General features: G+C 70.7%; 100 protein-coding genes, 1 tRNA gene, 7 pseudogenes and 1 riboswitch (2 of these 109 only partly in view). Of the genes and pseudogenes, 54 read left to right on the top strand and 54 right to left on the bottom strand.

Going from position 1 to position 112,751, the window contains the following annotated elements; translation table 11 throughout:
- Both OG214_RS22790 and OG214_RS22785 read left to right on the top strand, forming a co-directional pair.
- Positions 1 to 295, top strand: the final stretch of a protein-coding gene (locus OG214_RS22790; protein ID WP_363081982.1) for a futalosine hydrolase. It extends 629 nt beyond the left edge of the window; the window shows 295 of its 924 coding nt (coding positions 630-924); its start codon lies off the left edge, out of view; its stop codon occupies positions 293 to 295.
- Entirely contained in the window at positions 292 to 1,140 is an 849-nt protein-coding gene (locus tag OG214_RS22785) for a 1,4-dihydroxy-6-naphthoate synthase (RefSeq protein WP_363081983.1), read from the top strand. The genes OG214_RS22790 and OG214_RS22785 overlap by 4 nt, the downstream gene beginning before the upstream one ends.
- Before the next feature lie 119 nt (positions 1,141 to 1,259).
- On the opposite strand, the gene OG214_RS22780 is transcribed toward OG214_RS22785, so the two are convergent.
- Complete coding sequence (locus OG214_RS22780) at positions 1,260 to 1,643, bottom strand: cold-shock protein (RefSeq protein WP_046507938.1); 384 nt, start codon at positions 1,641 to 1,643, stop codon at positions 1,260 to 1,262.
- 176 nt (positions 1,644 to 1,819) lie between these two features.
- On the opposite strand from OG214_RS22780, the gene OG214_RS22775 reads away from it, so the two are divergent.
- Positions 1,820 to 2,101, top strand: coding sequence for a hypothetical protein (locus tag OG214_RS22775; RefSeq protein ID WP_382854708.1), 282 nt, complete (start codon positions 1,820 to 1,822; stop codon positions 2,099 to 2,101).
- A gap of 57 nt (positions 2,102 to 2,158) precedes the next feature.
- On the opposite strand, the gene OG214_RS22770 is transcribed toward OG214_RS22775, so the two are convergent.
- Positions 2,159 to 2,827 (bottom strand): HAD family hydrolase, encoded by a 669-nt coding sequence (locus tag OG214_RS22770; RefSeq protein WP_405985771.1) that lies wholly within the window; start codon positions 2,825 to 2,827, stop codon positions 2,159 to 2,161.
- Between the two features lie 129 nt (positions 2,828 to 2,956).
- On the opposite strand from OG214_RS22770, the gene OG214_RS22765 reads away from it, so the two are divergent.
- The 3 genes from OG214_RS22765 to OG214_RS22755 all read left to right on the top strand — a co-directional run bounded on the left by OG214_RS22765 (position 2,957) and on the right by OG214_RS22755 (position 6,031).
- Entirely contained in the window at positions 2,957 to 3,991 is a 1,035-nt protein-coding gene (locus tag OG214_RS22765; protein WP_363081985.1) for an iron ABC transporter permease, read from the top strand.
- Positions 3,992 to 4,073: 82 nt separating this feature from the next.
- Entirely contained in the window at positions 4,074 to 5,231 is a 1,158-nt protein-coding gene (locus OG214_RS22760; RefSeq protein WP_405987578.1) for a FecCD family ABC transporter permease, read from the top strand.
- Complete coding sequence (locus OG214_RS22755; protein WP_405985770.1) at positions 5,228 to 6,031, top strand: ABC transporter ATP-binding protein; 804 nt, start codon at positions 5,228 to 5,230, stop codon at positions 6,029 to 6,031. The genes OG214_RS22760 and OG214_RS22755 overlap by 4 nt, the downstream gene beginning before the upstream one ends.
- A gap of 1,238 nt (positions 6,032 to 7,269) precedes the next feature.
- Here OG214_RS22755 and OG214_RS22750 read toward each other — a convergent pair.
- The 4 genes and pseudogenes from OG214_RS22750 to OG214_RS22735 form a co-directional block, all read right to left on the bottom strand.
- Complete coding sequence (locus OG214_RS22750) at positions 7,270 to 8,019, bottom strand: hypothetical protein (RefSeq protein WP_405985769.1); 750 nt, start codon at positions 8,017 to 8,019, stop codon at positions 7,270 to 7,272.
- The gene (locus OG214_RS22745; protein ID WP_405985768.1) at positions 8,012 to 8,476 is read right to left on the bottom strand and encodes an ATP-binding protein; all 465 of its coding nucleotides are present in this window, start codon (positions 8,474 to 8,476) and stop codon (positions 8,012 to 8,014) included. The genes OG214_RS22750 and OG214_RS22745 overlap by 8 nt, the downstream gene beginning before the upstream one ends.
- A gap of 94 nt (positions 8,477 to 8,570) precedes the next feature.
- Complete coding sequence (locus tag OG214_RS22740) at positions 8,571 to 9,473, bottom strand: transcriptional regulator (RefSeq protein WP_363083084.1); 903 nt, start codon at positions 9,471 to 9,473, stop codon at positions 8,571 to 8,573.
- A gap of 168 nt (positions 9,474 to 9,641) precedes the next feature.
- Positions 9,642 to 9,812: pseudogene (locus tag OG214_RS22735) on the bottom strand (helix-turn-helix transcriptional regulator); the annotation flags it as partial.
- Positions 9,813 to 9,991: 179 nt separating this feature from the next.
- On the opposite strand from OG214_RS22735, the pseudogene OG214_RS22730 reads away from it, so the two are divergent.
- From OG214_RS22730 to OG214_RS22710, 5 genes and pseudogenes are all read left to right on the top strand, one after another.
- Positions 9,992 to 10,090 (top strand): annotated as a pseudogene (locus tag OG214_RS22730) (transcriptional regulator); the annotation flags it as partial.
- Positions 10,087 to 10,305 (top strand): DUF397 domain-containing protein, encoded by a 219-nt coding sequence (locus tag OG214_RS22725; RefSeq protein WP_405985767.1) that lies wholly within the window; start codon positions 10,087 to 10,089, stop codon positions 10,303 to 10,305. The pseudogene OG214_RS22730 and the gene OG214_RS22725, both read left to right, overlap by 4 nt.
- A 340-nt stretch (positions 10,306 to 10,645) precedes the next feature.
- On the top strand, positions 10,646 to 11,572 hold the full coding sequence (gene ribD / locus OG214_RS22720) for a bifunctional diaminohydroxyphosphoribosylaminopyrimidine deaminase/5-amino-6-(5-phosphoribosylamino)uracil reductase RibD (RefSeq protein ID WP_405985766.1): 927 nt from the start codon (positions 10,646 to 10,648) through the stop codon (positions 11,570 to 11,572).
- Positions 11,514 to 12,523 (top strand): annotated as a pseudogene (locus OG214_RS22715) (XRE family transcriptional regulator). The gene ribD and the pseudogene OG214_RS22715 overlap by 59 nt, the downstream one beginning before the upstream one ends.
- 344 nt (positions 12,524 to 12,867) lie before the next feature.
- A complete protein-coding gene (locus OG214_RS22710) occupies positions 12,868 to 13,362 on the top strand; it encodes a hypothetical protein (protein ID WP_405985765.1) in 495 nt (164 codons plus the stop codon).
- Between the two features lie 76 nt (positions 13,363 to 13,438).
- Here the strand turns inward: OG214_RS22710 and OG214_RS22705 are convergent, their stop codons facing one another.
- Positions 13,439 to 14,452, bottom strand: coding sequence for a hypothetical protein (locus tag OG214_RS22705; RefSeq protein ID WP_405985764.1), 1,014 nt, complete (start codon positions 14,450 to 14,452; stop codon positions 13,439 to 13,441).
- Positions 14,453 to 14,673: 221 nt separating this feature from the next.
- Between OG214_RS22705 and OG214_RS22700 the strand changes: the two genes are divergently transcribed.
- A complete protein-coding gene (locus tag OG214_RS22700) occupies positions 14,674 to 17,466 on the top strand; it encodes a helicase C-terminal domain-containing protein (RefSeq protein ID WP_405985763.1) in 2,793 nt (930 codons plus the stop codon).
- Positions 17,467 to 17,567: 101 nt separating this feature from the next.
- Here OG214_RS22700 and OG214_RS22695 read toward each other — a convergent pair whose 3' ends face one another.
- Both OG214_RS22695 and OG214_RS22690 read right to left on the bottom strand, forming a co-directional pair.
- On the bottom strand, positions 17,568 to 19,400 hold the full coding sequence (locus OG214_RS22695) for a pectate lyase (RefSeq protein ID WP_405985762.1): 1,833 nt from the start codon (positions 19,398 to 19,400) through the stop codon (positions 17,568 to 17,570).
- Between the two features lie 212 nt (positions 19,401 to 19,612).
- On the bottom strand, positions 19,613 to 20,188 hold the full coding sequence (locus OG214_RS22690; protein WP_405985761.1) for a VanZ family protein: 576 nt from the start codon (positions 20,186 to 20,188) through the stop codon (positions 19,613 to 19,615).
- Positions 20,189 to 20,461: 273 nt separating this feature from the next.
- Here OG214_RS22690 and OG214_RS22685 point away from each other — a divergent pair, with 273 nt between their 5' ends.
- Entirely contained in the window at positions 20,462 to 22,105 is a 1,644-nt protein-coding gene (locus OG214_RS22685) for a DNA repair helicase XPB (protein WP_363083072.1), read from the top strand.
- 164 nt (positions 22,106 to 22,269) lie between these two features.
- On the opposite strand, the gene OG214_RS22680 is transcribed toward OG214_RS22685, so the two are convergent.
- Positions 22,270 to 23,481, bottom strand: a complete 1,212-nt coding sequence (locus tag OG214_RS22680) for a glycosyltransferase 87 family protein (protein ID WP_405985760.1) — start codon at positions 23,479 to 23,481, stop codon at positions 22,270 to 22,272.
- A gap of 74 nt (positions 23,482 to 23,555) precedes the next feature.
- Positions 23,556 to 23,762, bottom strand: a complete 207-nt coding sequence (locus tag OG214_RS22675; RefSeq protein WP_405985759.1) for a hypothetical protein — start codon at positions 23,760 to 23,762, stop codon at positions 23,556 to 23,558.
- Positions 23,763 to 24,154: 392 nt separating this feature from the next.
- Between OG214_RS22675 and OG214_RS22670 the strand changes: the two genes are divergently transcribed.
- Positions 24,155 to 26,326: a HelD family protein gene (locus tag OG214_RS22670; RefSeq protein WP_405987577.1), complete on the top strand. Its 2,172-nt coding sequence runs from the start codon at positions 24,155 to 24,157 to the stop codon at positions 26,324 to 26,326.
- A gap of 84 nt (positions 26,327 to 26,410) precedes the next feature.
- On the opposite strand, the gene OG214_RS22665 is transcribed toward OG214_RS22670, so the two are convergent.
- Positions 26,411 to 27,331 (bottom strand): aldolase/citrate lyase family protein, encoded by a 921-nt coding sequence (locus OG214_RS22665; protein ID WP_363082751.1) that lies wholly within the window; start codon positions 27,329 to 27,331, stop codon positions 26,411 to 26,413.
- Positions 27,332 to 27,500: 169 nt separating this feature from the next.
- Between OG214_RS22665 and OG214_RS22660 the strand changes: the two genes are divergently transcribed.
- Together OG214_RS22660 and OG214_RS22655 are read left to right on the top strand one after the other, a co-directional pair.
- Positions 27,501 to 28,520 carry an MBL fold metallo-hydrolase gene (locus OG214_RS22660; RefSeq protein ID WP_363082750.1) on the top strand — a complete coding sequence of 340 codons (1,020 nt, stop codon included), beginning with the start codon at positions 27,501 to 27,503 and terminating at the stop codon, positions 28,518 to 28,520.
- A gap of 20 nt (positions 28,521 to 28,540) precedes the next feature.
- The gene (locus tag OG214_RS22655) at positions 28,541 to 29,932 is read left to right on the top strand and encodes a CaiB/BaiF CoA transferase family protein (protein ID WP_405985758.1); all 1,392 of its coding nucleotides are present in this window, start codon (positions 28,541 to 28,543) and stop codon (positions 29,930 to 29,932) included.
- 81 nt (positions 29,933 to 30,013) lie between these two features.
- Here OG214_RS22655 and OG214_RS22650 read toward each other — a convergent pair whose 3' ends face one another.
- Entirely contained in the window at positions 30,014 to 30,760 is a 747-nt protein-coding gene (locus OG214_RS22650) for a GntR family transcriptional regulator (RefSeq protein ID WP_363082748.1), read from the bottom strand.
- Positions 30,757 to 31,701 carry an alpha/beta fold hydrolase gene (locus OG214_RS22645; protein ID WP_405985757.1) on the bottom strand — a complete coding sequence of 315 codons (945 nt, stop codon included), beginning with the start codon at positions 31,699 to 31,701 and terminating at the stop codon, positions 30,757 to 30,759. The genes OG214_RS22650 and OG214_RS22645 overlap by 4 nt, the downstream gene beginning before the upstream one ends.
- 87 nt (positions 31,702 to 31,788) lie before the next feature.
- On the opposite strand from OG214_RS22645, the gene OG214_RS22640 reads away from it, so the two are divergent.
- The 5 genes from OG214_RS22640 to OG214_RS22620 all read left to right on the top strand — a co-directional run bounded on the left by OG214_RS22640 (position 31,789) and on the right by OG214_RS22620 (position 37,675).
- Positions 31,789 to 32,652: an ABC transporter ATP-binding protein gene (locus OG214_RS22640; protein WP_405985756.1), complete on the top strand. Its 864-nt coding sequence runs from the start codon at positions 31,789 to 31,791 to the stop codon at positions 32,650 to 32,652.
- Positions 32,653 to 32,865: 213 nt separating this feature from the next.
- Positions 32,866 to 33,921 carry an ABC transporter substrate-binding protein gene (locus tag OG214_RS22635; RefSeq protein WP_363082745.1) on the top strand — a complete coding sequence of 352 codons (1,056 nt, stop codon included), beginning with the start codon at positions 32,866 to 32,868 and terminating at the stop codon, positions 33,919 to 33,921.
- Between the two features lie 149 nt (positions 33,922 to 34,070).
- A complete protein-coding gene (locus OG214_RS22630; protein ID WP_405985755.1) occupies positions 34,071 to 34,859 on the top strand; it encodes an ABC transporter permease in 789 nt (262 codons plus the stop codon).
- Positions 34,856 to 35,752, top strand: a complete 897-nt coding sequence (locus OG214_RS22625) for an ABC transporter permease (RefSeq protein WP_405985754.1) — start codon at positions 34,856 to 34,858, stop codon at positions 35,750 to 35,752. Before OG214_RS22630 ends, OG214_RS22625 begins: the two co-directional genes overlap by 4 nt.
- Before the next feature lie 93 nt (positions 35,753 to 35,845).
- Positions 35,846 to 37,675, top strand: a complete 1,830-nt coding sequence (locus tag OG214_RS22620) for a CocE/NonD family hydrolase (RefSeq protein WP_405985753.1) — start codon at positions 35,846 to 35,848, stop codon at positions 37,673 to 37,675.
- A gap of 175 nt (positions 37,676 to 37,850) precedes the next feature.
- On the opposite strand, the gene OG214_RS22615 is transcribed toward OG214_RS22620, so the two are convergent.
- Complete coding sequence (locus tag OG214_RS22615) at positions 37,851 to 38,564, bottom strand: copper homeostasis protein CutC (protein WP_405985752.1); 714 nt, start codon at positions 38,562 to 38,564, stop codon at positions 37,851 to 37,853.
- 307 nt (positions 38,565 to 38,871) lie between these two features.
- Here OG214_RS22615 and OG214_RS22610 point away from each other — a divergent pair, with 307 nt between their 5' ends.
- The 4 genes from OG214_RS22610 to OG214_RS22595 all read left to right on the top strand — a co-directional run bounded on the left by OG214_RS22610 (position 38,872) and on the right by OG214_RS22595 (position 44,168).
- Positions 38,872 to 41,331, top strand: a complete 2,460-nt coding sequence (locus tag OG214_RS22610) for a heavy metal translocating P-type ATPase (RefSeq protein ID WP_405985751.1) — start codon at positions 38,872 to 38,874, stop codon at positions 41,329 to 41,331.
- An 80-nt stretch (positions 41,332 to 41,411) separates the two neighbouring features.
- Positions 41,412 to 42,092, top strand: coding sequence for a hypothetical protein (locus OG214_RS22605; protein WP_405985750.1), 681 nt, complete (start codon positions 41,412 to 41,414; stop codon positions 42,090 to 42,092).
- Between the two features lie 159 nt (positions 42,093 to 42,251).
- Complete coding sequence (locus OG214_RS22600) at positions 42,252 to 43,481, top strand: Cmx/CmrA family chloramphenicol efflux MFS transporter (RefSeq protein ID WP_405987576.1); 1,230 nt, start codon at positions 42,252 to 42,254, stop codon at positions 43,479 to 43,481.
- 33 nt (positions 43,482 to 43,514) lie between these two features.
- Complete coding sequence (locus OG214_RS22595) at positions 43,515 to 44,168, top strand: SMI1/KNR4 family protein (RefSeq protein ID WP_405985749.1); 654 nt, start codon at positions 43,515 to 43,517, stop codon at positions 44,166 to 44,168.
- A 239-nt stretch (positions 44,169 to 44,407) separates the two neighbouring features.
- On the opposite strand, the gene OG214_RS22590 is transcribed toward OG214_RS22595, so the two are convergent.
- Positions 44,408 to 44,695, bottom strand: a complete 288-nt coding sequence (locus OG214_RS22590) for a DUF4031 domain-containing protein (RefSeq protein WP_382854768.1) — start codon at positions 44,693 to 44,695, stop codon at positions 44,408 to 44,410.
- Positions 44,692 to 45,174: a hypothetical protein gene (locus OG214_RS22585; RefSeq protein ID WP_405985748.1), complete on the bottom strand. Its 483-nt coding sequence runs from the start codon at positions 45,172 to 45,174 to the stop codon at positions 44,692 to 44,694. Before OG214_RS22585 ends, OG214_RS22590 begins: the two co-directional genes overlap by 4 nt.
- A 75-nt stretch (positions 45,175 to 45,249) precedes the next feature.
- Here OG214_RS22585 and OG214_RS22580 point away from each other — a divergent pair, with 75 nt between their 5' ends.
- The 3 genes from OG214_RS22580 to OG214_RS22570 all read left to right on the top strand — a co-directional run bounded on the left by OG214_RS22580 (position 45,250) and on the right by OG214_RS22570 (position 48,887).
- A complete protein-coding gene (locus tag OG214_RS22580) occupies positions 45,250 to 46,173 on the top strand; it encodes a MurR/RpiR family transcriptional regulator (protein ID WP_363082079.1) in 924 nt (307 codons plus the stop codon).
- 106 nt (positions 46,174 to 46,279) lie between these two features.
- The gene (gene murQ, locus OG214_RS22575; RefSeq protein ID WP_405985747.1) at positions 46,280 to 47,284 is read left to right on the top strand and encodes an N-acetylmuramic acid 6-phosphate etherase; all 1,005 of its coding nucleotides are present in this window, start codon (positions 46,280 to 46,282) and stop codon (positions 47,282 to 47,284) included.
- Positions 47,285 to 47,315: 31 nt separating this feature from the next.
- Entirely contained in the window at positions 47,316 to 48,887 is a 1,572-nt protein-coding gene (locus OG214_RS22570) for a PTS transporter subunit EIIC (RefSeq protein WP_405985746.1), read from the top strand.
- 84 nt (positions 48,888 to 48,971) lie between these two features.
- Here the strand turns inward: OG214_RS22570 and OG214_RS22565 are convergent, their stop codons facing one another.
- The 3 genes from OG214_RS22565 to OG214_RS22555 are packed head-to-tail and all read right to left on the bottom strand — an operon-like array spanning position 48,972 to position 49,931.
- On the bottom strand, positions 48,972 to 49,502 hold the full coding sequence (locus tag OG214_RS22565) for an amidase (protein ID WP_405985745.1): 531 nt from the start codon (positions 49,500 to 49,502) through the stop codon (positions 48,972 to 48,974).
- Positions 49,499 to 49,717, bottom strand: coding sequence for a hypothetical protein (locus tag OG214_RS22560; protein WP_363082075.1), 219 nt, complete (start codon positions 49,715 to 49,717; stop codon positions 49,499 to 49,501). Before OG214_RS22560 ends, OG214_RS22565 begins: the two co-directional genes overlap by 4 nt.
- On the bottom strand, positions 49,701 to 49,931 hold the full coding sequence (locus OG214_RS22555; protein WP_382854778.1) for a hypothetical protein: 231 nt from the start codon (positions 49,929 to 49,931) through the stop codon (positions 49,701 to 49,703). Before OG214_RS22555 ends, OG214_RS22560 begins: the two co-directional genes overlap by 17 nt.
- A 193-nt stretch (positions 49,932 to 50,124) precedes the next feature.
- Between OG214_RS22555 and OG214_RS22550 the strand changes: the two genes are divergently transcribed.
- Together OG214_RS22550 and OG214_RS22545 are read left to right on the top strand one after the other, a co-directional pair.
- Positions 50,125 to 50,922, top strand: a complete 798-nt coding sequence (locus OG214_RS22550) for a Scr1 family TA system antitoxin-like transcriptional regulator (RefSeq protein WP_405987575.1) — start codon at positions 50,125 to 50,127, stop codon at positions 50,920 to 50,922.
- Positions 50,903 to 51,112 carry a DUF397 domain-containing protein gene (locus tag OG214_RS22545; RefSeq protein WP_383037511.1) on the top strand — a complete coding sequence of 70 codons (210 nt, stop codon included), beginning with the start codon at positions 50,903 to 50,905 and terminating at the stop codon, positions 51,110 to 51,112. The genes OG214_RS22550 and OG214_RS22545 overlap by 20 nt, the downstream gene beginning before the upstream one ends.
- A 63-nt stretch (positions 51,113 to 51,175) precedes the next feature.
- Here OG214_RS22545 and OG214_RS22540 read toward each other — a convergent pair whose 3' ends face one another.
- Positions 51,176 to 52,147 carry an aldo/keto reductase gene (locus OG214_RS22540; RefSeq protein ID WP_365902099.1) on the bottom strand — a complete coding sequence of 324 codons (972 nt, stop codon included), beginning with the start codon at positions 52,145 to 52,147 and terminating at the stop codon, positions 51,176 to 51,178.
- 154 nt (positions 52,148 to 52,301) lie between these two features.
- On the opposite strand from OG214_RS22540, the gene OG214_RS22535 reads away from it, so the two are divergent.
- A complete protein-coding gene (locus OG214_RS22535; protein ID WP_405985744.1) occupies positions 52,302 to 53,150 on the top strand; it encodes an alpha/beta hydrolase in 849 nt (282 codons plus the stop codon).
- On the opposite strand, the gene OG214_RS22530 is transcribed toward OG214_RS22535, so the two are convergent.
- The 3 genes from OG214_RS22530 to OG214_RS22520 form a co-directional block, all read right to left on the bottom strand.
- Positions 53,131 to 54,663, bottom strand: a complete 1,533-nt coding sequence (locus OG214_RS22530) for a GMC family oxidoreductase (RefSeq protein ID WP_405987574.1) — start codon at positions 54,661 to 54,663, stop codon at positions 53,131 to 53,133. The genes OG214_RS22535 and OG214_RS22530 overlap by 20 nt on opposite strands.
- A 243-nt stretch (positions 54,664 to 54,906) precedes the next feature.
- A complete protein-coding gene (locus OG214_RS22525; protein ID WP_363082070.1) occupies positions 54,907 to 55,284 on the bottom strand; it encodes a VOC family protein in 378 nt (125 codons plus the stop codon).
- A gap of 125 nt (positions 55,285 to 55,409) precedes the next feature.
- The gene (locus tag OG214_RS22520; protein ID WP_405985743.1) at positions 55,410 to 56,702 is read right to left on the bottom strand and encodes an MFS transporter; all 1,293 of its coding nucleotides are present in this window, start codon (positions 56,700 to 56,702) and stop codon (positions 55,410 to 55,412) included.
- Between the two features lie 56 nt (positions 56,703 to 56,758).
- Here OG214_RS22520 and OG214_RS22515 point away from each other — a divergent pair, with 56 nt between their 5' ends.
- Positions 56,759 to 57,352: a CGNR zinc finger domain-containing protein gene (locus OG214_RS22515; RefSeq protein ID WP_405985742.1), complete on the top strand. Its 594-nt coding sequence runs from the start codon at positions 56,759 to 56,761 to the stop codon at positions 57,350 to 57,352.
- A 24-nt stretch (positions 57,353 to 57,376) separates the two neighbouring features.
- Here the strand turns inward: OG214_RS22515 and OG214_RS22510 are convergent, their stop codons facing one another.
- Entirely contained in the window at positions 57,377 to 57,922 is a 546-nt protein-coding gene (locus tag OG214_RS22510) for a TetR/AcrR family transcriptional regulator (RefSeq protein WP_405985741.1), read from the bottom strand.
- On the opposite strand from OG214_RS22510, the pseudogene OG214_RS22505 reads away from it, so the two are divergent.
- Positions 57,885 to 58,538: pseudogene (locus OG214_RS22505) on the top strand (SDR family NAD(P)-dependent oxidoreductase); the annotation flags it as partial. The gene OG214_RS22510 and the pseudogene OG214_RS22505 overlap by 38 nt on opposite strands.
- A gap of 119 nt (positions 58,539 to 58,657) precedes the next feature.
- Here the strand turns inward: OG214_RS22505 and OG214_RS22500 are convergent.
- From OG214_RS22500 to thrC, 6 genes are all read right to left on the bottom strand, one after another.
- Positions 58,658 to 59,299 (bottom strand): hypothetical protein, encoded by a 642-nt coding sequence (locus OG214_RS22500; protein ID WP_363082066.1) that lies wholly within the window; start codon positions 59,297 to 59,299, stop codon positions 58,658 to 58,660.
- Positions 59,296 to 59,772, bottom strand: coding sequence for a sigma-70 family RNA polymerase sigma factor (locus OG214_RS22495; RefSeq protein ID WP_363082065.1), 477 nt, complete (start codon positions 59,770 to 59,772; stop codon positions 59,296 to 59,298). The genes OG214_RS22500 and OG214_RS22495 overlap by 4 nt, the downstream gene beginning before the upstream one ends.
- 269 nt (positions 59,773 to 60,041) lie before the next feature.
- On the bottom strand, positions 60,042 to 61,664 hold the full coding sequence (gene groL, locus OG214_RS22490) for a chaperonin GroEL (protein WP_046501378.1): 1,623 nt from the start codon (positions 61,662 to 61,664) through the stop codon (positions 60,042 to 60,044).
- 424 nt (positions 61,665 to 62,088) lie between these two features.
- Positions 62,089 to 62,292 (bottom strand): cold-shock protein, encoded by a 204-nt coding sequence (locus tag OG214_RS22485; RefSeq protein WP_005315736.1) that lies wholly within the window; start codon positions 62,290 to 62,292, stop codon positions 62,089 to 62,091.
- Between the two features lie 386 nt (positions 62,293 to 62,678).
- Entirely contained in the window at positions 62,679 to 62,954 is a 276-nt protein-coding gene (locus OG214_RS22480; protein WP_093596123.1) for a ubiquitin-like small modifier protein 1, read from the bottom strand.
- Between the two features lie 119 nt (positions 62,955 to 63,073).
- Positions 63,074 to 64,360: a threonine synthase gene (gene thrC, locus OG214_RS22475; RefSeq protein ID WP_405985740.1), complete on the bottom strand. Its 1,287-nt coding sequence runs from the start codon at positions 64,358 to 64,360 to the stop codon at positions 63,074 to 63,076.
- A 17-nt stretch (positions 64,361 to 64,377) separates the two neighbouring features.
- Positions 64,378 to 64,505, bottom strand: a riboswitch (SAM riboswitch).
- Between the two features lie 234 nt (positions 64,506 to 64,739).
- Here thrC and OG214_RS22470 point away from each other — a divergent pair.
- The 3 genes from OG214_RS22470 (at position 64,740) to OG214_RS22460 (ending at position 67,705) form a co-directional block, all read left to right on the top strand.
- Complete coding sequence (locus OG214_RS22470) at positions 64,740 to 65,798, top strand: glucosyl-3-phosphoglycerate synthase (protein WP_363080738.1); 1,059 nt, start codon at positions 64,740 to 64,742, stop codon at positions 65,796 to 65,798.
- 38 nt (positions 65,799 to 65,836) lie between these two features.
- Positions 65,837 to 66,175 carry a hypothetical protein gene (locus OG214_RS22465; RefSeq protein WP_363080737.1) on the top strand — a complete coding sequence of 113 codons (339 nt, stop codon included), beginning with the start codon at positions 65,837 to 65,839 and terminating at the stop codon, positions 66,173 to 66,175.
- Positions 66,176 to 66,256: 81 nt separating this feature from the next.
- Positions 66,257 to 67,705 (top strand): trehalose-6-phosphate synthase, encoded by a 1,449-nt coding sequence (locus OG214_RS22460; RefSeq protein WP_363080736.1) that lies wholly within the window; start codon positions 66,257 to 66,259, stop codon positions 67,703 to 67,705.
- Between the two features lie 82 nt (positions 67,706 to 67,787).
- Here OG214_RS22460 and otsB read toward each other — a convergent pair whose 3' ends face one another.
- From otsB to OG214_RS22445, 3 genes are all read right to left on the bottom strand, one after another.
- Positions 67,788 to 68,636, bottom strand: a complete 849-nt coding sequence (gene otsB, locus OG214_RS22455) for a trehalose-phosphatase (RefSeq protein WP_405985739.1) — start codon at positions 68,634 to 68,636, stop codon at positions 67,788 to 67,790.
- An 83-nt stretch (positions 68,637 to 68,719) separates the two neighbouring features.
- The gene (locus OG214_RS22450; protein ID WP_405985738.1) at positions 68,720 to 69,130 is read right to left on the bottom strand and encodes a DUF3263 domain-containing protein; all 411 of its coding nucleotides are present in this window, start codon (positions 69,128 to 69,130) and stop codon (positions 68,720 to 68,722) included.
- Between the two features lie 12 nt (positions 69,131 to 69,142).
- The gene (locus OG214_RS22445) at positions 69,143 to 70,363 is read right to left on the bottom strand and encodes an ABC transporter substrate-binding protein (protein WP_405987573.1); all 1,221 of its coding nucleotides are present in this window, start codon (positions 70,361 to 70,363) and stop codon (positions 69,143 to 69,145) included.
- Positions 70,364 to 70,788: 425 nt separating this feature from the next.
- On the opposite strand from OG214_RS22445, the pseudogene OG214_RS22440 reads away from it, so the two are divergent.
- From OG214_RS22440 to OG214_RS22420, 5 genes and pseudogenes are all read left to right on the top strand, one after another.
- Positions 70,789 to 71,664 (top strand): annotated as a pseudogene (locus OG214_RS22440) (ROK family protein); the annotation flags it as partial.
- A gap of 272 nt (positions 71,665 to 71,936) precedes the next feature.
- Entirely contained in the window at positions 71,937 to 73,091 is a 1,155-nt protein-coding gene (nagA, locus tag OG214_RS22435) for an N-acetylglucosamine-6-phosphate deacetylase (RefSeq protein ID WP_405985737.1), read from the top strand.
- 167 nt (positions 73,092 to 73,258) lie between these two features.
- Positions 73,259 to 73,477: pseudogene (locus tag OG214_RS22430) on the top strand (PfkB family carbohydrate kinase); the annotation flags it as partial.
- A 414-nt stretch (positions 73,478 to 73,891) separates the two neighbouring features.
- Positions 73,892 to 74,590, top strand: a pseudogene (locus tag OG214_RS22425) (1-phosphofructokinase family hexose kinase); the annotation flags it as partial.
- Between the two features lie 163 nt (positions 74,591 to 74,753).
- The gene (locus OG214_RS22420; RefSeq protein ID WP_405985736.1) at positions 74,754 to 75,734 is read left to right on the top strand and encodes a ketose-bisphosphate aldolase; all 981 of its coding nucleotides are present in this window, start codon (positions 74,754 to 74,756) and stop codon (positions 75,732 to 75,734) included.
- Here the strand turns inward: OG214_RS22420 and OG214_RS22415 are convergent.
- Both OG214_RS22415 and cdgB read right to left on the bottom strand, forming a co-directional pair.
- Positions 75,715 to 76,749, bottom strand: a complete 1,035-nt coding sequence (locus tag OG214_RS22415) for a CBM35 domain-containing protein (RefSeq protein ID WP_363080733.1) — start codon at positions 76,747 to 76,749, stop codon at positions 75,715 to 75,717. The genes OG214_RS22420 and OG214_RS22415 overlap by 20 nt on opposite strands.
- Positions 76,750 to 77,045: 296 nt before the next feature.
- Positions 77,046 to 78,773 carry a diguanylate cyclase CdgB gene (gene cdgB, locus OG214_RS22410; protein WP_363080732.1) on the bottom strand — a complete coding sequence of 576 codons (1,728 nt, stop codon included), beginning with the start codon at positions 78,771 to 78,773 and terminating at the stop codon, positions 77,046 to 77,048.
- A gap of 446 nt (positions 78,774 to 79,219) precedes the next feature.
- On the opposite strand from cdgB, the gene OG214_RS22405 reads away from it, so the two are divergent.
- Complete coding sequence (locus tag OG214_RS22405) at positions 79,220 to 79,795, top strand: flavin reductase family protein (protein ID WP_363080731.1); 576 nt, start codon at positions 79,220 to 79,222, stop codon at positions 79,793 to 79,795.
- Positions 79,796 to 79,937: 142 nt separating this feature from the next.
- Here the strand turns inward: OG214_RS22405 and arfB are convergent, their stop codons facing one another.
- A complete protein-coding gene (gene arfB, locus OG214_RS22400) occupies positions 79,938 to 80,369 on the bottom strand; it encodes an alternative ribosome rescue aminoacyl-tRNA hydrolase ArfB (RefSeq protein ID WP_363080730.1) in 432 nt (143 codons plus the stop codon).
- Between the two features lie 203 nt (positions 80,370 to 80,572).
- Here arfB and OG214_RS22395 point away from each other — a divergent pair, with 203 nt between their 5' ends.
- Positions 80,573 to 81,148, top strand: a complete 576-nt coding sequence (locus tag OG214_RS22395) for a TerD family protein (RefSeq protein ID WP_363080729.1) — start codon at positions 80,573 to 80,575, stop codon at positions 81,146 to 81,148.
- Positions 81,149 to 81,229: 81 nt separating this feature from the next.
- On the opposite strand, the gene OG214_RS22390 is transcribed toward OG214_RS22395, so the two are convergent.
- Both OG214_RS22390 and OG214_RS22385 read right to left on the bottom strand, forming a co-directional pair.
- Positions 81,230 to 82,729, bottom strand: coding sequence for a M1 family metallopeptidase (locus tag OG214_RS22390; RefSeq protein WP_405987572.1), 1,500 nt, complete (start codon positions 82,727 to 82,729; stop codon positions 81,230 to 81,232).
- Positions 82,730 to 82,763: 34 nt separating this feature from the next.
- The gene (locus OG214_RS22385; protein ID WP_405987571.1) at positions 82,764 to 83,336 is read right to left on the bottom strand and encodes a Uma2 family endonuclease; all 573 of its coding nucleotides are present in this window, start codon (positions 83,334 to 83,336) and stop codon (positions 82,764 to 82,766) included.
- A 259-nt stretch (positions 83,337 to 83,595) separates the two neighbouring features.
- Here OG214_RS22385 and OG214_RS22380 point away from each other — a divergent pair, with 259 nt between their 5' ends.
- Positions 83,596 to 84,093, top strand: coding sequence for a hypothetical protein (locus tag OG214_RS22380; RefSeq protein ID WP_363080727.1), 498 nt, complete (start codon positions 83,596 to 83,598; stop codon positions 84,091 to 84,093).
- Positions 84,094 to 84,411: 318 nt separating this feature from the next.
- On the opposite strand, the gene OG214_RS22375 is transcribed toward OG214_RS22380, so the two are convergent.
- On the bottom strand, positions 84,412 to 85,104 hold the full coding sequence (locus tag OG214_RS22375) for a pentapeptide repeat-containing protein (RefSeq protein ID WP_365901971.1): 693 nt from the start codon (positions 85,102 to 85,104) through the stop codon (positions 84,412 to 84,414).
- A gap of 159 nt (positions 85,105 to 85,263) precedes the next feature.
- On the opposite strand from OG214_RS22375, the gene OG214_RS22370 reads away from it, so the two are divergent.
- The 3 genes from OG214_RS22370 to OG214_RS22360 all read left to right on the top strand — a co-directional run bounded on the left by OG214_RS22370 (position 85,264) and on the right by OG214_RS22360 (position 89,500).
- The gene (locus OG214_RS22370; RefSeq protein WP_405985735.1) at positions 85,264 to 86,580 is read left to right on the top strand and encodes an NAD(P)-binding protein; all 1,317 of its coding nucleotides are present in this window, start codon (positions 85,264 to 85,266) and stop codon (positions 86,578 to 86,580) included.
- 139 nt (positions 86,581 to 86,719) lie between these two features.
- Positions 86,720 to 87,733, top strand: coding sequence for a zinc-binding dehydrogenase (locus tag OG214_RS22365; protein ID WP_405985734.1), 1,014 nt, complete (start codon positions 86,720 to 86,722; stop codon positions 87,731 to 87,733).
- A 192-nt stretch (positions 87,734 to 87,925) separates the two neighbouring features.
- Positions 87,926 to 89,500, top strand: a complete 1,575-nt coding sequence (locus tag OG214_RS22360) for an MFS transporter (RefSeq protein WP_405985733.1) — start codon at positions 87,926 to 87,928, stop codon at positions 89,498 to 89,500.
- Positions 89,501 to 89,786: 286 nt separating this feature from the next.
- On the opposite strand, the gene OG214_RS22355 is transcribed toward OG214_RS22360, so the two are convergent.
- Positions 89,787 to 90,266, bottom strand: a complete 480-nt coding sequence (locus tag OG214_RS22355) for a GNAT family N-acetyltransferase (RefSeq protein WP_405985732.1) — start codon at positions 90,264 to 90,266, stop codon at positions 89,787 to 89,789.
- Positions 90,267 to 90,291: 25 nt separating this feature from the next.
- The gene (locus tag OG214_RS22350; RefSeq protein ID WP_405985731.1) at positions 90,292 to 91,206 is read right to left on the bottom strand and encodes an aminoglycoside phosphotransferase family protein; all 915 of its coding nucleotides are present in this window, start codon (positions 91,204 to 91,206) and stop codon (positions 90,292 to 90,294) included.
- On the opposite strand from OG214_RS22350, the gene OG214_RS22345 reads away from it, so the two are divergent.
- Together OG214_RS22345 and OG214_RS22340 are read left to right on the top strand one after the other, a co-directional pair.
- Entirely contained in the window at positions 91,205 to 91,861 is a 657-nt protein-coding gene (locus tag OG214_RS22345; RefSeq protein ID WP_405985730.1) for a rhomboid-like protein, read from the top strand. The two genes, OG214_RS22350 and OG214_RS22345, sit on opposite strands and share 2 nt — an antisense overlap.
- The gene (locus OG214_RS22340) at positions 91,858 to 93,249 is read left to right on the top strand and encodes an NAD(P)/FAD-dependent oxidoreductase (RefSeq protein ID WP_405985729.1); all 1,392 of its coding nucleotides are present in this window, start codon (positions 91,858 to 91,860) and stop codon (positions 93,247 to 93,249) included. Before OG214_RS22345 ends, OG214_RS22340 begins: the two co-directional genes overlap by 4 nt.
- A gap of 143 nt (positions 93,250 to 93,392) precedes the next feature.
- Here the strand turns inward: OG214_RS22340 and OG214_RS22335 are convergent.
- Positions 93,393 to 93,464 (bottom strand) — tRNA-OTHER (locus OG214_RS22335).
- 626 nt (positions 93,465 to 94,090) lie between these two features.
- Here OG214_RS22335 and OG214_RS22330 point away from each other — a divergent pair.
- Positions 94,091 to 96,853 carry an AAA family ATPase gene (locus OG214_RS22330; RefSeq protein WP_405985728.1) on the top strand — a complete coding sequence of 921 codons (2,763 nt, stop codon included), beginning with the start codon at positions 94,091 to 94,093 and terminating at the stop codon, positions 96,851 to 96,853.
- Positions 96,854 to 96,928: 75 nt separating this feature from the next.
- Positions 96,929 to 99,709 (top strand): ATP-binding protein, encoded by a 2,781-nt coding sequence (locus OG214_RS22325; protein WP_405985727.1) that lies wholly within the window; start codon positions 96,929 to 96,931, stop codon positions 99,707 to 99,709.
- Between the two features lie 93 nt (positions 99,710 to 99,802).
- Here OG214_RS22325 and OG214_RS22320 read toward each other — a convergent pair whose 3' ends face one another.
- From OG214_RS22320 to OG214_RS22295, 6 genes are all read right to left on the bottom strand, one after another.
- Positions 99,803 to 100,660, bottom strand: a complete 858-nt coding sequence (locus OG214_RS22320; RefSeq protein WP_405985726.1) for an alpha/beta fold hydrolase — start codon at positions 100,658 to 100,660, stop codon at positions 99,803 to 99,805.
- A 46-nt stretch (positions 100,661 to 100,706) separates the two neighbouring features.
- A complete protein-coding gene (locus OG214_RS22315) occupies positions 100,707 to 101,183 on the bottom strand; it encodes a cupin domain-containing protein (protein WP_363084141.1) in 477 nt (158 codons plus the stop codon).
- A gap of 26 nt (positions 101,184 to 101,209) precedes the next feature.
- Positions 101,210 to 102,232: an alpha/beta hydrolase gene (locus OG214_RS22310; protein ID WP_363084142.1), complete on the bottom strand. Its 1,023-nt coding sequence runs from the start codon at positions 102,230 to 102,232 to the stop codon at positions 101,210 to 101,212.
- An 80-nt stretch (positions 102,233 to 102,312) separates the two neighbouring features.
- On the bottom strand, positions 102,313 to 103,119 hold the full coding sequence (locus OG214_RS22305) for an SDR family oxidoreductase (RefSeq protein WP_363084143.1): 807 nt from the start codon (positions 103,117 to 103,119) through the stop codon (positions 102,313 to 102,315).
- Positions 103,116 to 103,925, bottom strand: coding sequence for an alpha/beta hydrolase (locus tag OG214_RS22300; RefSeq protein ID WP_405985725.1), 810 nt, complete (start codon positions 103,923 to 103,925; stop codon positions 103,116 to 103,118). Before OG214_RS22300 ends, OG214_RS22305 begins: the two co-directional genes overlap by 4 nt.
- Positions 103,926 to 103,989: 64 nt before the next feature.
- Positions 103,990 to 105,069 carry an MBL fold metallo-hydrolase gene (locus tag OG214_RS22295; protein WP_405985724.1) on the bottom strand — a complete coding sequence of 360 codons (1,080 nt, stop codon included), beginning with the start codon at positions 105,067 to 105,069 and terminating at the stop codon, positions 103,990 to 103,992.
- A gap of 558 nt (positions 105,070 to 105,627) precedes the next feature.
- Here OG214_RS22295 and OG214_RS22290 point away from each other — a divergent pair.
- Together OG214_RS22290 and OG214_RS22285 are read left to right on the top strand one after the other, a co-directional pair.
- Positions 105,628 to 106,260, top strand: coding sequence for a hypothetical protein (locus tag OG214_RS22290; RefSeq protein ID WP_405985723.1), 633 nt, complete (start codon positions 105,628 to 105,630; stop codon positions 106,258 to 106,260).
- Complete coding sequence (locus tag OG214_RS22285; protein WP_405985722.1) at positions 106,181 to 107,446, top strand: hypothetical protein; 1,266 nt, start codon at positions 106,181 to 106,183, stop codon at positions 107,444 to 107,446. Before OG214_RS22290 ends, OG214_RS22285 begins: the two co-directional genes overlap by 80 nt.
- Positions 107,447 to 107,470: 24 nt before the next feature.
- On the opposite strand, the gene OG214_RS22280 is transcribed toward OG214_RS22285, so the two are convergent.
- Positions 107,471 to 109,954 carry a tetratricopeptide repeat protein gene (locus OG214_RS22280; RefSeq protein ID WP_405985721.1) on the bottom strand — a complete coding sequence of 828 codons (2,484 nt, stop codon included), beginning with the start codon at positions 109,952 to 109,954 and terminating at the stop codon, positions 107,471 to 107,473.
- Positions 109,955 to 110,431: 477 nt separating this feature from the next.
- Here OG214_RS22280 and OG214_RS22275 point away from each other — a divergent pair, with 477 nt between their 5' ends.
- Positions 110,432 to 111,052 (top strand): DnaB-like helicase N-terminal domain-containing protein, encoded by a 621-nt coding sequence (locus tag OG214_RS22275; RefSeq protein WP_405987570.1) that lies wholly within the window; start codon positions 110,432 to 110,434, stop codon positions 111,050 to 111,052.
- 50 nt (positions 111,053 to 111,102) lie between these two features.
- Here the strand turns inward: OG214_RS22275 and OG214_RS22270 are convergent, their stop codons facing one another.
- The 4 genes from OG214_RS22270 to OG214_RS22255 form a co-directional block, all read right to left on the bottom strand.
- On the bottom strand, positions 111,103 to 111,321 hold the full coding sequence (locus tag OG214_RS22270; protein WP_405985720.1) for a hypothetical protein: 219 nt from the start codon (positions 111,319 to 111,321) through the stop codon (positions 111,103 to 111,105).
- Between the two features lie 678 nt (positions 111,322 to 111,999).
- Positions 112,000 to 112,233: a hypothetical protein gene (locus tag OG214_RS22265; protein ID WP_363080127.1), complete on the bottom strand. Its 234-nt coding sequence runs from the start codon at positions 112,231 to 112,233 to the stop codon at positions 112,000 to 112,002.
- Between the two features lie 39 nt (positions 112,234 to 112,272).
- Positions 112,273 to 112,512: an RHS repeat-associated core domain-containing protein gene (locus OG214_RS22260; protein ID WP_405985719.1), complete on the bottom strand. Its 240-nt coding sequence runs from the start codon at positions 112,510 to 112,512 to the stop codon at positions 112,273 to 112,275.
- Positions 112,496 to 112,751 carry the end of a hypothetical protein gene (locus OG214_RS22255; RefSeq protein WP_405985718.1) on the bottom strand. It continues 731 nt past the right edge of the window, so the window shows 256 of its 987 coding nt (coding positions 732-987); its start codon lies off the right edge, out of view — the gene reads right to left on this strand; its stop codon occupies positions 112,496 to 112,498. The genes OG214_RS22260 and OG214_RS22255 overlap by 17 nt, the downstream gene beginning before the upstream one ends.

Below are 112,751 nucleotides of genomic sequence, written 5' to 3'. Positions count from 1 at the left end.
CGCTCAGGGAAGCGGGACTGTCCTCGCGCCGATCCTCACCGTCTCCACCGCGACCGGCACGGCGGCCCGCGCGGCAGAGCTGACCGCACGCCATCCGCGCGCCGCGGCCGAGGCCATGGAGGGCTTCGGCGTCGCCGAGGCCGCCGCCGTCCACTCCGTACCCTGTGTGGAGATCCGCGCCGTCTCCAACGCCGTGGGACCGCGTGACCGCGCCTCCTGGGAGATCGGCCGGGCCCTGGGCGCGCTGCGGTACGCGTTCACGCTGCTCACCCCAGTCTTCGAGGAGCCGTCATGACCACGCAGCCGCTGCGGATCGCCTACTCCCCCTGCCCGAACGACACGTTCGTCTTCGAGGCCTGGGCCCACGGCCGGGTCATCGGCGCCCCGGACATCGATGTCACCTTCGCGGACATCGACATCACCAACGGCATGGCCGAGCGCGGTGAGTTGGACGTCCTCAAGGTCTCCTACGCCGTGCTGCCCTGGGTCCTCGACGAGTACACACTGCTGCCGTGCGGCGGCGCGCTGGGCCGGGGGTGCGGTCCGCTCGTACTGACCCGGGAGCCGGGCACCGATCTGACCGGCAAAACCATCGCCGTACCGAGCGAGCGCTCCACGGCCTATCTGCTCTTCCGGCTGTGGGCGGCGGATGTCGTCCCGGACGGGGTGGGCGAGGTCGTCGTCCTGCCGTTCAACGAGATCATGCCGGCGGTACGCGACGGCAAGGTGGACGCCGGACTCGTCATCCACGAGGCGCGCTTCACCTATCAGGATTACGGTCTGCACTGCCTCGCCGACATGGGCGAGCACTGGGAGACCACGACGGGCCTGCCGATCCCGCTGGGCGCGATCATCGCGAAGCGCTCGCTGGGCACCGAGGCGCTCCAGCTCCTGGCGGAGTCGGTGCGCAGGTCGGTCCGTATGGCGTGGGACGACCCGGAGGCCTCGCGCCCGTATGTCCTGGAGCACTCCCAGGAGATGGACCCGGCGGTGGCGGACCAGCACATCGGTCTGTACGTCAACGAGTTCACCGCGAATCTGGGCGACGACGGCTACGCGGCGGTCCGCGGGCTGCTCACACGCGCGGCGGCCGAGGGGCTCGTACCGCCCCTCGGCCGTGACGCGTTGCGTTTCGTCTGATCCGGTTCTACGGGTGGAGCTACGGGGCCCGGGGTTACGAGGCCCGAGGCTACGGAGTCCGGGGCTACGAAGTCCGGGGCTACTGGGCTACTGGGCCCGGAGCTACGGGGCCCGGGGCGTCACACGTCCAACTGGTCCGCGACGGCGCGCAGCAGACCCGCGATCTTCGCGCCATGGACCTTGTCGGGATAGCGGCCACGCTCCAGCATCGGCGTGATGTTCTCCAGCAGCGTCGTCAGATCCTGGACGATCGAGGCCAGTTCGTCGGGCTTGCGGCGCTGGGCCGCCGCGACCGAGGGCGTCGGGTCGAGGACCGTCACCGAAAGCGCCTGGTCACCCCGCTGGCCCGCGACGACGCCGAACTCCACGCGCTGGCCTGGCTTGAGTGCGTCGACTCCGGCAGGGAGGACCGACGAGTGCACGAAGACGTCGCCGCCGTCGTCACGGGAGAGAAAGCCGAAGCCCTTCTCACTGTTGAACCACTTGACCTTGCCGGTAGGCACGTCTGTCCTCGTCCTCGTACTCGTTGGGGCGCTGGCGCGCACAAAAACGGCTCTGGATAGCACTACAGCGGGTCGACCGACCCGCCAACCCCAAGGCTAATGGTCCAGGGGCTGGTGACAAGACGTCGCCGGATGGTTCCTGTCCGCTGCTGTCCGGTGGGAACTACCCTGGTGAGGTGACTGCTACTCCTGCACCCCGCACCACGGACGAGGCACCCCTCACCACGGATGAGGCCGGGCCGGGCGACGGCCTGGTCCGTATCGGCGCGATCGTTTTCATCGTCGGCGCGATCGCGACGCTGATCACCGTGGCGCCGCTGTTCCTCGGGACGGACCCGTTCCCGTCCGTCGCGTATGCCGTCTGCATGCTGATGGGGGTGGGATTCCTGATCGCGGGCGCGGGTGTGCTGCGGTCGATCGCGGCGCAGCGCCGTCAGGCCAGGTCGACGGAACGTTAGGACTGGCCGGAGGGCCGTCAGGCCAGGTCGTCGTGCCGTGAGAACTTCGGCAGGCCGTCAGGCCAGGTCGGCGGCCTCCACCGTCGCGTAGCTCTCCGCGTAGCTCTCCAGCCAGGCCGGGAAGGCGGTCAGGTCCGGCAGGATCACGTCCGCTCCCGCCGTCCGCAGCTCCTCCTCGTCGCACGGCCCGGTCGGTACGGCGACGGAGAGCGCCCCGGCCGTACGGGCCCCGCGTACATCGCCGATGTGGTCACCCACGTACACCGTCGCGCCGTGTTCGCGCAGGGCCACCGCCTTGGCCTCCGCCCACAGCCATCCGACGACCTCGTCCGGCTCGATACCGAGGTGGTTCAGATGCAGTTCGGCGTTCGGCTGGTGCTTGGCGGTGACGACGATCGCCCGGCCGCCGAGCGCCTGTACGGCGGCGATGGCCTCACGGGCACCGGGCATCGCGGGCGTCGGGGCGATCGCGAATGTGGGATAGATCTCCCTGTAACGGTCGCCCATCTCCTCGATCCGGTCCTCCGGGAACCAGTGCGCCAGCTCCTCTTCGAGCGGCGGCCCGAGCCGGGTGATCGCGAGATCGGCGTCGATCGGCACTCCGGTCTCGGCGGAAAGTGCCAGGTAGACGGCGTGAATACCGGGGCGGGAGTCGATGAGGGTCATATCGAGGTCGAAGCCGACCGTGGGTGCGTGCCGAGCCGTGGAAGAAGCCATGGCAGCCATTGTGCCCACGCGGGCGGTGCGCGGGCCGGGCCCTGAGGATGGCTTGATTCGGGTGCTTAGACTTAGCCAAGCCTAACCAGACCGACCCCACCTGCTCGTTCCGTCCGTACCCCGTTCCGATTGGTCCCGATGTCAGCCGCCGCCCCGCCGGTCCACAGCGCCCGACGTGCCCTGGTCGCCCGCCGTATCGGCTGGACGGCGGCGGCCGTCGTGGCCGTGCTGCTCGCGGTCCTGCTGAGCCTCGCGGTCGGCGCGCGCGCCGTCGCACCTTCCGCCGTCGTCGACGCGCTGCTGCACGGAGGGCGCGGCGACGACGCCGAGGTCATCCGGCAACTGCGCGTACCGCGCACGCTGATCGGGCTGATGGTCGGGGCGGCGCTCGCGCTCGCCGGCACCGTCCTCCAGGGCATCACCCGCAATCCGATCGCCGACCCCGGCATCCTCGGGATCAGCCAGGGCGCCTCCGTCGGCGTCGTACTGGCCATCGCCTTCGCCGGGGTGCACACCCTCAGCGGCTATGTCTGGTACGCGTTCGCGGGCGCGGGTGTCGCCTCGGTGGCGGTGTACGCGATCGCCTCCAGCGGGCGCGGCGGCGCGACCCCCGTCAAACTCGCCCTGGGCGGCGCGGCGATCAACGCGCTGCTCGTCTCGGTGACGATGGGGGTGCTGACCACCAGCGCGGCGACGCTGGACGAGTTCCGCTTCTGGCAGGTGGGCTCGATCGCGGGCCGGGACGCCGAAGTGGTGTCCCAGATCTGGCCGTTCCTGCTCATCGGCACCGTGCTGGTGGTCTCCGTGGCGCGCGGCCTCGACGCGCTGGCGCTCGGTGAGGACGTGGCGAAGGGGCTGGGCCAGAATGTCGCGGCCGTACGTGTGCTGGGCGGCCTCGGCGCGACGGTACTCACCGGCGTGGGCGTCGCGGCGGCGGGACCGATCGCCTTCGTCGGGCTGGCCGTTCCGCATATCGCCCGTGCGATCGTCGGCACCGACCACCGCTGGGTGCTTCCGATGGCCGCGCTGATCGGGCCTGTGATGCTGCTGGTCTCGGATGTGATCGGCCGGATCGTCTTCCCGCCGAGCGAGGTGCCCGCGGGGGTGATGACGGCGCTCCTCGGGGTGCCGTTCCTGGTCGCGCTCGTACGCAGGAAGGCGGTGCCGGCGTGACGGCCGTACGCAGGAAGGCGGTGCCGGCGTGACGGAGCTGACGTCGAAGGACGCGGGGAAGAGCGCGGGTGGGGCGGACGGCATCCATGTGTCCGGCGGGACCGCCGGGGTCCGGCCCGCGGGATACGCACGGATACGGATCGGCCGCGGCACCTTCCTGCTGCACCGGCGGGCGGCGGCGGTGGCCGGCGCGCTCGCCGTCACGCTGGCGGCCGTCTGCGTCGCGTATCTGAGCGTGGGCGAGAGCTTCGTGGCGCCCTCCGAGGTGCTGAAGGTACTGAGCGGGCAGCCGTCATCGGACGAACTCGTCGTCGGCACACTGCGGCTGCCGCGCATGATGGCGGGGCTGTTCGTCGGGCTCGCGTTCGGTGTCGCGGGCGCGCTGATCCAGACCGTCGCCCGCAATCCGCTGGCCAGCCCCGACATCATCGGCATCAGCCAGGGCGCGAGCGCGCTCACGGTCGGCGCGATGACCTTCGGTGTCACATCGTTCAGCGTGCTGCCGTATCTCTCCGTCGCCGGCGGGATCCTGGCGGCGGCGCTGGTGTACGTGTTCGCCTGGCGCGGCGGGCTGCACGCGACCCGGTTCGTGCTCATCGGGATCGGTTTCGCGATCGCGCTGCGCTCCATCACCACGCTCTTCCTGACCAAGGGCGACTATCTCGTCGCCCAGCAGGCGCAGATCTGGATGACGGGATCGCTCAACGGCCGCGGCTGGGACGAGGCCGCACCGCTGGGGTGGCTGCTGCTGGGGCTGGTGCCCGCGATGCTGTGGGCGGCGTACGCGCAGCGCACGGTGTCGCTGGACGACGACACGGCCACCGCGCTGGGGGTACGGCTCGGCCGCGTCCGGCTGGGTCTCGTACTGCTCGGTGTGGTGCTGGCGTCGGTCGCGACCGGCGCGGCGGGGCCGGTGGACTTCGTGGCGCTGCTGGCCCCGCAGATCGCCCGGCGGATGACCCGTACCGCGCAGATCCCGCTGCTGTGCTCGGCGTTGACGGGCGCGGTGATCGTCGTACTCGCGGATCTGCTGGCCCGCAGGCTGCTGTCGCCGACGGAGCTGCCGGTGGGGGTGCTGACGGCGGCGGTCGGGGCGCCGTATCTGATCTGGCTGATCGTCCGGAGCCGTGCCGTGGGTGCGGGTGCCGGTACGGGTGCCGGTGCCAGCGCCAGCGCCAGTGCAGGTGCCCGTGCAGGTGCCCGTGCCGGTGCCGTTGTACGAAAGGGAGGGACCGCATGAGCAGGCTCATGGCCCGCGAGCTGACGCTCGCCTATGAGGACCGCACGGTCGTGCACGAGCTGGAACTGGCCGTCCCCGACGGGCGGGTGACCGTGATCGTCGGCCCCAACGCCTGCGGCAAGTCGACGACGCTGCGCGCGCTGGGGCGGCTGCTGAAGCCGCGCGGCGGCTCGGTACTGCTCGACGGCGAGGAACTGGCGAAGATCCCGACGAAGCGCATCGCCCGGTCGATCGGGCTGCTGCCGCAGTCGCCGGTCGCGCCGGAGGCGATCACGGTCGCGGACCTGGTCTCGCGCGGACGCCAGCCGCACCAGCACTGGTGGCAGCAGTGGTCGGACGAGGACGAGCGCGCGGTGACGGAGGCGATGGCCCGTACGGCGGTGACCGAGCTGGCCGACCGGCCGGTGGACGAACTCTCGGGCGGACAGCGCCAGCGGGTGTGGATCGCGATGGCCCTGGCCCAGGAGACCGATCTGCTGCTCCTCGACGAACCGACGACCTTCCTGGACATCGCGCACCAGGTGGAGGTCCTCGACCTGGTGCGTCGGCTCAACCACGAGCAGGGCCGTACGGTCGTGATCGTCCTCCACGACCTCAACCAGGCGGCCCGCTACGCCGACCATCTGATCGCGATGAAGTCGGGCCGCGTCGTGGCGGAGGGCCACCCGGCGGAGGTGGTGACCGCGGACCTGGTCCAGGAGGTCTTCGGCCTCGCCTCGGTAGTGATCCCGGACCCGGTGACGGGCTCCCCTCTGGTCATTCCGGGAGCCCCGTTCCAACCGGAGGGGACGGGGGCGTAGGGCGGGGGCGGGGGCTGGTTGTTGCTCTGGTGGTTGCTCTGTCTGCTCTGTCTGCGGGTGAGGACCGAGGGGTAGTCGGGGTGGGCCGGGTGGTTTCGTGCCACGCGGGGGCCGCCCCTCTGGGTTTGAGTTTCGCGATTCCGGGCCGGGCGTCAAGGGCGCTCCTCCGTCGCGTCGCTGCGCGATGACCTTCGGTCACCCTTGACCCCCGTCCCTCCATCGCAAGTGCAGATAGGCGGGAGGGGCGGCCCGGGGGAAGGGGTCCCCGGGGGGCTCAGTTGGGGGTGCTGGTTTCCTCCCCGGCCTGCGGCCCGGTGGGTGGAGTACGCGGCAGTGGAATGGGGCGGTGACGACACCGGCTCAGCGACAGACCGTCCGCTGCTTGCTGGGGTTCAGTCCCATGTCTGAGATTCGTGCCCGCGTGACACCCCAAGCGCAACGCGGACAAGCTCGCGTCCCCTCAAGGGCCCGGACAGGCCGGTGTGTCTGCCCTTTTCGCCGGTCGGGGACCTGTGAGGACGCTTCCCGCGTCACGACGACACAAGAGACGTCCGAAGGACGTTGCCAGACCCATCGCCACCCGATCTCCGGGAAAGGGGCTCATCAAGCCCCACCCATGCCCCATATGCCCACATTTGGAAGAGCATTGGGGGCTGCCATGCGGCGGTCATGTGTCCTCAGTTGCGTGAGGCGGGTCCCAGAGCACAAACAGACCCCCAACCGACCCACCCACACCCGCCACGGGCATACCCACCCCACCAACCACCCACCCCAGACACGGGACTGAACCCCAACAAGCAACGGACAGACAGCCGCTGAGCCGGTGCCGGGCCGCCCCACTCCACTGCCGCGTACTCCACCAACCGGGCCGCAGGCCGGGAAGGAAACAGACACCCCCAACTCAGCCCCCCGGGGACCCCTTCCCCCGGGCCGCCCCTCCCGCCTGTCCGCACTTGCGATGGAGGGGTGGGGGTCAAGGGTGGAGCGCAGCGGAATCGGCGCAGCCGACGCGACGCAGGAGCGCCCTTGACGCCCGACCCGCAATCGCGAAACTCAAACCCAGAGGGGCGGCCCTCACGTGGCACGGAACCTACCGGCCCACCCCGACTACCCCTCGGTCCTCACCCGCACCCGACACCCCAATCACAAGCCAGGATCCCGACCGTAGGTCAAGGAGACGAAGCGCCGGCCACGGCCGCTTCCAACCCACTCATCATCTCCGACACGACCAGACAGTCTCATGCGCCGGGGCGAGAGTTACTCGCGGGGCCGGAGACGATCGTCCTGGTGGCCCCCGAGGACTCTCCCCCGCGCTTCCGCCGCTCCAGGTATGCCGCGTGCTCGGCCGCCAGGTCGACCACGGTGAACTCCTGGAACTCCATGATCAATTGAGACGCCAGCACCCACCCGATCCGCGCGCTCTCGAACGCCACCCCGTCCGCGTCGTACACCACCGGAAACGGCCCATCCGGCCGGTACAACGCGCCATGCACCCCCACCGGAACGAACGCCCGCACCCGCAACGCCACATACACCTCACGCAAATGCGGACACGCACCCACCGACATCACCGCACACGGCACACACACCGGCGGATGCGTCGTGACATAACCCGGCTCCCACAACTCCGGACCACCCGCATCCTCCCCCACCAGCCACAACGTCCCCTCACCCGTACGGTCCGACGGCCCGCCGCACACCTGGCACAACAGCTTCCGCATCGCCCGCCGCTGCCGCAGGAAATGCACCTTCCCGAACTCCGGCCGCCCCTCACCCGGACTCAACCCGATCCGCTTCCACAGCACACCCATCGAGTCACGCTCATACGGCCCCTCATCCGCATACGCGATACCGCCACCCCGGACCACCACCACACCCGGCGGACGATGCTCCGACGACCAGCACGCGATATACGGCACGACATCCGGCCGCGAAAACGCCCCCACCGGAAGCCGTCCGCCCGCGCCCGGCTTTGGCAGGTCAGCCACGTCCGGACCTTCCGCCCTCGGCCGGCGCGGTGTTGCGTTCGGCCGCCCCCTGCACGGAAAGGTCCGCCCAGATCACCTTCCCCGGCCGCCCGGTCCGCTCAGCCACCCCCCAAGCGTCCGCCAACGCATCGACCAGAAAGAGCCCCCGCCCATTCACCGCCTCCGGATCCGGCACACGCGGAAGCGGACACGCTTCCGAACCATCGTGCACCTCAATCCGTAAAGCGCCCGAACTGCGGAAGTACCGCGTCTCGATGGTCTGTTCCGGTGTCACCTTCGCGTGCACGCCCGCGTTCGTCAGCAGCTCCGACAGGATCAGAGTGGCCGAGTCCTCCAGGACCGACAGCCCCCAATCCGCCAGCGCCTTACGCAACTCCAGCCGCGCCAGCGCCACACACCTCGGGTGACCGCTCCACCGCAGCACGATGCTGCAATCCCTCTGCTGGTTTCTCGCCATGTTCGTCAAAGTAGAGACAACGGAATGCGGCCAGCCAGACAGAAGTTATGCACTTTTCATGACGTGCCATCAGAAGTGCATTGGCGCGATGCAGTTACGCGAAAACGCCGAGGTGAGTGCCGACTTCCCGCATCTCCGTGGTGAGGGTGCGCCGCTTCCGCGTCACCTCTTCGAAGGTGATCGCGGCGGACGACTGGTGACGGAACCACTCAGGCGCGATCTCGTCGAGGCGGGACAGCTCCTCCATGGCGGCGGTGGGATCGCCTGCGCGGACATGTGCGCGAGCGAGGTCGAGCCGGTAGCGGTTCCCGTCATTGGTGCTGGGACCGCCCAGTCTCTTCCAGTTCTCCTCTTTGAGGTTCGCTTCCTCGTCGGACTTGCGGATCACCGCACGCGCGTCCCCGGCGACCATGAAGTCCTCCAGCTCCTTCATGGACGCGGTGACGGGCCCGAACATCGACCAGTGACGCAACAGATTCTTGTGCGTGGAACCCACCGCCTTCGCGGCTGTGCCGGCCGCCTTGCGTAGCGCCTTGGCCTCCTTGGGGCGGTTGTTCCGGGCCGCCGCGGCGGCTGCCTCCATCGCCAGGCCACCCCATGTCGCGTACTCGTCGGGTGTCGCTCCGGTGATCTTCGGCTCGATCAGATCCATCGTCGCTACGGCGATGTCCTCCGCCTCGTCGAACCGCTCGGTCCGCATGAGCATCCAGCACATGCCGCCGACCCCGGAAGCCGCGACGAGCTGGTTCCCCGCCGCCTTGGCGTCGGCGATAGCCACCCGGACGGCCCCATGAGCGAGGTCGTACTGCCTGATCTGCGTCAGATACCGGCCTGCCAGTTGCAGAGCCTGAGAACGGGCCACCAGAGCCTTCGCGCGCTCCTCGCCCGAGTCGTAGTAGGCAACCGCGTCGTTCGCGGCAAGGATGAGAGCCGGAAGGTCGGCCGCAATGCTCCGGTAGCTGTCCTCGAAGTAGAGGACGGAGTTGTCATGTGTCATGCGCCGCAACCGCGACAGATCCGGCTCGTCTCCGGCGGGAGCACTCACCGAACCGAGTCCAACGGCCGGTGTCAAAGCGATTCGAAGATCACGCAAATGCATTCCGCTGGAGTTGTCGTGCGCGACAGGCGCGGGAACGCCTGAGGCCATGAGCGCGGACGTCCTCACGTCGAAGGCGCGGGCGATGGCGTGCAGGGTCTCCATACGCACCCCGTCATGCCCTTGCTCGATCCTGCGAACAGGTCCGACAGAGAGCCCGGCATGGTGTGCCAGCTCCTCTTGACTCCACCCCGCAGCGCGCCGGTACTTCCTTACGTTGCTGGCCAGTTCATCCGACATGCGCCACCGTCCTTTCCGATTCCAGCGTACGACGACGAAGGACACCTCATCCTGAGGACGCAGCGTGCGGGACCGAAATGACCAGCGCGGGGGTCCTCGACCGACAGCGTCGCAACGCCCACTTCCTCCGCCGGCTGATCGGAGCCCGCACGTCCCCACCGTGCCGCTTCTGCCCCTCAATGCCCGTGCTGACGGCCTACCATCAGCTACAGCCCGAAGCTCTCTCCAAGGCGGCCTCCGTGGCCATGATCGAGCAGTTACGAAAGGGCACCCCGTGACGACTCAATCCCCCCGTTGGATCAAGTCCTCCTACAGCGAGAACGGCGGCGCCTGCGTGGAGGTCGCCGCCAACCTCGCCGCCCCGCGCGGCGTGGTCCCCGTCCGCGACTCCAAGAACCCGAACGGTCCGGTCCTGGACATCCCCGCCAACGCGTTCACCTCGTTCATAGAGGCCGCCAAGACGGGCGAGTTCACCCGTACCCCCGCCACATGACCCGCACACCGCAACACTGACCCCCGCCGTTCCCCAAGCCTCACCCCTCCGAACGGCGGGGCTCTTCGCCCCCCCTTCGTCCCACCCGGGCTCAGGCCAGGGCGTCGAGGTCGCCGCCAGAACCTCGAAGAGAAGTACCGGAGATCTCCGAGGTGGCAGGGGGCTATGGGCAGGGTTGACCTGACAGGCACGGTATAGATCAAGTCCAGCCCTGCCGGGGTCGTCGTGCCGTCAACGCTGGGCGGGGCAACGGGGCAGCACAGGCGCCACAGTCCAGCTTCGGTCCGTACGGTGTCTCAATTGTTCGGCGCCACCAGAGAAGGGACGGATTTCTGACGTCATGAATGCCCATGAGATGGCTGCCATGCGCCGTGCCATCGCGATTTCCGCTCAGGGGCTGGGGTCGACCAGCCCCAACCCTCCTGTTGGCTGCGTGATTCTCGACCGTGACGGGCGGCCCCTTGGCGAGGGGTATCACGTACGCAAGGGCGAGTCACACGCAGAAGTCAATGCTCTTACCGCCGCCGGCAAGCGGGCGGAGGGCGGGACAGCTGTCGTCACACTGGAGCCGTGCAACCACTACGGACGCACGCCGCCATGCCGTGAAGCTCTGATCGACGCGAAAGTCACCAAAGTTCTCATTGCCGTGATGGATCCGACGTCGCGCGGCGAAGGCGGGGCGGCGCTTCTACGGAAAGCCGGTATGGAAGTCGAGCAGGGCTGTCTGGAGGACGAGGCGCTTCTCGTTCTGGGTCCTTGGCGAGCCTCCCTGAAGGACGACCGCCCCTTCATTACCTGGATCTACGAAGCGAGTGCGGATGGAAACCCCGATGCCTCTCTCACGCAGGGGGTCGCACTTGAGGAGATGAATTCACTTCGGGAGTCGTACGATCTCATGATCGGCCAAGGCGGCATCGAAGAAGGGAGGCCAGGCAGTCACGGTAACGGTGTATTCCAGCTTCCACACGGATCGTTGACCGGCGATCCCGCCGAGGCGATCAGAGTCCTCCGCGACACAGGGGCGCGATCCATTCTGCTGTCCGGCGCGATCGATGAAATGTCTCCGATCACTTCAACGGGATTGGTTGATCAAGTGATCGCCTATCTTCCGAAAACGCCGTACTCATGGTCGCCCGACATGGATTCGACCCGAACCATGGCCGTCCCGGACGGTTTTCAGCTCACCGAAGTCACCCGACGGGCAGCCCATGTTCGCCTGGTCGGACGCAGGACCGTTCCACCTCCGGAGTCTCTCGGCCGTCCTTGACGTGCCCCTAGCTGTTCTTGAAGGTGAGAAGTGAAGCGCAGAACGTTCCCGTCCGATGTCGCCGCGACGGCCATAGCCCCGGTGGTCGCATCCGACTTGCTCAGTACGGGGTTCTCCGCGCGCCTTCGTGGTGGGCCGTCAGCGGACGACTGGGAAAGCAAGCTGGCCACTTACGGGACTGAGTACATGAGCCTCGGTGCCGCCGACATCCAGCGCCGGGTGTCCGGTGAACTGGTAGTGGTTCAGCAGCAGTTGGAGAATGACCGGCTGTGGTCCGTGGCCGCTCGGCTCATGACGCTGTACGCGAAGACGTTTCCGGGCTCGGACGGGTCGAAGGCGGTGAACTGGTACCGGCTCGCCGCCGAGGCCGCCGACCGGTCCGGTGACGACCAGGCGCGGGTGTGGGTCCGGGGCCGGGCGGCCATCGCGCTCGGTTACGAAGGCGCGTCGCTCGGAGTCGCCGACATGCTCGCGGACCAGGCCATGGCCATCAGTGACAAGCCGTCTCTGGGACTGCTGAACGCCATGATGGGAAAGGCCCACGCGGCGGCGATCCGGGGGGACTTCGCCGCCGCACGCGCACTCATGAACAAAGGCCGCAGGACTTTCGACGCCGCCGGATCGTACGAACAGACGTCGGACTACGCCGTTCCCTGGTGGCGCATGAACGTCTTTGTCTCGCTGCTCGCCGCGCGCCTGGGTGACGAGACAACGGCCGTGGAGGCCCAGGAGGCGGCGAAGCGGGAACTGCCCGCTTCACTGCCCCGGTTCGCGACACACCTTGAAATGCACAGGGGTCTCATGATCGCCCGATCCGGAGACAAGCGGGGCGGGGCGGACTACGCACGCAAGGCTCTGGACGCGCTGCCGCCGGAAAAGCACTCCCTGACCCTGCGCCTCCTCATGTCAGAAGTGGAACAGTCCCGGAACCAGCCGATGCCGGGGTTCTGAGGCCCCGCCCGACCGGCTCAACGCAACACCCCGCACAAGAGCCGCGTCGTAACCGGGCCCAGCCCTCGAAGTCACCGAGTGGATAGGGGAGTCCGCCCCATGGATCTGAAGCGCGAGCGGCTGGTGGAAGGGGCACCGGCGTCCCTCCGGCCTCAAGGGCTCCGTGTTCGCTCTGTCCGAACTCATGGTGATTCCCCGATGGCGCGGTACCGGACGTGCGCGGCAGATCCACGACGCGCTGCTCGGATCGGTGTCGGCCGACATGGTCACGCTCACGGTGGACACTGAACACCCCAGAGTCCAGGCTTTGTACGAGGCCTGCTGTCGAGTTGAGAGGTAGGCGCATGACGACACTGGCTGTGACCGGGCACATGGACCTCACCGAGGAAAGCGCGGCGCTCGTGCGGGCCGCGTTGCGTGAGGTGTTGGTGCCGTATCGCGGGGACCTCACCGGGGTGTCGTGCATCGCGGCCGGAGCGGACAGTCTGTTCGCGCAGGAGGTCCGTGCGCTCGGGGGGCGGCTGGTGGTGGTGATTCCCTCTCGGGATTACCGGGAGAAGAAGGTGAAGCCGGACCACGCTCCGGTCTTTGATCTCCTGGTGCGGGAGGCGGCCGAGGTGGTGGTGATGCCGTACGAGACGGCGAACCGGGCGGCATACGAGGGCGCCAACGCGGAGCTGCTGAAGCGGGCCGACCGGCTGGTCGCGGTATGGAACGGCGAGCCCCCGACCGGCAAGGGCGGCGGCACGGCGGATGTGGTGATCGAAGCGCGCGAGGCCGGCCTCCCGGTGGACGTGGTGTGGCCGAACGGCGCCACCCGGCGGGCTTCCCGTCCGTGAGTTCAAGCCCGCCCGCACCGGACGAACGCCGGAGAACCAGCCCGCCCGGCGATTGAGGGCACTGCCGGGCGGCGGTCTACCTGCGGCGGGCCCGCCAGATCAGGTACAGCGCCGAGGTCACCGCCGCCGTGCGGAGGACCGGTGGCCAGGTGTCCGCCAGCGCTTCGGCCATGGCGGTGTCCGGGATCGGGGCGCCCCAGCGGCCGTCCATCCGGCCCCAGAGCCAGATCAGGCCGCCTGCCGCCGAGATGCCGGGGAGGCCGAAGACCGCCCATTTCGCCTCGGCCCGGGAGAGGGTGCGGGAGGCGTAGGCGAGGAGCCAGCCGCCGATCAGGGCCAGCCAGGTGCCGGTGAACGCGCCCACCACCAGCAGCGCGGCGGCCAGCAGCAGGAAGGGGTTGGAGAGTCCGCCCTTCTTCGGGACGGCCGCCTTCTCGGTCTTGGGAGCCTTGGGTGCCTTCTTCTCCTCCGGGGCCTTCTCGGTCGTCCCGGCCTTTCCCGCCTTCCCGCGGCGCAGCAGCGCGCGCCAGCGGCCACGGGCAGACGACTCCGCCGCCTTGTCCTCCGCGCCCTCGCCGTCCTTCTTCTCGTCCGGATCCTCCGGCGGCGGTTCGAGTATCTCCGGGATCTCGATCCCCGCCAGGATCCCCCGCTCGCCCGCCCCCGCGTCCATCGGACCCAGTCCGATCCGCCACCAGTCCGGCTCGCCGAAGGCCGCGGGCTGCGGGCCCGTCCGCTGTTCCGGCAGGACGAGGTCCTGTTCCGTGAAGACCGGTTCCGTCTTCCGCTGCTCGGGCACGGCCGCCCGCGGCTCCTCCGGTTCGGCGGCGGTCCGGCCCCATCCCCCGCGCCGGTCCTCGCCGCCCGACGACGCCGCCTCCACCACCGCGTCCGGTGTCCCCAGCCGCCCCAGGATCCGGCGGACGGCCGCCGGGCTGTCACCGCCGAACTTCCCGCGCTGCCGGTCGATCTCGTTCCGCAGCGTCGACACCAGCCTCATCCGGTCCCCGGACGGCAGCTGCCGCTGCTGCGCCGCGTCACCGACACGACTCAGGTAGTCGTAGACGAGCTGGTCGCTCTCGATCCCCACACAGTCCTCCGCACAAGCGCGCCGCCACACGCGATGGTGTCGGAGTCATCCCCGAACGTCCACCCCGAACACGCGCGCCGTACCCCCCGTACGGAGAAGGTTCGAAGCAGACTCGGCATCACACCCGCCGCCGACCCCGGGCCCCGCGGCGCGGGCGGAGCGCCCCTCAGGGGCTAACGTGGAACGGATGGGGAACCGCGAAGGCTGAGCAGGAGGCGCACGTGCCCGAAGGAACCGGCGGTACGCCACCGCGGACGCTCGCGGAGGCCCTGCGTACCCAGAGCGACGACTCCCTGGCCGCCCTGCTGCGCGCCCGACCCGATCTGCTCACCCCCGTACCCAGCGATCTCTCGCAGCTCGCGACACGCGCGGGCACCCGTGCCTCGGTCGTACGGGCCCTCGAACGCCTCGACCGGTTCACGCTCCAGACCGCGGAGGCGCTGGCCGTCGCGCCGGAGCCCGCGCCGTACGAGACGCTGCGCGCGCTGCTGACCGGCGACGAGGGCGATCCCCGGATCGAGGCGGCGCTGCCCTGCGCCGTGCGTACGCTCCGTGACCGGGCGCTGATCTGGGGTGGTGACGACCGGCTGCGGCTGGTCCGTACCGCCCGTGAACTCCTCGCGCCGTCCCCCACGCATCCCTCGCCGACCGGTCTCGGTCCGACCGTCGCCGAGGCCACCTCCGGGATGTCCCCCGGCCGTCTCCAGGAGATCCTGGCCGCGGCCCGGCTGCCCTCCACCCACGATCCGGTCTCCGCCGTCGCCTCGCTGACCGCGCTCTTCACCGACCGCACCCGGATGGCCGCCCTGCTCGACACCGCGCCGATGGAGGCGCTGTCGGTGCTGGACCGGCTGGTGTGGGGACCGCCGTACGGGGAGGTCACATCGAGCCCGACCCCGCCCGTGCAGTGGCTGCGGGACCGCGGGCTGCTGCTGCCCGCGACTACCCGTACCGTCGTACTGCCGCGTGAGGCCGCGCTGCATCTGCGCGCCGGGCGCGCGCACCGTACGCCGGAGCCCGTCGCACCCGATGTCGCGCCCCGCGCGTCCGAGGTGGCGGGCGGCTCGGCAGGCGGCTCGCTTGGCGGCTCACTGGGAAGCTCCGCGAGTGGCTCGGCAGGCGGCTCCGCGAACGCCGGAAACCGTGCGCACATCGTGGACAGTACGGCCGCCGCCCAGGCGTACACCACGCTCGCCACCGTCGAGGAGCTGGCCAAGGACTGGAACGAGGGCGGTCCCAACGTCCTGCGCGCCGGGGGACTCTCCGTACGTGATCTCAAGCGCACCGCCGCCGCCCTGGACGTCTCCGAGTCCGTGGCCGCCTTCTGGGTCGAACTCGCCTACACGGCGGGGCTGCTGGCCACGGACGGCGAACCGGACGAGCGGTACGCGCCGACACCCGCCTACGACGACTGGCAGGAACTGTCCTCGCCCGAGCGCTGGGCCCGGCTCGCCACCGCCTGGCTGACGGCGACCCGTACGGCGGGCCTGGTCGGCAGCCAGGACAGCAAGGGCCGTACGCTCGCGGCCCTCGGCCCGGACCTGGACCGAGGTCCCGCGCCCGAGGTACGGCGCCGGATCCTGGAACTCCTCGCCACCCTCCCCGAGGGCACGGCCCCCGACCCCGAATCACTGCTGGCGCGGCTGCGCTGGGAACGTCCGCTGCGCGGCGCGTCCTCCGCGGGCCGGTCCGACGATCTGCGCTCACGGCTCGCGGCCTGGACCCTGAACGAGGCCGAGATGCTGGGGGTCACCGGCCGGGGCGCGATCTCGTCGCACGGCCGGGCGCTGCTCGCGCGGAGCTCCCCGGACGGCCGTGACACACGCGCGGCGGACACACGCGCGGCGGGTACGCGTACGACCGACACACGCGCGGCGGACGCGGGTCTCGGCGGACCGCGCTCGGGCGACGGCGGAGTCACCGGTGCCGGCCGTGGCGGACCGCGCCCGGCGGACGGCGGTCTCGGCGGACCGCGACCGGGGGACGGGGCCGTGCGCACCAGCGCCGAACTCACCGCCGCCGGGCTCCGCGCCGCCGCCGCGCTCGCGCCGCTGCTCCCCGAACCCCTCGACCATGTCCTGCTCCAGGCCGATCTGACCGCCGTCGCGCCGGGCCCGCTCCTGCGCCCGCTCGCCGAGCTGCTCTCCATCGCCGCCGATGTCGAGTCCAAGGGCGGGGCGACCGTCTACCGGTTCACTCCGGGATCGGTACGGCGCGCGCTCGACGCCGGGCAGTCCGCCTCCGATCTGCATGACTTCCTGAAGGCCCACAGCCGCACGCCCGTTCCCCAGCCGCTCGCGTATCTCATCGACGATGTGGCGCGCAAGCACGGCCATCTCCGGGTCGGTTCGGCCTCCGCGTACGTACGCTGCGACGACGAGGCCGTACTCGACGAGATCGTCGCGGACAAGCGGTCGCAGGGGCTGCGGCTGCGCCGTCTCGCCCCGACCGTCCTGTCCGCCCACGCCGATCCGACGACGCTCCTCGACGGGCTGCGCACCATGGGGTTCGCACCCGCCGCCGAGTCCGCCGAGGGCGATGTGATGATCACCCGCGCCCATGCCCACCGGACCCCGCCCAGAGCCGCGCCCGCGCCGGTCCCGGACGGGCCGCCGGTGCCGGACACGACGCTGCTCGGCGCGGCGGTGAGAGCGATCAAGGCGGGGGACCTGGCGGCCACGGTCGTCCGCAAGCCGGTCCAGGTGCCGGAGCCGTCCGCGCCCCTGTCGGCGGCGGCGGTCGCCGCCGCGGCCGCGGCCGCCGCCGGGAACGGCGAACTCCCCCGTACGACCTCGGCCGAGACCCTCGCGACCGTCCAGGCCGCCGCCATGACGGGCTCGGCGGTCTGGATCGGCTACGTCAACGCGGACGGCGCGGCCAGCCAGCGGGTCATCGCCCCCGTGCGGGTGGAGGGCGGTTATGTGACGGCGTACGACCACACCGCGGACGAGATCCGTACGTACCCGCTGCACCGGATCACCGGGGTCGCCGAACTGGCCGACGACCCCGCGTAGAAGCCGTCACGTACCCGGCCGCAAGACGCCGCCACGGAGCCGAGGCCGGGCCGCCGTCACGTACCTGAGGGTCGGGCCGCCGTCACGTACCCGGCCCGGCCTCAGGGCGCCGCCACGTATCCGACGAGCTTGGCCATGTTCGCCACATACGCGGCGGAACTGATGCACAGCGGCGGCTCGGCGGGCCGGTACGGCGGCTCCAGCGGCGGGTCCGTGGGTCCGTACGGCGAGGTGTCGCGGGTGTCGCCGACGTGCTTGCTCATATACGCCCTGCCGTCGTACGGCTCCGTCGAGCCCGGCCCCCGGTAAGGATTGGTGACCGCGTCCATCGGCGTCAGCCAGTGGTCCCGCGTCCCGAGACCGGCCACCAGCGCCGCCGCCTCCGCGTCCGTCACCACCGGCAGGGGCAGCGGCGCGTCCCGCAGCAGATCGGACAGCTGAAGATCGCGCGGCGAGAAGTAGCGCGGCAGCGGGATGCGCCCGCCGTGCGCGTTGGCGGGCGACAGCGGCGACCGGGCGCGCAGAGCGGCGATCTGGGCCTGGGTCAGCGCGGCCAGTTCCTCGTAGGTCGCGCGCAGACCGGCCACGTCGACGGAGCGCCCCGCCGAGTAGTGGCTGAGCGTGTCCCTGTGGTCGTGGTCGTTGTAGTACGCGCCGTTGCGGATGTTGGAGCCGAAGCGGTGGACGAAGCGCGCCCGGTTCGTGCCGAGTTCGACGAAGGTCGGGTGCGTACGGCCCGCCAGCAGCGGGTTCTCCGCTGTCTGGGTGCTCGTCAGCCGGCAGCTCTCCAGCCAGTCGAGGGCCTCGGGCACCCGGCGCAGATACGCGCGGTCGCCGGTCAGCCGGAAGTAGTGGAAGAGCTGCTGGACATTGGTCTGGGTGGTGTGGGTGGCGAGGGCGCGCGGTTCGTACGAGCGGGCTCCCGCCGGCGCCCCGGCGGGCCGGCCGCCCTTGGCCCGGGAGAGATGCTGGAGGCCCCAGCCCGCCTGCGGTCCCGGCTGCTGCATCCGGCGCAGACACTCCATCGCCCGTGTGACGGGACCGATCAGATCGCGGCGCCCGAGCGTCGAGACGCACATCAGCAGGAACTTGATGTTCTCGCCCAGGACGTCGTCGTTGAAGGTGACCTGCTGGGTGTACTCGCCGTCCTCCATGCCGTGCCGTACCCCGGCGGGCAGCCACGGCGGACGCTTCTCGGGCCAGGGCGTACGGCTGACCGATCCCGGGAACGCCGGAAAGCGCTGCGGCCAGCCGCCGTCGGCGGCCCCGCCCCTGAACTGCGAGGCGAGCAGAAACCCGATGACGCGGTCGAGCGAGCGCTTGAAGCGCGGATCGCGGCGCTCCGCGTACAGCCGCAGGATGAGCTGGGCGGCGGACGAGGTGCCCGCGTCGTCGAAGGTGGCGTTGCCGTAGTAGTGCTGGAACTCCTCCAGCCGCCAGCCGTTGGCGCCGATCGTCGCGTACCAGTCGCGCAGGGACTCCTCACCGGCGAAGTCGTGGATGTAGTTCCAGCCGCCGACGGGGAGCTGGGCCTCGACGAGCGCGAGACCGGTCCGCGCGGCGGCCCGGTAGCAGACCTCCTCGCCGGTCGCGTGGTACGCGTCGAGCATGCTGTGCCCGACGGACGGGGTGCCGGGGGGCTGGACCCAGCACATGGTGCGCTTGGCCTCCATCTCGCCCCAGGTGACGGAGAGGTCGGGCAGATAGTTCCAGACGTAGCCACCTCTGTAGGAGACGGTCCCGTCCATGAACGCGGCGGCCCGCCGCATGGCCCGGACGGTCTCGGCGCGCCGCGCCGACACCGGCCCTCCGCTGGAGGTGGCGGGGGTGCCGGCCGCGGCGGCGGAGGTCCCGGGGCGCAGCACGGCCGGGGCCGTGAGCAGGGGAGTCATGGCGAGTTGATGGAACGTGCGGCGGCTCAAGGGCTTCTTCATGGGCGAAGTGCCTTCCTCGACGGTGGTGGAACACTGGTGCCGCTTTCAACCACGGGAAGGTAGTGACACTCCGCACGCTCTTCAAGTATGTGGACAACAATTTCGTACACGAACCGCAGAGAAGCGCGGTCTCCCGCCCGGATCAGCGGGATCAGAGCGGGTTCAGTCGGGTCGAACCGGGTCGGACCGGTCAGTGGATGGGGCGGGCCGGGTCAGCCGGTCGCCCTGCCCTTCGCGGGCTTCACCGGCTTCGCGGGCTTCACGGGCTTCGCCGACCGCGTCCACGGCATCTTCGGCCTCTTCGGCTTCCGCGACTTGCCCGGCCTCTCCGGCTTGCCCGGCTTCTCCGGTACCGCCTCCAGCGCGTGGAAGCGACGGCCGATCCGCCGTCCCAGGAGCAGATACGCGATCAACGCGCCGCCTGTGTTCAGGATCACATCGTCCACGTCGAAGGCCCGCCCCTGGACGATCGCGCCCTGCGCCAGCTCCACCAGCACCATCACCACCGCGGTGAGCATCACCACCCGCAGCATGCGCATCCTGCGCGGTACAAGCACCGGAAGCAGCAGCCCGAAAGGCGCGCCCAGGACCAGATTGCCGCCGATCTGCTTGCAGGCGGCGAGGAACGTGTAGTCCTCCAGGTACTGGCGCAGTGACCGCCCCGGCCGCAGATTGGCGCCCGCGATCTCGGCCGACGCGGGGGACGGCGTCAGCGTCAGCTTGGCCAGCACGGCGGAGAAGACCACCAGCGCGACGAGCGCCACGGACACGATGAGGATCCGCACCACGGTCCGGCCCCATGACCTACGCGACGACGTACGCGACGGCATACGCGCGGACCCGCCCGCCTTCACATCCCGGGACCTGCCGCGCGGCCTGCCCCGCGACCTGCCCCCGGACACACCCGTCCGAGCGGCTCTGTCCGGCCCGGTTCCTTCCGTCTCAGCGGTCATAGCACCCTGGTGCCCCCGCCACGTCGGCGTAAGCCCTGGGAAGTTCTCCGGTCCGGATCCGCTCGGGATGCGCGACACTGGTCGTTTGGCAACGGAAAGGGCGCCGCTGTGAATGGACCTCTCATCGTCCAGAGTGACAAGACACTGCTGCTCGAAGTCGACCACGAGCAGGCGGACGCCTGCCGCCGCGCCATCGCGCCGTTCGCCGAGCTGGAGCGCGCTCCCGAGCACATCCACACCTACCGGCTGACCCCGCTCGGACTGTGGAACGCCCGTGCCGCGGGACATGACGCCGAACAGGTGGTCGACGCGCTGGTGGCGTTCTCGCGGTATCCCGTACCGCACGCCCTGCTCGTCGATGTCGCCGAGACGATGGCGCGCTACGGCCGGCTCACCCTCTCCAAGCACCCCACCCACGGTCTCGTCCTGACCTCCACGGACCGTCCGGTGCTGGAGGAGATCCTCCGTTCCAAGAAGGTCCAGCCGCTGGTCGGCGCCCGGATCGACCCGGACACCGTCGCCGTGCACCCCTCCGAGCGCGGCCAGATCAAGCAGACGCTCCTCAAGCTGGGCTGGCCGGCCGAGGACCACGCCGGTTATGTCGACGGCGAGGCGCACGCCATCGAGCTGGACGAGACCGGCTGGGCGCTGCGCCCGTATCAGAAGCAGGCCGTCGAGGGCTTCTGGCACGGTGGCTCCGGTGTGGTCGTCCTCCCCTGCGGCGCGGGAAAGACGCTGGTCGGGGCGGGTGCGATGGCCGAGGCCAAGGCGACGACCCTGATCCTGGTCACCAACACCGTCTCCGCCCGGCAGTGGAAGCACGAGCTGGTGAAGCGCACCTCGCTCACCGAGGACGAGATCGGCGAGTACAGCGGTACGAGGAAGGAGATCCGCCCGGTCACCATCGCCACGTACCAGGTGCTGACGACCCGTCGTAAGGGCGTCTATCCGCACCTTGAGCTGTTCGACTCCCGTGACTGGGGTCTGATCGTCTACGACGAGGTGCATCTGCTGCCCGCGCCCGTCTTCAAGTTCACCGCCGATCTCCAGGCCCGCCGCCGGCTCGGGCTGACCGCGACGCTCGTACGGGAGGACGGCCGGGAGTCGGACGTCTTCTCGCTGATCGGGCCGAAACGGTTCGACGCGCCGTGGAAGGAGATCGAGGCGCAGGGCTATATCGCCCCCGCGGACTGTGTCGAGGTACGGGTCAATCTCACCGACAGCGAGCGTCTCGCGTACGCGACCGCCGAGACGGAGGAGAAGTACCGGTTCTGCGCGACGACCGCGACCAAGCGGAAGGTGACGGAGGCGCTGGTACGCAAGCACCGGGGCGAGCAGACGCTCGTCATCGGCCAGTACATCGACCAGCTCGACGAGCTGGGCGAGCATCTCGACGCGCCCGTCATCAAGGGCGAGACCAGCAACGCGCAGCGCGAGCTGCTCTTCGAGGCGTTCCGGCAGGGCGAGATCTCGGTGCTCGTCGTGTCGAAGGTCGCGAACTTCTCGATCGATCTGCCGGAGGCGACGGTCGCGATCCAGGTGTCGGGTACGTTCGGCTCCCGCCAGGAGGAGGCCCAGCGTCTGGGCCGGGTGCTCCGCCCCAAGGCGGACGGCCACGAGGCGCGCTTCTACTCGGTCGTCGCCCGGGACACCATCGACCAGGACTTCGCGGCGCACCGGCAGAGATTCCTCGCGGAGCAGGGGTACGCGTACCGGATCGTGGACGCGGACGAGCTGCTCACGGAGAACTGAGCCGGGGCGGACACGGGGCAGCGGCCCGGGTGCACGGGCACGGGCCTGGGTCCCGCGCAAAGCGGGTGCTCAGCCCGTGCCCGCCGACGTACCCCCCGGACGCGCGTACTCACCGTGAACGCGTACTCACCCCGGGATCCCCTGGGCCCCCTGAACGCGCGTACTCACCCCTGGACCCGGGCCCGGACCGACTCGGCGCGCGGTGTGGGCAGGGCCGGGCCCGTACGCGCCCGCGCCATGCCCGTGCCCGTCCCCGTACGCCAGCCCGCGAACGCCAGCAGCCCCAGGGCGCACAGCGCGTACGGCGACGCCACCGGCTGCTGCCACCAGGCCAGCCGGAGATCCAGCTCGCCCTCGTGCGGTACGGCCCAGAAGCTGCGCGCCGTCCAGACCACCCCGACCGCCGCCGCCGTACGGAACCGCCGCTCCGCGATCAGCACCGCCAGCAGCGGTACGCACCACACCCAGTGGTGCGACCAGCTGATCGGCGACACCAGCAGCGCGGTCAGCGCGGTGACCAGTACGCCCCAGCGCTCCGACCCCGCCCGTACGACGGCCGTACGCGCCATCCACAGTCCGCCGGCCGCCGTGACGACGGCGGCCGCCGTCCAGACCGCGCCCGGCTCCGGGGTGTGCAGGACGCGTGCCAGCAGCCCTTGCAGCGACTGGTTGTCGATGATCCACGCCTTGCCGACCCTGCTGGTCTCGAAGACACGCCGGGTCCAGAACTCGTCGCTGGCCTGCGGCAGTACGAGCACACCCAGCAGCACCGTGGCGGTGAGGGAGGCGAGGGCGGTCAGCCCGGCCCGTACGCGCCCGGTCACCAGCAGATAGACGATGAAGACGGCCGGGGTCAGTTTGATGCCCGCGGCGACCCCGAGGGCGAAGCCCTTGCCCAGCGCGTGCTCGGGTCTGGACAGGTCCCAGAGGACAAGGCAGGCGAGGGCGAGATTGATCTGCCCGAACAGGACGGTCTGGAAGACGGGTTCGAGCCAGAGCCCGGCGGCGACGGCGACGAGCAGGGGCACGGGACCGGCGGGCAGCCCCGCGAACCGCCAGGACAGCCGTACGAAGAGGGCCAGCAGCGCGACGTTCCCGATGACGAAGACGACCTTGAGGGCGTCGACGGGCAGCCAGGTGGTGGGGACGAAGAGGATCGCCGCGAAGGGCGGATAGGTGGCGGGCAGCTGCCACCGGGTGACCGTGAACCCGTAGAGATCGGTGCCGCCGACGACGGCCGCGCCTTCCGCCCGGTAGACGAGCGTGTCGGCCATCGGGATGTGCCGGGCGACGCAGAGAGTGGCGAATGCGGCCAGCGACAGGGCGAGCACGCCCGCTGCGGCGAGTGAGCGGGGCGTCACGGTCCGATAGGTCACGGCCGCGACCCTAGTGGATCAGGGGGTCGGGGGCCTCCCTCAAGTCCCTCGGACCAGCCCCATGGGAACGCCCCTCAGAGCCGGTGGCCACGGGTGATACCGGCCTCCTCCGCGTACTCCCCGAGGACGGCCACCCGGAACGCGGTGCTCACGAAGACCTTGACCGCGCGCACGGTGTTGCCGACATGGTGGGCGGGGTGGGGGGCGGACCCCGAGGCGGTCGCGCCGGGCGGTGACGCGCCGTGCGGGGCATGGGCTGGGGTGAAGGCTGCTGTACTCATACATCCATCATGGATTCACGCCCGCCGGTACACATCGACCCATGGGCGGAACCTCACACAGCGCTACGTACGACTCCGGGCCCGGTGACCTGTACGACTCCCGGCATACGGGGTCTCCCCTACGGGACGGTCCCGGCGGGGCACGGCGGGGCGGACCCTACGGGACTGGCACGGCGGGGCGTGGCACGGTCCCGGCGGCCCGGCCAGGGGGCCCGGCCGGGAAAAACATTCGCCCGCGCTTCGCCCGCTGGCTACAATCGCCCACCTTGCCCGCCTCCCTCAGCGGAGTGCCGTCGTCCGGACGGAAACCGGACGGCCACCGCCATGATGTGATCCACGCCGACCGACGGGCTCGCGGCCCGTCGGTGCGCGTACAGCCCGGAGGCAACACCGTGCCCGCGTACGAGTCCGACCCGACCCTGCCCGACGCGCCCCCCGCGGGTCCCGTCCATCCCGCCGGCCCCACAGCCGGTCCCGCAGGACCGGCCGATCCAGCCGCTCCCGCCGGCCCCGCCGACCCGCTGGCGAGCGAGCGCGCGCATCTCAGCGCCTCCCGTTCCGCGCTCCGCGCGATGCGCGAGGACGTCCAGGCGCTCGACATCCGCGATGTCACCGCGAACTGGGTCAACGCCGCCGTCCTGGAGGCCCAGATCGAGGAGCGCGTCAAGGCGCTCGCCGATCTCTCCCACACCCCGCTCTTCTTCGGCCGGCTCGACTATCTGCACCCCGTGGGAGCGGCGGAGGCCGAGGGCGCCGAGGGCGACAGCTTCTATATCGGCCGGCGCCATGTCCATGACGCCGAGGGCGACCCCATGGTCATCGACTGGCGCGCCCCCGTCTCCCAGCCGTTCTACCGGGCCTCCAAGAAGGACCCGCACGATGTCGGGCTGCGCCGCCGCTTCGGTTACACGGGCGGGGACCTCACCGCGTACGAGGACGAGCGTCTCTCCGATCCCGCCGAGGAGGCGCGCTCCAGCAAGCTCCTCCAGGCCGAGATCGAACGGCCGCGCGTGGGCCCCATGCGGGACATCGTCGCGACGATCCAGCCGGAGCAGGACGAGATCGTCCGCAGCGATCTCGGCGGCACGGTCTGCGTCCAGGGCGGCCCAGGCACCGGTAAGACGGCAGTCGGTCTGCACCGGGTCGCGTATCTGCTGTACGCGCACCGCGAGCGGCTGGCCCGTACCGGCACGCTGGTCGTCGGACCGAACGCGTCCTTCCTCCACTACATCGAGCAGGTCCTCCCCGCGCTGGGCGAGCTGGATGTGCGGCAGTCGACGGTGGACGCGCTGGTCGCCTCCGTCGACGTACGCGGCACGGACCCCGCGCCCGCCGCCGTGCTCAAGGGCGATGCCAGGATGGCGGAGATCCTGCGCCGGGCCGTGCGCTCCCATGTCACCGCGCCGGCCGAGGGCGTCGTGGTGGTGCGCGGCTCCCGGCGGTGGCGGGTGCCCGCGTACGAACTCGGCGAGATCGTCGAGCAGCTGCTGGCCCGGGACATGCGCTACGGCGCCGCGCGCGAGGCCCTTCCGCAGCGGATCGCCCACGCCGTGCTCGTACAGATGGAACGGGCGGGCGAGGCCCCCGACGACCGGGTGCAGGACGCGGTGGCGCGCAACGCGGCGGTCAAGGCGGCGGTGAAGGCCATCTGGCCCCCGGTCGACCCGGCGAAGCTGGTGCTGCGGCTGCTCTCCGACGCGGAGTTCCTGGCCGCGCACGCGGAGGGGCTGCTGACGCCGGACGAACAGCGGACGGTCCTGTGGGAGAAGCCCGCGCGCAGTGTGAAGTCGGTGAAGTGGTCACCGGCGGACGCGGTGCTGATCGACGAGACGGCCGATCTGATCGCCCGTACCCACTCGCTTGGACATGTCGTACTGGACGAGGCCCAGGACCTCTCGCCCATGCAGTACCGCGCGGTCGGCCGCCGCTGTTCGACCGGTTCGGCCACGGTCCTGGGCGATCTGGCCCAGGGCACCACCCCGTGGGCCACCGCCAGCTGGGCGGAGGCACTGCGCCATCTCGGCAAGACGGACGCGGTGGTCGAGGAGCTGACGGCGGGCTTCCGGGTGCCGCGCGAGGTGATCGCGTACGCGTCGCGGCTGCTGCCGGAGATCTCGCCGGGTCTGACGGCGGTGGAGTCGGTGCGTGAGTCCCCGGGCTCGCTGGAGGTACGGGAGGTGGCGGACGCCACCGGACTGGACGCGGCGGTCGTGGCCGCCTGTGAGCGCTCGCTGGCGCACGAGGGCTCCATCGGTCTGATCGCGGCGGACAGCCGGATCCCCGCGCTGCGCGAGGCGCTCGCCGCGGCGGGCATGCCCTGGCTCTCCCCGGGCGAGGAGACGACCGCGGCCTCCCGGCTGACGCTGGTGCCCGCGTCGCTGGCGAAGGGCCTGGAGTACGACTACGTGGTCCTGGACGACCCGGCCTCGGTCGTCGCGGGGGAGCCGGACGAACGCACCGGACTGCGCCGCCTGTACGTGGCCCTGACCCGCGCGGTCTCCGGACTGACGGTGCTGCACGCGGCGCCGCTCCCCACCGCGCTCCTCGCCGGCACCACCGGCTGACCTCCGTACCCCTCCGTACCTCTCTGTACCCCTCCGTACCTCTCCGTACCTCTCCGTACCCGGCGGTCCGTTTCTGCTGGACGGCTACGCACTGTCCGGTCGGTCCTCGCGGGCGGGGACAGCGGTCCGTCCGGTGAGGTCCCGGGCCCTGCGTACCGTCGCCGCGTCGGCCATCGCGCCCTGCCCGTCGCGGAACGCGCCGCTGCCGTCGCGCTCGTGCCGCTCGAAGAGATCGAGCAGGGCGTGCGCGTCGGCCAGCGCGGCGGGATCGGTGCCGAACACCTCGTTGGCGACGGCGACCTGGTCGGGGTGGATACAGGCGCGGCCCTGGAACCCGAGAGCGCGCAGCCGCAGGCTGGAGGCGCGGAACGCCGCCCGGTCGGACGTATGGACGGAGACGGGCGCGACGGCGCACTCCAGCCCGTGCGCGACGGTGTGCGCGACGACCGGTCCACGGGCCCAGTCGAGCAGGCCGTCCCCACGGGCCGAGTCGGGTTCCATCCGCAGATCCGCGCGCAGATCCACCTCGCCGAGCTGGATCCGGCGCACGGCCGGGTGCCGGGCGGCCACGGCGAGACTCAGCACACCCTCCGCGCTCTCGACGAGCAGCCCCAGTGCGACGGAACCGCCGGTCGCGGTGACGGCCGCGCCCACGGCGGCGGCCAGGGTGTCCAGCTCGGTCCCGGCGGTCGCCTTGGGCATCCAGACGCCGTCGATCCGGCCCGTGGCGAGCAGGGCGCGGGCGTCGTCGAGACCCCGGGCGCCCCCGTTGACCCGTACCCACAGCTCCGGTCCGCCGGCGTCGGGACGGCCGAGGGCGAATCCGACGGCCGCCGACCGGGCGTCGTCCTTGCGCGCGGGCGCGACGGCGTCCTCCAGATCGAGGATGACCGCGTCCGCCTCCGTACGAGCGGCGCTGCGCAGAAAACGTGGCTGGTCGGCGGGCACATAGAGATGGGAACGGGGCTGGGGACGGGGAGGGGAAAGAGGTGGACGCGGGGGCACCGGGCTACTCCTCACACACAAAGAACAGGATGATGCATTTTCCTAAGCGGTGATGTAGCTTACCAGTCACAATACTTCGGGTCGGCCCGTGCGACGAGACCGTACGGGCCGTCCGGATCCGTGACGAGGGGCGGGGCCGGTGCCCCGCCGACGAGGAGGGGATCGCGGCGTGTTCCAAGCCGACAGCGTCACGATTACCGTGCTGGTCGAGAACCAGGTGGACATGCTGCTGCCCGACCAGGCCAGCCCCACCGGCGGCGACGGCCGGGACGACGGACACGTGGACGACCACTGCGTCACCCGGTACGGGCTCATCGAGCACTTCGACCCCAAGCGCGTCCCGCCCCAGGCGGAGAACGGCATCAGCTTCCTGGTCGAGGCGGTCCGGGGCCGGCACACCGTGCGGGTGCTGTTCGACGCCGGGCTCACCGGCACGGTCCTCGAACACAACATGCGGGTGCTGGGCGTGGACCCCGCCACCATCGACCATGTGGTGATCAGCCACGGCCACCCGGACCACTTCGGCGGTATCCACCGCTTTCTCGGCCTGGCGGGCCGGCGTATCCCGGTCGCCACGCACGCCGACGCGGAGCTGCCCCGGTACGCGGTGATGGGCGACGGCAGGACCTCGCCGGTCTACAACGCGGCCTTCGGCTTCGGCGAGGTCGAGAAGTCCGGCGGTATCCCCGTGCTGACCAGGGACTCGCTCGATCTCGGCTGGGGTGTGCACACCACCGGGGAGATCCCGAGGGAGGTCGCCTTCGAGGCCGGTGCCGCTCCCGCGTTCAGCCCCGGCGATCCCGGTCTGTACCAGGTCTCGGCGGAGGGCAGGCTGCGCCGGGACGAGGTGCTGGACGAGATGGGACTCGTGGTGGATGTGAAGGACGTGGGTCTGGTCGTACTGACCGGCTGCGCGCACGCGGGTGTCATCAATACGATCGCCCAGGCCCGCGCGGTCTGCGGGCCCAGACCCATCCGCGCGGTGATGGGCGGCTTCCATCTCGGCTTCCCCACCACCCCGGCGGAGAATGTCGGGCTGACCACGAACGCGCTCGCCGAACTGGAGGTCGCGACGGTCATGCCGATGCACTGCAGCGGGCTGCACACGCACGCGCGGGTGGCCCGCGATCTCCCCTCGAACTACGTACAGCCCGCCGTCGGCACCGTGCTGCACTTCGGCCGCTCATGACGACGGACACGAGCGGGGGCATGGACGGGAACCTGAGCGGGGGCGGGAGCGGGGACGCGGACACGGGCGGGGGCGGGGGCATGGACGGCGTCATGAACGGGGACGGGACCGCGGATCTGCGGGGCGTCCGGGTCATCGCGGTCGAGCAGGCCGTCGCCGCCCCCCTCTGCACCCGGCATCTCGCCGACCTGGGCGCCGAGGTGATCAAGATCGAGCGTCCGGGCGGCGGGGACTTCGCCCGTGGCTACGACGAGGCCGTCCATGGCCTCGCCAGCCACTTCGTCTGGCTCAACCGGGGCAAGCGCAGCGTCGTACTGGACCTGAAGGCCGAACCGGGGCGGGAGGCGCTGCGCCGACTGCTGCGCGACGCGGACGTCCTCGTCTGCAATCTCGCGCCGGGCGCCCTGGAGCGGATCGTCCCCGACGAGGAACTGGCCCGGCTGAACCCGCGTCTGGTGCGCTGCTACCTCTCCGGGTACGGGCCGTCGGGACCGTACGCCACCCGCAAGGCGTACGACGCGCTGGTGCAGGGCGAGGCCGGGACGATCACGGCCACCGGTACACCGGAGACGCCCGCCAAGCCCGGGGTGTCCCTGGCCGATCTGGCCGGGGGGACGTACGCGCTCACCGCCGTCACCGCCGCCCTGTACGCACGCGAGCGGACCGGTCTGGGCAGACGGATCGACGTGGCGCTGTTCGACGTACTGCTGGAGTGGATGAGCCCGCTCCTGCTCGCCGAGCTGCACGCGGGTTCCGCGCCCCCGCCGGCCGGGCTGCGGCACGCGAGCATCGCGCCGTACGGCCCGTACACGACGGCCGAGGGCCAGGACGTGCTGATCGCGGTGCAGAACGAGGGCCAGTGGCGGCGGCTGTGCCGGATGGTGCTGGACGAGCCGGGGCTGCTGGAGGATCCGGCGTTCGCGTCGAACACCACCCGGGTACGGCACCGTGAACGGACCGAGCGCGCGGTGCAGGCACGGCTGAGCCGGCTCTCCACCGCCGAGGTCACCGGCCGGCTGGAGCGGGCCGATGTGCCCTACGCGCGGCTCAACCAGATCGGCGAGGTCCTGGAGCATCCGCAGGCGGCGGCGACCGGACGCTGGTCGGAGGCGACGCTGCCGGACGGACAGGCGGTCCGGGTGGTCACCTCACCGCTGCATCGCGAACCGGAGCCGCCGGGAGGGCGCCGGGTGCCGGCCCTGGGCGAGCACACCGCGGAAGTACTGCGTGAACTGGGCCTGTCCCAGGCCGAGATGGACACGCTGCTGACGCCGCCCGCGCCACCGTCCGGCACGTCGCCGTCCGGCACGTCGCCGTCGGGTACGTCGCCGTCGGGTACGTCGGCATCGGGTACGCCGACGTCAGGTACGCCGACGTCAGGGACATCCGCGTCCACGGCGCCCGTCCTGTAACGGCGCCCGTCCCGCCGGTCGTCCCGGCAGCCGGACCGGCCGCGGCCCCTGGGGGCGGCGGCCGGCTCGGTGAAGGTCCGGTCAGTCGTTGTCGACGTCGAACGGGTCGGCGATCTGCTGGCCCGTCAGATGCCGTGCCAGCGCGAGGAAGCTGCGGGCCAGATGCCATTCCGTCGCCCTGGCCAGCGCGTCGCCGTCGCCGAGCCGGGCCGCGGCCAGCATCGCCCGGTGTTCGTTGGAGGTCTCCTCGGCACGGTCGTGCAGGACCTGGAGCACATCCCACGGGAACTTCTGCCAGAGCTGGTCGATCTCGTCGGTCAGCCCTTCGTTGCCGCAGTTCGCGTAGAAGAGGAAGTGGAACTGACGGTTCGTGGCGTTCAGCCGCGCCCGGTCCCCCTCGGCGGCGGCCTCCTCCATCTCGGTGACCAGCCGCTCCGCGAGGTCGATGTCGCGCGGGGAGAGCCGCCGCGCCGCCCGCTGCATGGCGTACGGCTCCACCAGACGGCGCAGCAGATAGACGGTCTTGACCTGCTCGTAGTCGGCGTCGGCGACCCTGACCCCCTTGTGCGGCTCACCGACCAGTACGCCCTCGGCCTCCAGCAGCCGCAGCGCCTCGCGGACCGGGGTGATGCTGGTCTCGAACATCGCGGCGAGTACGTCCTGCTGGATACGGCTGCCCCGGGGCAGTTCGCCCTCGCTGATCATCCGCCGCAGCTCGGTGGCGATACGGTCGCGCTTCGTCAGCGGTTTCGCCCCCTTCGACGCGACACCGTCGGTCGCGGTGGGGGGACGTCGGCGGGCCGGCGGCAGCATGGGTGTGTCCTTCATCGCTCAGCGCTCGGGGAGCGTCGGGTCGGCGGGTCTGACGAGTGTCGCACCGGCGGAACGGGTTCCGTGCCGGATCGACCGGCCGGACCCGCCACCGCGGCCGGCACCGCGGCCGGACCGGCCGCCGCGCGGTCGAGGCCGTGATGGAAGTCCGCGAGGACCGCGGCGAAGGCCTCGGGCTCGTCCAGATACGCGACATGGCCCGCGCCGGCCACGACACCGTACGTGCCGCCGAGTTGACCGGCCAGGGTCTTCGCCGCGTCGGCGCCGACGCGTTCGTCGTACGCGCCGCGCAGCACCAGACAGGGCGGACCGGGCGGCCGGGGCGGCTCGTCGTCGGCCCAGCCGAGCGTGGCGCGCAGGGAGTCGAGCAGCGTCCGCGGGCGGGTCGCCGCCATCGACCGGCGCAGCAGTTCACGCCGGGCGGGATCGGGGCCGCGCAGGGTGCCGTCCACATAGCTACGGGCGAACGCGGCGGTCCCGGCGCGGCGCAGCCGTTCCTCGGTCTCCGCCAGCCGGCCCGCCGCCGCGGGCCCGCCGGCCGGGGGAAATCCGACGAGGGTCAACGAGCGTACGGAGCCGGGCCGTTGGCGGGCGAGGGCGAGCGCGACGAGGGCGCCGAGACCGGAGCCGACGACATCCACGGGGCGGTCCGCGGGCCGGTCCACGAGGTGATCCACGCGGTGATCCGCAGGGTGACCTGCGGGGTGATCTACGGGGTGATCCGCCGCGTGCGACGAGGCCGTCTCCAGCGCACCGGCCAGGGTGAACGGTTCGGCGGCCCGCTCGCCGTGCCCCGGCAGATCGGGCGCCTCTGCGGCCCGCCCCCCGGCGCACAGAAAGCGGAGCGCGGGTGCCCAGGTGCGCGCGTCGCCGCCCCAGGTGTGCAGCAGAAGCAGAGACGTGGCCGACGTGGCCGGAGACATCGCCGTCGCACTCATAGGCACCTCACGTCAGGATCATGCATCTTTCGGTTTCTTGAGTATAGCTATTGCATGTCAGGCATCCTAGTGCTCAGAATCCCCGGTATGACCACGACCCACTCCGTGCACCACAGCGAGGGCGACGCACCGCGCGACCCCCGAGCCGGCGCGCACGGGCCAGCAGGAACGGCCGCACCGGCCGGCGCGCACGGTGGCGCCACGGTGGCGATCGACGGGCTGACCATGCGCTTCGGTGAACGCACCGTGTCCCAGGACATCGATCTGACCATCGGCGCCGGGGAGGTGCTCTCGATCGTCGGACCCTCCGGCTGCGGCAAGACCACCCTGCTGCGGGCGGTGGCCGGACTGATCCCGCCCGCCGAGGGCGAGGTCCGTATCGACGGACAGACCACGGCCGGCACCCCGGACGGGGTGGCGATGGTCTTCCAGCACTTCGGCCTCTTCCCGTGGAAGACGGTCGAGGCGAATGTCGCCTACGCCCTGCGCGTGCGCGGCGTCGCCAAGAAGGAAGCACTGGAACGGGCGCGGGAGCTGATCACCCTCGTCGGTCTGTCCGGCTTCGAGAAGTCGTATCCGCACCAGCTCTCCGGCGGTATGCAGCAGCGCACCGGGCTGGCGCGCGCGCTGGCCGTACGCCCCCGGCTGCTGCTCATGGACGAACCCTTCGGCGCGCTGGACGCCCAGACCCGCGAGGTCCTCCAGTTCGAGCTGCTGAACATCTGGCAGGACCATCCCGTGACGATGCTGTTCGTCACGCACTCGATCGACGAGGCCGTCCTGTTCGGGGACCGGATCGCCGTGCTCAACGGGCGGCCCAGTGGTGTCGCCGAGCTGATCGACGTGGCGCTTCCGCACCCCCGCGACCGGTCCGTACTGGCCACCCCGGAGTTCCTCGCCATCCGCGAGCGGGTCTGGTCCCTGGTCATGACCCCCGACGCGCGGCACTGACCGCACGGCACCGACCGCGCGGCACCGACCGCCCGACCCGTGCCCGGCCAGTGCCCGGCGCGGACCGCCCCCGATTCCCCCTCGCCCTCCGATTCCCCCCTCGCCCTCCGCCCCTCAGCCACCCGTCACCACCACCCGCACCGCCACCTGTCGCGCACGCGCACGCGCACTCGCACTCGCACCCGGCACGGCGGCAGAAGGAGAGCAGTTCGCATGAGAATCTCCCGGCGCAGACGCGCCCTGGCCGCACTGGCCGCACTCGTCTCTCTCGGCGCCGCCGTGGCAGGCTGCGGCTCGGACGACTCGTCCTCCGGCTCCGCGGGCGACGGCGGGTCCGGCGGGAACACGAAGATCACCATCGGAGTGCCCGGCATCCCGCCGATCTATCTGAACACCGTTCTCTACGTGGGCGAGAAGCAGGGCTTCTTCTCCGCACGCGGTGTGGACGTCACCCTCCGCCCGCTGACCACCGGGGCCGATGTCGGCCGCGCGGTGCAGAGCGGTGAGATCCAGGGCGGCATCATCGGCACCCCGGGCGCGGTCGCCCTCGGCGCGAGCGGCGGCTCGATCGTCTCGGTGATGGGCTTCCCCAAGCCGACCTATCTGCTGGCCAGTACCGACGGAAGCGTCACCGACTGCGCTTCGGTCAAGGGCAAGACCGTCGCGGTCGACGCGGTGGGCGCGCCCAAGGCCCTGGGGCTGGGCGCCATGCTGGCGAGCTGCGGCCTCGGCGCGAAGGACGTCAGCACCATCAATGTGGGCGGCCCGCCCACCGTCGACGCGCTGGTGGCCGGTCAGGTCAAGCTCGCCGTCCTCCACCCCGACGAACTGGCCACCGTGCAGGAGAAGATCAAGCCCGGCACCAAGGTCAACAAGGTCATGACACTCGCCGACGTCGACCCGCTCCAGCACTACACCGTGCTCGTCGCCCGCAAGGACCAGCTCAGCGGCGCCTCCCGGGACACCTGGGTCAAGGTCGTCGCGGCGCTCCGCGAGACGGTCGCCTTCATGTACGACCCGGCCAACGCCAAGCAGGTCGCGGCCGAGGCGGCATCCGTCACCAAGGAACCGGGGACCGTGACCGAGGCGGCGCTGCCGCAGTTCCTCGCGCTCGGCGTCTGGCCCAAGACCGGCGACGGCCTCGACAAGGCCGCCGTCCAGCACACCATCGACGAGGCGGTCAAGGCGGGCAATGTGCCCGAGGCCAAGGCTCCCACGTACGACTCGCTGGTGGACCCGTCGGTCTTCGCCGACGCGACGGGCAAGTGATGCGGGCCCCGGAGCCGCGGACCACCCCCGGCGCCGGCTCCCGGCCGCCGGCCGCCGGTCCGCCACCTGCCGACGGTCCGCGACCTCCCACCGCCGCCGCCGCCCCGATCGGGCGTACTCGCCCGCGCACGGTCCGTAAGACCGCGCTCATGACCGCACTGCGTCCGGCCTCCCCGGCCTCCCTGACGGCGCGTCTGCGACCGCTCGCCATCTCGGCGGCGGGTCTGCTGGCCGGGCTCGGTCTGTGGCAGTTCGCCGGGCAGCGGGACCCCGTCCTGTTCGCCACGCCCGGCCGCTCGGCCTCGGCGCTGCTGGACATGGTCCGGGACGGCTCGCTCCAGAGCGCGCTGCTCTCCTCGGGAAAACTGCTGGTCATCGGGCTCGCCCTGGCGATCGTCGCCGGTGTCGGCTTCGGCCTGCTGCTCTCCCGGGCCCGGCTGCTGCGGGCGAGCACGGACTGGCTGCTCTTCGCGCTCCAGTCGGTCCCGATCGTGGCGCTCGCCCCGCTGATCCTGTCGGCGTTCGGCTTCGGCCTGCCCGCCAAGACACTGGTGGTCTTTCTGACCGCGGTCTTCCCCGTCGTCGTGAACACGGCGGAGGGCGCGCACCGGGTGCCGACGACCCTGCTGGAGGTCGCCCGTACCTACCGCAGCAGCGAGTGGCGTATCTGGAAGGACGTGCTGCTGCCGCACACCGTGCCGTACGCCATGACCGGGGTACGGCAGGGGATCGCGATGGCGTTCGTGGGGACCCTGGCCGCGGAGTTCTTCCTCAACGCCAGTGGCGTCGGCGGACTGCTGCTCGCCGCCGGCACCCGGTTCGACACGGCCACGGTGCTCGGTCTGACCGTGCTGGTGTCGGTGCTGGCCGTCGCCCTGATGGGCTGCGGCCGGGCGATCGAGCGGCACTTCGCACGCTGGCGGACGGTGAAGGCATGACGACACATCAGGACACATCGGCGGCAGCCCCTACGCCGGGGTCCCGTACCCCGGGATCCCGTATCCCGCGTGAGCGGGAGGGACGCCCGCCCGGCCGGCCGAAGGGACGGCCGGGCACCCGCGGCTCCCGGCTCAGCCCCCGTACGGCCGGACTGCTCGGCAAACTGGCCGTGGCCCTCGTGGTCGTCGTGGTCTGGGAGGCCTCGGTACGGCTGTGGCTGCCCGCCTATCTGCCCACGCCGTCCGGTGTGGCGGGGACGGCCTGGCCGACGCTGACCTCCGAGGCGTTCGGCACCGCGCTCGGCGAGACGCTCGGCGGGGTGGCGCTCGGTCTGCTCCTGGGCTGCACCGCCGGTACGGCGCTCGGTCTGGGTCTGGGCAGGGTGCCGTGGCTGCGCCAGCTGTCCTCCCCGTACATCAGCGGTCTGTACGCGATGCCGATGCTGGCCATCGTGCCGATGGCGACGATCTGGCTCGGCTACTCCGGTCAGACCCGACTGGCCGTGATCGCCCTGTCGGCGTTCCTGCCCTGCGCGGTGAGCACCGGCGACGGCGCCCGTGAGATACCCGCCCAGCTGGGCGAACTCTCCCAGGTGCTGCGGCTGTCGCGGTGGCGGGTGGTGGTCGACGTCCTGCTGCCCTCGACGCTGCCGTTCATCATCGCCGGGGTCCAGGTGGCGGTGGGCCGGGCCCTGGTCGGCGCGGTGGCGGTGGAGTTCCTCGCGAGCCTGCCGGGTCTGGGCACGTACATCCTCACCAACGCGCACTCGTTCGAACAGGACGCCGCGTTCGTCGCGGTCCTCGTGCTGGCCACGCTCGGCATCGTCGCGCGGGCGGGTACGGAGACGGCGCTGCGCCGACTGGCCCCCTGGCATCTGCACGTCAACCGCTGAAGTACCGAACTTGAAGTACCGACCACCCAGTACCGACCACTCAGCACCGATCAGCACCGATCAGCACCGATCACTGAGGCAAGGAGCGAGGAAATGCCCGACGACGGCGGCCCGCGGCCGTTCCGTACGCAGCTCATCGACGGAATGCGCGTCGAGTGGGACGTACCCATCGAGATGGACGACGGGATCGTGCTGCGCGCGGACGTGTTCCGGCCGGTGACCGACGAGCCGGTGCCGGTGATCATGACCTACGGTCCGTACGCCAAGGGCCTGCCCTTCCAGCGCGGGTATCCCAGCGCGTGGGAGGCGATGTCCCGGGACCACCCCGACACCGTGGCGGGCACCTCGAACAAGTACCAGAACTGGGAGGTCGTCGACCCCGAGAAGTGGGTGCCGCACGGCTACGCCTGCGTACGGGTCGACTCGCGCGGCACCGGCCGCTCGCCCGGCCGGGTGGACCCCTTCTCCCCGCGTGAGACCCGTGACTTCCACGACTGCGTCGAGTGGGCGGGCACCCGGGAGTGGAGCAATGGGCGGGTGGGCCTCAACGGCATCTCGTACTACGCGATGAACCAGTGGCACGTCGCCTCCCTGCGCCCGCCGCACCTGGCCGCGATCTGTCCCTGGGAGGGGGCCGCGGACTTCTACCGGGACGGCGCGTACCAGGGCGGTATCCGCTCCACCTTCTGGGACAACTGGTACGACATGCAGGTCAAGACGGTCCAGTACGGGGTCGGCGAGGTGGGCGGCCGCAATCCGAACACCGGTCAGCCGATCTGCGGCGACGAGGTCCTGCCGCCGGAGGAGCTGGCCGCGAACCGTACCGACCTCGGCGCGGACATCAGGGCGCACGCCTTCGACGACGCGTACCACCGGGACCGCTCTGCGCACTGGGACGCGATCGACGTCCCCGTTCTGAGCTGCGGCAACTGGGGCGGCCAGGGGCTCCATCTGCGCGGCAACGTGGAGGGGTTCGTACGGGCCGCGTCCACCCGTAAGTGGCTGGAGATGCACGGCCACGCGCACTGGCCGCTCTTCTACACCGACTACGGCGTCGATCTCCAGATGCGCTTCTTCGACCGGTATCTGAAGGACGAGCCCAACGGCTGGGAGGACCGGCCCGCGGTACAGCTCCAGATCCGGCACGTCGACGGGACCTTCACCGAACGCGGCGAGGACGCCTGGCCGCTGCCGTCGACACGGTGGACCCGGCTGCGTCTGACCGCGGACCGCTCGCTCACGGAGGAGCCGCCGGCCACCGGGGGGACGGCCGGGTTCACGGCGTCGGGCGAGGGAGTGTCGGGCAAGGAAGTGTCCGGCAAGGAAGTGTCCGGCGAGCGAGTGGAGTTCGCGGCGTCCGGCGACGGTGTGGAGTTCAGCACCCCGCCGCTGCCGGAGCGGACCGAGATCACCGGTCCGCTGGCGGCGAAGCTGTTCGTCTCGTCCACCACCACCGACGCCGATCTCTTCCTGGTCGTACGGGTCTACTCGCCCAACGGCGAGGAGGTCGTCTTCCAAGGCGCGCTGGATCCGCACACCCCCGTCGGCCAGGGCTGGCTGCGCGCCTCCCACCGCCGTCTCGACCCGGAGCTGTCGACCCCGTACCGCCCCTTCCATCCGCACGACCGCGCCGAGCCGCTGGAGCCGGGGGCCGTCCACGAGCTCGACATCGAGATCCTGCCGACCTCCCTGGTCATCCCCGCCGGCTACCGCCTCGCCCTCCAGGTGCGCGGCCGGGACTACGTCTACCCCGGTCCCAGCGCCCGGCTCTCCAACCTCAAGAACGAGCTCACGGGCTGCGGTCCCTTCCTCCACAACGACCCCGCCAACCGCCCGCCCGACGTCTACGCCGGCCGGACCACCCTCCACGTGGGCGGCTCCCACGCGTCGTATCTCCTGCTCCCGGTGATCCCACCGGCCTGAGAGACCGCGTCGCCCACCGGCCCCGGCCGACTGCCGTTTTCCGGGCAGCCGACCGGGGCCGCAGGTGTTTCCGGGGCAGCGGCCGGGGCCGGAGTTTCCGGGGGGCAGCGACCGGGGCCGGTGCTTCCTGGCAGCGGCCGGGGCCGGTGGGCGGGGGTCAGGCGTCGGACGGGGGTCAGGCGTCCAGTGCCTCGCGCCACTCGCGTACCGCGTCGGCCGAGACCGGCCCGGTCCAGCCGCCCGGCCTCGCCGCGCCGCCGATGTGGAAGCCGTCGACTCCCGCCGCGAGCAGTACGTCCACATGGTCGAGGCGGAGCCCGCCGCCGACCAGCATGCGCGGGCCGTAGCCCGCCTCACCGCGGCCCGCCGCGCGTGCCTCCGCGAGCAGGGTGGGCAGGCCGTTGTCCACGCCCGCGGCCGAACCGGCGGTGAGATACGTGTCCAGCCCCGGCAGATCCGCCAGCTGCTTGCGCAGCGCGTCCCGGTCCGCCGCGCGGTCGATCGCCCGGTGGAAGGTCCAGCGGCAGCCGTCCAGCTCCGCGAGCAGCCGCTCCACCGTCACCAGGTCCGGCGTCCCGTCCTCGTCCAGGAAGCCGAAGACGAACTCCTCCGCCCCCTCCGCCCGCAGCCCGCGCGCCGCCGCCACCAGCGCGTCCACATCGCCCGGCCCGCCCGGTTCGCCCACCGTGAAGCCGTCGGCCAGCCGCAGCATCACCCGGAGTGGGATGTCGACCGCGGCTCGGATCTCCGCGAAGGTCTCGCGGGGCGGGGTCAGCCCGTCCGCCGCCATGTCGGTGACGAGTTCGAGGCGGTCCGCACCTCCGCTCCGGGCGGCGACCGCGTCCTCCGCGTCGAGGGCGATCACCTCCAGGACTGCACGCTTGCTCATGAGACCTCATTCATCAGGGGATTCAACGGGGGGATTCAGCAGGGGGGATGTGTCCGGCTATAGGTCTAGTCCAATGTCCAGCCTAAGGGGAGCGAAACCCCGGCGCACCAGCGCACCCGTACCGTGAATCACTGCCGCAACATGGCGGCGCCCCGGCCGCACTCCGGCCGCACCCCGGCCGCGTCCCGGAAAAATACCCCCCAGGGGTACCTTGAACTCCCTACAGGCGAGAGGTATACCTGAAAGGAGTGATACCCCTAGGGGGTACGATGTGTCCTATCGGTCGAACACCAAGGAGCCGTCAGCGATGAGCCTCGCCAGAACCACCGGCGCACCCGCCGAAGTCGAGCTCGCCATCGGCGGTATGACCTGTGCCTCCTGTGCCGCCCGTGTCGAGAAGAAGCTCAACCGCATGGACGGCGTCGAGGCGACCGTCAACTACGCCACCGAAAAGGCCAAGATCTCCTACCGCGATACGGACATCGCCGTCCAGGACCTCATCGCCACCGTCGAGGCCACGGGCTACACCGCCCGGCGGCCCGCCCCCGTGGTGCCGGAACCGGCCGATACGGAACCGGCCGATACGGAACCGGCCGATACGGAACGGGCCGGTACGGAACTCGCGGAGGACGCCGCCAAGGACGCCGAGCTGCGCTCCCTGCGCGAGCGGCTGATCACCGCCGTCGTCCTCTCCGTCCCCGTCGTCGCGATGGCCATGATCCCCGCCCTCCAGTTCGACTACTGGCAGTGGCTCTCCCTCACCCTCGCCGCCCCCGTCGTCACCTACGCCGGCTACCCCTTCCACCGCGCCGCCCTCACCAACGCCCGCCACGGCGCCGCCACCATGGACACCCTCATCTCGCTCGGTACGTCGGCGGCGTTCCTGTGGTCGCTGTGGGCGCTGTTCTTCGGTACGGCGGGCATGCCCGGGATGACCCACCCCTTCGAGCTGACCATCACCCGCACCGACGGCGCCGGGAACATCTATCTCGAAGCCGCGGCCGGGGTGACGGCCTTCATCCTCGCCGGGCGCTACTTCGAGGCGCGTTCCAAGCGGAAGGCCGGCGCGGCCCTGCGGGCGCTGCTGGAGCTGGGGGCCAAGGAGGTCACCGTCCTGCGCGAGGGCCGTGAGACCACCGTGCCCACCGCCCGGCTCCGGGTCGGTGACCGTTTCCTCGTACGGCCCGGCGAGAAGATCGCGACCGACGGCACCGTCGTGGAGGGCTCCTCGGCCGTCGACGCGTCGATGCTCACGGGAGAGTCCCTCCCCGTCGAGGTGTCGGCCGGGGACGCGGTGACCGGCGCCACGCTCAACGCGGGCGGCCGGCTCGTCGTCGAGGCCACCCGTATCGGCGCGGACACCCAGCTCGCCCGCATGGCCCGGATGGTCGAGGACGCCCAGAACGGCAAGGCCGCCGTACAGCGTCTCGCGGACCGTGTCTCCGCCGTCTTCGTCCCCGTCGTCATCGGTCTCGCGCTGGCCACGCTCGGCTTCTGGCTCGGCGACGGCGCGGGGCTGACTGCCGCCTTCACCGCCGCCGTCGCCGTACTGATCATCGCCTGCCCCTGCGCCCTGGGCCTGGCCACGCCCACGGCCCTCCTGGTCGGCACCGGACGAGGCGCCCAGCTCGGCATCCTCATCAAGGGGCCCGAGGTCCTCGAATCCACCCGTCGCGCGGACACGATCGTCCTGGACAAGACCGGCACGGTCACCACCGGGAAGATGACCCTGCTCGCCACCCACACGGCGGCCGGCACCGACGAGACCGAGGTGCTGCGTCTCGCCGGCGCCCTGGAGCACGCCTCCGAACACCCCATCGCCCGAGCCGTCGCCGCCGGCGCGGCCGAGCGCCTCGCCGGCCGGGAGCGCCTCACCGGCGCGGCCGAGCACCTCACTGACCGGGAGCGCCTCACCGACGGCCGGCCGGCCGCGGGTTCCGTCGAACGGCCGGCCACCGACCCCGGCGGACGGCCCGCCGCCCACTCCGTCGAACGCTCCGGCACGCTCCCCACCCCCGAGGACTTCACCAACGTCCCCGGTCTCGGTGTCCAGGGCACCGTCGACGGCCACGCCGTCCTCGTCGGCCGCGCCCAGCTCCTCGCCGACCGGAAGATCCTGCTCCCCGCCGGCCTGGAGCGCAGGAAGACCGAGGCCGAGGCGGCGGGCCGCACGGCCATCGCGGTGGCCTGGGACGGAGAGGCCCGCGCGGTCCTCGAAGTCGCCGACGCCGTGAAGGACACCAGCCCCGAGGCCGTCCGCCGGCTGCGCGCCCTCGGTCTGACCCCGATCCTGCTCACCGGCGACAACAAGGCCGTCGCCGCCTCCGTCGCCGCCGAGGTCGGTATCGACCCGGACCAGGTCATCGCCGAGGTCATGCCCGAGGACAAGGTCGACGTCATCAAGAAGCTCCAGGCGGAGGGCCGTTCCGTCGCCATGGTGGGCGACGGCGTCAACGACGCCGCGGCCCTCGCCCAGGCCGATCTCGGCCTCGCCATGGGCACCGGCACCGACGCCGCGATCGAGGCCGGCGACCTCACCCTCGTACGCGGCGATCTGCGCACGGCCGCGGACGCGATCCGGCTGGCCCGCCGCACCCTCACCACCATCCGCGTCAATCTCTTCTGGGCCTTCGCCTACAACGTCGCCGCCATCCCGCTCGCCGCCGCCGGACTCCTCAACCCGATGATCGCCGGGGGCGCCATGGCCTTCTCGTCGGTCTTCGTCGTCGGCAACTCGCTCCGGCTGCGCGGCTTCAAGGCCTCGTAGCCACCGCGGACGAGCGCTGTACGGGAGGCTCCCGGGGCCCGGAACGGATCCGTTCCGGGCCCCGGCCCTATGGTCGTCCCATGTCCGCCCCTGATCCCCACGGCCCGCACCACGTCCGCGACCTGCGCGATCGCTTCGCCGCCACGCTCCTGGCCCTCCGCGACGAGGCCGCGCCCGGCCCGCACGTGTCCGACCCGTACGCGTACGCCGACGACCTGCTCACCCGCTGGACCGAACCTCAGCGGCGCTACCACACCACCGCTCATCTGCTCGCCGTCCTCGACCACATCGACACGCTCGCCGAGTACGCCGCCGATGCCGACGTCGTGCGTCTCGCCGCCTGGTTCCACGACGCCGTCTACCGCCCCGACCGCTCCGAGAACGAGGAGCGCTCCGCCCGTCTCGCCGAACGCGCCCTCCCCGAGGCCGGGTTGAGCGACGACCGTACGCAGGAGGTCGCCCGGCTCGTCCGCCTCACCACCACCCACGCCGCCGGGCCCGACGACCGCAACGGCGCCGTCCTCTGCGACGCCGATCTCGCGATCCTGGCCTCGGCCCCGGACGCGTACGCCGCATACCAGGCGGCGGTCCGCGAGGAGTACGGATTCGTCCCGGACGCGGACTTCCGCGCGGGCCGGGCGGCGGTGCTGGAGCAGCTGCTCGCGCTGCCGGGCCTGTTCCGTACTCCCTACGGCGTACGGGAATGGGAGCACCGCGCCCGCCACAACCTCGCGGGCGAACTGGCGGCGCTGCGCACGTGAACGCAGACGCACGCGGGGCGCGAACGCGGCCCGGAACACGGGGCGCGAACACGGCCGGGAACACGGCCGGGAGCACGGCCAGGGACTCGGGCGGGAATGTAACGTCCTACACCGGCGTTGGCTCCTGTCGTGCCCAACTCCGCCGATCGACGCTCCGGTATGCCGCTCGCCGTCTACATCCTCGGCCTCGCGGTCTTCGCCCTCGGTACGAGTGAATTCATGCTGTCCGGCCTGCTGCCCCCGCTCGCCGACGACATGGACGTGTCCATCCCCACCGCCGGACTCCTCATATCCGCCTTCGCGATCGGCATGGTGATCGGCGCCCCGCTGCTCGCCGTGGCCACCCTGCGGCTCCCCCGCCGTACCACGCTCATCGCCCTGATCACCGTCTTCGGCCTCGGCCAGGTCGCGGGCGCGCTCGCCCCGACGTACGAGGTGCTCTTCGCGTCCCGCGTGATCAGCGCCTTCGCCTGCGCCGGATTCTGGGCGGTCGGCGCGGCCGTCGCCATCGCGATGGTCCCGCTCGACGCGCGCGCCCGCGCCATGGCCGTGATGATCGGCGGTCTGTCCATCGCGAACGTACTCGGCGTACCGGCCGGCGCGTTCCTCGGCGAACACCTTGGCTGGCGCTCGGCGTTCTGGGCCGTCGGCGCGGCCTCCGCGGTGGCGCTGGCCGGTGTCATGACACTGATCCCGCGTATCCCGGTCCCGGCCGAGAGGCCGCAGCTCAAGCGGGAGATGACCATCTACCGCGACCGTCAGGTCTGGCTCTCCATCACCGTCACCGCGCTCTCCGCGGGCGGTGTCTTCTGCGCGTTCTCGTATCTCGCCCCGCTGCTCACGGATGTGGCCGGGCTGGACAGCGGCTGGGTGCCGAGCGTGCTCGGACTCTTCGGGGTCGGCGCGCTGGTGGGTACGGCGCTGGGCGGCCGGTACGCGGACGCGCATCTCTTCGGCGTGATGCTCAGCGGCATCACCGCCTCGACGGTGCTGCTGGTCCTGCTGGCGCTCACCGCGTCGAACCCGGCCGCCGTGGTCACCCTGACCTTCCTCCTCGGCGTCTCGGCGTTCTACACGGCCCCGGCCCTGAACGCCCGTATGTTCAACATCGCCGCCGCGGCCCCCACCCTCGCGGGCGCCACCACCACGGCCGCCTTCAACCTGGGCAACACGGGCGGCCCCTGGCTCGGCGGCGTGGTCATCGACGCGGACTTCGGCTTCGCCTCGACGGCCTGGGCGGGCGCGGCGATGGCGGTGGTCGCGATCGCGCTGACGGCCGTATCACTGCGCTTCCACCACAGGGCCACGAGCCGAGTGGTAACAGGCTCACCCAAACTCCCCCCGTCCCCGTCCCCGGCACCATCCCCCACCGAGGCCGCCAACGGCTGAGCCGCTGTCAGTGCGCACTCGTAGTCTCCGCCCGTGACGACGACACCCAGGGCGCTGCCCGTACCCAGGACACTGCCCGTGGAGCCCCCTCCCCCCGCTCATCCCTGGCGGGACCTGCTCCAGCGCTGGAGCGACGAGTGGCTCGACCCGGCCCTGCACGAGCAGGAGCGCCCGGAACCCTTCCCGCCCGGGGTACGAGCCGCCCGCTGGCTGGGCGCCCCCGGCGCCACCGAAGGCGAGATCTCGGCGCTGGAGGACCGTCTCGGCGCGGAACTCCCCCCGAGCTACCGGCAGTTCCTGCGTACCACCAACGGCTGGCTGAACACCACACCGGAAATCCACCGGCTCCTGCCCGCACGGGAGGTCGGCCGGCTCCGGGACCTCGATCCGGGACTGATCGAGCCCTGGACCGAGAACGCCGACGCGTTCCAGGTGCCCGACGAGGAGTACTACGTCTACGGCGACGAGCAGCACAGCCACGCGCTCCGTCCGGAGTACCTCCCCGACACCCTCAAGATCAGCCACACCCCCGACGGGGACGTCTATCTGCTCAACCCCCACGTCGTCACCCCGTCCGGGGAGTGGGAGGCCTGGTACTTCGCCCACTGGCTGCCGGGGGCCGTACGCCACAGATCCTTCTGGGACCTGATGAACGATGAGTACGAGTCCTTCACGCACAGCGGTTGACCGCCGCTCCGGAGGGTGGAGCCGGGTGGAGGGCCGGTGGGACAATTCCGGGATGGGACGGACCTCGCGGTCGGCTCGGCCGCCCGCTCTGCGGGCGGGCACGCTCTGGGCCCGGGTGGTGTTCGACGGGACGGCGGTGCGTGTCACGCGGCGGTTCAACCCGGTCCCCGGTCGGCGGACCCGGCGTTATCCGGTGGACGAGTCCCGGCCCCCGTCGTCCCGCCCTGTCGCCCCCGTCGCTACGGCGTCGAACGCGGCAGCGGCGCCGGGCGGCCCTTCGGGCGGCGCAGGCCCGCTTCCGTCAGCCTCCGTACGAGTTCCTTGGAGCCGATCTCCACCGCGCCCGCGCGCACCACATCGCCGTAGCGGTCCGACGGTACGTCGTAGTGATCGCGTTCGAAGGCGCGGAGCGGGCAGCCCGCCTTCGCCGCGAAGGCGTGCAGTTCGTCGTACGAGACATCGCTGACCAGGTGGGACCACATACGGCCGTGCCCCGGCCAGGTCGGCGGGTCGATGTAGAGGGTCACGAGGCGCCCGCCTCGCCCGTGCCGCTCTCCGGATCCGCCCCGGCACCTCCCGGCAGCGATCCCAGCACCCCCAGCGATCCCACCGCCGCGATCACCACCCCCGCCTTCCCGCAGACCCAGTGCGGATCAGGCCCCAGCTCCGGTTCCACGTCCAGCGCGTGCGGCTCCGCCTCCACGTCCTCGGCCTCCGCGCAGACCGGGCAGAGGGGCCAGCGGCCGTACCGTTCCATCAGCGCGTCCTGGACGTCCTGGGCCACCAGTCCCGCCACATACGCGGCGCCCTCCGGCCACTGCTCGACCCACCAGCGCCGGTGCGACACCGACTCCTCCACCAGGGACACCACCTCCGCGCGCGCCACATCGCCCGCGATCAGATCGGCCAGCACCAGCGCACGCGCGGAGTGCAGCACCCGCTCCAGCGGGTCCACGCCGGCCCGGGGATCCGCCTCATCCATACGGTCGTCGGTCTGGTCATCCATCCGGTCGTCCATTCACCCATTGTCACGGACGGCGGGGGGTTGACGACCGGCCAAATCCGAAAATATCTTTCAAAGGTGACCCAAGATGTGAAGGAAATTTTCAGCGGTGACCCGCCACCCGCACCCGCCGCACTCGCCGCCAAGGTGCGGACCCTCGCGCCCACGATGACGCGCTCCATGCAGCTCGTCGCCGAGGCCGTGGCGGGCGATCCGGCCGGCTGCGCCGCGCTCACGGTCACCGGCCTCGCGGAGCTGACCGGCACGAGCGAGGCCACCGTCGTCCGCACCGCCCGGCTCCTCGGCTATCCCGGCTACCGCGATCTGCGCCTCGCCCTCGCCGGCCTCGCCGCACAGCAGCAGTCCGGCCGCGCCCCCGCCGTCACGGCCGACATAGCCGTGGACGACCCGATCGCCGACGTCGTCGCCAAGCTCGCCTACGACGAACAGCAGACCCTCGCCGACACCGCCGCCGCGCTCGACACCGTCCAGCTCGGTGCCGTCGTCGCGGCGGCCGCGGCGGCCCGGCGGATCGACATCTACGGCGTCGGCGCCTCCGCCCTCGTCGGCATGGACCTCGCGCAGAAGCTGCTCCGTATCGGCCTGATCGCCCACGCCCACTCCGACCCGCATCTCGCCGTCACCAACGCCGTCCAGCTCCGCTCCGGCGACATGGCCATCGCGATCACCCACTCCGGCTCCACCGGCGATGTCATAGAACCGCTCCGGGTCGCCTTCGACCACGGCGCGACGACGGTCGCGATCACCGGCCGCCCGGACGGTCCCGTGTCGCAGTACGCCGACCATGTACTGACGACCTCCACCGCCCGCGAGAGCGAGCTGCGCCCGGCCGCCATGTCGAGCCGTACGAGCCAGCTCCTGGTGGTCGACTGCCTGTTCATAGGGGTCGCCCAGCGTACGTACGAGACGGCGGCCCCCGCCCTCTCCGCGTCGTACGAGGCTCTCGCGCACCGGCACAGCCCCCGCAGCACGAGCCGCTGAACCACTGCCTCACAAAGGTCCACAGAGATCTGCAAAGGCCCACAAAGGCACCCGCACCCGCACCTGCACCCGCACCCCCTCATCACGCAGAAAGAGCCGTCCCGTCATGACCTCTCAGTACGGCCGACAGGGCCGGTCGGACCAGTACGGCCGGTACGACGAACTCCGCGCGCAGCTCGACACCCTCACCACCGAGGCCTTCCGCCCCGAGCTGGCGGAGATCGACACCCTGCCCACCCTCGACATCGCCCGGCTCATGAACGGCGAGGACACCACCGTCCCCGCCGCCGTCGCCGCCCAGCTCCCCCGGATCGCCGCCGCCATCGACGGCATCGCCGAGCGCATGGCCCGCGGCGGCCGGCTGATCTACGCGGGCGCCGGCACGGCGGGACGGCTCGGCATCCTCGACGCCAGCGAGTGCCCGCCCACCTTCAACACCGACGCGGACGACGTCATCGGTCTGATCGCGGGCGGCCCCGGCGCCATGGTGACCTCCGTCGAAGGCGCCGAGGACTCCAGGGAACTGGCCGCCGCCGACCTCACCGCCACCAAGCTCACCGCCACCGACTCGGTGGTCGGTATCTCCGCCTCCGGCCGCACCCCGTACGCGATCGGCGCGGTCGAGCACGCCCGCTCCCTCGGCGCGCTCACCATCGGCCTCTCCTGCAACGCGGACAGCGCGCTCGCCGCCGCCGCCGACCACGGCATCGAGGTCGTCGTGGGCCCCGAACTACTCACCGGCTCCACCCGTCTCAAGGCCGGTACGGCACAGAAGCTCGTCCTCAACATGCTCTCGACGATCACCATGATCCGGCTCGGCAAGACCTACGGAAACCTCATGGTCGACGTCCGCGCCTCCAACGAGAAGCTGCGCGCACGCTCCCGCCGTATCGTCTCGCTCGCCACCGGCGCCTCGGACGAGCGGATCGAGACCGCGCTCGCCGCCACCGACGGCGAGGTGAAGCCCGCCATCCTCACCATCCTCGGCTCCGTCGACGGCCCCACCGCCGCCACGCTCCTCGCCGACTCCCAGGGCCACCTGCGCGCCGCGCTGAGGGCCGCCCGTACCACCACCGACACCACCACCGACACCACCACCGACACCGACTGACGTACCACCACCGACCGAAAGACCCCGCACCATGGCACCAACACCTCCCGGCCCTTCCGGAACAGACAAGAACCGCGCCACGGCCGAGGCGATCCTCCCGCTCGTAGGCGGCGCGGGGAACGTCACGTCCGTCGCCCACTGCATGACCCGTCTCCGTCTCGGCCTGCGCGACCGGTCGCTGGTCCAGGAGGAGTCGCTCAGGGCGCTCCCGGCCGTCCTGGGGGTGGTGGAGGACGAGACGTATCAGATCGTTCTCGGTCCGGGCGCGGTCGCACGGGTCACCCCGGAGTTCGAAGCGCTGGTGGAGGCAGGTCGGACGGAAACCCCGGCGCCCACCCCGGCCACGCCCACCTCCGCCACCGCGACCGCCACCTCCGCCACGGCCACCGCCCTGGCCGCGCAAGGCGCCGCGATCAAGCAGGCCCGGAAGGCCAAAAACGCCACCCCGTTCAAGCTCTTCCTCCGCCGGATCGCCAATATCTTCGTCCCGCTGATCCCTGCCCTGATCGGCTGCGGCATCATCGCGGGCCTCAACGGCCTGCTGACCAATCTCCACTGGCTGCCCGCCCTCGTCCCCGCCCTCGCCGCGCTCGCGTCCGGCTTCATGTCGCTGATCGCGGTCTTCGTCGGCTACAACACGGCGAAGGAGTTCGGCGGTACACCGGTCCTGGGCGGCGCGGTCGCCGCGATCATCGTCTTCCCGGGCGTCGCGAACATCGACGCGTTCGGCCGGAAACTCGCACCGGGCCAGGGCGGCGTCCTGGGCGCGCTGGGCGCGGCGGTGCTCGCGGTGTACGTGGAAAAGTGGTGCAGGCGCCGGGTACCGGAAGCCCTCGACGTCCTCCTCACCCCCACCCTCACCGTCCTCGTCTCCGGTCTGGTCACCGTCTTCGGTCTGATGTACGTGGCGGGCGAAGCCTCCACCGCCATCGGGGACTTCGCCAACTGGCTGCTGAGAAACGGCGGTTCGGGCGCCGGCTTCGTCCTCGGCGGTCTCTTCCTGCCACTGGTGATGCTGGGCCTGCACCAGGCCCTGATCCCCATCCACACGACCCTGATCCAGCAGCAGGGCTTCACGGTCCTCCTCCCCATCCTCGCCATGGCGGGCGCGGGCCAGGTCGGCGCGGCGATGGCGGTCTACTTCCGCCTCCCCCGCAACGGTTCCATCCGTCGCACCATCAGATCCGCGCTCCCGGCGGGCCTGCTGGGCGTCGGCGAACCCCTGATCTACGGTGTCTCGCTCCCCCTCGGCCGCCCCTTCGTCACGGCGTGTGTCGGCGGCGCGTTCGGCGGCGGCTTCGTGGGCCTGTTCAACCAGCTCGGCGCGGAAGTCGGCTCGACGGCGATCGGCCCGTCCGGCTGGGCACTGTTCCCCCTGCTCGACGGCAACAAGGGCCTGGGCGAGATGGTCACGGTGTACGGCGGCGGCCTGCTGGTCGGCTACGCGGCGGGCTTCGTGGCCACGTACTACTTCGGCTTCACGAGGACGATGCTGCGGGAGCTGAACGTACCCACGGATACGGATACAAATACGGATACGGAACCAACCCCAGCGCCACCCCACCCGGAACCGGAACCGGCCACGGAACCGGCCCGCGCCTGACCGTACGACGAGCCCGACCGTACGACGGCGGCACCCCGGAGAAGGGGCGCCGCCCAGGAAGTCACAGACCTACAGACATACGGGCTACCGGCCTACATCGGCGTGTTCCCCCGCGTGCCCACTCCCCGCCACGGTACGCAGGAACCGCACCAGATCGTCCGCGCCGTACCCGAGCCGGGGCCCGCGCTCGGCGGCCATCAGCAACAACTGTCCGACGATCTCACCGCCCCAGCCGTCCGTACCGTCGTTCCACCACTCCCAGAGCTTCTCGATCCCCAGATCGCACATGAGCAGGCCGTGCTCGGCCCTGATCTCCGCGCACACCGGACCCACCGCGTCCAGCAGGGTCGCCCCCGGCCGCCGGCAGCGCAGCCCGAAGTACTGCCCGTACCGCTCCACCTCGCACCCCTCGGGCGGCAGGGCCTTCAGCCGGTCATAACGGGGATCGTCAAAGCCCGGGTACTCCTCGACCGGACAGTGGATCAGCTTGAACGTCTGCGTCTTGTCGAACATCCCCGTCTCACCCATGTGCGTCTCGTGCGTCTCGTGCGTCTCGTGCGTTTCGTGCGTCTGGTGCGCTTCTCGCGTCTGGTGCGCTTCTTGCGTCTCGCTCACGGCAGCAGCCGCCTCTCCCGGTTCATCTCCGTCACCCGCGCCCGCAGCACCTCACCGGGCGGCGCCGGGTGGACGGTCTGCTGCGGGCAGTTCCACTCCGCCCCACCGCTCGGCGGCCTGAGCCGGACGTATCCGCTGTCCACACTCATCACCCGCCCCACACGCCCGTCGCGCGAATCGACGGCGTACGAACCGGGCTCAGGCGTGTACGTCATCGCCGGCCCCCTCCCGTACGGCGGCCAGTACGGCGCCGAGCCGCAGCGCGGTGGGCAGATCGCAGCGTCCGAGATCGACCAGCGGTACGGGCGCCTCGCCGAGGCACGACGCGGGGACGATCCGCAGCGTATGCAACGTCACCCCCACCGCCGCGAGCCCGGCCTGTAGCGCCTCCACAGCATCCTCGGCGGCGCGTACGTGTGTGGCGACCATGCGCCGGTCTTCTCTTATGTCGTAGGTAACCATGATTTGTCGTCTCCACGCTATGTATCTGCTTTCACCACACAGCGTGGTCATCAGTGGCTAGCCTGACCAGACGCAGCAGACAAACATCGCTACGTGTTCCGGAGGAGCACCTGTGCCTCAGCAGCTCAAGCCACTTGACCCGACGTCATCACCGCGCGCCATGCTCGGCGCGGAAGTCAGGTACCACCGTGAGAGAAAGGGCATGTCCCAGGGCGAACTGGGACGACCGCTGTTCGTAAGTGGCGCGTTCGTCGGGATGTTGGAGATGGGCGTCCGGCGGATGCAGCCGGAGTTCGCCGTCAAGCTCGACGAGATCTTCGGGACCGGGGAGTTCTTCGTCCGGAACTGCGAGGTGCTGAAGAAGTCGAAGTATCCGGAGCACTTCGCGGAGGCGGTGGAGGCCGAGGCGACGGCAAAAATGATCAAGGAGTATTCGCCGTTGCTGATTCCGGGCCTGTTGCAGACGGAGTCGTACGCGAGGGCGATCTTCCGTGCGGGGCTGCCGCTGGCGACGGAGGACAGGATCGACGAGCTGGTACTGGCTCGGCTGGCCCGGGGCAAGTTACTCAAAGACCCTACCGAGCCGGTGGTTTGGGTCGTACTGGACGAAGCCGTTCTACGCCGGGCCGCTGGTGGCCCGGCGGCCATGGCCGAGGTACTGCGTCATATCGCCGCGCTCGTCCGGCGGCACCGCATCATCATGCAAGTCCTTCCGTTTGCGGCAGGCGCACACGCGGCGCTGGAGGGCGCCATCAAGCTGATGACCTTCTCGGACGCAGCGCCGCTCGCCTACCTGGAGGGCATGAATTCGGGCCAACTGGTCGACGACCCGTCCTCGGTGGACCGCTTCGCGCTGACCTACGATCTGCTTGAGGCCAGCGCATTGTCACCGGAAAAGTCCTTGGCCCTGCTGGAATCAGTGGCGGAGGATTACGCGCATGAAGAGCAGCGGGAATGAGTACGACCTGAGCGCCGCGTCCTGGCACAAGTCCAGCTACAGCGGGGCCAGTGGCGGCAATTGCCTCGAAGTCGCCGATGGCCTCACCGGCATCGTGCCCGTCCGTGACTCCAAGGACCCCGCCGGACCCGTCCTCACCTTCCGGGCAACCGCCTGGTCGGCGTTCGTCACCCAGGTCAAGGCGGCCTGAGGGCCGGTACGTCGCCGGGGCCGGCCCTCAAGCAAGCCCCGGCGACGCGGTGTTGCCCGACCGTCAGCCGTAGAAGTTGCGCTGCCAGCGGTGCTTGGCCAGTACGGCGAGCTGGTCGGCGGTGAGCGCGCGGCCGTCGCTCAGGGCGGTGTTGCGCTCGACGTTGCGTACGGTGCGCATGCCCGGGATGACGGTGGAGACCGCCGGGGAACTCAGCACGAACCGCAGCGCGGTCTCGGCGATCTCGTCGGGGGCGATACCGAGGTCGGCGACGATCGCGGCCACATGCTCTTCGACCTGGGCCGGGCGGTCGTCGCGGAAGTAGCGGTTGCGCCAGTCGCCTTCGGGGAACGTCGTACCGGCGGTGATCCGACCCGTAAGGCCGCCCTCGTCCAGGGCCACCCGCACGATGACACCGACGCCGTGCTCCTCACAGGCGGGGAGCAGCGCGTCGGCGGGTGCCTGGTCGAAGATGTTGTAGATGACCTGCACGCTGTCGACGGCGCCGCTGCGGACGAGCGCGAGGGCGTTGTCGGGCTGGTGGTCGTTGATGGAGACGCCGAACAGGCCGATCTTTCCCTCCTGCTTCAGTTCGGTGATCGTCTCCAGCCAGTCGCCGCGGCCGACCCATTCGTCGCTCCAGACATGGAACTGGAGCACGTCGAAGTGGTCCAGGCCGCTGGTGCTCAGACTGGTTTCCAGACTTTCGCGGATATGCGCGCCGGGGTAGGTCTCGGCGGGGTCGAGGCCGTCGGGCGCGGGCCAGACGCGGTTCTTCGGCGGCACTTTGGTCGCCACGCGGACCTCGTCACCGGCGGCAGCCCGCTCGCGGACGACCCGGCCGACGATCCGCTCGCTCTCGCCGTAGCCGCGGGCGGTGTCGATGAAGTTCACGCCGAGGTCGATGGCCTTGTTCAGGGCGCGTACGGATTCGTCCTCCGTGGCGCCGATCCAGGCGGACTCACCGATACCCCACGCGCCGTAACCGATCTCGGACACGGACAGTCCACTGCGTCCCAGCTCGCGGTAGCGCACAATCATCCTCCACGTCGTGATCGCCGGCCCGGCATCCGGGCGGGCCGGGCCGGACCCAAGCCTAGGGTCTTTCCCACGGGGATTCCCGTCCCCGATCCCCGCCCCCACTCCCGCTCCTCGTCCCCGATCCCCGTCCTCGCCTATGGTGGGAAAGGTGCTGGAGTGGACCGACCGAGACGTGGACGGACTCCTGGTCCGCGAGGCCCGTGACCCCGAGGTGCGGGAGCGGGGCCGGATACTGCTGGTGCCCGGGTCCATGCAGGGCTGGTGGGCGTACGAGCGGTGGATGCCGGTGTTCGCGGAGGCGGGCTGGACGCCGCTGGCGATGTCGTTGCCCAACCACACCGGTTCCCGGGCCGTCCCGGAAGCGGAGTTCCTCGCGTACACGACGGGTGACTACGCGAACGCGGTCCGTACGACCCTGAACAGCCTCCTCCCCGACCAGGACTTTCGGCCGCCCGTCCTGCTGGGGCACAGCATGGGCGGTCTGGTGGCCCAGTTGGTTGCCGAGGCGTACGTTCCGTATGCCCTGGTGCTGGTCTCGACCGTGGGGCCGGGGCAGCTCGGGCCGATGCGGTCGACGGCGTATCCGAAGGACCGGCCGGTGACGATGACCCGGGAGCAGGTCCAGGAGGTGTGGTTCCGCCATATCGCGGAGGAGGATCTCGACGCGCTGATGGACCGCCTCACCCCCGAGTCGCCGAACGTGATGAACCAGTACAGCAACGGCAGCGTCACCGTCGACCCCGCCGCCATCCGCTGCCCGGTCCTGGTGGTGGGACCGGAGAACGACCGTACGCCGGTCCATGACACCCGTACCGTCGCGGAACTGCTGGGCGCGACCCCGGTCGTCGTCCCGAACGTCGGCCACGACATGCTGCTGGAACGGCCGGGCCTGCCCGCGGCCTCCACGATCGTCTCCTGGCTCGACACCCTCACCCCGGCCGCCGGCCCGTGGGATCCACGGGAATCCGACCGCGGTCCTACGGCCCGGAGACGATGAGGGCGGCTGCCCGCTCCGCGATGCCGTAGACGGCCGCCATCGTGTTGGCCGCGGGAATGGAGGGAATCACGGACGCGTCGGCGACACGCAAACCGGTGATGCCGTGTACGCGGAGCAGCGGGTCGACCACGGCCATGGCGTCCGTACCGATCCTGGACGTGCCGACGGCATGCCAGTAGGGGCTGTAACTGTCCCTGATGTAGTCGCGGAGGTCGCCGTCGTCGGTGACCTCGGGGCCCGGGTGCGCCTCTCGTAGCCGCCACGGGTCCAGCGCCGGTGCCGCGCCGATCTTCCGTGCGATCCGCAGGGCGGTGAGCATGCCGTCGAGATCGCGGGGGTCGCTGAGATAGCGCGGCTCGACTAGGGGGGCGGAGTCCGGTGCCGGATCGGCCAGCCTGACCGTTCCCCGGCTCTTCGGGATCATCACGGAGAAGGCGATCGTGTAGCCGTTCTCGGGCCCGAAACGCGGTGGCAGGTAGCGGGCGCTGCTGAACATGATGAATTGCAGAGCCGGGCGCCGCCCGCCTCCGGGGCCCGAGTGGTCCGCGTACCCGGGGTCGTGGACGACCCCGCTCACCTCCGCGTGGTTGTTCTCCCCGCGCGGGACCGGCCGCGCCGCCTCATAGGCGACACCGGTGATGGGATGGTCGTGCAGATTCGCGCCGACGCCCGGGAGATCGAGGACCGGGTCGACACCGGTGTCCCGGAGATGGGACACGGGACCGATGCCGGAGCGCAGGAGCAGATGCGGGGTGCCGACCGCGCCTGCCGCGAGGATGACCTCTTCTGTACACAGGGCCGTACACCGGGCCGTGTGGACAGCGGCCTGGCGCCGGCCCTGGGCTCCGTATCCGCCGCCGTATCCGCCGCCGTATTCGACACCCACGCACCGGCCGTCCTCGACGAGCACCCGGTTCACCAGGGCGTCGGTCACGATGGTCAGGTTCTCCCGGTCCCTGACCGCGGGTGTCAGATACGCGTCGGCGGACGTGAGGCGCCGGCCCCGCTCGATGGACAAGTCGTGCAGGCCGATGCCCTCTTCGAGACCGCTGCTGGGATCGGCGGCCCTGGGCAGGCCGGCTTCGCAGGCCGCGTCGAGCAGTGCGCGGGTGACGGGGTTGCGGTCGACGGCGGCCCGTACGGTCAGTGGGCCGTCGGTTCCGCGTACGGCGGCGTCCCGGCCGGCGGCGTTCTCGCACCGTTTGAAGAAGGGGAGAAGGTCGTCGAACCCCCACCCGGCGGCGCCTTCGCCGGGCCAGACGTCGTAGCCGCTCCGGTGCCCGCGGACGAACACCATGCCGTTCATATCGGTCGAGCCGCCCAGCGCCTTTCCTCGCGAGAGGATGGAGGACCGCTTGGTGGCCTCGTCGAACGCCACGTCACCCCAGTCGCAGGGGCTCCCGATCAGATCGGTCCACGCACGCGGAACGGCCGCCGCTTCCGGCGGTTCCGCGGGCCCCGCCTCCACCAGCAGCACGCGCGCCCCGGGCCGCTCCGACAGACGTGCCGCCAGTACGCACCCGGCTGTTCCGCCGCCGACGACGACGTACTCGTACTCTTGCTCGGCCGATCCCGATCCCGATCCCGATCCCGGTCCTGGCCCTGGCCCTGGTCCTGGCCCTGGCCCTGGTCCTGGTCCCGATCCTGGTCCCGCCACCTGTACCGTCCGCCTCACCCCCGAGGCTTCATCAGCAGGAATTCCAGGATAGATCCGCGCCTCCCCCCACCGCACACGCTGTCCCCGGCGGGGTCCCGGTCAGGCTGCCGCCCGTTCCGCCCCGCTGCGTTCCACGCACAGCTCGTTTCCCTCCGGGTCCGCGAGGGTCGCCCAGCCCGTGCCGTCCGGGCGGCGGTGGTCGGCCACGAGGGTGGCGCCGAGGGCGAGGAGGCGGTCGACCTCCTCGTCACGGGTACGGTCCTGGGGCTGGAGATCCAGATGGACCCTGTTCTTGGTGGACTTGGCCTCGGGCACGGTGACGAACAGCAGCGCGGTCCCCGGCGCCGTCACCACGGCCTCCGGGTCCCCCGGGTGATCGTCCTCCGCCAGTGAGCCTCCGAGCACCTCGGCCCAGAAACCGCCGAGGGCGTATGCGTCGGCGCAGTCGATCGTGATGTGTCGTACAAGGGAGGTCATGCGGGCCACTGTGGATCGTCACGACCACCCTGTCCAAACAGTTTCCGGTGGCTCGGGCGGCCCAGGCGGGTCCAACAGCCCCAGCGGCCCAAGCGACTTCGGCGGCTTCGGCGGCTTCGGCGGCCTCAGCGGCTTCGGCGGCTTCGGCGGCTTCGGCGGCTTCGGCGGACAAAGGCCAGCGTGGCAACGGCCTGGGTGGCGGCGGCGGTCAGGAGGGCGGTGGTGAGGGAACGGGCGGCGAGGGGAGCGGTCAGGGCCGCGCCCAGGGCGAACCCGGTGATCTTCAGACTGGCGCCGGTGGTGAAGATCTGGCCGCGCGACCGCTCCGGGGCCTCGCGGTGGCGTATCGCGAACAGGGCCGCCAGCTGCGGGCCTTCGCCCAGACCGGCGATCAGCATCGCGGTGATGAGCAGAACCGGTCGGCCGGTCGCGGCGAGGAGCAGTGCGACGGTGAGAGCGATCGTGGCGCACGGGAGGACGGTGTCGGGGCGCATCAGCCCGGGGTACCGCGACAGCACCGCGTTGGCCACGAGCGCCGAGGCGGCGACGCCGGAGAGCAGGAGGACCCCGTGGTTCGCCGAACCGAACGCCCGCTCTCCGAGCAACGGGCTGCACGCGACCAGAATCCCCTGGCCCACACAGGAGATGACGGACGCCACGGTCGCCCGCGCCAGGGAAGGGGTACGGATGATGGCCCGGAACCCGGCACGAAGATCAACAACAACGGATGTTGGCGTTGGCGCTGTCGTTGGCCCTGGTGACGAGGTCGGGACCGGGGCCGAATCCGTGGTCGGGGCCGGGGCCGGACCGGGATCCGAGTCCGGAGCCAGGGCCGGGACCTCCCCCGGCTCTCCACCCCGTACCCCCGGCAGCCGCCACGCCACCGGAACCGCCGCGGCGATCAGCCCCACGGAGACGATCACCCCGGTCGGCGCCCCCGCCAGTCCCGCGGCCGTGCCCGCCAGCGCCGGGCCCGTCAGGCTCGCGAAGTTGAACGTCATCGCGTCGAGCGCGGTCGCGCGCGGCAGGTCCTTCCGCCCTACGACACAAGGGAGTTGCGCGGTCCAGCCGCCGGACAGGGCCGGTCCCAGCAGGCCCGCGCACACCGCGATCAGGACCGTGGCCACGAGCGGAACGCGCCCGAGGCTCAGAAGAATCACGACGAGGGCCGCCCCGTACGCGCCCAGCGCCACCGCCAGCAGCCGGCCGGGGCGGGCCGATCGGTCGAGCAGGACGCCGAAGACCGGGCCGCCGACCGCCGCCGAGACGGTGATCCCCGCGAGCAGCGCCGTCGCGGTGGACGCCGATCCGGTGACGGCCAGCCCGGCCAGCAGCAGGGCCGGGCCCGACATCTCGTCCCCGGTACGGGCCGCGGCGGCGCCGATGACGTAGCACCGGAGCGTGTAACGCTTTCTCATGCGCGGCACGTTACGTACGTAACGCAAAACTTGACCAGATGCGTTACATTCGCCCCGTGCCACCCCCGAAGCCCACGACGCCCCCGAGGTCCCCGCAGCCCCCGCGCCCACCGCAGCCGGCTCAGCCACCGAAGCCCTCAGCCACCGCCGAGCGAACCGCCGCCCTCATCAACGCCCTGAGCGACGAGGACCCGACGCCGCACACGGTCGCCGCCGTCCTGCGCGAGCACGGCGAGGCCGACCCCGTCGAACTCTCCGCACACGACATCGCCGAGATGCGCGCCGTAGCGGAAATGCTGCGCGAGGTCTTCGCGGCCGGCGACGTCGACACCGCCGCGGCCTCGCTCAACCGGCTTCTGCTTCTGAGCCCCGGGCCCCTCCGGCTCTCCTCGCACGACGGCCTCACCGTCTGGCACCCGCACCTCGACAGCACGGACGACGCACCGTGGGGCGAGTGGTTCCTCGCGTCGTCCTGTCTGGCGCTGACGGTCCTGCTCTGGAACCGCCAGCACCCTCCCGGCGGGGTCTGCGCGTCGGCCAACTGCCGGAACGTCTACGTCAGCCAGGGCAGCGGACTCCCCCGCCGCTACTGCTCCCGCCGCTGCGCGACCCGCGAACGGGTAGCGGCCCACCGCCGCTCCCGGACCTGAACGGACACCACCCCGGGCCCCGGATCACCGTGGGCGCAGGCCCGCCAGCAGGGTCTCGACCGTCTCCGACACCAGCACACCGAGTGGCTTGGCGCCGTTCATACCGGTGGCCGCCAGCACCGCGAGGCCCTGCAACACCGCCAGTACCGTCATATCGACCCGCCCCGTGGTGTCGGGGTCGATATCGCCCCGGGCCCGCGCCTCCGCGAGAAGCAGTACGGGCGCGGCGAACGCCCTGTCGTTCGCCTCCCGCAGCCGGTCGCCGCGTGAGCCCTCCTTCGAGCCATGCATCAGACCCAGCAGCGCCCGGTGCTCGACCGCGAACTCGACATAGATCTGAGCGAAGAGGACCAGCCGCTCGGTGAGATCGCCGAGTTCACCATCCGAGTCATTCAGCGCGGCGTCGAGCCTGCGCCCCAGCCGTTCGTACCCCTCCTCCGCGAGAGCGTCCAGCAGCGCCCGCTTGTCGGAGAAGTGCCGGCGCGGCGCACCGTGGCTCACACCCACGTCGCGGGCGAGTTCGCGCAACGAGAGGCCGTCCGCGCCGTGCTGGGACCGTCCGGTCGACATCCTGATCAACAACGCGGGCGTGGCCAATGTGCCCCTCGGCCGCACCGCCGACGGCTTCGAGACGCACTTCGGCACCAACCACCTCGGCCACTTCGCGCTGACCTGTCTGCTGCTGCCGCGGATCACCGACCGCGTGGTCACCGTCGCGTCCAACGCGCACAAGAAGGCCACGCTCGATCTCGACGACCCGAACTGGCGGCGGCGCCGTTACCGCGCCTCGGCGGCCTACGGACAGTCGAAGCTCGCCAATCTGCTCTTCACCCTCGAACTGCGACGCCGCCTGGCGGACGCCCGTTCACCGCTGCTGGCCCTCGCCGCGCATCCGGGCGCGGCGGCCACCGGACTCAACCGTCATCTCGGGCCCGCCATGTCCCTGGTCGCCGCGACCGTCGGGCGGCTGGTGATGCAGAGCGGCCCGGCCGGAGCCCTGCCGACGCTCTTCGCGGCCACCCAGGACCTCGAAGGCGCCACCTACATCGGCCCGGACGGCCGTGGCGAACAACGCGGCCACCCCACCCGGGCCGTCCGAAGCACCACCGCCCAGGACGCCGCCCTGGCCCGGAAGTTGTGGACCCTCTCCGAAGACCTCACCGCGACGGCGTTCCCTCGCGTCTGACCCCGGAGCCGCCGCAGCAATGACGGGCCCTGTCCGGCGCGCGACGACGGGCCCTCGAAGTGACGGGCCGCGCCATGACGGGCCGCGCCGTGACGGGCCGCGCCGTGACGGGCCGTCCCTCACCCCCCGAGCCCCAGCGCCTTCCGTACCTCCGCGCTCAGGGAAAGGGTGTTCTCCGGGCCCGGCGCCGCCCTGCCGTCTCCGTCCACCCCGTACCAGCCCTGCATGGTGCTCACCAGGTAGTACCTTCCGGCGCGTTCCCCGTCCTCCGTGAGCAGGAAGACGTACTCCTTCCCCGCGGTCAGCGGGGCCGTCTCGGCGGCGGCACCCGGGGTGACGTAGGACAACTCGATCCGGGCCCCGGGCACTTCGCCCTTGGCCGTCGCCGTGACCTCCACCGGCGCGACCGTGTCCGGGGCCTGCCCCCGGCCGGCGTCCGGGCCCTCCTCGCGGCCGGGGCCGAGCCTGCCCCGTACGATCACGTCCGCCGCCGCCTCCAACTGCCCGGTGCTCCCGTAGTACGCCTGGTCCGCGATGGCGCCGCCGCCTCCGGGCGAACGCCCGCCCGGCCCCTCCCAGCCCCCGCCCCCGGTCGCGAGGAACGCGACGCCCGCGACGACAGCGGCCGTACCGCCCGCGAGCGCCGTCACCAGAACGGTCCGACGGCCCGGTCCCCGACGCGCGGACACGGCCGGTCCCGGGACCGGCTCCGCCCCCGGCACCGGGTTGGCGTGCTTGATCAGGGATTTGACGCGGATCACGCCGACTCCTCGGGCTCGGGCTGTACAGAACGGTCTCGTACGTAAAGGTCCCGGAACGCCTTACGGGCCCGGTGCAGCCGGACCCAGACCGCCGGGACCCCGCAGCCGAGGACCTCGCCGATCTCGGCGGCGCTCAGTCCGTCCCAGTAACTGAGCATCAGCACATCCCGGTGCCGGCCGGGGAGCCGGTCGAGGGTGTCCAGTACGGCGGTGTCCTGCCCGGACGCGGGCGCGCGGTTCAGTTCGTCGGTGATACGCCGGTGGAGTTCGGTCAGACGCGCGGTCCTGCGGTAGTGGTTGCTCAGCAGATTGCGCGCGGTGACGAACAGCCAGCCGCTGCTCGGCTCATGGCCCGCGGCCGTCCGTTCCCACGCGGTCCTGAAGACCTCCGCGGTCAGCTCCTCGGCCGCGCCCCGGTCGCCCAGCCGCCGGTGGACATAGGCCGATACGCGCGGGTGCTCGCGTGTGTACATGGCCGTGAACCGCTCGGAGCGATCGCCGTCGGGCGCACGGCCCCCGTCGCTCCCCGTCGTCCGAAAGGTTTCCACACCTCTCATATGTCATGAGCCCGGCGGATCCTTACAAGCCCCGAGCCCCGAGCCCCCGCCCCGAGCCCTGAAGCCCAAGGCCGCGCGACACGGCCCGGGAAACGCCCGAGGGCGGCACCCCCGCGAAAGGGGTGCCGCCCTCGGTACGTACCAGGACCGCGTCCGAACCGGCCGGCTCCGAGGAGCCGTCAGGCTCAGAAGTCCATGTCACCGCCCGGCATACCGCCCGGAGCGGCCGCGGCGGCCTTCTCCGGCTTGTCGGCGATGACGGCCTCGGTGGTCAGGAACAGCGCGGCGATGGAGGCCGCGTTCTGCAGCGCGGACCGCGTCACCTTCGCCGGGTCGATGATGCCCTCGGCGATCATGTCGACGTACTCGCCGGTCGCGGCGTTCAGACCGTGGCCGACCGTCAGGTTGCGGACCTTCTCGACGACGACGCCGCCCTCAAGACCACCGTTGACGGCGATCTGCTTGAGCGGAGCCTCCAGCGCGAGCTTGACGGCGTTGGCACCGGTCGCCTCGTCGCCCTCCAGCTCCAGCTTCTCGAAGACCGAGGCGGCCTGGAGCAGAGCCACGCCGCCACCGGCGACGATGCCCTCCTCGACGGCGGCCTTGGCGTTGCGCACCGCGTCCTCGATGCGGTGCTTGCGCTCCTTCAGCTCGACCTCGGTGGCGGCACCGGCCTTGATGACGGCCACGCCGCCGGCCAGCTTCGCCAGGCGCTCCTGGAGCTTCTCGCGGTCGTAGTCCGAGTCGCTGTTCTCGATCTCGGCGCGGATCTGGTTGACCCGGCCGGCGACCTGGTCGCTGTCACCGGCACCGTCGACGATGGTGGTCTCGTCCTTGGTGATGACGACCTTGCGGGCGCGGCCCAGCAGGTCCAGGCCGGCGTTCTCCAGCTTGAGGCCGACCTCCTCGGAGATGACCGTGCCACCGGTGAGGATGGCGATGTCGTTCAGCATCGCCTTGCGGCGGTCACCGAAGCCCGGGGCCTTGACGGCGACGGACTTGAAGGTGCCACGGATCTTGTTGACGACCAGGGTCGACAGCGCCTCGCCCTCGACGTCCTCCGCGATGATCAGCAGGGGCTTGCCCGACTGCATGACCTTCTCCAGCAGCGGAAGGAGGTCCTTCACGTTGCCGATCTTGGAGTTGACGATCAGGAGGTACGGGTCGTCCAGGGACGCCTCCATACGCTCCATGTCCGTGGCGAAGTACGCGGAGATGTAGCCCTTGTCGAAGCGCATACCCTCCGTCAGTTCGAGCTCCAGACCGAAGGTCTGGGACTCCTCGACGGTGATGACGCCTTCCTTGCCGACCTTGTCCATGGCCTCGGCGATGAGCTCGCCGATCTGGGTGTCGGCGGCGGAGATGGAGGCGGTCGAAGCGATCTGCTCCTTGGTCTCCACGTCCTTGGCCTGCTCCAGCAGGGCGCCGGAGACGGCCTCGACGGCCTTCTCGATGCCGCGCTTGAGGGCCATCGGGTTGGCGCCGGCGGCCACGTTGCGCAGGCCCTCGCGGACGAGCGCCTGGGCCAGCACGGTCGCGGTGGTCGTACCGTCGCCGGCGACGTCGTCCGTCTTCTTGGCGACTTCCTTGACCAGCTCGGCGCCGATCTTCTCGTACGGGTCCTCGAGCTCGATCTCCTTGGCGATGGACACACCATCGTTGGTGATCGTGGGGGCGCCCCACTTCTTCTCGAGGACGACGTTGCGACCCTTGGGGCCAAGGGTGACCTTGACGGCGTCGGCGAGCTGGTTCATCCCGCGCTCGAGACCGCGCCGTGCCTCCTCGTTGAACGCGATGATCTTGGCCATGTGAAGTGGTCCTCCCGGACTGGGGTGGATTGCTCCGGACCGCGCTGGCGCCCGCGACGGACGGCCTGAGAGCCGTGCGGTTCCTTGCCCCACCGGCTCTTCGGGCCTCACCGACCCGGTCCTTAAGTTGTCACTCTCACTCGCAGAGTGCTAACGCCAATGATTAGCACTCGACCCCCGAGAGTGCAAGCGCCCCCGGACTCCGGCGGTGTCCCCACGCCGACCGCGCGCCACCCGCACGCCACCCGCGCCCGCTCACGCACGCGTTCACGCACACGCCCCCGTACCTCGCCCGCGTCCGGACACGCCCCCCGCACCCCGCCCGCGTCCGGACACGCACAAGGGGTCCGTATCCCGTCTCCGGGATACGGACCCCTCGGCGTGAGCCGTGAACTGCGTGCGTCGGTGGCCGATCGCGCCGGGATCAGACGGCGAGCTTGACCATGTCCGCCTGCGGACCCTTCTGGCCCTGCGAGATCTCGAACTCCACTCGCTGACCTTCTTCAAGGGTGCGGTAACCGTCCATCTGAATCGCGCTGTAGTGGACGAAAACATCCGCACCACCGTCTACCGCGATGAAGCCGTAGCCCTTCTCCGCGTTGAACCACTTGACGGTGCCCTGAGCCATGCCTAACTCCCCTATTACTGGCCCTTCCAGGGGCCACACTTCGCGCCGGAACGCGTCGACCGCGGCTGAATGTATCTGCCCAACTGCCCTCTGCAACAGGTCAATCGGACGAGAATTCTGGGCATGGCTGAACACGCATAGCGACGAATTCGCTGCGTTCCCGGGCAAGTCGGGCCGGGCAAAGCGCACCTAAAGTGCAAACAGCGCGATGACTTCAGCCCTATGTTGTCGCGTTCTCATACGCGCGCCGGATGGGCGGCGGAGGGGCGTTCCCACACTCTATCGCGTTCAACCATAAAGAATGGCTCCCTCCGCTTCTCTTGCGGAGGGAGCCATACCGGTCACACGGAGTCGCCACGAGGGGGCCGGGCCCGGGGGCGCGGGGCTCAGCCTCCGGCGACCGCGGGGATGATCGAGACGCCGGCGCCCGCCGGGGTCGCGGTCTCCAGACCCTGCTCGAAGCGGACGTCGTCGTCGTTCACGTACACGTTCACAAAGCGGCGCAACTTGCCCTGGTCGTCCAGGACCCGCGCGGCGATACCGGGGTGGCTGGCCTCCAGGGACTGGATGACCTCGGAGAGGGTCGCCCCTTCGGCCGGGACCTCGGCCTTGCCGCCGGTGTACGTACGGAGAATGGTGGGGATGCGGACATTGACGCTCATGATGGGTGTTCTGCCTTCCGTCTTCCGTGACGTCGTCGGGGTCGATAAGCCTGATCGCGGGTCAGCGGGCCGAGCCGGGTCAATGGGCCGGATCGCGGGTCATCGGGCCGGGCGGCCGGTCAGCGGGCCAGACCGGCGTCGCGGAACGCGTCCAGGCTCGGGCGGATGGTCGCGGTCGGGCCCGTCGTCGGCGCCACCGCGTCCAGGGTCTTCAGTCCGTCACCCGTGTTGAGGACCACGGTCGTCAGCGCCGGGTCGAGCACCCCCGCCTCGATCAGCTTCTTGGTCACGCCGACGGTCACCCCGCCCGCGGTCTCCGCGAAGATGCCCTCGGTGCGCGCCAGCAGCTTGATCGCGTCGACGATCTGCTCGTCGTCGACGTCCTCGACCGCGCCGCCGGTGCGACGGGCGATGTCCAGGACGTACGGGCCGTCGGCCGGGTTGCCGATCGCTAGGGACTTGGCGATGGTGTTGGGCTTCTGCGGCCGTACGACATCGTGTCCGGCCTTGAAGGCGGTGGACACCGGCGAGCAGCCCTCGGCCTGGGCGCCGAAGATCTTGTACGGCCTGTCCTCCACGAGCCCCAGCTTGATCAGCTCCTGGAGACCCTTGTCGATCTTCGTGAGCTGTGACCCGGAGGCGATCGGGATGACGATCTGGTCGGGCAGCCGCCAGCCGAGCTGCTCGCAGATCTCGTACGCGAGGGTCTTGGAGCCCTCGCCGTAGTACGGACGGAGGTTGACGTTGACGAAGCCCCAGCCCTCGCCCAGCGGATCGCCGATCAGCTCCGAGCAGAAACGGTTCACGTCGTCGTAGTTGCCCTCGATGCCGACGAGTTCACCGCCGTACACCGCGGCCATGACGACCTTGCCCTGCTCCAGGTCGTGCGGGATGAACACACAGGAGCGGAAGCCGGCGCGGGCGGCGGCGGCGCCGACCGCGCCCGCCAGATTGCCGGTGGAGGAGCAGGAGAGCGTGGTGAAGCCGAAGGCGCGGGCGGCCTCGACGGCGATGGCGACGACACGGTCCTTGAAGGAGTGCGTCGGATTGCCGGAGTCGTCCTTGATGTGCAGGGAGCCGGTGATACCCAGTTCACGGGCGAGATTGTCGGCCTTGACCAGCTTGGTGAAACCGGGGTTGATGTTCGGCTTCGAGGCCACGTCGGCCGGGACGGGCAGCAGTGGCGCGTACCGCCAGATGTTGTCCGGGCCGTCCGCGATCCGCTTCTTGAGCTCTTCGGGGGTGCCGCTCGGCAGGTCGTACGCGACTTCGAGCGGCCCGAAACAGCTCGCGCAGGCGAAAAGGGGGCCGAGCTCGAATCGCTCTCCGCATTCGCGGCACGAGAGGGCGGCGGCGGGTCCGAGATCGACGGTGCCGCTGGCGTGGTGGACGGTCTGCACAGCCATGATGGCGAGGCCCTTTCTCCTCATCTTCCTTACGACGCGTTTCGCCGCAAGACGGAATTGGCACCTTCCCCACCGTGACCTCGCGGTCGGCGGGAGGGTTGCCGGGACTTCAACGGGCCGTTCCCTCAGTCCCTCTGGATGAGCGCTATGGCACCGGACCAGGTCCGGCGCGTTTTTCCGCGTTACGACCCCCGGCATGCGGCGGTCATACGTGTTGTTCAAGACTGTAACCGAAGGAGCGGACGGTTGAGATAGTGGTCCGCACCGCGAGATGGATCACGTTCGACCGGGTTCGCGGGTCGCGTCCCACCGGGTTCCGGCCCGGTTCCGGACCGGGTTCGCGGGTCACGTTCATGGAACACGTCAGGGAGTACCGACCGTGCTGGAAGAGGTGGAACGCTGGCTGACCAGGCGTTCCTGGTCAGCGGCCGACCGTACGCTCGACCGGCTCCTGGTGGCGAAGGCCGCGCGCGGCACCACGGTGAGCGTGGTGCTTCCGGCGCTCGACGAGGAGGCGACGGTCGGCGCGATCGTCTCCGTGATCCGGCGCGAGCTGATGGAGAGGGCACCGCTCGTCGACGAACTGGTGGTGATCGACTCCGGCTCCTCCGACCGTACGGCGGAGGTCGCCGCGGCGGCCGGCGCGCGGGTCGTGCACCGGGACGCGATCCTGCCGCGGCTGCCCGCGCTGCCCGGCAAGGGCGAGGTGCTGTGGCGGTCACTGCTGGTGACGAGCGGCGATGTGGTGTGCTTCGTGGACGCCGATCTGCGGCGGTTCTCGGCCGACTTCGTGTCCGGGACCGTGGGTCCGCTGCTGACCGATTCCGATGTGCACTTCGTGAAGGCGATGTACGACCGCCCGCTGCGCGAGAGCGGAACGGACGACGAGGGCGCCGACGAGGAGGGCGCGGGCCTCCACGGCACCGGCGCGAGCGGCGGTACGCGCGGCGACGGCACGGGTGGCGACGGCACGGGCGGGTCGGCGGCCGGCGCCCAGGGCGGCCGGGTGACCGAGCTGGTGGCGCGTCCGCTCCTCAATCTGCACTGGCCTCAGCTGGCGGGGTTCGTCCAGCCGCTGGGCGGGGAGTACGCCGCGCGCCGCTCACTGCTGGAGCGGCTGCCCTTCCCCGTCGGGTACGGCGTGGAACTGGGGCTGCTCGTGGACGCGCTGCACACGGTCGGTCTGGACGCGCTGGGGCAGGTGGACGTGGGGGTACGGCTCCACCGCCACCAGGACGACCGGGCGCTGGGGCGAATGGCCGCGGCCATCTACCGTACGGCCCAACTGCGGCTGTCCCGGGCACACTTGGTACGGCCGGAGCTGACGCAGTTCGACCGGGGCGAGCACGGCTTCGTACCGCGCACCTACTCCGTGGACACGGAGGAACGGCCGCCGATACGCGAGATCGCGGAGTACACGTCCGGACGCGCGGCGTAACCGCGGATCACCTCACCGATTGCCTACATTGCGCCCTTATGAGGGCAAAACATCTGATTATCTGCCGATTCTTCGGGGTGCTGGCCGGAACGCTGGTGCTGCTGGCACCGGGACAGGCGTCGGCCCTGGCACACGTACCCCTTCAGGGGTCCGGGCCCCTGCGGATGCCGGTCCACGAGCCTTTCCGCGGTCCTCTCCACGAGCCGCTCCAGGAGCTTTCCCACCAGCCCCCGCACGAGCCGCTCTACGGGTCCCTGCAAGGGCAGCTCGCGGACACCGGAGGGGCGGCCGAACGGCTGTGGCTGCTGGGCGGGGTGGCGCTCGCGCTGACCGGCGCGGGCGTGGTGGCGCTGGCCGCGACCCGTGGCCGCCGGTAGAGGACGGCGGGCCGCCGCACCGGGCGCAGACCACACCGTCCGTACGTTTGAGCGTTTACGCGACGGGCTAGGTTTCGCCACATGGTTACCGAGCCGCCCTCCCGGGCCCAGGTCCTCGTCGCGTCCAACCGCGGCCCCGTCTCGTACAGCGTGCGCGACGACGGCACGCTGACGGCGAAGCGGGGCGGCGGCGGGCTGGTGTCCGGTCTGTCGGCCATCGGCTCGGACGCGGACGCGGTGTGGGTGTGCGCGGCGCTCGGGGACGGCGACCGCGAGGCGGTACGGCGTACGGGCGGCCGGCTCGACCCGGCGGACACGGGCGGTCAGCGGGTCCGGATGCTGGGGATCGCGCCCGAGGTGTACGGGGAGGCCTACAACGGCGTCGCCAACTCCACGCTCTGGTTCGTCCACCACCTGCTCTACCAGACCCCGCTGGAGCCGTCCTTCGGCCCGGAGTTCCGCGCGCAGTGGGCCTCGTACGAGACGTACAACCGCGCCTTCGCGGAGGCGCTGGCGGACGAGGCCGCGGAGGGCGCGGCGGTCCTGGTGCAGGACTACCATCTGGCGCTGGTGCCCGGGATGCTGCGGGCGCTCCGGCCCGATCTGCGGATCGGTCACTTCTCGCACACGCCATGGGCCCCCGTGGACTACTACCGGCTGCTGCCCGACGACATCGGCCGCCAGCTTCTGCGGGGCATCCTCGGCGCGGACCGGGCGGCCTTTCTGACCCGCCGGTGGGCGGACGCCTTCACGGCCTGCTGTACGGAGCTGCTGGGCGGGACCGGCAACACCAGGATCGGTGTGCACGGCCTGGGCACGGACGCCGACTTCCTGCGCGAGCGCGCGCACCGGCCGGATGTGGACGAACGGATCGTCACCCTGCGCGAGCAGATCGGCCGTCCGGGGGACGCCGCCGACGGCTCGGACGATCTCCGGAAGACGATCGTCCGGGTGGACCGTACGGAACTGTCCAAGAACATCGTCCGCGGTCTGCTCTCCTACCGGCAGCTCCTCGCCGACCACCCGGAGTGGCACGACCGCGTCGTCCATGTCGCCTTCGCCTACCCCTCCCGGCAGGATCTGGCGGTCTACCGGGACTACACCGCCGAGGTCGGACGGGTGGCCGACGCGGTCAACGCCGAGTTCGGCACGGAGAGCTGGACTCCGGTCGTCCTCCATGTCCGGGACGACTTCGCGCGCTCCCTGGCCGCCTACCGGCTGGCGGACGTGGCGCTGGTCAATCCGATCCGGGACGGGATGAACCTGGTGGCGAAGGAGATCCCCGTGGTCTCGGAGCGCGGCTGCGCGCTGGTGCTCTCACGGGAGGCGGGAGCGTTCGAGGAGATGGGTGAGGACGCGCTCGCGGTGAACCCGTACGACATCACCGCCACGGCGAGGGCCCTCCACGAGGCGCTGAGCATGCCCCTCGACGAACGCGCCGAACGCTCCAAACGCCTGGCCGCCTCGGCGACGGCCCTGCCCCCGCAGCAGTGGTTCCTGGACCAGCTCACCGCCCTGCGCGCGATCTGAGACACGAGCCCGGCCCCCCGCCGCTCGCGAGGGGCCGGGACAGGGACAGGAACGCGCGGGGACCGGGCGGGGGCGGGCGGTGTCAGCCGATGGTCCGGGCCAGTGCCGCCAGGAAGTCCACCACCGCCGCGGGGCCCGGGAGCCGGAGGTCGGAGCGTTCCGCGAGGTCGGGGACCTCCGAGCCGCTGCACACCAGCAGGCCCGGGTGGCCGTCGGAGCGGAGCTTCTCGACCGCCGCGAAGGCCGGGAGGTCGCCCAGGTCGTCGCCCGCGTAGAGGACGGTCTCGGCGCCCACCTCACGGACGTACTCCAGCAGCGCCACGCCCTTGTCCATACCGGGCGGGCGCAGCTCCAGGACCATACGGCCCGGTTCGACGATCAGCCCGTGGCGGGCGGCCAGTTCGCCCAGCGGTCCGCGCAGGGCCTCGAAGGCGGCCTGGGGGTCGGTGGCGCGGCGGGTGTGGACCGCGACCGCCTGGCCCTTCTCCTCCGTCCACGTACCGCGCCAGGCGTCGAACCGCTCCAGGAATCCGGGCAGTTCGGCGCGGACGGCCGCGACACCCTCGTGCGGGGCGGGGGTACGGACGGTGCCGCTGACGGCGTCCCAGCGCTCGGCGCCGTAGTGGCCGAGGACCACGAGACGCTCCAGGCCGGGCACCCCGGCGAAGCCGCCGTAGCGGACCGCCACCCCGGCGGGCCGGCCGGTGACCACCGCGACGGACGCGACATGCGGCGCGAGGGCGGCCAGGGCGGGGACGGCGCGCGGATGGGCGCGGGCCTGTTCGGGGTCGGGGACGATCGCGGCGAGGGTGCCGTCGAAGTCGAGGGCGACGACGGCGTCGCCGGGCCGGCCGAGAAGCGCGGCCAGGCCTTCGGCGCCGGCGGGAGTGATCGGTTCCGGCAGGGGGACGGGGTACGGGTTGCTGCCCATACCCCGACCCTAGCGGCGCGGACGGCCCCGGCGGACGGAAACCGAGGCGCCGGACGCCCTCCGGCGGGATCCGCCGGACGCGCCTAGCGGCGCTCTCGTCTCGCCGCTCTGATCCGGCGCAGTCTGTTCACCGTCACCGGGGCGTGCTCCGCCGCGCGCGGATCGTCCAGGAGCGCGCCCAGCAACTGGTAGTAGCGGGTCGGGGAGATACCGAGCTGCTCCCTGATCGCCCGTTCCTTGGCGCCGGGCCCCGGCCAGCCGCGCTGCTCGACGGCGAGCACGGCGCGGTCCCGCTCGGACAGCCCGGCGGCCCGGCCCGCCTCACCGGGCTCGGCGGATGCGGCGGGCGCGGCGGACGCACCGGCCTCGGCGGACGCGGCGGACGCGGCGGGATCAGCGGACGCGGCGGGATCAGCCGGTGCGGCCAGTTCAGCCGACTCGGCGGGCTCAGCGGGCTCGGCGGCTTCGGCGGGCTCTGGCGTGGGCGTGGTCATCTCTCCGCCACGCTACTCGGCGGCCTCCGCCGCCGTCGCGTCCCGGCCGATCCGCCCCAGGACGACCCCCGGGTTCCCGCCGGGCCCGACCGCCTTGCCGATGTTGTCCTTGATGTCCTGGCTGACGTTCCCCCAGGACTTCTTGCCGGACGGATACAGCTCGGCGGTGGGCAGCACCTTCTGGAAGGTGCTCAGTTCCTTGTACGCCGAGTCCGCCGCCATCGCGTCGTTCGCGCTGTAGGTGACCGGCAGCAGGTCGTACTGCCCGACGAAGTCGAGGACGTTCTTGTCCTCGTACACATAGTCCAGGAACGCGCCGATCTCCTTGGCGTGGCCGTTCTGCTTGAAGGCCATCATCCAGTCGGCCACGCCCATCGACGGCTTCTCCTTGCCGTCGAAGCCGGGCAGCGGCAGCATCCCGACGTCGATGCCCGCCTTCCGCGCGTCGAGCAGCAGCGTCGGGTGGCCGTTGAGCATGCCGACCTGACCGCTGGTGAACGCCTTGAAGGCGGTGGTCCTGTCGAGCTCCGCCGGGGCGATGGGACCGGTCAGCCCCTCTCCGACAAGGTTCTTCTTGAGCCACTCGAACGTCTTGATGTTCTGGTCCGAGTCGATGTCGTACGAGTCGTCGGCGTTGTTGAGATAGCCGCCCCCGCCGGCCAGCAGCCACATCAGGGTCTCGCCCTGCGCCTCCTCGGAGCCGAGCGGAAGCGCGATCGGAGTCGTCACGCCCGCCGCCTTGAGCGCCCGCGCGTCGGACTCGATGTCGTCCCAGTCCTTGGGCGCGTTCAGTCCGGACTGCTCGAAGAGCCTCTTGTTGTAGAAGAGCAGCCGGGCGGAGGCTATGAAGGGCAGTCCGTACTGGATGCGGTTGACCTTGCCGGCGTCCGCGAGCTGCGACAGGAAGTTGGCCTGCGTGGGTACGGAGACCACTTCGTCCGCGGTGTAGAGCGCGTCCTGCTTGGCGTAGTCGGCGTAGGAGCCGATCTGCGCCATGTCGGGAGCGCGGCCCTGTTCGACCATGTCCGCGACATCCTGGTCGACGGTCTTCCACGAGCGGACATCGATATCGATCTTGATGCCGGGGTGGTCGGACTCGAAATTCCTCGCCAGCTCGGCCCAGTATTTGTCGGACCGGTCGGACGAGCCATTGCCGTAGTCGGCGGCGACGAGTCTGAGGGTGACGTCCCCCGAACCCGCCGAGCTGCCACAGCCGGCCAGCGCCATTGTCATGCCTAGTGCGGCCACGGCCGCCGTCGCTCCCAGAAAGCGCTGCTGCACAGCTCTGTTCCGCCTCTGTTCTTCAGTGCTCGTGTACGTCGGTGCTCGTGTACGTCGGTGCTCGTGTCCGTCGGTGCTCGTGTCCGTCGCGCGCCCGTGTACTTCGGTTTTCATGTACTTCGGTGTTCTGCCTGCTGTCTTCTTGTCTTCTGCCGCGTGAAGCACCGGTATGAATCTGTGATTTTCCCCTATCCGGAGGTTTACGGTCCACGGAAGGCCGGTTGCGCTTCGGCAACGTCTGGGCCAAGAGCACACCGGGATCCGCCGTTTGTATGGACGCGCAACAATCCAGGACAGTGGACTAGACCTTTCATGGGTCTACACGCGAGACTGTCTCCGTGAGACACGTCATCGCCCTGGATGTGGGCGGCACAGGCATGAAAGCCGCCCTGGTCGGGGCGGACGGCGCGCTGTTGTACGAAGTGCGGCGGGCGACCGGCAGGGAGCGCGGCCCCGACGCCGTCGTGGAGACCATCCTCGGCTTCGCCGCCGAGCTGCGCGCGTACGGCGCCGAGCACTTCGGCGAGAGCGCCGTCGCCGCGGGGGTCGCCATACCGGGGATCGTCGACGCCGAGCGCGGAGTCGCGGTGTACGCCGCCAACCTCGGCTGGCGTGACGTACCGATGCGGGCGCTGCTCGCCGAGCGGCTCGGGGGCGTACCGGTCGCGCTCGGGCACGACGTACGCACCGGCGGTCTCGCCGAGGGGCGGCTCGGTGCCGGCCGGGGCGCCGACCGGTTCATGTTCATACCGCTGGGCACCGGGATCGCCGGGGCCATCGGCATCGGCGGGGTGATCGAGGCGGGCGCGCACGGCTACGCGGGCGAGATCGGCCATGTCGTGGTCCGGCCCGACGGGCCCGAGTGCGGCTGCGGACAGCGCGGCTGTCTGGAGACCCTCGCCTCCGCGGCGGCCGTGAGCCGCGCCTGGGCGGCGGCGAGCGGCGACCCGGAGGCGGACGCCGCCGACTGCGCGAAGGCCGTGGAGTCGGGCGACCCCGAGGCCGTACGGGTCTGGCTCGACGCGGTCGACGCGCTCGCCGCCGGGCTGGTCACCGCGCTCACCCTGCTCGACCCCCGCACCCTGATCATCGGTGGCGGTCTCGGCGAGGCGGGGGAAACATTGTTCATACCGCTGCGGGCGGCGGTCGAGGAGCGCGTGACGTTCCAGAAGCTGCCCGAGATCGTCCCGGCGTCCCTCGGGGACAACGCCGGATGCCTGGGCGCGGGACTGCTGGCCTGGGACCTGCTGGCCCGGACCGAAGGGTCCACCGCCGACGGGTCCACCGCCGGATCCACCGCCGACGGGTCCAAGGCCGCCGGTTCTCCCGCCGGACCGTCCGCCGCCGACGCACCGTCCGCCGCCGCCGACGCACCGTCCGCCGCCACCGGCGCACCGTCCGCCGCCACCGGCGCACGGTCCGCCGCCGACGCACCACCCACGACCGGATCCCGCTCCACGACCGGATCCCGCGTCACCGTCATCCATCCCCCCACCGACCCACTCGCCCCGGAGGTAAGCGCCTGATGGCCGCACGCGCCGAAAGCACCGTTCTCACCGGCGCCCGGGTGGTACTGCCCACCGGGACCGTGGAGGGCGGGCGGGTGATCATCGAGGGCCGCCGGATCGCGGGCGCCGCCCCGGACAACGCCGCGACCCTCGATCTGTCGGGCCACTGGCTGGTCCCCGGCTTCGTGGACATGCACAACCACGGCGGCGGGGGTGCCTCCTTCACCTCCGGCTCCGTGGACGACGTCCTGAAGGGCATCCGTACACACCGCGAGCACGGCACCACCACGCTCGTCGCCTCCACCGTCACCGGCGAGATGGACTTCCTCGCCCAGCGCGCGAGCGTGCTCTCCGAACTGGTCGAGCAGGGCGATCTGGCGGGCATCCACTTCGAGGGCCCCTTCATCTCCCCCTGCCGCAAGGGCGCGCACAGCGAGTCGCTGCTGCGCGACCCCGACCCGGCCGAGGTGCGCAAACTGCTCGACGCGGCGCGCGGCACGGCACGGATGGTGACGCTCGCCACCGAACTGCCCGGCGGTATCGACTCCGTACGGCTGCTGGCCGAGCACGGCGTGATCGCCGCGATCGGGCACACGGACGCCACATACGAGCAGACCGTGGAGGCCATCGACGCGGGCGCGACCGTCGCGACGCATCTCTTCAACGCGATGCCGCCACTCGGGCACCGGACGCCGGGACCGATCGCCGCGCTGCTGGAGGACGAGCGGGTCACCGTCGAGCTGATCAACGACGGTACGCATCTGCATCCCGCGGCCCTGGAGCTGGCCTTCCACCGCGCGGGCGGGGGCCGGGTCGCCTTCATCACGGACGCGATGGACGCGGCGGGCTTCGGCGACGGGCTCTACCAGCTCGGCCCGCTCGCCGTGGAGGTCAAGGACGGCGTGGCACGGCTGGTGGAGGGCGGTTCGATCGCGGGCTCCACACTGACCCTGGACACGGCGTTCAAGCGGGCGGCGACCGTGGACCGGCTGCCGGTCGAGGAGATCGTCCAGGCCGTCTCCGCCAACCCGGCGAGGCTGCTGGGTGTGGACGACCGGGTCGGTTCGCTGGAGCCCGGCAAGGACGCGGATCTGGTGGTCCTGGACGCCGGCTTCTCGGTCAAGGGCGTTCTGTACAAGGGCGAATGGGTGGTCGGGCCCCGGCTGGGGTGATCCGGGGACCTCCGGCGGCAAGCCCTTACGGGCGGGTGTACGGAAGGGTACGAGTTCATGGAAGGTGGTCGGCCCAGGGTCTGGGCCAACCGCTTTCTTTTTGACATGATCGCTCCGATAATCGGCCGCGCGTTCGCATACCGCGCTCGTCCACACCGGGAGTGACGGTGATCCTGACGGTGACGCTCAACGCCGCGCTGGACATCACGTACCGCACCCCCGCCCTCGTCCCGCACACCACGCACCGCGTCAGCGAGGTCGTCGAACGCCCCGGCGGCAAGGGCCTCAATGTCGCGCGGGTGCTGGCGGCACTGGGCCACGAGACGGTGGTCACGGGGTTCGCGGGCGGCCGTACGGGCGATGTCCTGCGCGAACTGCTGGCGAGCCCCGCCCTGTTCACCGGTACGGGCGGCACGGGCGCCGGCACGGGCGGCGGTCCGGGGCACGGCGCCCATGGCGGACACGGCGGACGCGGCGGACCGGGGAGCCGTTCGGGACGCGGCGGACCGAGGACCGGTACGGGCCCCGGCTCCGGCCCCTTCCCGGGTTCCGGCCGGGCGGCCGGTCAGGGCCACGCGCCCTGGCGGCCGGGTCCCGGCACGGGTCCCGCGCACACCCCCGGTGACGGCCCCGGCGCCCCGGGCGCCCGGGACAGCGGAGACGGCAGAGACAGCAGGGACAGCAGGGACAGCAGGGACAGCGGCGGTCCGGTCCACCGATTCGGCGGCCGTTCCGGACACCGCCACGGCGGCGGTACGGGCCGCCGGACGGGCACCGGACCCGCCCACGGCATCACACGCCCCGTGGACGCGCTCGTACCGATCGCCGGATCCACCCGTCGCACCATCGCCGTGGTCGACGGGACGAGCGGCGACACCACCCAGCTCAACGAGCCGGGGCCGACCATCTCGGCCGCCGAGTGGAACGCGTTCCTCAGCGCCTACGAGCGGCTGCTCACCGGCGCCGACGCCGTCGCCCTCTGCGGCAGCCTGCCGCCGGGCATCCATGTGGGCGCGTACGCCGAGCTGATCCGCCGCGCCCGTGGCGCGGGCGTGCCCGTACTCCTCGACACCAGCGGCGAACCCCTGCGCCGGGGCATCGCCGCGCGCCCCGACCTGCTCAAGCCGAACGCCGAGGAACTCGCCGGGCTCACCGGCTCCCGCGAGCCGCTGCGCGCCGCCCAGGACGCCCGCCGCCGCGGCGCCCACGCGGTCATCGCCTCGCTCGGCCCGGACGGCATACTCGCGGCCACCCCGGACGGTGTCTGGCAGGCGACCCCGCCCGCCCCCGCGAAGGGCAACCCGACGGGCGCGGGCGACTCCGCCGTGGCCGGGCTGCTCTCCGGTCTGGTCGAGCGTCTGCCCTGGCCGGCCCGGCTGAGCCGCGCGGTCGCCCTCGCCACGGCGACGGTACTGGCCCCGGCGGCGGGCGAGTTCGACGCCGAGGCGTACGCGGAACTCCTGCCGCGCGTCACGGTGACCGAACACCCGCCCGCGTAGACAGCGCGGCGCGGGAACAGCCGGAGGAGCGGTCGCAAGAGGCAGCCGCGGAAGAAGTCGCAGGAAAAGCCGGAGGAGCGGCCGGAGGAGCAGCCGGAGCAAGCCGCAGGGAGCAAGCCGCAGCAGCCTCGGGCGCGGGCCCGGGAAGGAAACCGGGGAGCACATGCCACTCGTCAGCACAGGTGAACTCGTCACGGCCGCCGCGGCCCGGGGCCATGGGATCGCCGCCTTCAATGTGATCACCCTGGAGCACGCGGAGGCGATCGCCGAGGGCGCCGAGCGGGCCGGCGCGCCCGCGATCCTCCAGATCTCGGAGAACGCGGTGAGGTTCCACGGCGGCAGGCTGGGCCCCGTCACCGCCGCCGCGGCGGCCGTCGCCCGCGCCTCCTCCGTACCGCTCTCGCTCCATCTCGACCATGTCGAGTCGGCGGACCTGCTGCGGGCCGCGTTCGACGCGGGTTTCAGCTCGGTGATGTTCGACGCCTCGAAGCTGCCGTACGCGGAGAACCTCAGGGCCACCGCGGACGCCGTACGGCTGGGCCACGACCGTGGCGTCTGGGTCGAGGCCGAACTGGGCGCGGTGGGCGGCAAGGACGGCGAACCGCCCCTGGACGCGCCCCTCGACCCGCACGCCCCCGGTGTCCGTACGGACCCGGCCGAGGCGGCGCTCTATGTGGCCGCGACCGGGGTGGACGCGCTGGCGGTCGCGGTCGGTTCCTCCCACGCGATGACCCGGCGTACGGCGGCCCTCGACCACCCGCTGATCGCCGCCCTGCGCGCGGCCGTCCCCGTACCGCTCGTTCTGCACGGCTCCTCCGGTGTGCCCGACGAGGAGATCCGCCGGGCGATCACGGCCGGCATGGTCAAGATCAATGTCGGTACGGCCCTCAACACGGCCTTCACCGGGGCCGTAAGGGAGTATCTGACGGCTCGTCCGTCGGCCGTGGACCCCCGGAAATACCTCGTCCCGGCACGCGAGGCGATGGCCGGGACGGTGGCGGGGTTCATACGGGTGGTCGGTCCGCTCGACGCAGCGGCTCCGGTCGAACCGGCGGGTCCGGTCGATGCGGCGGGTCCGGTCGATGCGGCGGGTCCGGTCGATGCGGCCGGACCCGCCGGACCGGTCAGTTCTTCGGCGGGGTGACTTCCAGCCAGTCGAGGATGGCGTCGCACTGATTGCCCTGCTCGCAGGAGATCTTGATGGTGTTCTGGCCCGCCTGGAGCTCGACCGGAGCCCAGGTGGTCTGCCAGTTCTTCTCCCAGTTCGGATCACTGGAATGGATGAAGTTCTTCAGGCCGATGGGGTTGGAATTCGCCTTGCCGTTGACGGTCAGGGTCGCGTTCGCGTCCTTGGCCGGGATGGCGTAGCGCACCGACAGGGCATACGCGCCGGCCTTCTCGATATCGGCGGTCCAGGTCACGGAGGCGCCGACGGCGTTGAAGCCCGCCACATACGCGCCGTTCGTGCCCTCGGCTCCCTTGATGGCCGTGTCGAGGGCGGCGGGCGGTCCCAGCTTGAGGGTCGCCGCGTCCTGCTTGGGAAGCTGGATGCCCTCGGCGGGCTTCTCGGACGCGCCCTCGCTGGGCTTGCCGCCGGAACCCTCGGAGGCGGAGACCGACGGACCGCCGGACGGATCCGCTTGGTCGTCCTGACCGTCGTCACCGCTGGAGAGCAGTGCGGCTGTGATACCGATCACGACCACCACGACCACCGCGATGGCACCGATCAGCAGGCCCCTGGTGTTGGGGCCGCCGCGTCCGCCGCCGCTGCCGCGCTGGGCGGGCACATGGCGGGTGGTGTCGGCGCCGGGGTAGGTCTCGGGAGCGGCGTACGGGGCGCTCGGCTGCTGGCCGTAGGACGCCTGGCCCCCGGCCTGGCCGTACGCGGGCTGCTGACCGTACTGCGGCTGCTGACCGTAGGCGGGCTGCTGGCCGTGGCCCTGCTGCGGCGGGACCTGCGGCTGTCCGTACTGGCGCTCGCCGACCGTTCTGACCTGGTTGTACGAGGTCCTGGGCACACCGGGCTGCGCCGCGGGACCGGGGTAGCCGTAGCCGCCCTGGCGTCGCTGATTACCGCCCTGCGCCTGTCCGTCCTCGTACAGATAGCCGAACGGATCGTCGTCCTCGGGCGTGCTCGCGCCGTTGTTCCCGGCCGTCATCCCTGGGTCACTCCTTACCATCTCGCCAGCGTCGCCGACCGGCCGAGCCTACCTCGAATGAGCAAGCCCATGGACGGGCCCTGACTGTGCTTTGCCACTCTGCGGCCCCGGGTGTGAACATCGTGTAGCGGCTCTGTCCCAGCCCTGTCCCGAATCCCTGCCGGACGCCTCCGAATACGTACGGGACGCCTCCGGATACTCATCGGACGCCGCCGGCGCACGGGCAGCCGGACCTCTCGCCGCCTCACACCACGGACCTTGAAGCCTCACCACGGGCCTCACCACGGACAGGGGAGCTATCCGGCCCGCCGGTGGACCGTCTTGCGGGACCGCTTCTCGACGTACATCCGCTGGTCGGCGGATTGCAGGACCTCCTCCACGGACATCCCGCACGCCGCCCAGCTGATACCGAAGCTCGCGCCGACCCTGACCGCCCGTCCGTCGACCCGGATCGGCGGAATGATCGCGTTCCGCAGGCGTACGGCGAGATCCGCGGCGTCCGCCGCGCCCAGGCCGTCCGCGAGAACGACGAATTCGTCACCCCCGAGCCGGGCGACCGTGTCACCGTCCCGTACCCCCGTGGTCAGCCGGTGCGCGACCTCGATCAGTACCGCGTCGCCGGTGTTGTGGCCGAAGCGGTCGTTGATGGACTTGAAACCGTCGAGGTCGCAGAAGAGCACCGCGAGGCCCTTCGTACCGTCGTCCGTCTCGCCGTCGTCGGCGGGCGCGACCATGTGCACATGGTGATCGAAGGCGCCACCGCCGGCCGGGCCGACGCCGCCGCCGACGCGCACGCCGCCGGCCCTGCCCGTCTGCTCCTCGTAGCCGTCGTATCCGTCATAGCCGTCGTACGCGTCGTAGCCGGGCTCGTACAGGACCGTGCCCTCGTACCCCCCGTACGCCGCGTCCAGCGCCTCGACGGCGGTCTCCCGCAGGGCGTGGGGACGCGAACAGAGCCGGGCGCTGAGACGGGAGCGCAGTTCCGCGCTGTTCGGCAGACCGGTGAGCGAGTCGTGCGAGGCCCGGTGGGCGAGCTGGAGTTCGCGGCTCTTGCGCTCCTCGATGTCCTCGACATGGGTGAGCAGGAACCGGGGGCCGTCCGCGGTGTCCGCGACCACCGAGTTGCGCAGCGAGACCCAGACATAGGTGCCGTCCCGGCGGGCGAGCCGCAGCTCGGCCCGGCCGCCCTCGGCGGAGGTGCGCAGCAGCGTCCCTATGTCCTCGGGGTGGACCAGATCGGCGAAGGAGTGGCGGCGCATCGCGGAGGCCGGGCGCCCCAGCAGCCGGCAGAGCGCGTCATTGGTCCGCAGCAGCCGGCCGTGCTGGTCCCCGCCCATCTCGGCGATGGCCATACCGCTGGGTGCGTATTCGAACGCCTGACGGAAGGATTCCTCGCTGGCCCGCAGCGCCTGCTGTTCACGTTCGAGCCGGACGAGAGCGCGCTGCATGTTTGCTCGCAGACGGGCGTTACTGATCGCAATGGCGGCCTGGGACGCGTACATCTGGAGGGCTTCCTGCCCCCAGGGCCCGGGGCGGCGGCCACCGCGCGGCCGGTCGACGGAGATGACCCCGAGCAGTTCGCAGCCGCCGCCGGACGCGTACATCGGGGCGTAGAGGCGGTCCTGGGGGTGCCACTCGTCCTCGAAGCGGGGGTCGGGGCCCTCGGTGTACCACTGGGGGACGTCGTCCTCCAGCAGCACCCAGCCCTCGGTGTGGGGTATGAACCGCAGATCGCCCCAGCTCTCGCCCATCGCGAGCCGGCGGTCCCAGGAGCCGCGCGAGCCGACCCGGCCGGTGATCAGCGCTTCGGCCGCGGCACTGCCGGAGAAGGCCGCGACGACGAGATCACCGTCGGCCTGGACGACATTGACGCACGCCAGCTCGTAACCGAGTCCGTTGACGACACCGTCCGCGACGGTCTGGAGGGTGTCCGCCAGGCTGCGGGCGGTGTTGAGTTCGGCGACGGCCTCGTGCAACTGCCGCAGGGTCGCAAGACGGACATACGGCTCCGACTCGGTCTCCATTGCTCGCTCTCCCCGAGACCTCGACAGCAACTCCAGGATTCTCATCGGCTCTCGTGTTGCATTCTCATCGCCACTGAATCACAGCGAGCTGTTCGCCCGGTACACAGGGTCAACAAATAGTGCACTCTGTGACTCAAGTCACATGACCTGGAGAAGGGAAAGAGCGCCTGATGGGAGCGCTCCACCGCTTTCTTGAACGCAAATTCCGGACGGCACGTGGGCGGGGCGGGCGCGTGCGGGGCCCGGACCCGTCGGGCCGTCCTCTGTGATCTTACGACGCTCTTACGCCCGGTGCGCTCTCCTCCGGCGCCGGGCTCCCGGCCCGAGCACCCCGGACTTCGGGCCCCGGCACCCGAGCCCAGCAAGATCCAAACGCGAGGTCCTAGGCCTGGTCCTGGTCCCCTGGCCCGATGTGGGCGGGCGGTGGCGGAAGCTAGCGTTCGCCCGTGTCCCAGTTCCAGACGCCCCCCGCTTCCCTGACCGAGGCCATCCCCCATCCTGAGGGGGTGAGCAACGACGAGTTCCGCGCCGCCCTGTCACGACTGGCCGCGGGCGTGGTGCTGGTGACCGCGCACGAACCTCCCATGAGCGCGGACGGCCCGCGCGGCGAGGACGCCGGGATGACGGCGACGGCCTTCATGTCCGTCTCCCTGGAACCGCCGCTGGTCCTGGTCAGCGTCCGCGACGGCTCCCGGATGGACGATCTGCTCGCCGAACAGCCCCTGTGGGCGGCCTCACTGCTGACGGAGAGCCAGCGGCACATCGCGGGCCGGTTCGCGATGAAGGGTCGTATCAGCGACCGGCTGCTCTTCGAGGACATCCCGTACCGGCGCGGAGAGGTGAGCGGCGCCCCCTTGGTGGGCGGCTCACTGGCGACCCTGGAGTGCCGCACGGAACAACGCGTGGAGGCGGGCGACCACACGCTGGTCATCGGCCGGGTGCTGGCGGCCGAACTGCCAAGCGCGGAGGGCGGCCCGCTGATGTACTACAAGGGCCGCTACAGGCTGCTCGGTCAGGGGTGACCCTCTGGGCCGGTTGGACCCCTGGGCCGGTTAGGCCCCTGCCCGGCCTTGCCCGGCCGTGTCCTGCCGGCGCGGTCCGTCCGGGGCCGGGTCACGACCGGTCGGCGCAGTCCGCCCAGTCGGCACGGTCCGCCCTGCCGGGTCAGGACCAGTCGCGGCCCGTGCGGCCCCGCTTGGTCTCCGCGCGCTGCTTCTTCTCCCGCAGCCTGCGCTCATTGATGCCGCGCGGGATCTTCGTCTTCCGGCGCGCCCGCGGCGGCGGGGCCGTCGCCTCGGCCAGCAGGGACGCGAGCCGCACCGCCGCCATCTCGCGGTTGCGCCACTGCGAGCGGTGCTCCGAGGCGCGTACGGAGATCACCCCGCCCACCAGCCGGTTCGCGAGCCGTTCCAGGGCGCGGTCCTTCCAGACCTGCGGCAGCGCCTCCGTCTTCGCGAGATCGAAGCGCAACTCGACCTGGGAGTCGGTGGTGTTGACGTGCTGTCCGCCGGGTCCGGACGAGCGCGAGAAACGCCACATCAGTTCGGCCTCCGGCAGGGAGACCGAACCGCGGATGACATAAGGAGGCCCGGACATGCCCCCATGGTCCCGTGCGTCCGCCCCTCACGTCACCCTCTTTTCCCGCGCCGCCTTCTCCGGTGTGTCCGCCTTCCACCCGCCTTCCGGGTAAAGAAAGTAAAGGGGGACGGAACCTCCCGGTCCTCTGCCTGCGTTATGCGGGGTGACGGTAACTTCGGGACGACTCGAAGTCCGCACACGACAACGAAAGGGACATCCCCATGGCTGTAAGCCTGTCCAAAGGCGGCAACGTCTCCCTCACCAAGGAGGCACCGGGCCTGACCGCCGTCACGGTCGGTCTCGGCTGGGACGTCCGTACCACCACCGGCACCGACTTCGACCTCGACGCTTCGGCCATCGCGGTGAACGGCGGCGGGAAGGTCGTCTCCGACGGCCACTTCGTCTTCTTCAACAACAAGTCGACGCCGGACCAGACGATCGTCCACACCGGTGACAACCGCACGGGCGCGGGCGAGGGCGACGACGAGGCGATCAACGTCAATCTGGCGGGTCTGCCCGCCGATGTCGACAAGATCGTCTTCCCGGTCTCCATCTATGACGCCGAGAGCCGCAGCCAGAACTTCGGCCAGGTGCGGAATGCCTACATCCGCATCGTCAACCAGGCCGGCGGCGCCGAGATCGCCCGCTACGACCTGAGCGAGGACGCCGCCACCGAGACCGCGATGGTCTTCGGCGAGCTGTACCGGAACGGCGCGGAGTGGAAGTTCCGCGCGGTCGGCCAGGGCTATGCCTCGGGCCTGGTCGGCATCGCCACGGACTTCGGCGTCAACCTCTGACACGGACGCGTCCGGCCCGAACGCCCCCGCGGCCCTTCGCGGGGGCGTTCGGCTCGGGTGACCGGCCGGGCAGGGGGACGGTCAGTCCAGCGGGGGCTTCTCGTCGCCGTCGCCGTACAGCCATGTGTCCCAGATGCCGCTGAGATCACGGCCCGCCTGCTCCTCCACATAGGCCGTGAAGTCGTGCGTGTCGGCGTTGCCGTGACGGTACGTCTCCAGCCAGCCGCGCACGATCCGGAAGAAGGCCGCGTCGCCCACGGCCTCCCGTACCTGGTGGACGACCATGGCGCCCCGTCCGTAGACCGGCGGGTCGGAGATATGCGCCGCGGAGGAGGGCTTGGCGGGCGGGAACGCCCAGTTGTCGTCGTCCTCGTACGCCTCCTCGAAGCTCTGCCGCACCGGAATCTGTTCGGTGTGCTCCGCCCAGAGCCACTCGGTGTACTCCGCGAACCCTTCGTTGAGCCACATGTCCCGCCATGACTTGGGGGTGACGGAGTTCCCGAACCACTGGTGGGCCAGCTCGTGCACCAGTGTCGCGACGCTGGTGGGACCGGGGAGGAAGGGCCTGTTCTGGGTCTCCAGGGCGTACTGGGAATCGCCCTTCCGTCCGATGATCACTCCGGTGGAGGAGAAGGGATACGGCCCGAAGGTCTTCTCCTGCCAGGTGATGATCCCGGGGAGTTCGGCGAGCAGCCGCGCGCTGTCGGCGGCGACGGCGGGGTCGACGGCGGAGTAGATGGGCAATGCGGCCACCGTGGCCGTACCGGCCCCGGCCTTGTCCGCCCTCTTTCCCGTCTCCTCCGCTGTCTTGCTTCCCGCCTTCTCCCCTGCCTTCTTCACCGCTTTCTCCTCCGCCCTCTCCGCCGTCCGCGTCTTATAAGGACCGATGGCGACAGTGGTGAGATAGCTGGCCATCGGCTGCGCGGAGTGCCAGTCGAAGGAGGTACGGCCGGCCGTCGTACGCTCGCTCCTCAGCTCACCGTTGGAGACGGCTTTCAGCCCCTCGGGCACGGTGATCCGGATGTCGTAGGACGCCTTGTCGCTCGGGTGGTGATTGCCCGGGAACCACGCCATCGAGCCCGTCGGCTCCCCCAGCCCCACCGCGCGCTCCCCCGATCTGAGCCACCCCTCCTCCGACTCGTCGGGATCCGTGATGCGCAGCGGTACGCCGGAATAGTGAACGACCGTACGGAAGGTCTCCCCGCGGGCGACATCGTCGTGCGGCCGGAGCGTGAGTTCCGTACCGGCGCGGTGGAGTGCGGCCCTCTCGCCGTCGACGGTCACGGAATCGACCTTCATTCCCGCGAAATCGAGATTGAAGGCGCTGAGATCCTGGGTGGCGCGGGCGGTGATCTCGGCGGTTCCCTTGAGCCGTCCGGTGGCAGGGGCGTAGTCGAGGGTCAGACCGTAATGCTGAACGTCGTATCCGCCATTGCCGAGCCGCGGAAAATAGGGATCCCGCACCCCCGCGGCTCCGGGGCGCCCGTGCACAGCGCCGTCACCGGCGCAGCCGGTCAGAACAAGGGTGAGAACAAGAAGGGTGAGAGGGAGAACAAGAAGGGGGAGGGGAAGGGGGGCCAGACGCTTGTCCACCCCATGATCGTAGGTCCCTCTGTCAGAACTCGCCGGTGTCGAGCTCGAAACCCAGGGGCTCGGGGAGCGGAACCGGCTCGGAGATCTTGTACGGAACCTTGCTTGTGTACTCCTCACCGACGGGCACCGTACACAGCACGGCCTGGTCGGCTTCCCGGTCGATGAGAAGGTAGACGGGAATACCGGCACGGGCGTAACCCCGGACCTTCTTGACCCGGTCGTTCTGACCGGTGGAGCGCGATGTCACTTCGGCGATGAAGAGGACGGGCGCGGGATCGTGATATTCCAGCTCGTCGGTGAAACTGCCCTTGGGCGCGATGACCAGGTCGGGCACGATCTTGCCGCTGACCGACGCGCCCGGAACGTACAACCCAAGTCCGGTGTAACTCCGCAACGACCGATTCTTACGGCGCCCTGTCACCTGGTCCGTCATCTCAGCCACGATTTCTTCGTGTTCGCCATTGGCCGGAGGCGTCACGTGGATCTCCCCTTCGATCAATTCCACGCGCCACCCCTCCGGGGCAACCGCATCGAAAACGTCGAAGGCCGCTTCTACTGACATGGCCGGGATCCTTCCCTTCACCTGCCGGAGCATCCGCATGTATTCGAGCTCGCCGTCATCAGTTCCGTACGGCTCATCCGGCTCGTACGACTCATCCGGCTCGTATTCGGAAACAGGCAGTGCCACGGCGACCTCCCTAGTGCAAGCGACACTGCCAGCCTAGGCGTCCAAAGACGAAATGAAACCGCAACCCTTCACTCGAACGTGTGCGCGGTGACGTTTCCGCAACTGCCGGAACGTGTGATCGACCACCCCCCGACTCCGTCGGCCACGGCCGTGACACCATCGGCCCGTGCTCGACATCGGTTACTCCCTCTCCCGCCGCTTCCCCGATCCGCCGCAGACCGACTACCGGCGCGCGGAGGTCCAGGCGCTGCGGCACGATCTGTTCTGCGGGGACGTCTATCTCGCGGACACCAAGGCGGACCGGGAGCTGTCCACCGCCTGGGGTTGGGTGCCGGTGCTCGACTTCGCGTGGGCGCTGTGCGACATCGTCGAGCAGCTCGACCGCGATCCGCGCGGCAGCCGCGCGGCCAGGCCGCAGCACGCCGAGCTGGATTTCACCGAGTCGGCCGACCGCATGCTCTTCCAGCGCCGCTTCGGCTGGGTCGATGTGGAGGCCGACTGGATGCCCGGCGACGAGCCCCCGCTGACCTTCAGCCACCGACTGCTGCGCCGTGAGGCCCGCGACTTCCTGCACGATCTGATCGCGGACCTCGCCGACATGCACGAGGGCCTGGCCGACAACCCGATCATCTGGGACCTCCAGTCCCGCTTCCCCCGCGTCTGACAGGGAAGGGCTGCACGGCACCGGTCGGACGGCGCGGCGCCGGTCGGCCCCGCCCGTACGACGGTCACCGCACGGGCACATCGTCGGCACACAGCCCTCGCATCGTTTTCCGCGGTGGCAGGAGTACTTCCCGAAGCTCCGGGCAGACGAGAAATGCCGGGGCACCGCCGGGAGCGGGCGACCGTTCCTCCCCCCACAGAGAAGGCGTGCCCCCGGAGCACCACGCAGGCCCCGGTCCATTCCCCCCAGGCCGGGGCCTCCGGTCTGTCCGGGTGCCCGTCCCGGTGACGTCCCGGGACCCGGCCGCCCCGCCCCCCGTCAGTCCTCCACCCGCACGCCTATCTGCGCCGCGAACGCCGGTGCCAGGTGCAGCAGTTGGGCCGAGCTGATCACCGCTCCCGCCAGCCGGTCCAGGCCTCGCGCGATATCCAGCTCCGCGACCGTCCGCAGATCGACGTCCTTCAACCGGGCGCCGCTCAGATCCGCCCGCCTGAGCACACAGTCCCGGAACTCCACCCGCTCCAGCTCCGCCTCCCCGAAGTCCGCCTCCGACAGGACACAGCTCTCGAAGACCACGTCCTTCAGCCGGGCCTTGCGCAGATTCGCGTAATCGATCTTCCCGCCCCGGAACAGCACCCGCTCCAGCACGGCGCCATGGAGCTGCACCCCGCCCAGACGCGCGTCCACCACCTCCACATCGCGCAGGGAAGCGCCCGACAGATCTGTGCCCACCCCCCGCACACCGCTCAGCACGGAGTCGATGAACCGCGTGCGCCCCAGCGACGTCTCGTCGAGAACGCACTCCCTCAGCGCGCAGTCGATGAACCGCGCGCCCGGCCCCTCCTGCCCCGTCAGAACGAGGTCCTTGAACTCCAGACCGTCGTAATCCCCGTCCGGCTCCAGACCGCCGCCGTACGGACTGAGCGGCGGCAGCCGCACCTCCGCCCGCCTCGCCTCCACCCGCCTCGCCGAGCCCCCGCCCGCACCACTCTTCGTCGTCTTCCGCGCCATGTCCCCATGGTGACGTACAGCACTGACAACACGCCGATGTCACAACGAGCTGTCCGGTATCCGTCACACCGGTGTGAGCAAGCGCGAGAGCAAGCCCGAGCAAGTACGAGAGCCAGCAGAAGAACAAGCGCGAGAGCACGTGACCGGAGGGGACACACCATGAATCCAAGGACCCGCGTCACCGTCATCGGCGGCGGCTTCGCCGGACTCACCGCCGCCGTCACCGCCGCCGAGTCGGGCGCCGCCGTCACGCTCTGGGAGGCCCACCACACCCTCGGCGGCCGGGCCCGTACCGCCGAAGGCGCGTACCGCACCAACGAAGGGCCGCACGCCCTCTACCGCCGCGGTCCGCACTGGGCGTGGCTCAGGCAGCGCGGTCTGCTGGGTCCCATGGCGAGCCCGCCCGTGCGTGAAGGCGCCCGGTTCCGCTTCCACCACGGCGGCGCCCTGCGCAGGACCCCGCCCCTCGGGGTGCTCCGCCTCGCCCGCCGCAAGGCCGAACACGCGCCGGTGGACACCGACTTCATGACCTGGGCCACCGGACTGGAAGGGCCCGCCACCGCCCGCGCCGCCGCGCACTACACCGCCGTGGCCCTCTTCCACCACGACCCGGGCTCGCTCTCCGCCGCCTTCGTCCAGGAGCGTCTGCGGCGTGCCGCCGCGCTGCCGCCCGAGGCCCGCTATCCGGTCGGCGGCTGGGGCGAGCTGATCGACCGTATGGCCGGGTACGCGTGGAACCTGGGCGTACGGATCGAGACGGCGGTACGTGTCGACACCGTGCCCGAGAACGGTCCCGTGATCGTCGCCACCTCCATGGCCGCGGCCCGCCGGCTCCTCAGGGACGACCGGCTGCGCTGGACCGGCGGCCGTACCGCGCTGCTCGATCTCGCGGTCCGCGGGCGCCGGGGCGACGCGTTCGTCGTCTCGGACCTCGACGCCCCCGGCTGGCTCGAACGGTTCACCGCGCAGGACCCGTCCCTCGCCCCGGCCGGGGAACAGCTCCTCCAGGGGCACTTCCCGGTCGGTCCCGGCGAGTCGGGCGCCGACGGCATCGCCCGCGCCGAGCGCCTGCTCGACCTGGGCTTCCCCGGCTGGCGCGCCCGGACGCTGTTGCGGCGCGAATCCCTCGCGACCGGCCGTACCGGCGCCGTCGACCCGCCGGGCACCACCTGGCGGGACCGGCCGCGTATCGACCGGGGCGACGGGGTGTATCTCGCGGGCGACGAGGTCGCGGCGCCCGGCGTGCTCTCGGAGGTGTCGTTCAACAGCGGGATCGAGGCGGCTTCGCTGGCCCTGCGGCAACAGCGGCAGCCGGGCGCCGCCGGCCCGCGGCAGCCAAGCACCGCCGCCGACCCGCGACCGGAGCAGCCCAGCACCTCCGGCGACCCGCGACCGAAGGAGCCGGACAACACCGGCCCGCGGCCGGAGCAGCCGGGCGCCGCCGGCCCGGTCGGCCTTGACCTCAAGCCCTCTTGAGGTCGGACGCTTGCTCCCACCACCGAGCCCGCGCCGGTACCGGCCCCGGCCCCGGCGCCCTGCCCCACCGGGCGACGGACCGCGCGGGACGACGAACGACGGACCCGGATCACTCCGGACGAACCCCAGGGAGCCCGCCATGCACGCCGTCCGCCTCCACGCCTTCGGCCCCGCCGAGAACCTCACGTACGAGCGGACCGAGGACCCCGCGCCCGGCCCCGGCCAGGTCCGGATCGCGGTCGCGGCGGCCGGCGTCCATCTCCTGGACACCGCGCTGCGCGAGGGCATGCGGGGTCCTTACCCCAGTACCACCGAACTGCCGACCGTCCCGGGCCGCGAGGTCGCCGGTACGGTCGAGTCGCTCGGCGAGGGCGTCGCCGCCGACTGGCTCGGCAAGCGGGTCGTCGCGCATCTGGGCATGGTGCCGGGCGGTTACGCGGAGCTCGCCGTCACCCACACCGCCCGCCTCCACGAGATCCCGGCCGGGCTCGACGAGGCCGAGGCCGTCGCCATGATCGGCACGGGCCGTACGACCATGGGCATCCTCCAGTTCACGGACGGACTCGGCCCCGGCGACATCGTCCTCGTACCGGCGGCGGCGGGCGGGATCGGCACCCTGCTCGTCCAGTACGCGAAGAACGCCGGCGCCGCCGTCATCGGCCTCGCGGGCGGCCCCGCCAAGGTCGCCCGGGTCACGGCGAACGGCGCCGACCTCGCCGTCGACTACACCCTGCCCGACTGGCCCGCACAGGTCCGCGACCATCTCCGCGAGCGTCACGACGGCCGGGGCGCGACCGTCGTCTTCGACTCCGTCGGCGGCGGTACGGGCCTGGCCGCCGTCGATCTCCTCGCCAAGGGCGGCAAGCACATCGTCTTCGGCTGGTCGGGCGAGGGCCTGCACGACGGGGCGCCGCTGACCTTCACCGACGGGGAACTGGCGGAGCGCGGGATCACCTCCGAGTCGGTTCTGGGCCCGGTGATGCTCCAGAAGGCGGGCGGCGACATACGCGTACTGGAGGAGCGCTCGCTGGCCGAGGCGGCGGCAGGCCGGCTGCGCCCGGCCGTACAGCGCTTCCCGCTCGCCGAGGCGGCACGCGCGCACCGGGCGCTGGAGACGCGCGGAACGATGGGAAAGGTGGTCCTGGAGCCGTAGAACCGTAACCGTAGAGAGTGCCCCACACCGGCGCCAGGACCGGGAGTCCGGCGCCGGTACGGGCCAACGGATCGGCGTACCGGCGCCCGCGCCCGGCCGGTCGCGGGAAGCGAATCAACCCGATTCATGGTGTTCTGATCGGACAACGAGCCGACCGCGACCAGCGGAGATCCATGTGAGGGAAGACCTGGGATGAGCGACCCGGCGAACTCGGCCGGCCGACCCGGCCCGGAGCCGGACCCCGACCCGGCCCCCGGCCCGGAGCCCGGCACCGCGGTCGACACCCACCGCTGGTGGGCCCTGGCCGTCATCGCGACAGCCCAGCTCATGGTCGTACTCGACGCCACCATCGTGAATATCGCCCTGCCCTCGGCCCAGCGCGAACTCGGCCTCACCAACGGCAACCGGCAGTGGGTGATCACCGCCTACACCCTCGCCTTCGGCGGGCTCCTGCTCCTCGGCGGCCGGATCGCCGACCTCGTCGGCCGTAAACGCACCTTCGTCGTGGGCCTGATCGGATTCGCCGCCGCCTCCGCGATCGGCGGCGCCGCGGGCGGCCCCGAGATGCTCTTCCTCGCCCGCGCGCTCCAGGGCGCCTTCGCCGCGCTCCTCGCCCCGTCCGCGCTCTCCCTGCTCACCACCACCTTCACCGGCGGCGCCGAACGGGCCAAGGCCTTCGGTGTCTTCAGCGCCATCGCGGGCGCCGGATCCGCCATCGGTCTGCTCGTCGGCGGCGTGCTCACCGAGTATCTGAGCTGGCGCTGGTGCCTCTACGTGAACGTCCCGATCGCCGCCGTCGCCGTGGTCGGCGCGTTCACCCTGCTCAGCGACCGGGCCGGCACCCGTGGCGCACATGGGGCACATCTCGACATCCCCGGTGTCGTCCTCGGCTGCGGCGGTCTCGTCGCACTTGTCTACGGGCTCGGCGAGGCCGAGGCCAAGGGCTGGACCGCGCCGCTCGTGCTGGGTCTGCTGCTGGGCGGGGTGGCGCTGCTGTGCGTCTTCGTGTGGTGGCAGAGCCGTACCGCCGGACCGCTGCTGCCCCTGCGTATCGTCCGCGACCGCAACCGCGGCGGATCGATGCTCATCATGTGTCTGACGACCGTCGGACTGTTCGGGGCGTTCCTGTTCATGACGTACTTCCTCCAGAACATCCTCGGCTACACGCCTCTGCGAACCGGGCTCGCGTTCCTGCCGCTGACCGCCTCGATCGTTATCGGCTCCACACAGATCTCCGCCCGGCTGCTGCCCTACGCGCCGCCGCGGTTTCTGCTGGTGCCCGGCTTGCTGCTCGGCGCGGGCGGGCTGTACTCGCTGACCTTCATCGACATCCACTCCAGCTATCCGGCGCACATCCTGCCCGGCACCGTGCTGCTGGGCCTCGGCCTCGGGCTCACCTTCATGCCCGCCATCGCCACCGGCACCTCGGGCGTACCGGCCAGGGACTCCGGTGTCACCTCGGCGACCGTCAACACCGCGCAGCAGGTCGGCGGCTCCATCGGTACGGCGCTGCTCAACACGGTCGCGACGACCACCACGAGCACCTACCTGGCGAGCCGTCTCGCCGCGGCGGAGAAGAAGGGCGGGCTCACCCCGGCCGAGCGGACCGACCTCGTGAACACCGGCACGGTCCACGGCTTCACCGTCGCCATCGCGTGGGCGGCGGTCATCCTGCTGGTCGCGGCGGTCGTGTCCGCACTGGTCATCAACGGCCCCTCCCCCCGCACCCGCGAAGCGGCAGCCGCCTCCGGCACCCCGGTCCCCTGACGGGCCACGGGCCGGAGCACTTCCCGGCAGCGCACGGACAGGCAGTGGACGGGTCGACCGCAGCCGGATCGCGAACACAGACGAAAGGGGCCCTCCCTCTCACGAGGAAGAGCCCCTCCGTATCGAGCGCCCGGCAGGCCTTGCACCCACATTTCCCGCCGGCTGGCGGGCGTCTTTCCTTGGACCACAGACGCGTGACTCCGTGTGCTGCTTCGAAGTTACGAGATGATCATACAGGATCTGAGGACCAGTCACATACGTCTCGGTCCATGTGACCCCGACGCGCCTACTTACCGCTCCCCAGCCCGGTGAGCGCGTCGTCCGTCAGGCGGTACACCGTCCAGCCGTCCTGCGGCAGTGCCCCCAGGGACCGGTAGAACGCGATCGACGGCTCGTTCCAGTCCAGGACCGACCACTCCAGCCGCTCGTAGCCGCGCTCCACGCAGATCCGCGCCAGTTCCGTCAGCAGTGCCTTGCCGTGCCCGCCGCCGCGCCGGTCCGGGCGGACGTACAGATCCTCCAGGTAAATGCCGTGCACCCCGCGCCACGTCGAGAAATTCAGGAACCAGAGCGCGAAGCCCACCGGCTCCCCGTCGTCGTCCGACTCCGCGATGTGCGCGAACGCCGCCGGGCGCTCGCCGAACAGCGCCTCATGGAGCTGCTCCTCGGTCGCCCGAGCCTCGTCCAGGCACTTCTCATACTCCGCCAGCTCCCGGACCATCGCGTGGATCACCGGGACATCGGCGGCTGTGGCAGTACGAATCATGAGCGCAGCCTGCCCTCTCCCCCGCTCACCGGGCCAGCAGTGACCGAGCGATGGACATCTGATCGGGATCCAGCTCGCACTCACCGTCCTTGATGTGCCACAGAGAGTTCTGGAGCACCCGCCCCAGCGTCCAGGCACGTGCCCGCTCCCGGTCCAGGCCCAGCGCCTCCGTCAGCAGATCGAAGCGCCACAGCGTCTCCGACGCGTCGAAACGGTTGTCCAGCGCGGGCAGCAGCTCGAATCCCGGATCGCCCGCCAGCGGTTGCGGATCGATCGCCAGCCACGGCTCCCGGTCCGCGGCCAGGACGTTCTCGTAATGCAGATCCCAGTGCAGCAGCCGGTCCCCCGGCTCCGCCGCCACCTCGCGCACGGCCGCCGCGCAGTCCCGCAGCAGCCGCCGCTCCCCCTCGTCGGCCAGCGACTTCTCCAGCACCGGCACCTCGGACAGCATGCGCACCGCGGCATCGCCCAGCGTGCGCAGATGCGCCGGAGCCCGCGCCGACGTCAAGCGCGCCAGCAGCTCCGCGAGGATCAGGACCGCCTCGCGCGAGGACACACCGCTCAGATCCCGGGCGCGCAGCCGCTCCAGCAGCAGCGTGCCCGTCTGATCGTCGTACCGCAGCAGCCGCACCGCCCCGTCGCCGTCCCACGCCCGCAGCGCCACCGGCTCCCCGGCCGACTCCTCGTCGAGATGCTGAAGCTTCAGCACCGCCGCCGTACCGTCCGCGCACTCCACCGGCAGCACCAGCGCGCACATGCCGTACATCGAGGGACCGGTACGGCGCAGCTCCCACCGCTCCAGGAAATCCGCCGCCCTGCCCGGCAGCGCCTCGATGAACGCCCGGCCCGCCTCACCCAGGAACTTCGACTGTGTTTCCGCCAACTCCACCGGAATGTCAATCACGCCCACGATCCTACGGGCGTGGGTGAATCGGCCCATGCGCCGCATTCTCCACACGGTCCGCACCTGGATCACGAGCGCCCCCGGCACCTATCTCTGGCTGGCCGCCCTCTTCGTCACCACCGTCGCCCTCCACCAGATGTCCCCCCAGTTCGAGAGGGAATTCCTGCTCCAGCGCTCCACCAATATCCATGAGCTGTCGACCGACCCCGTCCGTGTGCTCATCGTCAGCGCCTTCTGGATCGACGGCGGTACCTGGCTCCCGTACGCCGTGCTCTACACCCTCTTCCACGCCCCCGCGGAACACTGGCTCGGCACCCCGCGCTGGCTCTCCGTGGCCGCGCTCGCCCATATCGGCGCGACCCTCATCAGCGAAGGCGTCCTCGGCTGGGCCATCCACCACGGGCACGCCCCGCAGTCCGCCGCCAACACCCTGGACGTCGGTGTCAGCTACGCGCTCGCCGGAATCGCCGGCGTCCTCACCTACCGCGTACCGCTCCCCTGGCATCTGCCCTACCTCGCCGCCGTCCTCATCTTCTACGGCCTGCCGCTGATCGCCAGCCCCACCTTCACCGACCTCGGCCATCTCGCCTCGGTCCTCATCGGACTCGCCTGCTACCCCCTGACCCGCGCCTGCCGTCCCCGCCGATACCTGGACAAACGTACGAGGAGCGGTGTACGAACACCCTCATGAGCAGCGCGAACAACGGCGGGATCTCCTTCTGGTACGCCCAGGACGGCATCCCCACCCCCCGGGAACCGCTCCCCGCAGACGGGACCGCCGACGTCTGCATCGTCGGCGGCGGCTACACCGGACTGTGGACGGCCTACTACCTCAAGAAAGCCGTCCCCTTCCTCGACATCACCGTCCTGGAAGGGAAGTTCTGCGGTTACGGCGCCTCCGGACGCAACGGCGGCTGGCTCTACAACGGCATCGCGGGCCGCGACCGCTACGCCCGGCTCCACGGCCACGACGCCGCCGTACGCCTCCAGCACGCCATGAACGACACCGTCGCCGAAGTGATACGCGTCGCGGCCGAGGAGAACATCGACGCCGACATCCACCAGGGCGGCGTCCTCGAAATCGCCCGCGGCCCCGCCCAGCTCGCCCGCCTCAAGGCCTTCCACGCCGCGGAGATCGCCTTCGGCGAGACCGACCGCACCCTCCACGGCGCCCGCGAGACCGCCGACCGTATCCGCGTCGGCGGCGCCGTCGGCTCCACCTGGACCCCGCACGGCGCCCGGCTCCACCCCGTCAAACTGGTCAGAGGACTCGCCGCGGCCGTCGAAGCACTCGGCGTCACCATCCACGAATCGACGCCCGTCACCGAGATCAGGCCCAAGCACGCCGTCACGCCCTACGGCACCGTCCGCGCGCCCTACATCCTCCGCTGCACCGAAGGCTTCACCGCGAGCCTCAAGGGCGCCCGGCGCACCTGGCTCCCCATGAACTCCTCGATGATCGCCACCGAACCCCTGCCCGCCGGCGTCTGGGACGCCATCGGCTGGGACGGCCGCGAAACCCTCGGCGACATGGCGCACGCCTACATGTACGCCCAGCGCACCGCCGACGACCGCATCGCCCTCGGTGGCCGCGGCCACCCGTACCGCTACGGCTCCAGAACCGACAACGACGGCCGCACCCAGCCCGCCACCGTCGAGGCGCTCCGCGACATCCTCGTCCGCTTCTTCCCCGCCACCGCGGACGTCCGGATCGACCACGCCTGGTCCGGCGTCCTCGGCGTCCCCCGCGACTGGTGCGCCACCGTCACCCTCGACCGCGCCACCGGCCTCGGCTGGGCCGGCGGCTACGTCGGCTCGGGCGTCGCCACCACCAACCTCGCCGCCCGCACCCTGCGCGACCTGATCCAACAGGACTCCGGCCAGTCGGGCCCGACCGAGCTGACCACTCTGCCCTGGGTCAACCACAAGGTCCGCAAATGGGAACCCGAACCCTTCCGCTGGCTAGGCGTCCAGGCCCTGTACGCGGCCTACCGCACGGCGGACACCAAGGAATCCACCGCCCCCACCCCGACAACCCACCCCCTGGCCCGAGCGGCCAACCGCATCTCAGGCCGCTGACCAACCCACTCACCAGACCGGACAGGCCCGCGGGGCGGGGCGGCCGGGCAGCACAGGGCAGCGCAAGCCGGGCGATACGGCGCGGAACGGGAAGGCCGTAGCGGGGCGGGCACAGGCCGGAGTAGTTCTGGCCTGTGCCTTCATGGAGCCCCCTGTCGGATTCGAACCGACGACCTACGCATTACGAGACCGTGAGCGATCATGTTGCCGGGTGTCGCATGATGCCGCCTCGTGACGTTTTCGCTGATCAGAGCAGGTGCAACAGGTTGGACTGTGCCGACCCGTGGTACACCGTCCAAAGGCGTCTGTCCACCGGCTGTCCACCGGGCGGGGCCACGCCCGCCGCATGGTGACGGTCTGCTGGCTCGCTGGCACCACGGAGCGTCGTCCGGCCACCCATGCCCATGCGCTTGTTAACACTTAACAACTGTCACTTCCATCGGCGCTCCGCCAGGAGTCGGCACGCACCCCGCCTCGCGCGCCCGGCGGACCGGGGAACTAGACAAACGGCCCCGTTCACGTTGATCGTGAAGCACCGACGGCACGGTCAGGACGGAGACTCCGAGCAGCCGCCGTCGCCGCCGCCGTCGCCGCCGTCGAACCGTACCGGCCACCGTGCGGGCAGGAGGTCTGCAGCCCGCGTTGGCACCGGGCCTTCCCCGAACTCAGCGTCGTCCTCCCCCGCCGAGCTGCGCAAGGCGGGTGGCGGTTTGAGTCGGATCACCGTCATGTGACGCTCGCTTACGACATCCCCGCGCGCCTAGCGTCTTCTCACGTCAGGGTCTCGACGACAGGGGATTCCATGGTGTGGCGCGGGGCTCGTCCCGGGACGGTGCGGCCGATGGTCGGCCGCTTCGCCGAACGCGAAGCGATCGAGCAACTACTCGACGCGGCTCGGGACGGGCTCAGCGGCGTCCTGGTACTCGTGGGCGAAGCCGGGATCGGCAAGACGCGCCTGCTGGAACACGCGGCGGCCCAAGCCACCGGTATCGGGCTGACGCGGCTGGTCGGCGTCGAAGCCGAGCAGCTCCTGGGCTACGGCGCGCTGCACCGTCTCCTACGGCCGCACCTCAACCGCATCTACCGGCTTCCCACCAGACAACAGGACGCGTTGAACGCCGCGCTCGGCCTGGCCGACATCTCGCACTCGGACCGGTACCTCGTCGGTCTGGCGACCTTGGCGCTGCTGTCCTCCGCGGCGTCGGAGCTGCCGATGCTGTGCCTGATCGACGACGTCCACTGGCTCGATCGGGAGTCGGCCGAGACATTGGCCTTTGTCGCCCGGCGGCTCCACGCCGACTCGCTGGGCTTGATCTTCGCGGCCAGGAACGACCTCGCCGACCACAGACTGTTCGACGCCATGCCTTCCCTGCATGTCGGCGGGCTGCCCGCCGCCGACGCCCGGGAGCTGTTGTCCCTCGCCGTCAACGGGCACCTGGACACGGCGGTCGCGGACTCCATCGTGGCCGGCACCGGCGGCAATCCGCTGGCGCTCATCGAACTGGCGACGCATCTCGGTGCCGAACAGTTGGCCGGGGTCGCACCGATGCCCGAGCCCCTGCCCGTGAGCAGACTGCTGGAGGAGCACTTCCGGCAGTCGGTGGCCGCGCTGCCGCCGGACACCCGGATGCTGCTCCTTCTCATGGCCGCGGCGCCGACCGACGACATGGCGGTGGTCTGGCACGCGGCGGGCGTGCTGGGCCTGCCGGCCAGGTCCGCGGTCGCGGCGGTCGAGGCCGGGATCCTGGACCACGGCGCCGGCCTCGGTTTCCGGCATCCGCTCATCCGATCCTCGGTCTACGCGGCGGCTTCCGGGCACGACCGGCGGCGGATCCATGCCGCCCTTGAGGCGGCCAGCGATCCGGCCCGTGTTCCCGACCGGCGGGCCTGGCATCGTGCCCAGGCGGCCCTCGGCCCCGACGACGCGGCGGCCGCGGACCTGGACGCCGCTTCGGACTGGGCCCGGGCCAGGGGTGGCTACTCCGCTCAGGCGTTGTTCCTGTCCAAGGCCGCAGAGCTCACCGTCGAGCCGGCCAAACGCGCTGAGCGCTATCTCGCTGCGGCCCAGGCCCATCTGACCTCCGGCGACCGCGCCGCGGTGCACCCCTTGCTCGACCTCGCCGTACCGGCCCTCCGGCACCCCTCCGCCCGCGCCCGAGCGCTCCGGATCCGGGCCACGGCAGAGCTCTTCGACACCGGCAACGACCGCGTCCCCGCCATGATGCTCGACGCCGTGGCCGAACTCGCCGACGCGGATCCCCGCATGACCTGGGAACTGCTCTACGAGGCCATGCACGCCGCCGTCATCGCCCGGGACCCCATGCATCGCACGACCCTGGCGGACGTGGCCAAGGCCGCGGTCGCCACCCCGCACCGCCCGGACGCCCCGGCTTGGAGCCCCGACGAGCTGATCAAAGGCCTGGCTCTCCGTACGGTCTACGGCTACGAGAACAGCGTGGCGACGATCCAGGAAGCCCTGGCGAAGCTGCGCGCCTCAGCCGAACTGCACGACGTGGCGAGCCCGTTCAGCATCATCGTGAGCCTCGCGGCGGACGACGTGTGGGACATCGAGGCATCCGTCGAGATCGTCGGCCGGCTCGCGGCCGCGGACCGCAGCCAGGGAGCGCTGTACGGCCTCAGCCTGTCCTTGTCGGTCCTGGCGTACACCGAGATCCGCAACGGGCGGCTGACCGCGGCGGACGCGCTCTTCGCCGAGGCAGACGACTACGCCACCGCCATCGGACTGACGACGCAAGGAGATCTCAACAGGGCCTTGCTGTACGCGTGGATGGGCAGGGAGAGCGATGTGCGCGCCGTTGTGGCGACAATGGATGTCGTCGCCACGACCTACGGACTGGGCATGCTGCGCCACCTGGCGCTTCACGCGCTCTGCGTTCTCGACCTGGGTATGGGGCGCTACGACGAGGCGCTGCGTCACGCGCTCCCCGTCTACGAGGAGGACGTGCCGTCGCAGGGCAACCTCGTGCTGCCGCTTCTCGTGGAAGCCGCCGTCCGCGCAGGCGACCGGCACACGGCGGCCCTTGCGCTGAAGCGGCTCGAAGAGCGTGCGCAGCTTGCCGGAACGCCGTGGGCGCTGGGACTCCTGGCCCGATGCCGGGCCCTGACGGACGAGACCGCCGACGCCGAGATCCGGTATCGGGAGTCGATCGACCTTCTGGCCACTGTCCCTCTCGCCGCGGAACACGCACGGTCACGCCTCTTGTTCGGCGAGTGGCTCCGTCGGCGCAAGCGCCGGTCCGAGGCCAGGATCCATCTGCGGGCCGCGTATGAGTCCTTCGACGCATGGGGCGCGTCACTGTTCGCCGAACGAGCCCGGATCGAGCTGCTCGCAACAGGGGAGACAGCGCGCAGACGCGTCCCGGAAACCAGATTCGATCTCACGCCCCAGGAACGACAGGTGGCCCTGCAGGCCGCTTCAGGACTGACCAACGCCGAGATCGCCTCCCGGCTGTTCATCACGACCTCGACGGTCGAGTTCCATCTGAACAAGGTGTTCCGCAAACTCGGGCTCACCTCGCGGAGGCAGATCGCCGCCGCACTCGGCCGGCCGGGATTCGACGGCGGCCCCTCGACGTCCGATTAGTTTTGTCCGGCATGTCCGACCAGTTTTGTCCAGCCCATGGTGGACAGCGGGCACTGTCAATCGAATGATCGTTGGGTGAGCACGACCAACAGCCGGCGTCTCGTCGGGCGCGACGACCATCTGCGATCCCTGTGCGGGTACCTGAACGAGGTCGATTCCTGGGGGCGCGCGATCGGGCTGTTCGGAGAACCCGGGGTCGGCAAGAGTGCTCTGCTGGCAGAGGTCGTGGAGCACGCGCGGTCTGCCGGATTCACCGTGCTCACCGCGCGGGGCAGTCAGTCCGAGACGCGCCTCCCGTTCGCCGGCCTCCATCAGCTACTGCGGCCTCTGCTGCCCCGCGTCGACCGCCTTCCGGCCGTGCAGCGCGACGCCCTCCTCGCCTGCTTCGCGATGGGCGATTCGATCAAGGTGCAGCCGTTCTTCACATCCTTGGCCGTTCTGGAGCTGCTCGTCGACTCGGCGGAACACATGCCGGTCCTCGTGTGTCTCGACGACCTCCATTGGATGGACCAGCCGTCGATCGACGTGCTGGCCTTTGTCAGCCGTCGCATCGCCAGTGAGCGGGTGATCGTACTGTGCACATCGCGACCCGAGTCGCTGCCGTTCGCCGACGCCCACACGATCGAGTGGGTGGAGCTGGAAGGCATCGACGAGGCCGCGTCGGCCGCGTTGCTGGACGCGCGGGCGCCACAGCTCGTCCCGACCGTTCGCGATCGCGTGCTGCGGGAGGCCCGCGGCAATCCACTCGCCTTGATCGAGTTCGCCAGTGCGTTGGAATCGGGTCGGTACACGTGGACCGAGTTCGACCAGGACCTGCCCATGACCACCCGCCTCGAACGCACCTTCGCCCGGCATGCCGAGCACCTCGCCCCGGCCGTGCGCGCGGTTCTGACCATTGCCGCGGTCGACGACGGCGACGACCTCAACGATGTTTTCGCGGCCGCGGGGCTCCTGTTCGGTTCGCCGGTCGACCTCGTCATGGCGCAGCCCGCCTTCGAGCAGGGGCTCCTGACCGTGCTCGGCGAGCGGTACCGGATCGCCCACCCGCTGGTCGGTTCGGCCCTTCGGCAGGGCATGCCGCCGGCCACACGCTTGCAAGCGCACGCGGCGCTCGCGCGCGTCCTGGCCGATCAACCGGACCGCGCGACATGGCACCGGGCCTCCTCGGTGTCAGGACGCGATGAACACATCGCGGCCGAGTTGGAACGGGCGGCCGAGAACGCCCAGCGCCGTGGTGCGGTCGCCTCGGCCGCCGCGTGGCTCGAGCGAGCGGCCGCGCTGAGTCCGGACCCGCGGTCACAGGCCGCCCGTCTGCTCAGCGCCGCGGAACTCGGTTATCAGCTCGGCCGGTTCCGCCAGGTCGAGCAGATCAAGGCGCAGGTCACGGGGATGACGCTCCGGCACCGGGACCAGTCGAGACTGGCCGCGCTCGAAGGCGTCTTCCACGACGGCTCCACGGGTGAGCCCGCGGAAGTACGTCACCTGGTCGGCCTGGCGCAGCACGCCATAGGCGCACAGGACGTCGACCTTGCCCTGCAGCTGCTGGTCGGCGCGGCCCGGAGGGCGTGGTGGCGCGATCCCGGTGCGATGGTGCGGCACGAGATCGTCCGGGCCGCCCAGCAGGTGAGCCTGCCGGCCCACGACCCCGGGCTGCTGGCCATTTACGCCCTTGCCCAGTCCGACGAGCAGAGACCGGTGGTCGTCGAACAGCTCGCGCGGTGGCCGGCGGACGCCGGCGGACGGCCGGATCTGGCCGGCCTGCTGGGCATCGCCGCGTTTTGCACGGGCGATTTCCGCCGTGCCGTCGCCTTCCTGTCCACACCCGTCCAGGAGCTCCGCGCGCAAGGCCGCATGAGTCTGCTTGCCGAGGCGCTGGCGATACGGGCCTGGGCCGAGGTCTACCTGGGGGTCTTCGACGCGGCACGCTCGGCCGACGAGGCCATGCGGCTCGCGGACGAGACGGGTCAGTCGCTGTGGGCTGCCACCGCACGCATCGCCGTCGCGTTGATCGATGCGGTCCGCGGAGGCCGGGACACTCGCCATGATCTGCTGTCGGACGCCGAGCAGGTGGCGCTGCGGACCCCGAATGCCGCGTCGTCCCTGCTGGCCGGCGTGCAACTGACCCGTGGCATGTCCGAGTTGGGTGCGAACCGGCACGATCAGGCGTACGGCGAGCTTCGCCGGGTGTTCGCGCCCGCCGACCCCGCGTTCCAACGGATACAGCAGGTGTGGACACTCAGCTACTTGGCCGACGCCGCCGTCCGCGCCAATCACCGGGCCGAGGCGAGATCAGTGTTGGCCTCCATCGAACAGATTGCGGGTGCTTGCCCTTCTACGGGTTCGGTCATCGCTCTGGAGTACTCCAGAGCGGTGCTGGCCGACCGCGCCTCGGCCGAGTCGCTCTTCCAGGCGGCCATGGCCGGCGCGGCTCGCGAGCTGCCCTGGCATCGGGCCCGCGTCGAGCTGGCTTACGGCTCGTGGCTGCGGCGGCAACGACGCGTCGTCGAGTCCCGTGAACCGCTGCGGGCGGCGAGGACCACGTTCGACGCCGTAGGTGCTCGCACGTGGGCGCAGCGAGCCGACCAGGAGCTCCGTGCGACGGGCGAACGCGGATGGCAGCCGACGTCAAGCCCGCGCGAGCTGCTTTCGCCGCAGGAGACCCAGATCGCCGAGCTGGCCGCGCAGGGGCTGTCCAACCGCGAGATAGGACAGCGTCTGTTCCTGTCGCACCGTACGGTCAGCTCGCACCTGTACCGAATGTTCCCGAAGCTCGGAATCGCCTCCCGCAATCAGCTCGCCGCTGCGCTGGCCGACCACAGCGATCAGTCCCCGCCCCGGCCGCCTTCGGTCGGTTGACGCCGCTGCTCGGGCGGAGGTCGTTCTCCTTCCGGACGAAGCCGGCGGGACCGCGCCGCGGCCGCACGGTCCCGCCGATCGCTGGTCAACAGGTCAGGCGGTGGCCCGCGCGGCCGCCTCGACGAGGTTCGCGACGGCTTCCGGGTGGGAGACCGGCACGGCGTGCGAGGCGCCCGGGACGGTCACGGTGCGGGCGTGGGCGCGCCGGGCCATGGCCCGCTCGGCAGCCGGCGGGATGGCCCGGTCGGCGCCGGCGACCAGGTACCAGGACGGGATGGTCCGCCAGGCCGGTGCACTGCTGGGAGCGGCCAGCGCGGCCAGTGCGACCGGGCGTTGTCCGGCCGCCATCAGGCGGGTCTCGCGGGCGGGCACATCCGCGGCGAAGACCTTCTGGAAGGCAGCCGGGTCGATGTAGGCGTCCTGGCCACCACCGGGGAAGGGCCGCACCACGAGGGACGAGGGCAGTTGGCTGCCCGGGTACTCGCCCGTGATCTGCAGGCTGCTCTCGCCCTGGTCGGGCGCGAAGGCCGCGATGTAGACCAGGGCTTTGACATTGGCGTGGCCGGCGGCGGCGTCGGTGATGACCGCGCCGCCGTAGGAGTGCCCGACCAGGACGACCGGACCGGGGATGGTGTCCAGGACGCCGGACAGGTAGGCGGCGTCGCCGGGCAGGTCGCGCAGCGGGTTCGCCAGGCCGAGGACGGGGTAGCCCTCGCGCTCCAGCCGGGCGACGACCCCGTCCCAGCTGGAGGAGTCGGCGAAGGCGCCGTGCACCAGGACGATCGTCGGCTTGGCCGTTATCACGGCGCCGGCGGCCGGGGCCGCCGGGTTCGGGGCGGCCTGGGAGCTCGCCGGGATGGCGAGCAGGGCCGCGGCCACCAGCGCGGGGATCACGACGCTCTTGCGCCGCAGCAGGGCTTGGCCGGACGGGACGGGCTGGGTGTACGTCATGTCGTCTTCCTTCAAGGTCTCGGGGGCTCGGGGTCTCGGGGGCCGGTCACAGCGTCGGCGGCGGGCCGGTGACGCGCAGGCGGAAGGCCTCCGCCGAGCCCACGACGGCCGCCAGGTCGAAGGCCGGCGGGAGGTCACCGGCCTCGGCGACCGGGGTGCCGTTGGCCTTGAACCATTCCTCGATGAGGGCCGGGCTGAAGACGACGGCGAGCCGGGCGCCCTCGGAGCGGACGAGGTAGCTGTGCGGCACGCCACGCGGGCCGTGGGCGACCTGTCCGGGGGTCAGGTCGTGGCGCTCGTCGCCGACGAAGAACGACACCTCGCCGTCGAGGACGAACCAGAGTTCTTCCTCGTTCTCGTGCACATGGCGCGGCGGCGCGTGGCCTATCGGGTCCGAGAACTCCATGAGGCTCACGGCGTTGCCGGTCGCGGAGCCGGGAAGCAGGATCCTGACCTGCCCGCCGAGGAACCAGAACGGCTCGCGCTCGGGGGTGGACTCGAAGCCGGGGAAATTCTTGATCATGATCGTTCCTAGGGGCGTACGGCGGTTCAGGGGCGGCCGAGGAAACCGAGCAGCATGGTGGTCAGCTCCTCGGGGTGTTCTTCGTAGATCCAGTGGCCGGAGTCAGGAACGGTCACCCCGGTGACGTCCGAGGCGTACTGCGCGGCTTGATCGCCCACCGCGCTGCCGAGGCTGCCCGAGGCGCCGATGGCCAGCACCGGCATCCGCAGCGGGGTCTTCTGGAACTGCGCGTTGTCGTGGATGTCCTGCGGGAACACGCGGAACCAGGCCAGGCTCGCCTCCAGGTGCGCGGGGTCGCGCAGGTAATGGGCGAACACCCGTATGTCTGCCGGGCTCACCGCGCCCTGGACCCCCTCGAACCCGCCGATGAAGCCGGCGGTCCAGGCGACCTCGCGGCCCTTGATCATGTTCTCCGCCAGGCCGTTGGTCAGGTTGAAGAACCCGAAGTTCCACACGCCGGGGCCCTGTTCGGTCAGCGAGGGAATCTTGTAGATGCCCAGGTCCGGGATCGGCGCCTCGCTCAGGACGAGCTTGGTGACGGTGGCCGGGTACTGGGCGGCGTAGGAGTAGGCGACCATCGAGCCGATGTCGTGGCCGACGATCCGCACGTCGTCGTCCTTGCCGAGCGACGCCAGCAGCGCGTGCAGCTTGGCGGCCATCGACTTCTTGTCGTAGCCGGAGGGCGGGGCGTCGCTCTGTCCTGCACCGGGCAGGTCAGGGGCGATGACCGTGTAGTGCTTCGCGAGTGCGGGCATGATGCCGTGCCACTCGTACCAGGTCTGCGGGTAGCCGTGGATGAGCAGCAGCGTCGGTCCGTGGCCGCCGATGACGTAGTTCAGACCGGTGCCGGCGACGCGGGTCCTGTGCTTGCTGAACCCCGCGGGCATCTTCTCGTCGGCGGACGAGGCGGACGCGGGAACCGCGTGAGTTGCGAGGACCGCATGAGGTGCGGGAGGTGCGGCCGCGGTGATCGTGGTCGCGCCCACGGCGACGGCCACGGCGAGGGCCGCGCCGAGCAGGCGGCGGTTTCCGGGCAGGGGGAATCTCATTCGGTACTCCTGGACGGGTGGTGGGTGACGGAACGTCGGCGGGCAGCCACGGCGCACGGGATCAGGCACGGCACAGGGGATCAGAGGGTGTCGGTCATGCCTCCGTCGATGAGAAAGTCGGCGCCGGTGACGTTGCCCGAACACCGGCCGGCCAGGAACACGACCAGGTCGGCCACTTCGGAGGGCAGGGTGAAACGGCCGGTGACGGCATCGGCCGCGGCGGTCTCGGCGACGGTGCCCGGATCGAGGCCCAGGCCGGCGCCGACGGTCGCGGCCACCCCGTCAGCGCCCTTCCACAGCCCGGTCTCGACCGGGCCCGGGCTCACCGAATTGACGCGCACGCCCTGCGGTCCCACCTGCTTGGACAGCGCCTTGCAGAAGTTGGAGAGGGCCGCCTTCGCGGCGCTGTAGTCGATGACCAGCGGGTCGGGAAGCCGGGCGTTGACGGAAGAGACGGTGACGATCCGGCCGTCGCCGGACGCGATCAGGTGCGGCAGCGCGCTGCGGGTGGCCCTGACGGCGGCCATCACGTTGACCGTGAACGTCCAGTCCCAGTCCGCGTCGGTCGTGGCCAGGAAGCCGTCGACCCGCGGCCGCACCGCGCCGACGTTGTTCACCAGGACGTCGAGCCCGCCGTACAGCCCGGCCGCGGCGGCCACGAGCGTACCCGGGCCGTCGGGGGTGGCCAGGTCGACCTCCACGACGGTCAGCTCAGCGCCCCCCTTGACCAGGTCGTCGAGTTCCTCGGTACGTTTCCTGGTCCCGGCGATGACGCGGGCCCCGGCTGCCAGGAGGCGCTCGGTGACCGCCAGGCCGATACCGCGGCCGGCGCCGGTGACCACGGCCCTTTGACCGGCCAGGCCCAGGTCGAAGGCGGGCGCGGTCACTGCGAGGGCTCCAGGCTCTGCCGCCGGAGCCAGGCCAGCGCCGCGTCCGCGACCTCGCGCCAGCCGCCGTCGATCGTGAGCGAGTGCCCTCGGTCGGGGAAGCTCATGAACTCGGTGACAGCCTGCGAGTGCCGGTACTGCTTGAGCGTGGCACGGGTGACGGCCTCAGGAACGGTGTGGTCCTTGCCGCCGGACATCAGCAGCATCGGACCACGCCCGGAGTTCGCGGTGTCGACCTTCGCCGGCGAATGGGGGTCGAAGTTCGCCGCGGCGGCCTCGAACAGCGGCTTGCCCGGCGCCGGGATGGTCCACTGCTCGTACAGCGCGTCGGACTCCACCTCGGTCAGGGCGTTGCCGAACGCGAAGCGGAACTGCTCGGCGGTGAGGGACACGGCGCGGTGCTTGTTCGCCGGGTTCCTGAACACCGGCAGCGTCGCCCGCAGCGCGGACAGCGGCAGCGGCAGGACCCCCTTGATCTGGGCCGCGTCGATCGCCACGGCGGCCGCGGCCAGGTCCTGGCCGAGGAGCTTCTGGGCGATCATGCCGCCGAAGGAGTGGCCGATGAGGATCGGCAGCGTCTCCATGGAGCGGATGATCGCCGCGTAGTGCTCGACGACGTCGTCGATACCGTGGTCGGCGATGCTCTCCGGGTTCTGCCGCGCCTCCTCCACGGTGTCCGGATCGCCGGGCCAGCCTGGCGCGGACGGAGCGTAGCCCTCCTTGCGGAACAGGTCGATCCAGGGCTGCCAGGACGTGCTGTGCAGCCACAGGCCGTGGATGAAGAGGACCGGGATCGGGCTGGTCATGGCGATGAGGCCTTTCTCAGGAGCGGAATCAGCGGATGCTGGTTGGCCGATGTCGGTGTAGGGATCAGGGGCGGGTGCCGAACGGGCCGAGCATCCCGGCGTCGATACGGAAGGACTCGACCAGGGCCGCCGCGTTGTCGAGGGTGAACACGTCGGCGGCGGCGAGGACCCCGGTGTACTTCGCGATGACCGGCGCGGCGGCCTGGACCGCCACCGCGTCGAGGTACGTCTTGAAGATCGCCCACGAGTTGCCCTGCGGGCCGTACTTCTCGAAGTACGGCGTGGGGTCCAGGTTCATCGACGCCCGCGTGGAGGCTTCGAGGTCGGCCATGTAGGCACGCTGGAGGTCGCCGTCCGCGCGCACGCCGAGCCGGCCGAGATGGCCGCCGACGAGGGTCCGCCACGGGTACCCCATGGCGATGTCGTGCGCCCGGAGCCAGGCCGGGATGTCCTGGGAGACCGCGAGGTTCTTGAACGGCACCCAGCCCGGGTACAGGACGTCGACGACCATCAGGGTCTTGTGTTCCGGGGCGTGGATGAAGATGTTGTCCGGGCTGTGGTTGGGGCCGTGATAGGCCAGCTCCAGGCGCTCGCCGCCGACGTGGAGCGTGTAGCGGTCCTCGAAGGTCACGGTCGGCGCCGGACGGTTCGGGTCGTTGTCGCGCCGCAGCAGGCGCCGGCATTCGGCATGGCCGATGCGCACGACGTCCTTGCCGAAGATCGACGAGGCCCCGATGTGGTCGGCGTGCGAGTGCGAGTAGACCAGGTGCGTGACCTTCGCCGGACGGCCGTTGGCCCGCGTCACCTCGGCGATCGCCCGCAGAAGGTTGTGCCCGATCGTCGGCGGCGCGTCGACCAGGACGACGCCGTCCCGGGTGCTGAGGAACATCGCCTGGTAGAAGCCGTCGGTGACCCAGTGGAGGTTTCCGCCGATCCGGCCGACGAAGTACCCCGAATCGTTGAGGTCCGGCCCGGTCGCGGCGGCGGGGATCGGTGCGAAGTCGGGAAGGCCTGGAGCGTCGGCCGCGTCGGCGGTGCCCTCCAGGGCACCGCCGACCACGGCTGCGAAGGGCAGCGCGGCCGCCGTACGCAGCAGGGTCCGGCGGTTCGCCGGGGCGTTCCAGGGCATCGGGTTCATGGACATGCCTTTCCGGATCGGAGATGCGGCGCCGAGGGGTTCAGTCGCTCGCAGCGGACCGCCCGCCGTGCCGAGCACGATCGCGGCCACCGCGGGCCAGGCCGCTGTGAGGCCCACCACGGACATCGATGTCAGCGGAGTTCCACCCGACTGCCCACAGCACAGCAGCAGGCCCGGTCCGTTCGAACCGGGGTAAGACCCCTGTCCTGGCACGCCGCGGCCGCGTGGCAGGACAGGGGATCGGCCCCGGTGCGAAGCAAAGGCGAGCCGTGGTGAGATGACCCCGACCCGCGCCGGGCGGCCCGCCGCATCCGGCCCCGGCGCGCGCCCGGAGCAAGGAAGGGGGACCGATATCCAAAGGCGTCCGGCCACCGGCTGCCCACCGCAACGGGCACCGGAAGCGGCAAAGGCCCAAAGCACGAGGATTGTCGCTCTCCCACAGAAACTTCTGCGGGCGACCTTGTCGGCTGGGGGCGACGTGCCGGTGCCCGCAGCAGACCCGGACGGCAGCCTGCACGGGCACGTTATCGTCGGGCCCAGGGCTGGGGTGGCGAGGAGCGAGAAGTGCGGAATGAAGAGAAAAGACTGCCGCTTCCGATGGTCGTGGACAGCGAGCGTTGGGTGAGCATGGTGGCAGAACGAACGGTACTGGGCATCGTGCACAACATCACTTCGGCGACTCGACTGCTCGATCTGCTGGCCGCGTTCGAAGGCGATCGGCGAGTGCAGACTGTCTTCACATGTACAGAATCGTCAGCTCTTGACGGGGGGACACTCGAATTCTTCGCCTCTCAAGGTTTTCTCCACATACCGTGGAGCGAAGCGAAGGCACGTAAATTCGATGTGGCGATAGCCACCAGCCGCGGCGGGGACCTGCGCAATCTGCGGACACCATTGATCGGTGCGCCTCACGGAGCAGGTTATAATAAGCATTTGAAGCCGGAAGCCGGAAGCCGGAAGCCGGAAGCCGGAAGCCGGAAGCCGGAAGCCGGAAGCCGGAAGCCGGAAGCCGGAAGCCGGAAGCCGGAAGCCGGAAGCCGGAAGCCGGAAGCCGGAAGCCTTCGGGTTGTCGCCGGACTGGCTGATGCACAACGGACGGGTAATCCCGTCAGCCATCGTGCTCTCCCACGAGGAACAGCGGGATCGGCTTGCGGTGAGCTGTCCCGAAGCTGTTCCCGTCAGCGTGGTGGCGGGTGATCCGTGCTTTGACCAGTTGCGGGTGAGCAGGCCGTTCCGTGAGACCTACCGGCACGCGCTTGGTGTCAGGCCCGGCCAGAAGCTGATAGTGGTCTCCTCGACCTGGGGGCAGGAGTCGGTCCTGGCATCGGAAGATCCCGCGACCGATGTCCTTCGCCGCGCGCTGGCGGAACTTCCGGCCGACGAGTATCGGGTTCTTGCCGCAATCCACCCGAACGCATGGTACGGCCACGGCGGGTGGCAATTGCAGAGCTGGTTGGCCCCGCTCACGGACTGCGGGCTGTTGCTGCCGTCGCCGGAATCAGAAACATGGAAGGCTGCCCTACTGGCAGCGGATGGATTTTTTGGCGACCACGGCTCTTTGAGCATGTATTCAGTAGCCTTGAACGTTCCCACCATCCTGGGCTCTTTCGCGGAATCGAAAATCGCGCCTCGTTCCCCTATGGCCCGGCTGGGCGAATTGCTGCCTCGCCTGTCGCAACACCGGCAGGTTCTGCCCCAACTCCTCGAAGCCGTCGCCGATCAGCCCGACAAGGTTGAACTGCAACGGCTGGGCGGGACCGTCACCTCCCGGCCGGGAGAGTCAGCCGCTCTGCTGCGACACCTGTTCTACAAGTGGCTCGATCTCCCCGAGCCCGCAATACCGGCGAGTCCGCGTGTGGTTCCTGTCCCCCCGGCTAATCCGGTCAGACCCTTGTCGCCGGCCGCGCCACCGATGTACGTATCGGTGGTCCCCGTGAATGGCCGGGCGACCGTGGCGCGATATCCGGCGGCCGTGCAGCGGCGCAGGGAGGAACGGCATCTGGCAGGCACCCACCTCGTGGCCGATATCAACGATCCCGACAGCCGATGGCCCGGTTCGGCCGACATTCTGCTGGTGCCGCTCGGCCGCTCTCGCTCTTCGCGCGGTCCACAGGGACGGCCGGAGGCATTCGCCCGGTATCCAGGGTGTGCGCTGCTCGCTGTCGAGGAGCCCGAGGACGGCTGCCTGGCTCTACTCAGGAATCACCTGCGGCTGCGGGTCTGCTGGAGCGGCCGACGCCCGTGGTGGGCGTCGGCCGCGATCTGCGCGTCGGTGGTGCACGATCACGTCATATCCGGGCCGGATACCCATGCCCCGGCCCGGGTTCAGGTGACGATCGGCCAGGAGGCCGAGCCAGGGCTGCTCGACATTTTTCCTGCCTGACGCTGCGCCAGGATCGACCTCCGACTATTCCGTCCGTTCTGTCTCTTCTGCGAGATGCCGTTCCACTTCTTGAGCTCGCGGGCTGTTCGCCTTCCGGAACAGACCAGCAGCGGCACTCCAGTCACTCGCGCCCCTTGCCCGGTCGCCCTGCTCGAACAGCAGTTTGCCCCGGAGATGGAAAATGATGGCCTGCTGGTAATCGGTACCATGCTGGGGCATGATCCGAATTGCCCGGCCGAAAGCGCCCAGGGCTTCTTCCAGCTCCCCGGCCGCCTGCCGGGCCTCGGCATAACGGGTCAGCGTCCGAGCTTCGTTGTAGTAGTCCGGCTTGGGCAGTGCCGTGAATTGGTCCCGTGCGGACGTCAGTTCTGCGGCGGCTTCGTCATGCCTGCCCAGGGCGGTGTAGACGGGACCTGTATGGAAGGCGATCAAGGCACGGCCGCGGGGATGAGCAATTCCGTCCAGGGCCCGCAGTGCGGCGTCCAGGTATTCCAGAGCGCGCTCGGCGTCGCCCTCCTTGTGTGTGAGCTGGCCAAGCCCCTCCAGCAGGCTGGACTCCGTGCGTCGCTCCCCTTCCGTCTGCTGTCTGCCTTCCGGACGCACGAGGACGAGCGCCTGCTCGAAGTCCTCGCGCGCGGCTTCCGGGTCGCCCTGGACCCTGCTCCATCGGTCGAGACGGGCATAGCCACGGCTGTATCGCATTCTGGCGGCAGCCAGCAGATCGCCGCATTCCAGCGCGGATTCGTAGGCCACCCCGGCCGTCTCGATCCAGGCAGCGTGGTACCCGCACCGGAGGAAGAATGTCCACATCCCCTGATTCAGACGCCATGCCACCTCGTAACGACGGGTTTCGTGGGCCACGCCCACCGCGCGGCACAGGCTCTCACGCCGCAGTTCGAGTTCCGCGACGACTGCCTGTTGGTCAACTGGACCGGTCGGCGCATACTCGGGATACGCTCCTGCCGGATCGTGCCGGTACCGGGACGACAGGGCCGCGTCCATCCGCTCCGCGAATTCCATGAAATGCCGCAGCAGTCGGTCCAACGCCGCCTCGCGTTCCGCTTCTGGCTCGTCAGCATGAGTACAGGCCAGAGCGTGATCATGGATCAAGTGGTGCTGGAAGGCATAGGTCTCGGGGCCGGTCCGTTCGACGAGGTTCGCCACCACGAGCGCCGACAGCGCTTCCCCTCGGGCCGACTCGTCGGTGCCGGGCAGCAGAGCGCCTACTACATCCATGTGGAAGCCAGCGGTCGGATGCAGACCGAGGCGACGGTACAGCCGCGCCGCTACCGGTGCCCGCTCCACAAAGCTGCGGTACGAGGAGGCAGCCATGGCGGTCGCCGTCAGTTCACCCTCCTGACCGAAGGCCCCGAGCCTGGTTTCGCGCGTCGACATTTCCACCGCCAGCTCCCGGATTCTTCCGGGGTACCCGACCGCAAGCTGCCCGCCAGCCAAGCACAAGGCCAGCGGCAGCCCGCCACACGCCTCGGTGATCCGATCGAGTTCCGGTGCGAACTTCACCGCATCGGCCTCCAGCCGGCCCACCTTGACCAGAACCTTCCGGCTGTGCTCAGGCGGGAGCGGCGGAATCTTCACGGGCAATGCGTGATATGTGGCGACCAACTGCGGCAGAAGTGAGTTGCTGGTGATGAGTACGACACTGTCCGACGAGCCCGGCATCAACTGGGCAACCTGCGAGGCGAGTACGACATCTTCCAGCATCACGAGCAGCGGGGCCCGTTCGGTGAGCGCCTGGAAGAACACCTGTCGGCTCTCGGGGTCTGCGGGAACATCCTCCTTCGGCACCCCCAGCTCGCGGAACCAGCGCTCCAGAATCGCCATTATGTCCGGCAGATTCCCCGAGGCGTCCCTTCCCAGCGAGGCACGCAGTTGGCGCTCGGGCAGTTCATCGTTGCGCCTGCGCCGCCAGTGGTGCGCGGTTGCGGAACTGCCGATGCCGAGCACACCGTAGAGATACAGCACTGTACGAACACGACCGCCCTTGCACGACGCCCATGCCTCGTCCATCTGGCGCTGGATCTCCCAGTTGTTCTCGTAGTACTGACTCTGCGGCCCGGGGATACGAGGCACCGGGGCCGCCACGCCTCGCCCGGAGGACGGCACAACAGCCGGATTCGCGTAGTAGTTGTAGACGTTTGACACCTGCGTCTGGTCACCCACCACCATGGTGCCGTTGTTGACGGCGGTCTGAGCATCGGTCAGCAAGTCCCGCAATTCGCCCGCCAGCGAAGGTTGCTCTGTCAACAGATCGAGCAGTCTTCCACTCAACCGCCCTTCCGCGTCCGCCGTCGCCGTTCCACCCTGCTGGTCCGTCCTCGAACCATCGCGCATATCTTCCAGTTCACGCAGAACCGCCTCCCCCTCGGCCTGCTCGTCAAGCCCGAACAGCGCCCCCACCCGGGACTTGAAGACGGTCCACGCATCAGACATCGCTACTCCGACCAGGGCCGTCGCCCCCGACGTGGCCAGCGCAACCAGCTCTTCCATCAAGCCCCCTGTATCGTCCGACCTCTCCACAGTCACCGTAAAGGTATGGAGACGGCACGCTCCATCCCCGACACAACCGGCAACGGCGAAATACGGGCGGCCGAGCAGCACTCCACCGGAAGAGTTGACGACGCGACGCCGACCGCACGGGCCGAGGCATCCTCTCAGGACCGGAGGAAGATCCGTGCCTGGTCACGACGTGCACCATGCACGGACACCAGGAGAACACCTCGACGGGCTCCAGCGAGAGGTAGCCCTCGGAGCCGAGAAACGGCAAAGGGCCGGGTGCGTCGTGGGTCGTCGGTGGCGCGGGTGAGGTCGATCAGTCTGAGGTGGTCACATGCCAACCGGACGTTACCTCTCTTGCCGACTCCGTGCGTGAGACCCGCCCGATTCAACGTCTCGATCGAGGCTATGGCCCCTGGCGCTCAACCCGGCGCGTGCGGACCCGGCTGGTACACAGCCCACGTCTTGGAGGTGGCCGAGGACGAACGATTCCTGCTCGCCGTCCTGGCCGACCGGTCAGGGGCGATGGATGAGGTGGCCGGCTGGCTGCGGCCGGACGACTTCGCCGACACCGCCCACGCCCACCTCTACCGATGCCTGAGCGCGTTGCATCACCGCGGTGAGCCCATCGACCAGATGACGCTGGTGTGGGAGGCCCAGCGACGCGGCCTGCTCGCCGACGGCACACTGACCGCCGACCAGCTCGCCAGCATCTGCGACGGCAGCGGCGCTGGGAACGCCGAGTGGCTCGGTGAGCGGATCATGCGCTCCTCCCTCACCCGCACCGCCGCCACCTCCGCCCGCGCCATCCGGGCACTGGCCGAGAACGAAGCACTGGCCCCGGGACGGCTCATCAGCCACGCCCTGCACGCCCTCGACCCCCTCAACGACGCCCGCACCCGCTGGCAGACCACCAACGACACCCCCGGGCCAACCCTCGCGCCCACGCCGCCGGCCGGCACATCCCCGCCCGCCCGGGCCCACGCCGCGCTCGCCCGCAGCACACCACAACCACCGGCCCAACCCCCGCAACGCCCCGGCGCCTTCCCTGCGGCACCCACCGCACGCACTTCCTCACGGGCCCCCACCTGAACCACTCGCCAGTCCCGTCCGCCTCTCGTCCGTGACGACCCGTGGGGGCGTCAGCCGGTCCGGCGTTCCCTCGCGGCGCGACCCGAGGATCGCCGCCGTCTGAGCCAGTCGCCGGTTTCACCGATGGCGATCACGAGCACGGCGGTCGCGGCACACCCGATGAGGTTGACCGACTGGCCAAAGAGCTTGCCGAGAAGCCAAAGAAGCATGGTCACAACCACCCACCACGCAACCAACGACCTGATTTCGGACCACCAGGGCAGCTTCATCACAGCATCACAGCACGTCCCACCCTGCTTTGCCCAGCGCCCCAGCCCTCAAAGGGGCGCCTTGCCTGCCGGGGCGCTCGTGTACTGACCGAGTTCCCACGCGGCAATCCGGGTCACGGAGGTCTTGACCGCCGGCATCGACAACGATAGGTCCAGGGCAGGCCAGTCCGTGAAGCTTCAAAATCTCCGGCCACCGCGGCGGCTACGCCACCGAATGCCCCGACGTCCAGCTCTGCGCCCAGTCCCCCACCATCCGCATCTGGGCCGCCGGACTGACACTCAAGTCCGTTGCCGGGAGTGGATCCGGCAGCACGTACTACACGAAGTCGACCACCACCGTGAACTGGCCAACGAGCACGCCCACTTCGCTCATCACCCTCTTCGAAGTCCCAGGCTGACGGCAAAGTCGTCGCCTCGGCCGTCGGCACCGCGACTTGGGCCAAGGCGACCTTCACGCCCCACTGGCCTTTCACACCAAGCCCGGGCCCGGCACTGCCCGGCGGAACGGTGAACACCACCGCGGTCCCCGTCACACTCGTCTCGGAGAGCCGCGGACTCTTTCGTGCGGCTGTCGAGCTGGGTGTTCTTCGGCAATCGGTTGAGTGTCGAAGCAGGGGTGGCGCTCCACGGCGGGATCCCGTGGAGCGCCACCCTACTCATGGCTGGTCAGTGGCTAGGTCAGCCCCTTGTGTGGACAATGCGGTAAGAGGACACGTAGGTGCGAGAAGTTCGCGCCCAGCTCCAGCCTCCGGTGCGGGTCCACTTGTAGCCCGACCACGCGACGCGATATGTGACGCGGTCGCGGTAGGAATACTGGTAGCGGGTTTCGAAGGAAGCCAAGATCTTCTGTCGGCCCCAGCCGTACCAGGCGGCGATGGGCACAGGCCCCCAGTCGCCGCTGATGACGTCCATGTACCAGTGGTAGTTGTAATTCTGCCAGCTGCCGTAGCTCTAGCCAGTCGTGCGCAGAACGGTCGTGTAGCTGCGGCCGGTCCAGGCATGCTTTGGGACCCGGCAGGTCGCGCAGCCGGTCACGTCCTCGTTGTTGACTGGGTCGGCGCAAGCGTAGTCGTAGGCGTTGCAGCTACCGCCGGGGACCGGGTCGGAGGACAGGAAGCGTCCCAGGGTGGGGCTGTAGAGGCGCACGCCCATGAGTGTGAGGTCCGTAAGGGACTCACTGGAACGGTGCATGCCTCCATGCCAGCCGTAGCGGGTGGCGGGTGGTGGCGTGATCTGCGGCACGATTGCCGTACTCGTCGGTGCTGAGGACCGTGGCCGCCTGTCCGGCGGTAGTGGGCAGTTGGATTACAACGTCACCGTGCAGGTTGACCAGTTGGAGCACGGTCCCGCCGCTCTTAGCGGTGGTCGCGGCGAGCTGGCCGTCGAAGCCGTTGACACTGCGGGTCAGAGCACCGGTGGCAGTGTCTTCC

This window comes from Streptomyces sp. NBC_00872 (assembly GCF_045161915.1).
Classification (GTDB): domain Bacteria; phylum Actinomycetota; class Actinomycetes; order Streptomycetales; family Streptomycetaceae; genus Streptomyces.
Note: the sequence above shows the minus strand (reverse complement) of the source record. Positions and strands in the feature narration are given on the sequence as shown.

What these genes read in the sequence shown, in the direction of transcription:
- OG214_RS22615 (WP_405985752.1), bottom strand. Translation starts at nt 38,564, where the DNA reads ATGAGCAAGCGTGCAGTCCTGGAGGTGATCGCCCTCGACGCGGAGGAC.
- OG214_RS22510 (WP_405985741.1), bottom strand. Translation starts at nt 57,922, where the DNA reads ATGTCGACCGGACGGTCCCAGCACGGCGCGGACGGCCTCTCGTTGCGC.
- cdgB (WP_363080732.1), bottom strand. Translation starts at nt 78,773, where the DNA reads ATGGAGACCGAGTCGGAGCCGTATGTCCGTCTTGCGACCCTGCGGCAG.
- OG214_RS22340 (WP_405985729.1), top strand. Translation starts at nt 91,858, where the DNA reads ATGAGCAGCGCGAACAACGGCGGGATCTCCTTCTGGTACGCCCAGGAC.
- OG214_RS22570 (WP_405985746.1), top strand. Translation starts at nt 47,316, where the DNA reads ATGGCACCAACACCTCCCGGCCCTTCCGGAACAGACAAGAACCGCGCC.
- OG214_RS22625 (WP_405985754.1), top strand. Translation starts at nt 34,856, where the DNA reads ATGACGACACATCAGGACACATCGGCGGCAGCCCCTACGCCGGGGTCC.
- OG214_RS22695 (WP_405985762.1), bottom strand. Translation starts at nt 19,400, where the DNA reads ATGAAGAAGCCCTTGAGCCGCCGCACGTTCCATCAACTCGCCATGACT.
- OG214_RS22450 (WP_405985738.1), bottom strand. Translation starts at nt 69,130, where the DNA reads ATGACCACGCCCACGCCAGAGCCCGCCGAAGCCGCCGAGCCCGCTGAG.
- OG214_RS22395 (WP_363080729.1), top strand. Translation starts at nt 80,573, where the DNA reads ATGGCTGTAAGCCTGTCCAAAGGCGGCAACGTCTCCCTCACCAAGGAG.
- groL (WP_046501378.1), bottom strand. Translation starts at nt 61,664, where the DNA reads ATGGCCAAGATCATCGCGTTCAACGAGGAGGCACGGCGCGGTCTCGAG.
- OG214_RS22555 (WP_382854778.1), bottom strand. Translation starts at nt 49,931, where the DNA reads ATGGTCGCCACACACGTACGCGCCGCCGAGGATGCTGTGGAGGCGCTA.
- OG214_RS22350 (WP_405985731.1), bottom strand. Translation starts at nt 91,206, where the DNA reads ATGGGCCGATTCACCCACGCCCGTAGGATCGTGGGCGTGATTGACATT.
- OG214_RS22270 (WP_405985720.1), bottom strand. Translation starts at nt 111,321, where the DNA reads ATGAAGCTGCCCTGGTGGTCCGAAATCAGGTCGTTGGTTGCGTGGTGG.
- OG214_RS22485 (WP_005315736.1), bottom strand. Translation starts at nt 62,292, where the DNA reads ATGGCTCAGGGCACCGTCAAGTGGTTCAACGCGGAGAAGGGCTACGGC.
- ribD (WP_405985766.1), top strand. Translation starts at nt 10,646, where the DNA reads ATGAATGCCCATGAGATGGCTGCCATGCGCCGTGCCATCGCGATTTCC.
- OG214_RS22600 (WP_405987576.1), top strand. Translation starts at nt 42,252, where the DNA reads ATGCCGCTCGCCGTCTACATCCTCGGCCTCGCGGTCTTCGCCCTCGGT.
- OG214_RS22315 (WP_363084141.1), bottom strand. Translation starts at nt 101,183, where the DNA reads ATGATCAAGAATTTCCCCGGCTTCGAGTCCACCCCCGAGCGCGAGCCG.
- OG214_RS22765 (WP_363081985.1), top strand. Translation starts at nt 2,957, where the DNA reads ATGTCAGCCGCCGCCCCGCCGGTCCACAGCGCCCGACGTGCCCTGGTC.
- OG214_RS22320 (WP_405985726.1), bottom strand. Translation starts at nt 100,660, where the DNA reads ATGACGTACACCCAGCCCGTCCCGTCCGGCCAAGCCCTGCTGCGGCGC.
- OG214_RS22420 (WP_405985736.1), top strand. Translation starts at nt 74,754, where the DNA reads ATGCCACTCGTCAGCACAGGTGAACTCGTCACGGCCGCCGCGGCCCGG.
- OG214_RS22545 (WP_383037511.1), top strand. Translation starts at nt 50,903, where the DNA reads ATGAAGAGCAGCGGGAATGAGTACGACCTGAGCGCCGCGTCCTGGCAC.
- OG214_RS22585 (WP_405985748.1), bottom strand. Translation starts at nt 45,174, where the DNA reads ATGGATGACCAGACCGACGACCGTATGGATGAGGCGGATCCCCGGGCC.
- OG214_RS22560 (WP_363082075.1), bottom strand. Translation starts at nt 49,717, where the DNA reads ATGACGTACACGCCTGAGCCCGGTTCGTACGCCGTCGATTCGCGCGAC.
- OG214_RS22710 (WP_405985765.1), top strand. Translation starts at nt 12,868, where the DNA reads ATGACGACACTGGCTGTGACCGGGCACATGGACCTCACCGAGGAAAGC.
- OG214_RS22610 (WP_405985751.1), top strand. Translation starts at nt 38,872, where the DNA reads ATGAGCCTCGCCAGAACCACCGGCGCACCCGCCGAAGTCGAGCTCGCC.
- OG214_RS22260 (WP_405985719.1), bottom strand. Translation starts at nt 112,512, where the DNA reads ATGCACCGTTCCAGTGAGTCCCTTACGGACCTCACACTCATGGGCGTG.
- OG214_RS22550 (WP_405987575.1), top strand. Translation starts at nt 50,125, where the DNA reads ATGCTCGGCGCGGAAGTCAGGTACCACCGTGAGAGAAAGGGCATGTCC.
- OG214_RS22295 (WP_405985724.1), bottom strand. Translation starts at nt 105,069, where the DNA reads ATGTCCATGAACCCGATGCCCTGGAACGCCCCGGCGAACCGCCGGACC.
- OG214_RS22635 (WP_363082745.1), top strand. Translation starts at nt 32,866, where the DNA reads ATGAGAATCTCCCGGCGCAGACGCGCCCTGGCCGCACTGGCCGCACTC.
- OG214_RS22785 (WP_363081983.1), top strand. Translation starts at nt 292, where the DNA reads ATGACCACGCAGCCGCTGCGGATCGCCTACTCCCCCTGCCCGAACGAC.
- OG214_RS22445 (WP_405987573.1), bottom strand. Translation starts at nt 70,363, where the DNA reads ATGACAATGGCGCTGGCCGGCTGTGGCAGCTCGGCGGGTTCGGGGGAC.
- OG214_RS22360 (WP_405985733.1), top strand. Translation starts at nt 87,926, where the DNA reads ATGAGCGACCCGGCGAACTCGGCCGGCCGACCCGGCCCGGAGCCGGAC.
- OG214_RS22650 (WP_363082748.1), bottom strand. Translation starts at nt 30,760, where the DNA reads ATGAAGGACACACCCATGCTGCCGCCGGCCCGCCGACGTCCCCCCACC.
- OG214_RS22460 (WP_363080736.1), top strand. Translation starts at nt 66,257, where the DNA reads ATGGTTACCGAGCCGCCCTCCCGGGCCCAGGTCCTCGTCGCGTCCAAC.
- OG214_RS22415 (WP_363080733.1), bottom strand. Translation starts at nt 76,749, where the DNA reads ATGACGGCCGGGAACAACGGCGCGAGCACGCCCGAGGACGACGATCCG.
- OG214_RS22770 (WP_405985771.1), bottom strand. Translation starts at nt 2,827, where the DNA reads ATGGCTGCCATGGCTTCTTCCACGGCTCGGCACGCACCCACGGTCGGC.
- OG214_RS22525 (WP_363082070.1), bottom strand. Translation starts at nt 55,284, where the DNA reads ATGACCTCCCTTGTACGACACATCACGATCGACTGCGCCGACGCATAC.
- OG214_RS22385 (WP_405987571.1), bottom strand. Translation starts at nt 83,336, where the DNA reads ATGCTCCGGCAGGTGAAGGGAAGGATCCCGGCCATGTCAGTAGAAGCG.
- OG214_RS22675 (WP_405985759.1), bottom strand. Translation starts at nt 23,762, where the DNA reads ATGAGTACAGCAGCCTTCACCCCAGCCCATGCCCCGCACGGCGCGTCA.
- arfB (WP_363080730.1), bottom strand. Translation starts at nt 80,369, where the DNA reads ATGTCCGGGCCTCCTTATGTCATCCGCGGTTCGGTCTCCCTGCCGGAG.
- OG214_RS22375 (WP_365901971.1), bottom strand. Translation starts at nt 85,104, where the DNA reads ATGGCGCGGAAGACGACGAAGAGTGGTGCGGGCGGGGGCTCGGCGAGG.
- OG214_RS22655 (WP_405985758.1), top strand. Translation starts at nt 28,541, where the DNA reads ATGGACGGGAACCTGAGCGGGGGCGGGAGCGGGGACGCGGACACGGGC.
- OG214_RS22755 (WP_405985770.1), top strand. Translation starts at nt 5,228, where the DNA reads ATGAGCAGGCTCATGGCCCGCGAGCTGACGCTCGCCTATGAGGACCGC.
- OG214_RS22265 (WP_363080127.1), bottom strand. Translation starts at nt 112,233, where the DNA reads ATGGACGTCATCAGCGGCGACTGGGGGCCTGTGCCCATCGCCGCCTGG.
- OG214_RS22300 (WP_405985725.1), bottom strand. Translation starts at nt 103,925, where the DNA reads ATGACCAGCCCGATCCCGGTCCTCTTCATCCACGGCCTGTGGCTGCAC.
- OG214_RS22605 (WP_405985750.1), top strand. Translation starts at nt 41,412, where the DNA reads ATGTCCGCCCCTGATCCCCACGGCCCGCACCACGTCCGCGACCTGCGC.
- OG214_RS22345 (WP_405985730.1), top strand. Translation starts at nt 91,205, where the DNA reads ATGCGCCGCATTCTCCACACGGTCCGCACCTGGATCACGAGCGCCCCC.
- murQ (WP_405985747.1), top strand. Translation starts at nt 46,280, where the DNA reads ATGACCTCTCAGTACGGCCGACAGGGCCGGTCGGACCAGTACGGCCGG.
- OG214_RS22480 (WP_093596123.1), bottom strand. Translation starts at nt 62,954, where the DNA reads ATGAGCGTCAATGTCCGCATCCCCACCATTCTCCGTACGTACACCGGC.
- OG214_RS22640 (WP_405985756.1), top strand. Translation starts at nt 31,789, where the DNA reads ATGACCACGACCCACTCCGTGCACCACAGCGAGGGCGACGCACCGCGC.
- OG214_RS22310 (WP_363084142.1), bottom strand. Translation starts at nt 102,232, where the DNA reads ATGAGATTCCCCCTGCCCGGAAACCGCCGCCTGCTCGGCGCGGCCCTC.
- OG214_RS22520 (WP_405985743.1), bottom strand. Translation starts at nt 56,702, where the DNA reads ATGAGAAAGCGTTACACGCTCCGGTGCTACGTCATCGGCGCCGCCGCG.
- OG214_RS22620 (WP_405985753.1), top strand. Translation starts at nt 35,846, where the DNA reads ATGCCCGACGACGGCGGCCCGCGGCCGTTCCGTACGCAGCTCATCGAC.
- OG214_RS22365 (WP_405985734.1), top strand. Translation starts at nt 86,720, where the DNA reads ATGCACGCCGTCCGCCTCCACGCCTTCGGCCCCGCCGAGAACCTCACG.
- thrC (WP_405985740.1), bottom strand. Translation starts at nt 64,360, where the DNA reads ATGGCTGTGCAGACCGTCCACCACGCCAGCGGCACCGTCGATCTCGGA.
- OG214_RS22495 (WP_363082065.1), bottom strand. Translation starts at nt 59,772, where the DNA reads ATGTACACACGCGAGCACCCGCGCGTATCGGCCTATGTCCACCGGCGG.
- OG214_RS22280 (WP_405985721.1), bottom strand. Translation starts at nt 109,954, where the DNA reads ATGGAAGAGCTGGTTGCGCTGGCCACGTCGGGGGCGACGGCCCTGGTC.
- OG214_RS22465 (WP_363080737.1), top strand. Translation starts at nt 65,837, where the DNA reads ATGAGGGCAAAACATCTGATTATCTGCCGATTCTTCGGGGTGCTGGCC.
- OG214_RS22745 (WP_405985768.1), bottom strand. Translation starts at nt 8,476, where the DNA reads ATGGCGAGAAACCAGCAGAGGGATTGCAGCATCGTGCTGCGGTGGAGC.
- OG214_RS22630 (WP_405985755.1), top strand. Translation starts at nt 34,071, where the DNA reads ATGACCGCACTGCGTCCGGCCTCCCCGGCCTCCCTGACGGCGCGTCTG.
- OG214_RS22355 (WP_405985732.1), bottom strand. Translation starts at nt 90,266, where the DNA reads ATGATTCGTACTGCCACAGCCGCCGATGTCCCGGTGATCCACGCGATG.
- OG214_RS22370 (WP_405985735.1), top strand. Translation starts at nt 85,264, where the DNA reads ATGAATCCAAGGACCCGCGTCACCGTCATCGGCGGCGGCTTCGCCGGA.
- OG214_RS22740 (WP_363083084.1), bottom strand. Translation starts at nt 9,473, where the DNA reads ATGACACATGACAACTCCGTCCTCTACTTCGAGGACAGCTACCGGAGC.
- otsB (WP_405985739.1), bottom strand. Translation starts at nt 68,636, where the DNA reads ATGGGCAGCAACCCGTACCCCGTCCCCCTGCCGGAACCGATCACTCCC.
- OG214_RS22645 (WP_405985757.1), bottom strand. Translation starts at nt 31,701, where the DNA reads ATGAGTGCGACGGCGATGTCTCCGGCCACGTCGGCCACGTCTCTGCTT.
- nagA (WP_405985737.1), top strand. Translation starts at nt 71,937, where the DNA reads ATGGCCGCACGCGCCGAAAGCACCGTTCTCACCGGCGCCCGGGTGGTA.
- OG214_RS22330 (WP_405985728.1), top strand. Translation starts at nt 94,091, where the DNA reads ATGGTCGGCCGCTTCGCCGAACGCGAAGCGATCGAGCAACTACTCGAC.